This is a genomic window from Gilliamella sp. B3482, from assembly GCF_026536805.1.
GTDB lineage: Bacteria > Pseudomonadota > Gammaproteobacteria > Enterobacterales > Orbaceae > Gilliamella > Gilliamella apicola_E.
Map to the genome: position 1 here is coordinate 1 of NZ_JAFNNL010000003.1, position 115,343 is coordinate 115,343.

At 34.8% G+C, this 115,343-nt stretch carries 109 protein-coding genes, 2 tRNA genes, 3 pseudogenes and 1 CRISPR repeat array (1 of these 115 running past the window's edge); of the genes and pseudogenes, 78 read left to right on the top strand and 36 right to left on the bottom strand.

Annotated features, from left to right (window positions below; genetic code table 11):
* The 22 genes from J3U18_RS05390 to J3U18_RS05495 form a co-directional block, all read left to right on the top strand.
* The coding region (locus tag J3U18_RS05390; RefSeq protein WP_267353157.1) for a D-Ala-D-Ala carboxypeptidase family metallohydrolase at positions 1 to 359 on the top strand (359 nt) is incomplete at its 5' end.
* Positions 356 to 715: a hypothetical protein gene (locus J3U18_RS05395; RefSeq protein ID WP_267353158.1), complete on the top strand. Its 360-nt coding sequence runs from the start codon at positions 356 to 358 to the stop codon at positions 713 to 715. The genes J3U18_RS05390 and J3U18_RS05395, both read left to right, overlap by 4 nt.
* A 353-nt stretch (positions 716 to 1,068) precedes the next feature.
* On the top strand, positions 1,069 to 1,485 hold the full coding sequence (locus J3U18_RS05400) for a hypothetical protein (protein WP_267353159.1): 417 nt from the start codon (positions 1,069 to 1,071) through the stop codon (positions 1,483 to 1,485).
* A 305-nt stretch (positions 1,486 to 1,790) separates the two neighbouring features.
* Positions 1,791 to 2,477, top strand: coding sequence for a KilA-N domain-containing protein (locus J3U18_RS05405; protein ID WP_267338479.1), 687 nt, complete (start codon positions 1,791 to 1,793; stop codon positions 2,475 to 2,477).
* Between the two features lie 27 nt (positions 2,478 to 2,504).
* Positions 2,505 to 2,900, top strand: coding sequence for a DNA-packaging protein (locus J3U18_RS05410; protein WP_267353160.1), 396 nt, complete (start codon positions 2,505 to 2,507; stop codon positions 2,898 to 2,900).
* Positions 2,901 to 2,905: 5 nt separating this feature from the next.
* Positions 2,906 to 4,135, top strand: coding sequence for a PBSX family phage terminase large subunit (locus J3U18_RS05415; RefSeq protein ID WP_267353161.1), 1,230 nt, complete (start codon positions 2,906 to 2,908; stop codon positions 4,133 to 4,135).
* Positions 4,136 to 4,137: 2 nt separating this feature from the next.
* Positions 4,138 to 5,586, top strand: coding sequence for an anti-CBASS protein Acb1 family protein (locus J3U18_RS05420; protein ID WP_267353162.1), 1,449 nt, complete (start codon positions 4,138 to 4,140; stop codon positions 5,584 to 5,586).
* Positions 5,528 to 7,192 carry a phage minor head protein gene (locus J3U18_RS05425; protein WP_267353163.1) on the top strand — a complete coding sequence of 555 codons (1,665 nt, stop codon included), beginning with the start codon at positions 5,528 to 5,530 and terminating at the stop codon, positions 7,190 to 7,192. The genes J3U18_RS05420 and J3U18_RS05425 overlap by 59 nt, the downstream gene beginning before the upstream one ends.
* Positions 7,171 to 7,344, top strand: coding sequence for a hypothetical protein (locus J3U18_RS05430; RefSeq protein WP_267353164.1), 174 nt, complete (start codon positions 7,171 to 7,173; stop codon positions 7,342 to 7,344). Before J3U18_RS05425 ends, J3U18_RS05430 begins: the two co-directional genes overlap by 22 nt.
* 60 nt (positions 7,345 to 7,404) lie before the next feature.
* Positions 7,405 to 8,574 (top strand): DUF2213 domain-containing protein, encoded by a 1,170-nt coding sequence (locus J3U18_RS05435; RefSeq protein ID WP_267353165.1) that lies wholly within the window; start codon positions 7,405 to 7,407, stop codon positions 8,572 to 8,574.
* Entirely contained in the window at positions 8,574 to 9,002 is a 429-nt protein-coding gene (locus J3U18_RS05440; RefSeq protein ID WP_267353166.1) for a hypothetical protein, read from the top strand. The genes J3U18_RS05435 and J3U18_RS05440 overlap by 1 nt, the downstream gene beginning before the upstream one ends.
* 9 nt (positions 9,003 to 9,011) lie before the next feature.
* Positions 9,012 to 10,082 carry a major capsid protein gene (locus tag J3U18_RS05445; RefSeq protein WP_267353167.1) on the top strand — a complete coding sequence of 357 codons (1,071 nt, stop codon included), beginning with the start codon at positions 9,012 to 9,014 and terminating at the stop codon, positions 10,080 to 10,082.
* The gene (locus J3U18_RS05450; protein WP_267331520.1) at positions 10,082 to 10,261 is read left to right on the top strand and encodes a hypothetical protein; all 180 of its coding nucleotides are present in this window, start codon (positions 10,082 to 10,084) and stop codon (positions 10,259 to 10,261) included. Before J3U18_RS05445 ends, J3U18_RS05450 begins: the two co-directional genes overlap by 1 nt.
* 2 nt (positions 10,262 to 10,263) lie before the next feature.
* Positions 10,264 to 10,647, top strand: coding sequence for a DUF7370 family protein (locus tag J3U18_RS05455; RefSeq protein WP_267331519.1), 384 nt, complete (start codon positions 10,264 to 10,266; stop codon positions 10,645 to 10,647).
* Positions 10,640 to 10,993: a hypothetical protein gene (locus J3U18_RS05460; RefSeq protein ID WP_267353168.1), complete on the top strand. Its 354-nt coding sequence runs from the start codon at positions 10,640 to 10,642 to the stop codon at positions 10,991 to 10,993. The genes J3U18_RS05455 and J3U18_RS05460 overlap by 8 nt, the downstream gene beginning before the upstream one ends.
* Positions 10,993 to 11,391 carry a hypothetical protein gene (locus J3U18_RS05465; RefSeq protein WP_267353169.1) on the top strand — a complete coding sequence of 133 codons (399 nt, stop codon included), beginning with the start codon at positions 10,993 to 10,995 and terminating at the stop codon, positions 11,389 to 11,391. The genes J3U18_RS05460 and J3U18_RS05465 overlap by 1 nt, the downstream gene beginning before the upstream one ends.
* A complete protein-coding gene (locus J3U18_RS05470; protein WP_267353170.1) occupies positions 11,388 to 11,771 on the top strand; it encodes a hypothetical protein in 384 nt (127 codons plus the stop codon). The genes J3U18_RS05465 and J3U18_RS05470 overlap by 4 nt, the downstream gene beginning before the upstream one ends.
* A gap of 10 nt (positions 11,772 to 11,781) precedes the next feature.
* A complete protein-coding gene (locus J3U18_RS05475; RefSeq protein WP_267331515.1) occupies positions 11,782 to 12,273 on the top strand; it encodes a hypothetical protein in 492 nt (163 codons plus the stop codon).
* A 1-nt stretch (position 12,274) separates the two neighbouring features.
* Positions 12,275 to 12,856: a DUF6246 family protein gene (locus J3U18_RS05480; RefSeq protein ID WP_267331514.1), complete on the top strand. Its 582-nt coding sequence runs from the start codon at positions 12,275 to 12,277 to the stop codon at positions 12,854 to 12,856.
* A gap of 396 nt (positions 12,857 to 13,252) precedes the next feature.
* Positions 13,253 to 13,777, top strand: a complete 525-nt coding sequence (locus J3U18_RS05485; protein WP_267331513.1) for a phage antirepressor N-terminal domain-containing protein — start codon at positions 13,253 to 13,255, stop codon at positions 13,775 to 13,777.
* A gap of 45 nt (positions 13,778 to 13,822) precedes the next feature.
* On the top strand, positions 13,823 to 16,792 hold the full coding sequence (locus tag J3U18_RS05490; RefSeq protein WP_267353171.1) for a tape measure protein: 2,970 nt from the start codon (positions 13,823 to 13,825) through the stop codon (positions 16,790 to 16,792).
* A gap of 53 nt (positions 16,793 to 16,845) precedes the next feature.
* Positions 16,846 to 17,295 (top strand): hypothetical protein, encoded by a 450-nt coding sequence (locus tag J3U18_RS05495; protein WP_267353172.1) that lies wholly within the window; start codon positions 16,846 to 16,848, stop codon positions 17,293 to 17,295.
* 21 nt (positions 17,296 to 17,316) lie between these two features.
* On the opposite strand, the gene J3U18_RS05500 is transcribed toward J3U18_RS05495, so the two are convergent.
* Entirely contained in the window at positions 17,317 to 18,276 is a 960-nt protein-coding gene (locus J3U18_RS05500) for a hypothetical protein (protein ID WP_267353173.1), read from the bottom strand.
* A gap of 58 nt (positions 18,277 to 18,334) precedes the next feature.
* Entirely contained in the window at positions 18,335 to 18,679 is a 345-nt protein-coding gene (locus J3U18_RS05505; protein WP_267353174.1) for an Arc family DNA-binding protein, read from the bottom strand.
* A 136-nt stretch (positions 18,680 to 18,815) separates the two neighbouring features.
* Between J3U18_RS05505 and J3U18_RS05510 the strand changes: the two genes are divergently transcribed.
* The 13 genes and pseudogenes from J3U18_RS05510 (at position 18,816) to J3U18_RS05570 (ending at position 30,988) form a co-directional block, all read left to right on the top strand.
* On the top strand, positions 18,816 to 18,977 hold the full coding sequence (locus J3U18_RS05510) for a hypothetical protein (RefSeq protein ID WP_267353175.1): 162 nt from the start codon (positions 18,816 to 18,818) through the stop codon (positions 18,975 to 18,977).
* Entirely contained in the window at positions 18,964 to 19,818 is an 855-nt protein-coding gene (locus tag J3U18_RS05515) for a phage antirepressor KilAC domain-containing protein (protein WP_267353176.1), read from the top strand. The genes J3U18_RS05510 and J3U18_RS05515 overlap by 14 nt, the downstream gene beginning before the upstream one ends.
* Positions 19,819 to 19,864: 46 nt before the next feature.
* On the top strand, positions 19,865 to 20,053 hold the full coding sequence (locus J3U18_RS05520) for a hypothetical protein (protein WP_267353177.1): 189 nt from the start codon (positions 19,865 to 19,867) through the stop codon (positions 20,051 to 20,053).
* A gap of 127 nt (positions 20,054 to 20,180) precedes the next feature.
* Positions 20,181 to 21,168: direct repeats of the CRISPR family, unit length 28 nt; unit sequence GCTCACCGCCGAATAGGTGGTTTAGAAA.
* Positions 21,169 to 21,353: 185 nt separating this feature from the next.
* Complete coding sequence (locus tag J3U18_RS05525; RefSeq protein WP_267353178.1) at positions 21,354 to 21,788, top strand: hypothetical protein; 435 nt, start codon at positions 21,354 to 21,356, stop codon at positions 21,786 to 21,788.
* 219 nt (positions 21,789 to 22,007) lie between these two features.
* On the top strand, positions 22,008 to 22,910 hold the full coding sequence (locus J3U18_RS05530) for a DNA-processing protein DprA (protein ID WP_267331505.1): 903 nt from the start codon (positions 22,008 to 22,010) through the stop codon (positions 22,908 to 22,910).
* Positions 22,907 to 23,551 (top strand): hypothetical protein, encoded by a 645-nt coding sequence (locus J3U18_RS05535; protein WP_267353179.1) that lies wholly within the window; start codon positions 22,907 to 22,909, stop codon positions 23,549 to 23,551. The genes J3U18_RS05530 and J3U18_RS05535 overlap by 4 nt, the downstream gene beginning before the upstream one ends.
* A gap of 65 nt (positions 23,552 to 23,616) precedes the next feature.
* Positions 23,617 to 23,946, top strand: a complete 330-nt coding sequence (locus J3U18_RS05540) for a phage tail protein (RefSeq protein WP_267353180.1) — start codon at positions 23,617 to 23,619, stop codon at positions 23,944 to 23,946.
* The gene (locus J3U18_RS05545) at positions 23,943 to 24,647 is read left to right on the top strand and encodes a phage minor tail protein L (RefSeq protein WP_267353181.1); all 705 of its coding nucleotides are present in this window, start codon (positions 23,943 to 23,945) and stop codon (positions 24,645 to 24,647) included. The genes J3U18_RS05540 and J3U18_RS05545 overlap by 4 nt, the downstream gene beginning before the upstream one ends.
* Before the next feature lie 6 nt (positions 24,648 to 24,653).
* Positions 24,654 to 25,367, top strand: coding sequence for a C40 family peptidase (locus tag J3U18_RS05550; protein ID WP_416380389.1), 714 nt, complete (start codon positions 24,654 to 24,656; stop codon positions 25,365 to 25,367).
* Positions 25,364 to 25,942, top strand: a complete 579-nt coding sequence (locus J3U18_RS05555; protein ID WP_267343123.1) for a hypothetical protein — start codon at positions 25,364 to 25,366, stop codon at positions 25,940 to 25,942. The genes J3U18_RS05550 and J3U18_RS05555 overlap by 4 nt, the downstream gene beginning before the upstream one ends.
* Positions 25,943 to 26,941: 999 nt before the next feature.
* Positions 26,942 to 29,167: pseudogene (locus tag J3U18_RS05560) on the top strand (phage tail tip protein); the annotation flags it as partial.
* Positions 29,168 to 29,214: 47 nt separating this feature from the next.
* On the top strand, positions 29,215 to 30,456 hold the full coding sequence (locus tag J3U18_RS05565) for a prophage tail fiber N-terminal domain-containing protein (RefSeq protein ID WP_267353183.1): 1,242 nt from the start codon (positions 29,215 to 29,217) through the stop codon (positions 30,454 to 30,456).
* A gap of 1 nt (position 30,457) precedes the next feature.
* A complete protein-coding gene (locus tag J3U18_RS05570; protein ID WP_267353184.1) occupies positions 30,458 to 30,988 on the top strand; it encodes a tail fiber assembly protein in 531 nt (176 codons plus the stop codon).
* Positions 30,989 to 31,651: 663 nt separating this feature from the next.
* On the opposite strand, the gene J3U18_RS05575 is transcribed toward J3U18_RS05570, so the two are convergent.
* The gene (locus J3U18_RS05575; RefSeq protein ID WP_267353185.1) at positions 31,652 to 32,401 is read right to left on the bottom strand and encodes a glycosyltransferase family 25 protein; all 750 of its coding nucleotides are present in this window, start codon (positions 32,399 to 32,401) and stop codon (positions 31,652 to 31,654) included.
* A 202-nt stretch (positions 32,402 to 32,603) separates the two neighbouring features.
* Between J3U18_RS05575 and J3U18_RS05580 the strand changes: the two genes are divergently transcribed.
* Both J3U18_RS05580 and J3U18_RS05585 read left to right on the top strand, forming a co-directional pair.
* Complete coding sequence (locus J3U18_RS05580) at positions 32,604 to 33,074, top strand: YhcH/YjgK/YiaL family protein (RefSeq protein ID WP_267353186.1); 471 nt, start codon at positions 32,604 to 32,606, stop codon at positions 33,072 to 33,074.
* A gap of 27 nt (positions 33,075 to 33,101) precedes the next feature.
* Complete coding sequence (locus tag J3U18_RS05585; protein WP_065563538.1) at positions 33,102 to 34,040, top strand: sugar kinase; 939 nt, start codon at positions 33,102 to 33,104, stop codon at positions 34,038 to 34,040.
* A gap of 87 nt (positions 34,041 to 34,127) precedes the next feature.
* Here the strand turns inward: J3U18_RS05585 and J3U18_RS05590 are convergent, their stop codons facing one another.
* Entirely contained in the window at positions 34,128 to 34,865 is a 738-nt protein-coding gene (locus J3U18_RS05590) for a cyclase family protein (protein ID WP_065734039.1), read from the bottom strand.
* A gap of 315 nt (positions 34,866 to 35,180) precedes the next feature.
* On the opposite strand from J3U18_RS05590, the gene uvrA reads away from it, so the two are divergent.
* The 5 genes from uvrA (at position 35,181) to truC (ending at position 41,042) form a co-directional block, all read left to right on the top strand.
* Positions 35,181 to 38,015 (top strand): excinuclease ABC subunit UvrA, encoded by a 2,835-nt coding sequence (uvrA, locus tag J3U18_RS05595; protein ID WP_141673968.1) that lies wholly within the window; start codon positions 35,181 to 35,183, stop codon positions 38,013 to 38,015.
* A gap of 43 nt (positions 38,016 to 38,058) precedes the next feature.
* Positions 38,059 to 38,658: a glycerol-3-phosphate 1-O-acyltransferase PlsY gene (gene plsY, locus J3U18_RS05600; RefSeq protein ID WP_141673967.1), complete on the top strand. Its 600-nt coding sequence runs from the start codon at positions 38,059 to 38,061 to the stop codon at positions 38,656 to 38,658.
* 156 nt (positions 38,659 to 38,814) lie between these two features.
* Complete coding sequence (gene recR / locus J3U18_RS05605; RefSeq protein ID WP_267353187.1) at positions 38,815 to 39,420, top strand: recombination mediator RecR; 606 nt, start codon at positions 38,815 to 38,817, stop codon at positions 39,418 to 39,420.
* A 73-nt stretch (positions 39,421 to 39,493) separates the two neighbouring features.
* Complete coding sequence (locus J3U18_RS05610) at positions 39,494 to 40,315, top strand: pyridoxal phosphatase (protein WP_267353188.1); 822 nt, start codon at positions 39,494 to 39,496, stop codon at positions 40,313 to 40,315.
* Positions 40,316 to 40,331: 16 nt separating this feature from the next.
* Positions 40,332 to 41,042 (top strand): tRNA pseudouridine(65) synthase TruC, encoded by a 711-nt coding sequence (truC, locus tag J3U18_RS05615; RefSeq protein WP_267353189.1) that lies wholly within the window; start codon positions 40,332 to 40,334, stop codon positions 41,040 to 41,042.
* 478 nt (positions 41,043 to 41,520) lie between these two features.
* On the opposite strand, the gene J3U18_RS05620 is transcribed toward truC, so the two are convergent.
* From J3U18_RS05620 to J3U18_RS05650, 7 genes are all read right to left on the bottom strand, one after another.
* Positions 41,521 to 42,579, bottom strand: coding sequence for a tyrosine-protein phosphatase (locus J3U18_RS05620; protein WP_267353190.1), 1,059 nt, complete (start codon positions 42,577 to 42,579; stop codon positions 41,521 to 41,523).
* A 14-nt stretch (positions 42,580 to 42,593) separates the two neighbouring features.
* Positions 42,594 to 43,409 carry a PTS system mannose/fructose/sorbose family transporter subunit IID gene (locus tag J3U18_RS05625; protein ID WP_065563530.1) on the bottom strand — a complete coding sequence of 272 codons (816 nt, stop codon included), beginning with the start codon at positions 43,407 to 43,409 and terminating at the stop codon, positions 42,594 to 42,596.
* Positions 43,406 to 44,197, bottom strand: a complete 792-nt coding sequence (locus J3U18_RS05630; protein WP_065563529.1) for a PTS mannose/fructose/sorbose/N-acetylgalactosamine transporter subunit IIC — start codon at positions 44,195 to 44,197, stop codon at positions 43,406 to 43,408. Before J3U18_RS05630 ends, J3U18_RS05625 begins: the two co-directional genes overlap by 4 nt.
* Before the next feature lie 45 nt (positions 44,198 to 44,242).
* Positions 44,243 to 44,716, bottom strand: a complete 474-nt coding sequence (locus J3U18_RS05635; RefSeq protein WP_065734046.1) for a PTS system mannose/fructose/N-acetylgalactosamine-transporter subunit IIB — start codon at positions 44,714 to 44,716, stop codon at positions 44,243 to 44,245.
* An 11-nt stretch (positions 44,717 to 44,727) separates the two neighbouring features.
* The gene (locus J3U18_RS05640) at positions 44,728 to 45,159 is read right to left on the bottom strand and encodes a PTS sugar transporter subunit IIA (RefSeq protein ID WP_267353191.1); all 432 of its coding nucleotides are present in this window, start codon (positions 45,157 to 45,159) and stop codon (positions 44,728 to 44,730) included.
* A 197-nt stretch (positions 45,160 to 45,356) separates the two neighbouring features.
* A complete protein-coding gene (locus J3U18_RS05645; RefSeq protein WP_065734047.1) occupies positions 45,357 to 46,208 on the bottom strand; it encodes a MurR/RpiR family transcriptional regulator in 852 nt (283 codons plus the stop codon).
* A 199-nt stretch (positions 46,209 to 46,407) separates the two neighbouring features.
* Positions 46,408 to 46,704: a DUF6694 family lipoprotein gene (locus J3U18_RS05650; protein ID WP_220225993.1), complete on the bottom strand. Its 297-nt coding sequence runs from the start codon at positions 46,702 to 46,704 to the stop codon at positions 46,408 to 46,410.
* 389 nt (positions 46,705 to 47,093) lie between these two features.
* Between J3U18_RS05650 and J3U18_RS05655 the strand changes: the two genes are divergently transcribed.
* From J3U18_RS05655 to J3U18_RS05665, 3 genes are all read left to right on the top strand, one after another.
* A tRNA-Cys gene (locus J3U18_RS05655) sits at positions 47,094 to 47,167 on the top strand.
* 543 nt (positions 47,168 to 47,710) lie between these two features.
* Complete coding sequence (locus tag J3U18_RS05660) at positions 47,711 to 47,962, top strand: hypothetical protein (protein WP_267353192.1); 252 nt, start codon at positions 47,711 to 47,713, stop codon at positions 47,960 to 47,962.
* Between the two features lie 663 nt (positions 47,963 to 48,625).
* Entirely contained in the window at positions 48,626 to 48,820 is a 195-nt protein-coding gene (locus J3U18_RS05665) for a thermostable hemolysin delta-VPH (protein WP_065734052.1), read from the top strand.
* Positions 48,821 to 48,845: 25 nt separating this feature from the next.
* Here the strand turns inward: J3U18_RS05665 and J3U18_RS05670 are convergent, their stop codons facing one another.
* The 3 genes from J3U18_RS05670 to J3U18_RS05680 form a co-directional block, all read right to left on the bottom strand.
* Complete coding sequence (locus J3U18_RS05670; RefSeq protein WP_267353193.1) at positions 48,846 to 49,994, bottom strand: sugar diacid recognition domain-containing protein; 1,149 nt, start codon at positions 49,992 to 49,994, stop codon at positions 48,846 to 48,848.
* Between the two features lie 231 nt (positions 49,995 to 50,225).
* Positions 50,226 to 51,365 (bottom strand): glycerate kinase, encoded by a 1,140-nt coding sequence (locus J3U18_RS05675; protein WP_267353194.1) that lies wholly within the window; start codon positions 51,363 to 51,365, stop codon positions 50,226 to 50,228.
* Positions 51,366 to 51,382: 17 nt separating this feature from the next.
* On the bottom strand, positions 51,383 to 52,687 hold the full coding sequence (locus tag J3U18_RS05680) for a GntP family permease (protein ID WP_220225997.1): 1,305 nt from the start codon (positions 52,685 to 52,687) through the stop codon (positions 51,383 to 51,385).
* 389 nt (positions 52,688 to 53,076) lie between these two features.
* On the opposite strand from J3U18_RS05680, the gene yegQ reads away from it, so the two are divergent.
* Positions 53,077 to 54,420, top strand: coding sequence for a tRNA 5-hydroxyuridine modification protein YegQ (yegQ, locus tag J3U18_RS05685; RefSeq protein ID WP_267353195.1), 1,344 nt, complete (start codon positions 53,077 to 53,079; stop codon positions 54,418 to 54,420).
* A gap of 52 nt (positions 54,421 to 54,472) precedes the next feature.
* Here yegQ and proA read toward each other — a convergent pair whose 3' ends face one another.
* The 4 genes from proA to gpt all read right to left on the bottom strand — a co-directional run bounded on the left by proA (position 54,473) and on the right by gpt (position 59,021).
* Positions 54,473 to 55,726: a glutamate-5-semialdehyde dehydrogenase gene (gene proA, locus J3U18_RS05690; protein ID WP_267353196.1), complete on the bottom strand. Its 1,254-nt coding sequence runs from the start codon at positions 55,724 to 55,726 to the stop codon at positions 54,473 to 54,475.
* A 352-nt stretch (positions 55,727 to 56,078) separates the two neighbouring features.
* Complete coding sequence (proB, locus tag J3U18_RS05695) at positions 56,079 to 57,188, bottom strand: glutamate 5-kinase (RefSeq protein WP_065563543.1); 1,110 nt, start codon at positions 57,186 to 57,188, stop codon at positions 56,079 to 56,081.
* A gap of 26 nt (positions 57,189 to 57,214) precedes the next feature.
* A complete protein-coding gene (frsA, locus tag J3U18_RS05700) occupies positions 57,215 to 58,468 on the bottom strand; it encodes an esterase FrsA (RefSeq protein ID WP_267353197.1) in 1,254 nt (417 codons plus the stop codon).
* A 22-nt stretch (positions 58,469 to 58,490) separates the two neighbouring features.
* Entirely contained in the window at positions 58,491 to 59,021 is a 531-nt protein-coding gene (gpt, locus tag J3U18_RS05705) for a xanthine phosphoribosyltransferase (protein ID WP_081299561.1), read from the bottom strand.
* Positions 59,022 to 59,171: 150 nt separating this feature from the next.
* On the opposite strand from gpt, the gene J3U18_RS05710 reads away from it, so the two are divergent.
* The 6 genes and pseudogenes from J3U18_RS05710 (at position 59,172) to serC (ending at position 66,894) form a co-directional block, all read left to right on the top strand.
* Entirely contained in the window at positions 59,172 to 60,635 is a 1,464-nt protein-coding gene (locus J3U18_RS05710) for an aminoacyl-histidine dipeptidase (RefSeq protein WP_065563516.1), read from the top strand.
* Between the two features lie 187 nt (positions 60,636 to 60,822).
* Positions 60,823 to 61,833 (top strand): N-acetyl-gamma-glutamyl-phosphate reductase, encoded by a 1,011-nt coding sequence (gene argC / locus J3U18_RS05715; protein WP_267353198.1) that lies wholly within the window; start codon positions 60,823 to 60,825, stop codon positions 61,831 to 61,833.
* 59 nt (positions 61,834 to 61,892) lie between these two features.
* Positions 61,893 to 62,672, top strand: a complete 780-nt coding sequence (gene argB, locus J3U18_RS05720) for an acetylglutamate kinase (protein WP_267353199.1) — start codon at positions 61,893 to 61,895, stop codon at positions 62,670 to 62,672.
* Between the two features lie 107 nt (positions 62,673 to 62,779).
* Positions 62,780 to 63,997 (top strand): annotated as a pseudogene (locus J3U18_RS05725) (argininosuccinate synthase); the annotation flags it as partial.
* Positions 63,998 to 64,285: 288 nt separating this feature from the next.
* Positions 64,286 to 65,662 (top strand): argininosuccinate lyase, encoded by a 1,377-nt coding sequence (gene argH, locus J3U18_RS05730; protein WP_065563513.1) that lies wholly within the window; start codon positions 64,286 to 64,288, stop codon positions 65,660 to 65,662.
* Positions 65,663 to 65,814: 152 nt separating this feature from the next.
* Positions 65,815 to 66,894, top strand: a complete 1,080-nt coding sequence (gene serC / locus J3U18_RS05735; RefSeq protein ID WP_267353201.1) for a 3-phosphoserine/phosphohydroxythreonine transaminase — start codon at positions 65,815 to 65,817, stop codon at positions 66,892 to 66,894.
* Positions 66,895 to 66,951: 57 nt separating this feature from the next.
* Here serC and J3U18_RS05740 read toward each other — a convergent pair whose 3' ends face one another.
* Positions 66,952 to 67,311, bottom strand: coding sequence for a DUF4156 domain-containing protein (locus J3U18_RS05740; RefSeq protein ID WP_065563511.1), 360 nt, complete (start codon positions 67,309 to 67,311; stop codon positions 66,952 to 66,954).
* Between the two features lie 213 nt (positions 67,312 to 67,524).
* Here J3U18_RS05740 and J3U18_RS05745 point away from each other — a divergent pair.
* A tRNA-Ile gene (locus J3U18_RS05745) sits at positions 67,525 to 67,601 on the top strand.
* 115 nt (positions 67,602 to 67,716) lie between these two features.
* On the opposite strand, the gene J3U18_RS05750 is transcribed toward J3U18_RS05745, so the two are convergent.
* The gene (locus J3U18_RS05750) at positions 67,717 to 68,040 is read right to left on the bottom strand and encodes a YnfA family protein (RefSeq protein ID WP_267353202.1); all 324 of its coding nucleotides are present in this window, start codon (positions 68,038 to 68,040) and stop codon (positions 67,717 to 67,719) included.
* Positions 68,041 to 68,260: 220 nt separating this feature from the next.
* Here J3U18_RS05750 and J3U18_RS05755 point away from each other — a divergent pair, with 220 nt between their 5' ends.
* Together J3U18_RS05755 and J3U18_RS05760 are read left to right on the top strand one after the other, a co-directional pair.
* Positions 68,261 to 68,623 carry a hypothetical protein gene (locus J3U18_RS05755; RefSeq protein WP_065562095.1) on the top strand — a complete coding sequence of 121 codons (363 nt, stop codon included), beginning with the start codon at positions 68,261 to 68,263 and terminating at the stop codon, positions 68,621 to 68,623.
* A 353-nt stretch (positions 68,624 to 68,976) separates the two neighbouring features.
* Positions 68,977 to 69,585 (top strand): hypothetical protein, encoded by a 609-nt coding sequence (locus J3U18_RS05760; RefSeq protein WP_267353203.1) that lies wholly within the window; start codon positions 68,977 to 68,979, stop codon positions 69,583 to 69,585.
* Positions 69,586 to 69,868: 283 nt separating this feature from the next.
* Here the strand turns inward: J3U18_RS05760 and J3U18_RS05765 are convergent, their stop codons facing one another.
* Positions 69,869 to 70,771: an AraC family transcriptional regulator gene (locus J3U18_RS05765; protein ID WP_267353204.1), complete on the bottom strand. Its 903-nt coding sequence runs from the start codon at positions 70,769 to 70,771 to the stop codon at positions 69,869 to 69,871.
* Between the two features lie 247 nt (positions 70,772 to 71,018).
* Between J3U18_RS05765 and J3U18_RS05770 the strand changes: the two genes are divergently transcribed.
* The 5 genes and pseudogenes from J3U18_RS05770 to J3U18_RS05795 all read left to right on the top strand — a co-directional run bounded on the left by J3U18_RS05770 (position 71,019) and on the right by J3U18_RS05795 (position 74,320).
* Positions 71,019 to 71,639 (top strand): carboxymuconolactone decarboxylase family protein, encoded by a 621-nt coding sequence (locus J3U18_RS05770; RefSeq protein ID WP_267353205.1) that lies wholly within the window; start codon positions 71,019 to 71,021, stop codon positions 71,637 to 71,639.
* A gap of 101 nt (positions 71,640 to 71,740) precedes the next feature.
* Positions 71,741 to 72,172 (top strand): cupin domain-containing protein, encoded by a 432-nt coding sequence (locus J3U18_RS05775; protein WP_267337585.1) that lies wholly within the window; start codon positions 71,741 to 71,743, stop codon positions 72,170 to 72,172.
* Between the two features lie 42 nt (positions 72,173 to 72,214).
* A pseudogene (locus J3U18_RS11905) lies at positions 72,215 to 73,233 on the top strand (alpha/beta hydrolase).
* 262 nt (positions 73,234 to 73,495) lie between these two features.
* Complete coding sequence (locus tag J3U18_RS05790) at positions 73,496 to 73,702, top strand: hypothetical protein (protein ID WP_065562090.1); 207 nt, start codon at positions 73,496 to 73,498, stop codon at positions 73,700 to 73,702.
* Between the two features lie 192 nt (positions 73,703 to 73,894).
* Positions 73,895 to 74,320, top strand: coding sequence for a hypothetical protein (locus tag J3U18_RS05795; RefSeq protein WP_141673904.1), 426 nt, complete (start codon positions 73,895 to 73,897; stop codon positions 74,318 to 74,320).
* A 91-nt stretch (positions 74,321 to 74,411) separates the two neighbouring features.
* Here the strand turns inward: J3U18_RS05795 and J3U18_RS05800 are convergent, their stop codons facing one another.
* Genes J3U18_RS05800 through nikA form a run of 6 tightly spaced genes read right to left on the bottom strand, consistent with a single transcriptional unit; the run spans position 74,412 to position 80,701 of the window.
* Positions 74,412 to 75,725, bottom strand: coding sequence for an MATE family efflux transporter (locus J3U18_RS05800; protein WP_267353208.1), 1,314 nt, complete (start codon positions 75,723 to 75,725; stop codon positions 74,412 to 74,414).
* Positions 75,726 to 75,728: 3 nt separating this feature from the next.
* A complete protein-coding gene (locus J3U18_RS05805) occupies positions 75,729 to 76,502 on the bottom strand; it encodes an ABC transporter ATP-binding protein (protein ID WP_220226009.1) in 774 nt (257 codons plus the stop codon).
* Complete coding sequence (locus J3U18_RS05810) at positions 76,502 to 77,344, bottom strand: ABC transporter ATP-binding protein (RefSeq protein ID WP_267353209.1); 843 nt, start codon at positions 77,342 to 77,344, stop codon at positions 76,502 to 76,504. Before J3U18_RS05810 ends, J3U18_RS05805 begins: the two co-directional genes overlap by 1 nt.
* A complete protein-coding gene (gene opp1C, locus J3U18_RS05815; RefSeq protein WP_267353210.1) occupies positions 77,341 to 78,171 on the bottom strand; it encodes a nickel/cobalt ABC transporter permease in 831 nt (276 codons plus the stop codon). The genes J3U18_RS05810 and opp1C overlap by 4 nt, the downstream gene beginning before the upstream one ends.
* Complete coding sequence (opp1B, locus tag J3U18_RS05820) at positions 78,168 to 79,112, bottom strand: nickel/cobalt ABC transporter permease (RefSeq protein WP_267353211.1); 945 nt, start codon at positions 79,110 to 79,112, stop codon at positions 78,168 to 78,170. The genes opp1C and opp1B overlap by 4 nt, the downstream gene beginning before the upstream one ends.
* Before the next feature lie 23 nt (positions 79,113 to 79,135).
* Entirely contained in the window at positions 79,136 to 80,701 is a 1,566-nt protein-coding gene (gene nikA, locus J3U18_RS05825) for a nickel ABC transporter substrate-binding protein (protein WP_267331901.1), read from the bottom strand.
* Between the two features lie 452 nt (positions 80,702 to 81,153).
* On the opposite strand from nikA, the gene rhlE reads away from it, so the two are divergent.
* Complete coding sequence (gene rhlE, locus J3U18_RS05830) at positions 81,154 to 82,440, top strand: ATP-dependent RNA helicase RhlE (RefSeq protein ID WP_267353212.1); 1,287 nt, start codon at positions 81,154 to 81,156, stop codon at positions 82,438 to 82,440.
* 26 nt (positions 82,441 to 82,466) lie between these two features.
* Complete coding sequence (locus J3U18_RS05835) at positions 82,467 to 82,808, top strand: YggL family protein (RefSeq protein WP_065562082.1); 342 nt, start codon at positions 82,467 to 82,469, stop codon at positions 82,806 to 82,808.
* Positions 82,809 to 82,869: 61 nt separating this feature from the next.
* On the opposite strand, the gene J3U18_RS05840 is transcribed toward J3U18_RS05835, so the two are convergent.
* Positions 82,870 to 84,462, bottom strand: coding sequence for an ABC-F family ATPase (locus J3U18_RS05840; RefSeq protein ID WP_220226014.1), 1,593 nt, complete (start codon positions 84,460 to 84,462; stop codon positions 82,870 to 82,872).
* Between the two features lie 261 nt (positions 84,463 to 84,723).
* Between J3U18_RS05840 and J3U18_RS05845 the strand changes: the two genes are divergently transcribed.
* Positions 84,724 to 85,581 carry a carboxylate/amino acid/amine transporter gene (locus tag J3U18_RS05845; protein ID WP_267353213.1) on the top strand — a complete coding sequence of 286 codons (858 nt, stop codon included), beginning with the start codon at positions 84,724 to 84,726 and terminating at the stop codon, positions 85,579 to 85,581.
* Between the two features lie 5 nt (positions 85,582 to 85,586).
* Here the strand turns inward: J3U18_RS05845 and J3U18_RS05850 are convergent, their stop codons facing one another.
* Positions 85,587 to 86,540 (bottom strand): AEC family transporter, encoded by a 954-nt coding sequence (locus tag J3U18_RS05850; protein WP_065562079.1) that lies wholly within the window; start codon positions 86,538 to 86,540, stop codon positions 85,587 to 85,589.
* A 7-nt stretch (positions 86,541 to 86,547) separates the two neighbouring features.
* Positions 86,548 to 87,315 (bottom strand): peroxide stress protein YaaA, encoded by a 768-nt coding sequence (gene yaaA, locus J3U18_RS05855; RefSeq protein ID WP_267353214.1) that lies wholly within the window; start codon positions 87,313 to 87,315, stop codon positions 86,548 to 86,550.
* Between the two features lie 76 nt (positions 87,316 to 87,391).
* Between yaaA and J3U18_RS05860 the strand changes: the two genes are divergently transcribed.
* Both J3U18_RS05860 and rnz read left to right on the top strand, forming a co-directional pair.
* The gene (locus J3U18_RS05860) at positions 87,392 to 87,619 is read left to right on the top strand and encodes a YccJ family protein (protein ID WP_065562077.1); all 228 of its coding nucleotides are present in this window, start codon (positions 87,392 to 87,394) and stop codon (positions 87,617 to 87,619) included.
* Positions 87,620 to 87,625: 6 nt separating this feature from the next.
* Positions 87,626 to 88,543 carry a ribonuclease Z gene (rnz, locus tag J3U18_RS05865; protein ID WP_267353215.1) on the top strand — a complete coding sequence of 306 codons (918 nt, stop codon included), beginning with the start codon at positions 87,626 to 87,628 and terminating at the stop codon, positions 88,541 to 88,543.
* Positions 88,544 to 89,062: 519 nt separating this feature from the next.
* On the opposite strand, the gene J3U18_RS05870 is transcribed toward rnz, so the two are convergent.
* Positions 89,063 to 89,623 carry an NAD(P)H-dependent oxidoreductase gene (locus J3U18_RS05870; RefSeq protein WP_267353216.1) on the bottom strand — a complete coding sequence of 187 codons (561 nt, stop codon included), beginning with the start codon at positions 89,621 to 89,623 and terminating at the stop codon, positions 89,063 to 89,065.
* A gap of 107 nt (positions 89,624 to 89,730) precedes the next feature.
* On the opposite strand from J3U18_RS05870, the gene J3U18_RS05875 reads away from it, so the two are divergent.
* Positions 89,731 to 90,078, top strand: coding sequence for a winged helix-turn-helix transcriptional regulator (locus tag J3U18_RS05875; protein ID WP_267353217.1), 348 nt, complete (start codon positions 89,731 to 89,733; stop codon positions 90,076 to 90,078).
* A gap of 45 nt (positions 90,079 to 90,123) precedes the next feature.
* Here J3U18_RS05875 and argE read toward each other — a convergent pair whose 3' ends face one another.
* A complete protein-coding gene (gene argE / locus J3U18_RS05880) occupies positions 90,124 to 91,281 on the bottom strand; it encodes an acetylornithine deacetylase (protein ID WP_267353218.1) in 1,158 nt (385 codons plus the stop codon).
* Positions 91,282 to 91,819: 538 nt separating this feature from the next.
* Here argE and J3U18_RS05885 point away from each other — a divergent pair.
* From J3U18_RS05885 to J3U18_RS05895, 3 genes are read left to right on the top strand one after another with little or no spacing between them, the layout of a single operon-like run.
* Entirely contained in the window at positions 91,820 to 92,893 is a 1,074-nt protein-coding gene (locus J3U18_RS05885) for an HlyD family secretion protein (RefSeq protein WP_267353219.1), read from the top strand.
* A gap of 13 nt (positions 92,894 to 92,906) precedes the next feature.
* Positions 92,907 to 95,705: a ribosome-associated ATPase/putative transporter RbbA gene (gene rbbA, locus J3U18_RS05890; RefSeq protein WP_267331906.1), complete on the top strand. Its 2,799-nt coding sequence runs from the start codon at positions 92,907 to 92,909 to the stop codon at positions 95,703 to 95,705.
* 5 nt (positions 95,706 to 95,710) lie between these two features.
* Complete coding sequence (locus J3U18_RS05895; RefSeq protein ID WP_267331060.1) at positions 95,711 to 96,841, top strand: ABC transporter permease; 1,131 nt, start codon at positions 95,711 to 95,713, stop codon at positions 96,839 to 96,841.
* Positions 96,842 to 96,952: 111 nt separating this feature from the next.
* Here J3U18_RS05895 and J3U18_RS05900 read toward each other — a convergent pair whose 3' ends face one another.
* Together J3U18_RS05900 and J3U18_RS05905 are read right to left on the bottom strand one after the other, a co-directional pair.
* A complete protein-coding gene (locus tag J3U18_RS05900) occupies positions 96,953 to 98,212 on the bottom strand; it encodes a Y-family DNA polymerase (RefSeq protein ID WP_267353220.1) in 1,260 nt (419 codons plus the stop codon).
* Entirely contained in the window at positions 98,209 to 98,655 is a 447-nt protein-coding gene (locus tag J3U18_RS05905; RefSeq protein ID WP_065734091.1) for a LexA family protein, read from the bottom strand. Before J3U18_RS05905 ends, J3U18_RS05900 begins: the two co-directional genes overlap by 4 nt.
* 365 nt (positions 98,656 to 99,020) lie before the next feature.
* Between J3U18_RS05905 and J3U18_RS05910 the strand changes: the two genes are divergently transcribed.
* Both J3U18_RS05910 and J3U18_RS05915 read left to right on the top strand, forming a co-directional pair.
* Entirely contained in the window at positions 99,021 to 101,351 is a 2,331-nt protein-coding gene (locus J3U18_RS05910; protein ID WP_267353221.1) for a TonB-dependent hemoglobin/transferrin/lactoferrin family receptor, read from the top strand.
* Between the two features lie 460 nt (positions 101,352 to 101,811).
* On the top strand, positions 101,812 to 102,666 hold the full coding sequence (locus J3U18_RS05915) for an aldo/keto reductase (RefSeq protein ID WP_267353222.1): 855 nt from the start codon (positions 101,812 to 101,814) through the stop codon (positions 102,664 to 102,666).
* 17 nt (positions 102,667 to 102,683) lie between these two features.
* Here J3U18_RS05915 and J3U18_RS05920 read toward each other — a convergent pair whose 3' ends face one another.
* Complete coding sequence (locus J3U18_RS05920) at positions 102,684 to 103,643, bottom strand: helix-turn-helix transcriptional regulator (RefSeq protein ID WP_267353223.1); 960 nt, start codon at positions 103,641 to 103,643, stop codon at positions 102,684 to 102,686.
* 126 nt (positions 103,644 to 103,769) lie between these two features.
* Here J3U18_RS05920 and J3U18_RS05925 point away from each other — a divergent pair, with 126 nt between their 5' ends.
* Together J3U18_RS05925 and J3U18_RS05930 are read left to right on the top strand one after the other, a co-directional pair.
* Positions 103,770 to 104,150, top strand: a complete 381-nt coding sequence (locus tag J3U18_RS05925; RefSeq protein ID WP_267353224.1) for a VOC family protein — start codon at positions 103,770 to 103,772, stop codon at positions 104,148 to 104,150.
* 285 nt (positions 104,151 to 104,435) lie between these two features.
* Positions 104,436 to 104,690 carry a hypothetical protein gene (locus tag J3U18_RS05930; protein WP_267353225.1) on the top strand — a complete coding sequence of 85 codons (255 nt, stop codon included), beginning with the start codon at positions 104,436 to 104,438 and terminating at the stop codon, positions 104,688 to 104,690.
* 329 nt (positions 104,691 to 105,019) lie between these two features.
* Here the strand turns inward: J3U18_RS05930 and J3U18_RS05935 are convergent, their stop codons facing one another.
* Complete coding sequence (locus J3U18_RS05935) at positions 105,020 to 108,541, bottom strand: AAA domain-containing protein (RefSeq protein WP_267353226.1); 3,522 nt, start codon at positions 108,539 to 108,541, stop codon at positions 105,020 to 105,022.
* A gap of 455 nt (positions 108,542 to 108,996) precedes the next feature.
* On the opposite strand from J3U18_RS05935, the gene J3U18_RS05940 reads away from it, so the two are divergent.
* The 5 genes from J3U18_RS05940 to J3U18_RS05960 all read left to right on the top strand — a co-directional run.
* Positions 108,997 to 109,215 (top strand): hypothetical protein, encoded by a 219-nt coding sequence (locus J3U18_RS05940; protein ID WP_267353227.1) that lies wholly within the window; start codon positions 108,997 to 108,999, stop codon positions 109,213 to 109,215.
* Between the two features lie 62 nt (positions 109,216 to 109,277).
* Complete coding sequence (locus J3U18_RS05945; protein ID WP_267353228.1) at positions 109,278 to 109,577, top strand: hypothetical protein; 300 nt, start codon at positions 109,278 to 109,280, stop codon at positions 109,575 to 109,577.
* A 941-nt stretch (positions 109,578 to 110,518) separates the two neighbouring features.
* Entirely contained in the window at positions 110,519 to 112,339 is a 1,821-nt protein-coding gene (locus J3U18_RS05950; RefSeq protein WP_267353229.1) for an AAA family ATPase, read from the top strand.
* Positions 112,340 to 112,342: 3 nt separating this feature from the next.
* Positions 112,343 to 112,987: a 4Fe-4S single cluster domain-containing protein gene (locus J3U18_RS05955; protein ID WP_267353230.1), complete on the top strand. Its 645-nt coding sequence runs from the start codon at positions 112,343 to 112,345 to the stop codon at positions 112,985 to 112,987.
* A gap of 10 nt (positions 112,988 to 112,997) precedes the next feature.
* Positions 112,998 to 115,343 carry the start of a protein kinase domain-containing protein gene (locus J3U18_RS05960; protein WP_267353231.1) on the top strand. Its footprint extends 3,912 nt past the window's final position, so the window shows 2,346 of its 6,258 coding nt (coding positions 1–2,346); its start codon is at positions 112,998 to 113,000; its stop codon lies off the right edge, out of view.

Consider the following 115,343-nt stretch of genomic DNA (forward strand, 5'->3'; position numbering starts at 1 on the left):
CCCAAAATTTAATGCCAAATGTGCAGTTAACAGCCATAAAGCTAGAACTTGTTAGAAAAGCATTAGATAAACCAATTATTATCACATCTGGATATCGCTGTCCTGCATTAAATGCAAGAGTAGGCGGAGTCTCAACAAGCGCTCATACTAAGGGCTTAGCGGTAGATTTCCATTCATCATACGGCACACCTAAAGAGATTTGCCAACGATTAATCGATGCGGGAGTCCAGTTCGACAAACTCATTCAAGAGCATAATCAATGGGTGCATATCGGCTTTAATCCTAATAATAATTGCCAGATAGTTTTGACTGCTGTTAAGCAGGGCGGTAAGACGATTTATAAGAACGGTTTACTATGAGTAAAGAAAAGTTATTAAGTATAGCATTGCTTATTGTCGGTTTTGTTTTCTCTATTTATTTTGGTTACAACAATTACCAGGAGAAAAAACGATTAAAAACCGCTAACGCCGAGCTAACTAATCAAATTAATCTGCTAGAGCAAACCATATCTAGAAACAACCAAATCATCGCAGATAACGAATTATCAAAACGTGAACTTGAAAATCAATCACTAGAACGGCAGGAGCAAATTAATGAGCAACTCAAAGATAATGATTGTGCTAAGCAGTTTGTGCCTATGCCTATCTCTGGTAGCTTGTACAACAGAGCGAAAAGTCTACGTGAATCAACCGATACCAGCCAATCTATTAAGTGACTGTTTACCAAATTTACCACCTAATCCCATGACTTTTGGTGATAGCTTACGATATAACGAGCATTTATTAAATGTCATTGAGAAGTGTAATGCAGATAAAAGGGCTATCAAACAAATTGCTAATAAATAAAAGCGCGTCGGCTGAGTGTTAGCGCGACTAAATGAAAAATCGCTCAGCCAATTTTAAATAATTATTCGCTTTTACCGCATAAACTATAAAAATTCACGAGCAGCTATAAAGAATAACTGCATATTTAATCAGTTACACTTAGAAATGACACTAACTCTAAGTTATAGTTATTCTTTGAATGGTAATGGTATAATAAATCATCTTATTGTTTGGATGGTTGTTTATGAAAAAAATATTATATTGCTTTATATTAACTTTATTCCCTTTTATTGTATTTGCAGATAACGCTAAAAAAGATGATTGGATAAATCCATATCTTATAAAAGGTTATATTTCTTACAATGATTTTAATAATTTTATATCCTCTAAAGACGAGAGAGCTCAATCATTTGGTACAGCTTATTTGTCTGGGATTGTTAATACATTTAATTGGGAAAATATAGCACGTGAACAAAAAGGGTTACCTAAAATTTACTGTGCAAAATCGGCATTACAATTACCTGAAGTTAATAAGTTGATGAACCAATATGCAAACTTATTTAATGGTGAACCAATCAAAAAATTTGGTGATGGGGATTTATATTTTTTTGTTAGACTTACAGTAAGATATTATCATCCATGCCCTGAAGAAAATAAATAAAGCAATACATAATAGAATCCACAAGAACCGCTTAATTGCGGTTTTTTTGTACCTATTTTTTTTGAAACATCGCAAACCCAATTCAACTTTTAATTAATCATAATTACCCCTGACTTGTAAAATCGATATCTACAAGTCGAATAAATTTAAATCATTTTTCAATCAATCATAATGCCAACACACGGCAATTCACAATAACAAGAGCCACTTAGGAATGAGTTTTAGAGGGCGCCAGATGGTTTTCATGGTTACCTCTCTTGACTGGTTCCCTGTGTGACTAAAACTCATTTCTAATGGAGGAAACCATGAATATTACAATTTTAAATACTGCAATAAAACAAGATAAGAAAGGGCTATTTTGCATCAATGATGTACATAAAGCGGCTGGAGGTAAAAATAAGCACAAACCAAGTTACTGGCTTTCAAATCAACTCACGAAAGAACTTATAGCGGAAATATCAAGCGATGGCGGAATTCCGCTATCGGTCGTTAGAGGTGGTTTAAATCAGGGTACATATGTATGCAAAGAATTAGTTTATGCTTATGCTATGTGGATTAATGCCAAATTTCATCTTCATGTAATTAGAACTTTTGATGAAGTAATCCAGCAAGACTATCAGCGACAGCGATTAAGAGAATTGGCAAAGGTTGAATATAAGCCGATGACTGATGCAATAAAATTTGAAAAGGAGCATCAAGGAAAGGATGTTAAGTATTTTCACTTTAGCAATGAAGCTGATTTGATCAATCGTATAGCTTTAGGAATGACATCAGCGAAATTTAAAGTCTTTCACAAAATAGGAAAAACAGAGTCAATCCGAGATTATTTAACTCCGTGCCAGATTAAGTGCATTACTGACCTTCAAAGAGCTAATACAGCATTTATTCAATTAGGTATGGAGTTCGAAGATCGAAAAGTTAAGCTAATGGAGCTATTCAAACGAAACCATATTATTTCATTGTTTGATGAACAGCATCATATAGCCGCCTAGTGCGGTTTTTATTGTCTGGAGAAAATTATGACAAAGGGCGAAAAGAAAAAAATAGGTCGCCCAAGTGAATTAGCCGAATGTTTAGTCAAGGCTAAGGAGTATTTGCTTGGGGGCTTCAAGGATGTTGAAGAAGTTGTGCCAAGCATTGCTGGATTAGCTTGCTATCTTGGCAAGGCTAGATCGAGAGTATACGAATACGGAAAATTAAATGAAGAATTTAAGGACACGTTAGAGGCTATTCAATCACTACAAGAAAGTTTGTTGGTAAATAGAGGTTTGACTGGTGATTTCAACTCTACTATCACAAAGTTAATGCTATCTAATCACGGCTATAGCGAAAAACAGGAAATAGATCATCAATCATCTGACGGCACAATGTCACCAAAACCAACTCGAATAGAGCTAGTCACACCCACAGAGTAAACACTATGACAACAGCACAAATCCAGTTACCTAAAAAATTGATATCTGTGTTTGTCGCTGAAAATGTCAGATATCGAGGTGCATACGGTGGGCGAGGTAGCGCTAAAACCCGTTCATTTGCATTAATGACAGCGGTTAAGGGTTATCAATTTGCAGAAGAAGGAAAAAGTGGCGTAATACTATGTGCTCGTGAGTTTATGAACTCATTGGCTGATTCAAGTATGGAAGAGGTCAAGCAAGCTATTAATTCTATCGAATGGTTAAAAGATTACTACGATATTGGGCAGAACTACATTAGAACCAAGAATGGATTAGTTAGCTATGTGTTTTGTGGTTTACGACATAATCTCGATAGCATTAAATCAAAAGCCAGAATCCTATTATGTTGGGTCGATGAAGCGGAAAACGTATCCGAAATAGCATGGCGAAAACTCACTCCAACAGTTCGTGAGACTAATTCTGAAATATGGGTGACATGGAACCCTGAAACAGAGGGAAGTCCAACAGATAAAAGATTTAGACAAAACCCACCTGAAAATTCAATCATTGTCGAACTAAATTATAACGATAACCCATTTTTCCCTGATGTTCTGGAGCAAGAGAGATTAAATGACCTGACCCGACTGGATTACGCATCATATGCTTGGGTGTGGGAGGGTGCATATCTCGAAAACTCCGATAAACAAGTACTGAGTGGCTGTTACAAAGTTGAGGCGTTTGACGATAATCTTTATAAAAAAGCCGACCGATTATTATTTGGCGCAGATTTCGGCTTTGCTAATGACCCGAATACATTAATACGGTCATTTATTCTAAATGATTGTCTGTATATTGAGTATGAGGCGTATGGTGTTCATATAGAGCTGGACGAAATGCCGGCTTTTTATGATTCAGTACCAGAAGCAAGAAAATGGATTGTTAAAGGGGACAGTTCAAGACCCGAAACGATCAGCCACATCAAACGTAAGGGGTTCAACATCTCAGCGGCTAAAAAATGGCAGGGTAGTGTAGAGGATGGTATCGCATTTCTGCGTGGATTTAAGCAAATCATCATTCATCCTCGCTGTAAACATACAGCAGAAGAAGCCAGATTATATAGCTACAAGACCGACAGGGTGACAAATGAAGTCCTACCAATTATAGAGGATAAAAACAACCACTGTTGGGATGCGGTGCGTTATTCGCTGGATGGTTATATTAAACATAAACGCTCAGCAGGATTATTTATGAGGTAACAATGAGTTATTCTAATTTAACAGATGAACAGTTATTAAATACCGCACAAACGGCAATTAATAATAATCAAGATATAAGTCGTCAACGATTAGCGTACGCATCACAAGGCTTAGTTAATAACACCAAAAGGGCTTACATCGATCGCGAGTTCGGTTATCCAGAAAACCTTACCTTCACAGACTTCTATAAACTGTATAAGCGTAATGGTGCTGCACGTGGTTTTGTTGAGCGATTAAGTGATATTTGCTGGCTAGATTACCCTAAATTCATTGACGGCGACATCCGAGAACAAGATTCAAAGCTGACAACGTGGGAGCAAATAGTTACTGATTTATTTAATGATAAATTGTGGTCAGCTATCACCGAAGCGGATAAGCGTGGAATTGTTGGTAAGTATGCAGGGCTCATTATCCAACTTCGAGACGGCAGGCGGTGGGACGAGCCTGTGGATACCGTCGTATTGAATCGACTAAATCCACAGGATGCCATTGTTAAGTTAATTCCTGCATGGGAAGCTCAGTTAACGGCTTGCGAATGGAATAATGACGAAGCAGACGAAAACTATGGTCAAGTCACAATGTACCAATTTAATGAAATAGCGGTAGGTGACAAATCAGGTAAGCCCAATATTTCTCGCAGTATACATCCAGACAGAGTGGTCATACTCAATGAAACATCCGTTATTAACTCCATGGATGATGGCGAGTCACAGCTTGAGGTCGGCTATAACGACCTAATCGACATGGTGAAATATTCAGGCGGTAGCGCAGAAGGTTTTCTTAAAAATGCCAGTAGACAGGTTCACTTGAATTATGATGCCGACTCTGACATGGATGAGCTGGAGCGAGAACTGAGAAATAGAGGATTTGAAAAGCCTGCTGATGCATTAAATAAACAAATTGCGTTATTAAATTCAGGCACCGACAGCGCACTAATTACCTCTGGTGCTACAGCTAACATTCTATCGGTTGCTCCTGCCGACCCAAGCGCTGGATGGTCAGTATCTGCAAACAGTTTCGCTGCATCTGTCAGAATGCCATTTACCATTATATTTGGTCAACAAACAGGACGCTTAGCATCAGATGAAGATAAGACGGATTATGCAAAACGTGGAATGTCACGCCGTAATGGATTTTTGAGCACATTAATAAAAGAGTTAGTTAAGCAACTTATTACGCTGAAAGTTATTAAGCCATTAGTTAACGGTACGCTCACTCTTAAATGGTCCGACCTATTAGCACCAAGCCAGAACGAAAAAATCGAATTGATGCTCAAAATGTCAGACGTGAATGTCAAAGCTCAACAATCAATGGGTATTGCAGTATTTACTCCAAACGAAATACGAGAAGCTGGCGGTTATGAGCCCGATCCTGATTTAGAGGATATCGATATTGAAGAAACCGAAGATAATAAAGCCGATTCCGAAGAATCCGATATTACCGAGAAGTAAAAATAATCCTACGCTCACCAACAAACAAATTCTCCAAATGCGTAGCGAAATACAAAAACGCTACAAAACAATCAAACAATCAGTTATTGAGTATATCGAATTAAGCTTAGGCTACTATGCTAAAGCGCCGACTAAAACAGCGTTATTTATCGATAACAATCTCTATGTTGTAAATGCCAGTGTTAATTACACGGTTGATGGCAATCAGCTTGCCAGAGTGTTAACTCGCATTCAAGAAATTGTTGATGAAAATCTGATTAATGGTGGTATTGAGAAGTTTTGGGCTGGCAAGTTTGTTGCTGATATGTATCAAATGGGTACTAATCGGACATTTCAAAACTTATCTATACAATCGCCACTATATTCACAAGCTACATCATTGGAATCCTTATTATTTAGTGATGCTTACATTCGTCGAATAGGGCTTGCCTATACCGCAACATTCAACGACTGGAAAGGACTTGCGGATAATCTAAAGAGCGATTTGGGTTCCGTTTTAAGTAGCGCTGTGGCAAGAGGAATTAACCCACGAGAAACAGCCGATATTATCAGTAAGCGCATTGATATCTCACATAGTAGAGCTAAAGCCATAGCACAAACTGAGCAAGTAGGCGCACTTCGTCAGGCTACATGGGATGAAACTAAACGTACTCAAGAAGATTTAGGACTAAAAACAGGCTTATTACATATGTCTGCATTAAAGCCTAATTCGAGAGCCACGCACGTTGCCAGGCACGGGAAAATCTATACTGTTGAACAGGTAGAGGAATGGTACGAAGAGAATGGTAACAGATTCAATTGTTATTGCGCTCAAATAACGGTATTGCTTAATGAAAAAGGCGAGCCATACAACCAATCTAGCATCGACAGATTATTAAAAGAAGCCGACGAATGGGAAGATCAATATAAACCGAAACGGCAGGCATTAACCGAAGTAGAAGAGCTTAATGACTGGTCAAGAAAGAATATTACTGAAATTTCTAATATACCTAATGATATTGACGCTAAAGAACTGGCGCCATGCTTAAAATTGGTATCAGAAATTCAGGAACGGTTCGATTTACCACAGTTTAGATATGCAGGGTCAATAAATGGGGATGTTCATTACTATGGTGAGCCAAATAAAAAAATGCTGGCAGCATTCGCTCCAACCACTAATGCCCTAATTATTACAACAGGCAGTGTAGATAAAAAAGAATTGCTGTTGGTTGATTTATATAGTAAAACATTAGGATTCAAGAGAGAGTCGTTAAATTCCGTTATTAATCTTAAGAATCAGCGATTAGCTAATATAATTAATGAAATGGATTATGTTACGTGGAACGCTGTACCAACACCTAGAGGGGTTTTTGCTCATGAGATGGGGCACGCATTACATAATCAGTATCGTGTAGAGATTGACAATATTATCTCTAAAGGGTGGGAACAGGGCTGGCAATACGCGATTAGCAAATACGGACAGGATAGCAAAAAGGAATTTCTTGCAGAATCCTTTTCACTTTACATTGAAAATCGCAATGAAGCTAAAAAGCGACTATATCCAGAATTATTTAAATTTTTTGAATCTTTAGATAAAGGCACCAAATGGAAAAAATTAAAAAGTTAATAGAGCAAGCCTCTAAGCTTGTTAATATGAAGCCGCTTCCTGATGATGCTGAGGAGCAGCTAAACAAAATAATCGAACAGGCAGATAGTGATGTAGAAAAGTCTATGTTATCTAGTTATGCCGAATCTCTATTTGTTGAGAGACATTCATAATCAAATCTCTTAAACCGCTTCGGCGGTTTTTTTATATTTAAAATCCACACGAGGTAAAGCATGACACTTAAAAGTGTGAATGTTTTATCTGTCGTTAATAGTAAATCCAAAATATCAACACAAATCATCGACGGTAAAGAGCACATTGTTATCAATGATGTGGTCCCCATCGTGGATGATATTGTCATGAATGGAATTTTCTATCCGGCAGATGAAATTAACAAATCGTACATGACACTGAATGACAATTTAATGCCATTAGACCACCCACGAATTAATAACGAGCATGTTTCTGCATTAAACCCACAAGCCATTAATAATTTTTATATTGGTGCGTGGGGTAGAAATGTTCGCAAATCTAACGACAGGGTGCTTATGGATGCGTATATCGATAGGAAATTTGCAGAAAGCACAGAAAAAGGGCGAATGCTTGTAAATCGCCTTGATGACATGATGAATGGTAAAAACACCACGCCAATTCATGTGTCAACAGGGCTAACTTACACGCCCGACAATCAATCAGGATCATCAAAAGGCAAACGCTACAAGTCAATTGCTCGAAATATGAAATTCGACCATGTCGCTATATTACCCGATAAACAAGGTGCAGCCACACCAGATGATGGTGTTGGCATTTTTGTTAACTCGGATGGTGAAAAATCGCCAATTGAAAATGTAAGTCTTATTGATTGTTCAGACGATTCAATAAGCAACGTAATTAGTAAAACTATTAAAGAAGTTTTAGGCGTATTTAAATTTAATCAAAAAGAGGAAGAAGACTTAATGAAAGAAAAAATCTTACTAGCTCTAAATGCTGCCGGTATTAAAACCGATGGCTTATCCGATGAGCAGCTGTTAAAGGTTTATAACGAGCAAACAACCAAGGAAGCGATTGAAAAAAAGAAAGCTTCTGAGGAAGAAGAAAAGAAAAAAGCCGAACAGGAGAAGAAAAACGCAACGAATGCCGAAGATGCACCAGCATGGGCAAGGTCATTAATGAACAAGGTTACAAATCTGGAATTAGCAGTGAATGCAAATACAGAAAAAGAACTCTCTGTTAAACGAGAAGCCGTAAAAGCTAAGTTCAACATGACGCAAACCGCAGTAAATGCGCTATCTGGTGAACCACTTGATGCTTTATATGCACAGTGCGTTAAAACAGCGCCTATTAGTGGTGGTTTCGCTAATAATTCAGATAATTCACTATTAAATATGGAGGCTCCAGAGTAATGATTCGATTTAAAACCGTGATTGGTGGTCCTGCACGCAAAAACGACACACAAACAATTGACTTAAAAACAGGTGAAGCGATTGCTCCGTGTTCACTAGTTGCCGTTATCAACAACAAGCTAGTTAAACATCCAACGGCAGGTGAGCATACTCAACCACTAGTTATCACCAATGACTATTTAGGTGGTCATGATATCCGTTCGGAAGTCCCTGCTGATACAACCGGTATAGCAATCATTTGTGAAGATGATGTTACTTACCATATTTTAGTGAAAGCTGGTGAGACTTTAAAGATTGGCGATAAATTAACTTCTAACGGTGACGGTACATTGAAAAAAGCAAGTGGTACTGATGCTGTGCTGTTCTATGCATTTGAAACCTATACCGTTGGTACAACTGCTGAACAAGTCCGAGTTCGTAAAGCTTAAGGAGTAATAATGAAGAACGAAAAAATTATTTTTAACAAGAAATTGATTACCAATTCAGCTCAAGTTGCTCAGGCTTGGAATCAGTTAAAAGCAAGTCGTCAAATCTTTAACAACGCTCAAAAACAGATGAGTGAAATGCATGGTAATGCTATTGAAGTCAATCAGGCTGCAATTTTAACTCAAGATTACTGGCGTGAAGTAGATAACGTGACTACCCGTGTTATTCGTGATGATGAGGGCGCTCCGTTACTTGATGATTTACTGTCTTTAGGTACGCCAATTTCAATTGGGAAGACTGCTGCGTTATATCGTGTTTCAAGTGATGCTGGCTATGTTAATCGCTCTATGTCAGGACAAGAGCCAGAAACGCTAGATAAGGTTGTTTATGACCATTACGGTGACCCAGTTCCAATCTTTAAAACTGGTTATGCTCGTGAATGGCGTGAATGGTTAGGTCTACAAACTGAAAATATTGATGCTATGTCAGATGACCAAGAGGCAGCAACCGCAGCGCTCCGTCGAAATATGGCACAGTATATTTTAACTGGTGACGACAAAATCAAGGTTCAAAACTATGAAGGTAAAGGGATTACAAACCACCCCCACACCAACCAAGTTGATCTAAGCGCATCAGGTTTCAATATTGATTTAACTTCTATGGCAACCAGCAATGACAATATTATCAATTTCTTCACAAAAGATTTTAACGTAGTTCTAGATGCCAACCTAGTTGCAGAAAAATTAAAATTCTACATTTCACCTGAAATCGAGCGCCGATTGAATGTGCCTTATTCAAACTCACAAGGCTTTAAAGAAGGAACATTGAAAGACTACATCTTACGCTATTGCGTTTACATTGATTCATTCACCAAAACGTTTGAATTAAAAGGCAATCATTTCATTAGTTATGTTCGTAATGCTCAGTACATCAAAACTCGTATTGCTGCACCAATTGGCTCATTCATGAAACAACGGGTCAATCCACATGATAACTATCAAACTCTTGTTTGGTCTGCGTTTGGTTTGCAAATTAAACGAGACTTTAATGGTAAAAGTAAAGTCTTTAACGCAAGGGGTTAATGATGAAATTAAGAGTTACACATCGTGGCTGTTACGGTCGCATTGATAGTGAGATTGCAGAGCTTCCGATTGGTCATGAGTTTGTTTCCCAAGAAATACCTATTGCTTTTGAAGGGCGAGTTATTGTATTGGAACAACAAACGACAGAACCAGAAGATAAAAAGAAAAAAGGTAAATAATTATGACGGTACAGGTAACAGCGGAAAATGTTAATCAAATGTTATCAGAGCTTGGTTATTCTGTACCGAGCTTAGTTATTGACGCAATTCTTAAAAAAGTAAATGCAATTAGTGATTGTTTGGTAGCGCATGACTATTCAGAAGCAGACCAGCTTTTAATATTGATTTACTCAGCTTGTTTACTTGCCCAAATGCAAGGAGCTAGAAAAATAGCCTCACAATCAGCACCAAGTGGTGCATCAAGGTCCTTCAAGTATGATGACGAGGGATTTAAATCCATGTATTCATTGCTAAAAAATCTAGATGTTCACGGCTGTACTGATTGTTTGGGTATTTCTCGTTCGAATAAGCCGTTATTTTTAGTTGTGGGAGGTCACAATGAGTAATACAGCAAATTGGAGCTATACAAACATTGCAACCGTATATCCTCACATTGGATACGACGGGGAGAATAATGTTGATACTTATAGAACGCCTTATTTAATTAAATGCACATGGAAAGACGAAGCGCCAAATGCATCTGGTGCTTATATTGATTCATTAGGTGTTGAACGTGTTAGAAAGACTACATTTTACACTGAAAATAATAAAATTAAGCAAGGTGATTTTATCGTAAAAGGCGATAAAACTTCATTATCGCTAGAAGCATCAAACGCTGAAAAAGTAGAGTTTGTTCTTGAATATGATATGAGTGCTTTTGGTGAAATACCTGATTACGAGGTAGTTACATAATGACCGTTAAGGGCGTTTCAAAAGTGAATAAAAATATTCACAGGATAACTAATGATATTGCCAATAATAGAACTCAAAGGATTATCCAGCAAGTTATGATTGTTGGTATGTCTTTTGTAGCTCCAATCACACCTAGAGATACTTCAACGCTAATTAATTCGCAGTATAGAGAACTAAAGCCAGTACCAAAAGGTTGGATTGGTCGAGTTGGCTATACTGCAAATTATGCTGCATTTGTTAACAATGCCAAAGGTACAGCAAAAGGTAAGCGTACAGGTAAAAAATCACAAGGCGATTATTGGTCTCCCAATGCAGAGCCTCACTTTGTTGAAAAGGGTTTTCAAAGAGACGGACAGCAGGCTATTGAACAAGTCATTAAAGATGGTTACAAAATATGATTTCAAACACATATCAGTCAATTAAAGATTGGTTAGTTTCTCATAATTTAATTGGTGATTATATTTTCCAGTTTAGAAAGTGGGTTGAAGTTAAAAATACCCAATCTAAGCGATACATAGTTGTCATGCCTGCTGGTGGGGGGAATGCTAATGAAGCGGTAATAAGAGATTATTTTAGAATCGTTATTGTTTCAGCTATCAATGATTCCAATATTGTGGCTGTAAATGATAAAGCCGATGAAATCAGACAGTCAATGCTAGATGATTACGAAATGAATGATGTTATTTCAATGAACCCGATTAGCGGAATAACACAGTCAAACACAGAAGAAGGGCGGTTTGTTTTCGAGTTTACCGCTCAAATGATTATATCAAGATAAAGAGGTTAAAATGGCTAAAAGTAATGCAGGAACAGGGCGAAAGATTGCCGTCTATTATGTTATAGGTAATCCAGATACAAAACCTAATGATGCGGACTATAAACGGTTAGGGATGATTAGAGGAAAATCACGAGGTGTTAACTGGAATACAATTGATACTACGGCAGATACATCCGAAGATGGTACAACAGAATCAATGGTCACAACTAAAGAAAAAACAGTATCTTTTGATGGTATCTCACGTGGAGATGATATTCAAAATCAAAGTGTATTGTTAGATCACATTGAAAGCCCGACACAAGATACTGACGGACAACCTTATGCATGGATTAAAATTGTTAATCCAATCATTAATCGAGTAATTGAGGGGTGCTATTTATTATCTTCATTAACGGAAGAATATCCTTATGATGACGTCTGCACTTGGTCTATCGAAGGAACAAGCGCTAACAATGTAACAAGAACAGCTATTCCAACTAACCAAACCCCAAAAAAATCATAATATGAAACCAGTAATAACAGATATCGGGCAATTTGCTATACATATCAATGATGCAATATTTATCTTTACTCCTTCCTTTTTGAATATGACAAAAATAGGAACACCAAGTGAAATAGTTAAAACTTTTTCTATTATTTTGGGTGCTGAAGATAGTGTTTCGGAGCAATTGTTTATTGATTTAGTTGATAAGGTTTTAACTGCGTGCTGTGAGTCAGATTGCTCTGTTATTACTGGGTATTTAGAAGGTAATGAAAATAAATTAGTTACTGTAGATGGATTAACAATTCATGACAGAGTCATTTTGGCACAACATCTTTTGAAACATGGCTTAATTGGTGAGTCTCAGCTTAAGAAAAAAAGTGATAATGCTGATTATAGCGATGAATTTCATGCTAAGAAGTTCGTATACATGGCGGTTGCTCATTTGGGGATGAGTGAGGTTGACGCATGGAATATGTCGATGACGGCATTTCAAGAAGCAATGGAAGCTAAATTTCCGACAAATGATAAAGAAATTATCTCTCAAGATGACTATGATTCAGCGATGGCTTATGCTGATTCAGTTGTGGGATTAAATAGCTAGCGAAAACGACGAAAAGAAAGACTTGCTAAAGCAAATAAACATCCAAAAAACCATTGATTTTGAGTTAAAAATTACGATTTTTAACATATTGATTTATAACATTAAATTAATTACCCTAACTATAGGAGAAGAGTGTTCATCATAAATGGGTAAAATTAAAACTTTAAAAATGAGTTTAAGCCGATTTTTTAAACAAACCCTAGTAGATGCTAAACACTACTAACTAATAATCATTAAACCCGCCAAGTGTGGGTTTTTTTATGCCCATCATCCAGCCAACCAACACAAGTTTAACCCTCACATGAATAGCACGACGGTGTGAAAGTGAAAAGCTGCCTACCTTCAGTGGATCACTTTCATGTGAGATTTTTTTTGAAAGGTAAAAGGAGATATTCAATGAACAATTTAAAAAAATTAGAAGTTCCATTCTGTAATACAACAATTCAAGCGGTGGAACATAACGGTGAGCTTTATGTATCAATGCGGCCGATCTGTAAGAATATCGGCTTACAGTGGGGGTCACAATATAATCGTATTATGCGAGATGAAGTGATGAAAACAGCCGTCTTCATTATGAAGACAACTGCTAGTGATGGTAAGAAATATGAACATGTATTTTTACCACTATCAATGCTAAATGGTTGGTTGTTTGGCGTTAGTACCAAGAAAATAAAACCTGAGTTAAAAGACAAGCTAATTAAATATAAACGTGAATGCTATAACGTTCTTTACCAATATTGGACTAAAGAGCGATTTGAATTCATGAAGGAAATAAATAGACTGCTTTTTGAATTTCAATATGAAAAAGAGGGAGCAAGTCAAGCTGGAAGAATATTATCAAATTGGAAACGTATTAAACCTAATATAGAAAATAAACTCAATTCATTAATGAATCAATCACAACTCCAGCTAACCGTATAAACCACCTTTCGGTGGTTTTTATTGCCAAAAATTTAAGAGGTTCACATGTCATTTGAAGCAGGCAGTATTTCATACACAATTGATGCCAAAACAGGGGCTTTATTAACAGCGGATAAACAAGTATCTAGTTTTAACAAAAGCGCGCAAGAGGGGTTTGAGCGGACAGCAGCGTCAATGAGCAAACTAACAAGCGTTGCTAAAGCTGTATCTGCTGCTTTAGTTTCCAGCCAAATTATTTCTTATGCTCAGAGCTGGAATGAGCTAGAAGATCGTATTCAAAATACTGGCGCAACAGCATCGCAAACTAAAGACATTTTAGATCAGCTACTAGTAACATCTGATAGAAACGGTCGTACTATTGAAGAAACATCAGAGTTATATATCCGTCTTTCTAACTCTATGGGTGAGCTGGGTTATAGCACACAAAGTACAATATCTTATATTGATACTCTATCAAATTTGATGACTATCAATAAGACAAATTCATTGAGTGCAGAATCGGCTACAAATGCATTAACTAAAGCCCAAATGAAAGGTAAGCTGGCAGGTGTTGAGGCAATGACTGTCTTTAATGCAATGCCTAGTATCCTTAAAACGCTTGGGAAACAGCTAAATAAAACCGAATCAGAGGTTAGGAAAATGGCTTCTGATGGTAAATTGTCAATGTCTGAATTTACCGAAGCTATGATTGCTGCTCAGGAAGAAACGGCTGCACTTGCCGATAATATGCGAAATACCGTAACTGAGGGTATCAACCGTGTTACGAATAATCTTAAAAAATATCTTGGTGAATTAAATAACTCAACTGGTGCGACTAAATTACTCGTAGATTCGTTAATTTTAATGTCTCAGCATGTCGATATACTAATGACGGGCGTTGGTGCTTTAGCTGCCGTTTATGCGGGTAAATATATTACATCATTAGCGAGTGCGACTAAGCAGAGTGCAGAAAAAGTCATTAATGATATAAAACTAGCTCAAGCTGAAAAAGCAGCAGCACAAGCAGCGTTACAACAAGCTCAAGCTGAAGTTGCTCACTTAAGAGCGGTTCAGCAGTCACTAGCTGCCCAATTAAAATTAGCGCAAACAGAAACAACTAGAAATGCAATTAGAAAGCAGTTAAAAGCCAATACAGACGCCTTAACTGCAGCTACAAATCAGCAAACAGCAGCGCAAGCAAGACTTGATACAGCGATGAAAGCAACATCTTTTGCCGCTAACGGACTTCGTTCCGCAATGGCTTTATTGGGTGGTCCTGCAGGGATGTTGTTTTTGGCTGCGGGCGCATTGACAACGTGGGCTAGCAAAGCTGATGATGCTAAACAGAAAGCGTTAGATTTCTCTGATTCTGTTGATTCAATGAGCGACTCTTTAAAAAGTTTAACATTAAATCAGCTGCTTGATAAACAGTTAGATTATTGCGATAACTTAGAAAATATTGAAAATCAGATTAAAAATGTTGTAAGTAAAATAAATGAAGCTAAAGCTAAAATAACAGCGGCAAAATCATCTTTTGACATGCATCCAGATACAATTAAAGATGCTGAAAGAGAAATCGTAAGACTTAACTCAACTCTTGATAAGTTAATTCAGAAGAAAAGCAATGCCTCGAAAATAATTAGTTATATTAATACACTATTAATAGGCACAAGTGCTGATGCTGATTCTGCAGCTACTGGCGTTGATGGCTTTGCTAAGGCACTAGAAAAAGTCGGCACAAACAAAATTGATGAGAAAGTTAAGTCGTTATCGACTCAGCTTGAAATAGCTAATATGAAAATAGATGATTCAAGGAAAGCTGCTTACATTTATGAAAACGTATTAAATGATCTCGGTAGTGCAGGGGAAGAATACAAAGGTATTATAAGAGATCTTATTAAAGATTCTACAAAATGGGCGACAGTATCAGAAGAAGTTAGAAAAGTGCTAGAACCACTTTTTAAAGCATACGCTGCGTTATTTGATGCTAATGAAAAACTAAACGCCAGCAAAAAAAGAGGGGGCGGTACAACACGAACTTACGCAGAAGAAATAAAAAATCTCAAAAATCAATTGGAAGTTGCCAAGTTAGAAGCTCAACATTTAACAGTTGAGGCTAAAGCTTTAGCAATAAGTCAACAAATTGGTACTAAAGCGACAGCAGCACAAACAGAAGAACTTAAGCGATTAATTCAAGAACAAGAAAATTTGCGAAAATATCAATCTGGTGAAGAGTTTGCAAAACAAGAAATCTACAATAAAAAATCACCTTTAGAACAAATAAATATTGATGAGCAGGAAAAACTAGATAAGTTAAATGAATGGCGAGCAACTGGACTGGCAAACGAACAAACTTATCAAGATGCTTTAACTGCAATAACTAAAGATGCTGTAGATAAAAGAAAGAAACTTGAAGACGAAGCGGCAGAAGCTAAACTAAAATCTACAAGCGCTATATTGCAATCATCTGCAGATTTATTCGGTGGAATGTCTGATATGCTGGGCGCTTTTGCTGGTGAATCAAGTTCAGCATATAAAGCACTTTTTGCTATTAGCAAAGGGTTTGCGATAGCTGACGCTATGCTTAATTTAAATTCCGCAATTATGAAAGCAATGAACGATCCGACAGCGGTTACAACATCAGCAAAAATGGCAAATATGGCTGCTGTAGCAAGCGCGGGCGGTCAGGTTTTATCAACACTTAAAGGGCTAACTTATGGGGGCGGACGGCTCAGGGGTGGTGGTGTTGATGTTGGTAAAGCCTATAGAGTTAATGAAAGTGGAGAACCTGAACTGTTTGTTGCACACGGAAAACAATACATGATTCCAAATAAAAATGGCGAAGTTATTCCATCTAACAAATTAAGCGGTTCAGCTGGTAGAACTATCATTAATAATATTACGCAAAATATTTCATTCGGAGAAAACCAAGATAATACGACAGCAGCTAATGAAACAGCTAGAATGTTGAAACAAGCGATAAAAAGCGTAATGCAGGAGGAACAACGCCCTGGGGGGATGTTAAATCGTCGTTGATTTAGTAGATGAAATTTCATACCATGAATTCAAATTTTAAAAGGATAGATGGTATGAAAAAGATTGCATTGTTTGGATTGATAGGGTTTGTTTTAACTGGCTGTGGTGATGATAAGGTCACTAAAGAGTATCTCGTTGGTGATTGGGATTGTAGTTATGAAGAATATGAAAGCAAATACGATTCAAAATTCAAAGAATATGATGATTATTCTTTAAAAAGTAGTGAGCAATTTAAACAATCTTATAAAATTGTTGATGATGTTTTAATGTCAAAAATAGCTGATAAGAATGCGTTTGAACTTGATTTAAATAAAGTTTACAGTAATTTAAACTTGGAAGGGAAAACAGATAATTGCAATTACTCAATAAAAAGAGATCTGGTGAAGAAAGCAAACAACAAATTTAGTTGGACAGAAGAAACATTTTTTGATTGTACATTCGATAAAGATAGTATGGATAAATTCAAGACAAAAAGAGAAAGAATCTGCACTAGAATAAAATAATTACGTTAGTGTATTTTTCGGTTAATCAACATGGATATAAAGAGTTCCTTGTTGTCTATCAAGGGTCAATCCAAATAATTTATATATACTATGTATTGTTTTGTTTGCATTTTCGAACATTTCATAGTCGGAAAGTTTTCCTTGATAGAATATATCTTTTAGTTCTAAAAAGGATTCAGCAAGTTTTTTAAGAAGCGATGATAACTTTGTGTTTTCAAGTAAATCTAAAAGAGATGGTGGATACAGATTAGGTTCTATTTTGATTGAGCTCATATACCCAAAAGCATAACCATATAAATTAGCAATCAATTTAACTTTGTTTTTTACATTAAAATACATTTCATCCAGAGATAAAAGTCCTACTTTATATCTGTTAACTAAGGATTTAATTTCTTTAGGAATATCAATTAAAGCAGTTTCAAGGGAGCTCAATTGCATTTTAATTAATTTAGGAGTAGAGGTTTGGGCTGACATATAATTGGCGAGAAACTCAGACCATGATCTTGTTGATGTCATTAATATAGCATCGTCATATTCATCCACAAGTTTTCCAGCATCTAGTCTGCTTTCATTTTTTTCATGTATGTGAATTAACTCATGATGCATCATATGTATAATATTACTAGTGTGATCGAGTGATATAGAACCATCCTTATTAAAGAGATCATAAAAAAATTCCACACTTAAAACTAGAGTAAATTCTGAATACAATCCATTATCAGTTAGTTTCGAAAGTAATTGAGCTATAGCAACAGACTGCTTGTTATTGGTGAAGGAAGATGATTCATGCCCATACTCTTTAGCAATGTCAGCTAATGCTGATTCGAAATCACAGGATATCAAAACTCTTTTTAATTTTGAAATATTCAATTGAGTTTGTTTTACTAATTCTTTAATTAGTGTGGCAGTGAAATTAGCTATGATATTAGCGGTATTTTCGTCGCTAAAACCTTGAGCTGATATAACTAAATTATTTTTCATAAATTCACTTATTTAACGAAAGCTTAATTATTTTACTATTTTAACATTAATTTTAATGTTAGTTGATTTTGCTCTTATGTATTGATGTTAAGAATGAGATTTTAAATTTTTCTATTTCAATTTCTATGTATTTTTCTAATTCACTTTCTGTAAATGTATATATTTCTTCTTCGCCAAAATTTTCAGGAGTTAATGGAGTGATGACATCCCATCCAAAAATTTTTTTATATAATTCAAGATCAATTTCAGCATTTTTTACCGAATTTTCAAGCATATTAACAATTTCAGCATTCATTGAACGATTATTCACGTTAGCCACTCGCTGTATTCTGTTTTTTAGTTCCTCTGGAATCCTTAAGTTTATTTGTGGATTTTTATATGGCCTTGCTTTTTTTTCATTCATAAAAGTTTCCAATAAGTGGGGAAAATAAACATGGATATATCAAAATAATATGTATTTTCTATTGACAAAACAATACCTATTAATTTAATATGTATACATATTGTTTATATATGTACTTTTGATTAAGGAGAAAACATTGAAAGAAAATAAAGTGTCAATATCGGCTCGAGTACCTAGTTGGATAAAAACCATATTAAAAAATTCAGCTAAAAATAATGATAGAAATATCAGTTTAGAAATCACTAATAGATTGAAACAAACATTAACAGAAGAGGAAATAAAAAATGCAAACATCTAAAAAAGCAAAAACCCCAAGTGCTGCAACACTTGAGGTCTCAATAATTAATCCCACTAGAAAAGGAACTAATATAATGAAAAATGATACATCTTTAGTTAATAAAAGTCAATTGACAATGTCTAGCCGTGAGATTGCATCATTAACAAATAAACGACATGACAATATTTGTCGAGATATTAGGGCTATATTAGTAGCTTTATTAGGAGGTGAGGAAGCTGATTATGTTCGTAACTCAAATTTGAGTTACCTAACAAATCAACATGTTAGCTGTAATCAGTATAATTCTAAAAACCCTAACGCATGGGAATATCATATTTCTCGACGATATACTGAGATACTGATAACTGGTTATGATATTAAACGTCGTACAGCAGTTATTGATCGTCTATATGAGTTAGAAGAGGCTAATAGAACAACTCATTCAAAACTTCCAACCACTAAAGAGCTTGCAATAATGGTTATTCAAGCTGAAGAAGAAAATGAACGGCTTTTAATTGAAAATAAAACATTAGGAACTCAGCTCGAAGAAATGAAACCAACAGTTGAAGCTTTTGATCGCATTGCAACTAAAGCTGAGGGTAGTATGTGTGTAACTGATACAGCTAAACATTTACAGGTACAACCCAGAAAATTCTTTCAAGAATTAAATGCAATGGGGTGGATCTATAAAAGAACAGGTTGTAGCCATTGGCTTGGTTATCAAGATAAGGTCAAGCAAGGTTTGTTAGAGCACAAAGTAACAACGGTCTCAAGAAGTGATGGTAGTGAAAAGATAGTAGAGCAGGTATTAGTTACCCCTAAAGGACTAGCTAAACTATCACAAATATTAACAATGCACTAAGCCATTATTATAAGCCCCGAAATAGGGGCTACTTGAGGATGTAGAGATGAAACACATTATTGATAATTTCGACTATGAAATAATAGTTAAAAATTTAGAGCAAGCGAAATCATTAGCATATCTCATGGGGAGTAACGTTAATGAAAGCGAAGATAAATCAAATATATTCTGGTTATTACAAGACTTAGTTAATTGCGCTTTGCGACTAGTTGAAGATTCTAAGTCGTTCGTTTAACCCTTTTTCAGACCCTTTTTTAAAACATTGATTATTAATAATTAATTTTAACATAATAAAAAAGGGTTATTTTTTCAAAAATAGCTAAAATTTAGTTAAAACAATAGGCTATGTTTGATATAATCTAGCTCACCGCCGAATAGGTGGTTTAGAAAATTCCGAAGAATCCGATATTACCGAGAAGTAAGCTCACCGCCGAATAGGTGGTTTAGAAATGCTTTGTAAAAAATTTCAAACGCAGAATCGAGCTCACCGCCGAATAGGTGGTTTAGAAATTAACCGTCATATCACTCTCCCGTTACTAATGGCTCACCGCCGAATAGGTGGTTTAGAAATTATCATTTGAGGGTGAAGTCAGAATTAATGAGCTCACCGCCGAATAGGTGGTTTAGAAAAACTGGCGTGTATGTTGCTGCTCTTCCTCCACGCTCACCGCCGAATAGGTGGTTTAGAAAAACTATCAAAATTAGAATTTGGTTTTAATAGTGCTCACCGCCGAATAGGTGGTTTAGAAATCACCGGGGAACTCAATGCCGTTAATCTGCGTGCTCACCGCCGAATAGGTGGTTTAGAAACAGCTGAATCTAGAGTACGTTCTCACGACAAAGCTCACCGCCGAATAGGTGGTTTAGAAATTTTTCATTTATCGATTCGTTTTCATCAATCGGCTCACCGCCGAATAGGTGGTTTAGAAATCCTCAATTGATACTTCAGTTTTCATAAAAAAGCTCACCGCCGAATAGGTGGTTTAGAAAAACCAAGAAAAAGGTACGCCTAAATGATTCGCGCTCACCGCCGAATAGGTGGTTTAGAAATTACTAATTTTAAAATTTTTTATTGCCCCTCTGCTCACCGCCGAATAGGTGGTTTAGAAACTACTCTTTAGAAGAAGAAAAGTGCATGTTCAGCTCACCGCCGAATAGGTGGTTTAGAAAGTCATTTACCAGGTGATATCATTGGTATCGCTGCTCACCGCCGAATAGGTGGTTTAGAAATAACAAAGAAAGGCTGGAGTTATTCCCCTAAGGCTCACCGCCGAATAGGTGGTTTAGAAAGAACAAGCTAAAAAAAATAATCGGTCAATGAAGCTCACCGCCGAATAGGTGGTTTAGAAAATTTATCGATAATATTTTTGGCTTTAATATGCGTTTACCGCTGCATAAGCGGTTTAGAAATGTATACGCAGGGATTAACGTTTAACAATATAAACAATTAAAAATCAACAACCCGCTTTGGCGGGTTTTTTATTGCTCCAACCCATTAAATAACATACCATTACCTAAAAATTAAGGAGAATGGTATGAAAAAGTTAATATTAATTAGTCTAGTTAGTATAGCTTTATTTGGCTGTGGTGAGAAAAAAGTCACTGAAGAAATGCTTATTGGGGATTGGGAGTGTGATTTTGCACAGCAAGTTGCTAAGTGGAAAAATGGATTATTCCAAGATTATGCTCCGCCAATTGATCATGAAACATCATTAGTTACATATCTAAAAGTAGATAATGATCTTTTTGTAAAAACGCCTAATAGCTTTAGAAAAATAAAACAATATGTCAACAAAATGGATGGAAGTTTTGAATATTCTATAGGTGATATGAAAACAGTTGGATTCAATAAGTTAGAATATATATCAGACGATGAGTTTAAGTCGATTTCCGAGATTATAATAACGCAGAATAAGTCAGAAGATAATGAGAAAACTAAAGACATAATGCATTGTACTAGAATAAAATAATTGACTACCAAAGCAAATTAATCAAACCCTCTAAGAGGGTTTTTTATTATCCATTATCTTCATTATGGCGACGATTATTGAAAATAAGATTTTTAATTACTGTTTATTTGTACAGGTATTTTGATTTTTATATTCCTTTTTGTGTTAGAATGATATAAATTATAAATAAATATTATTTATTATTTATTATTTATTATGTATTAATCAAAAGGGTTAAACGTGGACTTATTTTCTTCTAAATTATCAAATATATTTGATAATGTGGTATCTCCTCTGCATGAGGCTTCCGCATATGAGGCTTTATGGAATAGAGATGGTGCGACATTTAAGAAAATTTCAGATAAGTTTAAAGATGCCGAAAATGTTAAACCATCAGATTTAGTGCCCGAATCCGAAATCGAAGAGTATAAAGAAAAATTACTGAAATTATTAAGAGAGTACAAAATTAATAACTTAGGTATTAGATTACGAGGAACTCTCGATTATCCAGAAAGATTAACTGACGACCAAAATCCGTTAGAGTTATTTTATTTTCAAGGTTTGTGGGATTTAGTCTTCTCTCCATCCGTTGCAGTGGTTGGGTCTCGTAAAGTTTCAGAAGAGGGCAAAAGACGCACTAGAAAAATAGTTAAACATCTTGTTGAAGATGGCTTTACTATTGTTTCTGGATTAGCTGAAGGTGTTGATACAGAAGCTCACACAACAGCATTAAAATTAAATGGTAGGACAATTGGCGTTATCGGTACACCTCTTACTGAGTATTACCCAAAACAAAATAAAGAATTGCAATCATATATCAGAGATAACTTCTTATTAATAAGTCAAGTTCCATTTATACGTTATTCCAATCAATCATACAAATATAATCGTTATTTCTTTCCCGAAAGAAATAAAACAATGTCTGCTTTGACAAAAGCGACAATAATTATCGAAGCGTCAGACACATCTGGTACATTAACGCAGGCTAGAGCTGCTTTACAGCAAGGTCGAAAATTATTTATATTGAATTCATGCTTTGAAAACGCTGACATTAAATGGCCTCTTATGTATGAGAAAAAAGGTGCTATTAGAGTAAGAAGTTACGATGACATTCGAGCTGTGTTAATGGAGGATAGAGCTTGAAATTAAATCGAATTGACTGCTCTTCTATACATAATCATATTGAACTAGATGAAAATGATATTTGTCTTTACTGGTGTGAATATACTGCACAAAAAAAGTACAATTTTAGTGAAACAAATCAATTAGTAGTTAATTTAAAAAAGTGTGTATCCCATAAAGAAGAAAGCCAATATACTTATAAAACAAAAGCTATAAAAACATGCGCTTCTTACTTTGAAGAGGGGGATTGGTCTCCTTATTCAATTATTCCCATACCACCATCTAAAAAGAAAGACGATCCTCTTTATGATGATAGATTGCTTAGAATTTTAAATTTAGCCAACAAGTTATTAAAACCTAAATATCGATTTGATGTGAAAGATATCATCATTCAAAACGAGAGTTACGAACCATCTCATAAATCATCTAAGCGTCCATCATCACAGGAATTGAAAGCTAGATATCGACTTGATGATATTAACTCTGATCAGCTACGAGAAAAAATAATCGTATTCGATGATGTATTAACAATGGGATCACATTTTAAGGCAATTAAATCATTACTGCACGATGCTTATCCTCAGAAAAAAATATACGGATTATTTATTGCAAGGAGTATTTATCCTCCAGTAAGTGATGATTTTGAAGATTTAACAGAATAATACTAATTTATTTATTGGAAACCTAAAGCTCGCAATTGCGGGCTTTTTTTATGTCTGGAGAAAATATGGAAACATTCCACTGGAGACCGCAAAACAGTTCTACTACGTCAGTTTCACCAAGGGTGAGGGTGATTAAGTTCGGTGACGGTTATGAACAGCGCTTTTGTGACGGTATTAATAATGACTTGCGATCATATAGTGTTTCATTTGTTGGGTTAGTTGAAAATATTGATTTAATCGAAAATTTTTTAACTAGACACAACTCAGTTAAATCGTTTTTATGGAGAGAGCCTAACACTCACAAAACAATAAAGGTTGTTTGTCGTTCTTGGACATCAACGGTAAACGGCGCAGCTAAAACGGTTTCAGCAACATTTGAGGAGGTAGTAGCATGATCCCCAAAAAAATGCTAATTGATTTAACCAAAATTGCACAAGATGCGATTATTGATTTATACGAAGTCGATTTAACGAAGATTGTCGGTAATAAAACAATATTTCGCTTTCATAATGGATTAAATGAGCTTAGGCGACCTGTAACATGGCAAGGTAATATTTATGAGCCATACCCTATCAAAGTTGAGGGGTTCCAGAAAAATGGGCAAGGAACCAGTAACAGACCAACAATGAGCGCCAGTAATGCAATGGGATTTATTACGGGCTTAATTGCTGATTTTGACGGCTTACTTGGCGCAATTGTCACACGCCATGAAGTACCAATTAAATACTTAGATGCTGTTAATTTCGAGAATGGTAATCAATATGCTGATCCGTTTTGCGAAATTATCTCAAATTATGTTATCGAACAAGTCAAACAACAAAACGCTATGGTAGTTACGTTTGAATTAGCGTTACCGTGTGAGTCAGACGGGGCATTAATTCCTGCTCGTGTGATAATTGCTAATACCTGTAGCTGGATATATCGCTCCTCGGAATGTGGTTATACCGGTGGACCTGTAGCCGATGAATTTGATAAGCCGACTAACGACATCACTAAAGATAAATGTAGCCGTTGCTTGAATGGCTGTAAACTTCGTTTTGGCCAACACGGTATTCTTCCATTCGGCGGTTTTCCAACTGCAGCTAAACTCTCTTAATTAATTATGAAAACACAAATACTAAATCATGCAAATTCTTGCGGTGAGGATGAGTGTTGCGGATTTGTTATTGATGATAAAATTTATCTTCCTTGTAACAATACCTCACCCACACCAACAGAGACATTTGAAATTTCGCCAGATGACTGGATAAAGGCTGAACGGAAAGGAAAGATAACCGCTGTAGTTCACTCTCACCCTGACGGTTTTCCGATACTCAGCGAGGCAGACCAATTTTACCAACAACAAACCGAAATTGATTGGTGGTTGGTCTGTAATAACGAAATCTATAAATTTAGATATATCAAACCATTAATTGGTCGGGAATTTGATCACGGTCAAACCGATTGTTTAACGTTAGTTCGTGATGCGTACATGCTGGCAGGTATTAATTTACCGGACTACGAGCGACAGGATAACTGGTGGCGCAACGGGTTAAATATGTATCTGGATTTGTTACCTCAAAACGCTTTTGAACGAGTTGATGAGCCACAGGCAGGAGATATTATCCTCGTTTGCCTCGGCTCGTCAGTGCCTAACCATGCAGCCATTTATATCGGCAATCAATTTATCTTACATCATTGCCCAAACCGTCTTTCTAAACGAGATTTATATGATGGATTTTGGCTTAAGTACACACATTCAGTTTGGAGACATAAACAATGGCAATCATTCGCTTTTACGGCAATCTTAAACAATATGGCGATAAGTTCAATATGAGCGTAGAAACAGCAGCGGAAGCGATGAACGGCTTGTATTGTCAAATTAAAGGCTTGAAAAAGCAAATCATGGACGGCTATTTCCGAGTACGAATTAACGGCGTAGATATGAGCGAGGACAATTTACAGTTTGGTCTGCATAGCCGAATACCACAAGATGCTGTTATTCATATTGTACCTAAAACAGAGGGCGCAAAAGGTGGGGCATTCAGCTTTATAGCTGGTGCGGTGATGTTCGTTGTTGGGGCAATCTTTTATTGGACGCCAATGGGGTATCCGTTAATGGCAGCGGGGCTTGGATTAATGATTGGCGGTGTAGCCATGATGTTAACCAAGCTACCCAAAACAGACAAATCGGCAGATGGCGGCACTAATAAAAACACCTATTTTTCTAATCTGGACAATACGATAGCGCAGGGCGCACCTGTTCCCCCTTGTTTCGGTAAAATAAAAATCGGTTCTAAAGTGCTTTCACAGGGGCTTGAAATTTTTGATGACACAGTAGATTCAGATAAACCATCGTTTCCCTCACCAGGACAAGATGGTAACAATATTGCAATTAAGGAGCCAGTATAAATGGGTAAAGGTTCAGGAAAAGCAAAAACGCCAAAAGAAGCGCAGGATAACCTAAAATCGCATCAGCAACTGAGTATTATTGATTTGCTGTGTGAGGGGCAGATAGAGGGTCCAGTAAACGGACTACAAAGCATATTTTTAAATGATACACCAATTCAAGCCCCAGATGGCTCATATAATTTCAAGGGTGTTGAAGTAGAATGGACTGCTGGTACTCAGTCACAAGCTCCGCTTGAGGGTTTTCCAGCAACGGAAAACGAAGTACCCGTTAATCTTGAGGTGAAAGCAACAACCCCAATCGTGCGTACTATTACCGACCCAAATATTGATAGAGTACGTGTCACGGTTGGTGTGCAGTCGTTAAGCTCAACCGATAAAAAAGGCAACATCAACCGCACATCAGTATCAATGGAAATCCAAATCGGCGTGGGTAGTACATGGAAAACGGTAAAAACTGTTGATTTAATCGATAAGAAAACACGCTCACAGTATTTAACCTCGGTTATATTAGATGATTTACCACCCAAGCCGTTTAACATTCGAGTTGTGCGCAAGACTCCAGATAGTACATCATCACTGTTAGTTAATAATACGCTATGGAGTTCATACACTGAAATCTATGATACTAAATTTTCATATCCGAATACGGCTGTTGTTGGCTTGAAGTTTGATTCATCGCAGTTCAGTGGCGTACCGCGTCGAAATTATCTTATTAAAGGGATGATAATTAAAGTGCCAGACAACTACGACCCAGAAACGAGAGAATATGAAGGTTTTTGGTCGGGAGGGTTCAAGCTGGCTTGGACCGATAATCCTGCGTGGGTGTTTTATGATATCTTGACTAATTCACGTTATGGGTTAGGTGCTAGGCTGGGTCAATTTGGCGTTGATAAATTTGCACTATACACAATTGCTCAATACTGCGACCAATTAGTGGATGATGGCTTTGGCGGTAAAGAGCCAAGATTTACCTGTAATTGCTACATCACAGAGCAACGACAAGCGTATGACGTCATTCATGATTTATGTTCAATATTTCGGGCGATGCCTATTTGGGATGGCACGCAATATACAGCTATAATGGATAGACCGAGTGACCCAGTTGCTATTTATTCAAATGCCAATATCGTAGATGGGCAGTTCAATTACACCTCAGCAGCGCAAAAATCACGTCATACTGCTGTCCATGTGCGTTATATTGACCATAATAACAATTGGGAACCAACAACTGAATATGTTGCTGATGATGAGTTAATCAAGCGCTTTGGGTTGAATGTGGCGCAAATTGATGCGTTCGGCTGCACATCTCGAGGGCAAGCGCACAGGATTGGTAAATGGTTAATTCAAACTGAAAAATTAGAGACACAAACTGTCACATTCAGCGTGGGGCGAGAAGGCATTCGTCACTTCCCAGGCGACATTATTGGTATTGCTGATAATGATTTTGCAGGTACCACAATCGGTGGGCGAATTTTAGAAACAAATGGTAGCACCATTACGCTAGATCGTGATATTGACATTAAAAATATAAAAAATGCATATATAAGTGTCACGGATACAAATATACAGCTACAAAAAGTCAAAATCCAAGCTCAGGTTCAACCTAATCAAATTGTTTTGGAGAATAGTGTTAGTGTCGATGAGTATTCTGTCTGGGGCTTATATGACAATAATATCAAACCTCGATTATTTAAAGCATTAACGATTGCTGAAAATGATGACGGGACTTATTCTATTACTGCGTTACAACACGAGCCCAAGAAAGAAGAAATTGTTGATAATGGCGCTAAATTTGAAGTAGAAAACGGTAGTATTTTTGGTTGGTCAATTCCGCCCGTTGAGCAGTTACAAACTGAAATTATACCCGAATCCGACCTATATCAAGCTCGTTTGTCATGGTCAACACCAAGAACGATTCAAAATCTGAAATTCGAAGTAAAAATCTATCGTGATGATAAATTAATTAGCCGTGAAACGGTAAATGATACTGAGTATTATCTGTCAGACCTGCAACAAGGCAAGTTCAATGCAACAGTCAGAGGAGTAGCAGAAGATGGGCGGCTGGGCGATGAAACCACGATTGCATTTTCTATTTTACCTCCAGCTAAACCGTCAGGATTAGTACTCACGCCAAGTAGTTTTAATGTAGCAATTCGTCCAGTCATGACAGCGGTGTCCAGTCTAGGGACCCAATTCGAGTTCTACAAAGGCACAACTAAAGCCGAAGTCGAAGCAAAAACTAATTATCTTGGTCGAGCAATGACGCTTACTGATGTTGATTGTCAGCCTGATACTGATTATTGGTACGGCGTGAATGCGGTTAATGTAGTCGGCCGTTCTGATATTTTCATCGCTAACACTAAAACTTTAATTGCAGAAAATGGCGCAGGGGGATTATTTAGAATTCAAACACAGGACGGTAAATTCCCAACTAACAATGATGATGCTACTCAAATGTTTTATCGTGAATTTGGGTTTTATCCTGCCCGTGATACCACATTAATTATCTACTCATTAGACGGCGCAGGTAAAGTTGCTCACTCAGAAGCCAGGATGTATAACGGCGCACAATGGGTTGAGCCAGCGATGTTCTTGGATGGTGATTTAATTGCTACCGGTACTATGCGAGGAGATAGATTAATCGCTGGTACTGAAATTAAATCACCGCAAATTACTGGGGGCAGAATGATCGCAGGTAAAGTTGTCAGTGCCGGCAATCCGCCTGCTTTTGAATTGTTAGAGGACGGTACACTAAACGCAAGACGTGCTAACATCTCAGGTAACATTTATGCAAATTCAGGGCAATTAAACAATGTTGTGATTAATGAAAATTGTCAGATTCAGGGAAAATTGACAGCAATGCAAATTGTTGGCGACATTGTAAAAATGTACGTGTGTAAAAAAAATGGCTCTGTTACTATAGCACCTGAGCCATTTGACAGAGATTTATTTATTTTACCTTTTACGTTAATAGCGTATCAGAGACCTGATGATTCTCGCATATGGCATTACGGGGAAGTTGAAATATCTATATTCAATAACACTAATGGTAGGTTTGTTTTTATACAAAAAATTGAAACAACACGTTATAATCCTGTTGCTAGCAAAACATATTTTATTGTAATTCCAGCTCACGCAACATTTAGTGTTAGTATGCGCGAGAGCGATAAACATCATACAACGGGCATTCCCGACACCATTACGCTTATGACATTAAAAAAATAAAAAACCGCTACTAAAGCGGTTTTTTATTATCTGGAGAAATTAAAATTATGGCAAAAATTTCGGGAGTTTTAACCGACGGTGCAGGTAATGTTATCAACAACTGCACTATCGAGTTATACGCAAAAAAAACAACAAGCAAAGTACTAACACAAACACAAGTATTTCAAGTGGCAAACAACGGCAGTTATATGATGAACGTATTGCCGTGTGATTATGAAGTAAAACTAATTATAAATGGATTTCCGCCAAAGAGGCTCGGCTCTATCCAAGTGTTTTCTGACTCAAAAGATGGCACATTAAATGATTTTTTACTTAATCCGTCTGAGAGCGAGATAACACCTGCAATACTGCAACAAGTTATTGATTCTCGTAATCATGCAAATAAATCTGCTGAAAAATCAGCTAATTCAGAGCGGAATAGCAAAATATCTGAAACGAATGCAAAAACTAGCGCTGACAATGCAAAAAATATAGCAAATTCAGTTGAAAACTTGGTCGCTAATGCAAGCAACTCAGCACAATCAGCTAGCTCATCATCTGCAACAGCAACCAATGCGAGCGCATCAGCTAAATCGTATTCAGATTCAGCTAAATCATATGCAGATAGTGCCAGCGCATCAGCAACAGCATCTCGTAACTCAGCTCAACAATCTAGTAATAGTGCAAATGCGGCTAAAACATCTGAACAAAATGCTAAAAAATCAGCAGATGACGCTAAAAATTGGGCTTCTAGCGTTGATACTACAAACTTCATCAAAAAAACAATCGGCGACCAACGTCTAATGCCGTTTCGTCGTGATGAGTTGCCGTTTGGCTGGTATTTTAGAAATGGTGATAATTTCTTGCTAGATTCACCGCAGGGGCAGGTTTTAAACAGCTTGTCAGCTAATTATAAAAACGATCATCGCATTACGATAAAAACAATTAACGGGAAACGATACATTAATGTACCGACTGCATTTTATTCCGATGGTCGTGGTTTTTTTGAGCGTGCGGTTAATGGAACTACTCGACAGGTAGGAAGTACTGAAGATGATGCGATTCGTAATATTAAAGGAGCGATACCAAATGGTCCCGGACGAGCAGTAATCGGGCATGAAAACATAACAAAAGGTGAGCATGACGGAGCGATGTCAGTTTATCACTGCGATGACGATTGGCTGCAAGTAGGTCCGCGTCGAATGAGGTGGGCGTTTTTCGATTTTGATGCATCACGAGTTGTTCCTACAGCAAATGAAAACCGACCTATCAATATAGGGCTCACGCCAGCTATTTATTTAGGAGTTTAATATGATCAACTATTATTTTGATGAGACAGACGAGCTCAAACCATACACACATGAATTAGAGGCGAACGATGACACATTACCACCTGATAATGCGCTACGAATTTCCCCTGTATTTAAAGAAGGTTATTGTCCGTGCGAACAGGGAGGGAAATGGATTCTTATTGAAGATAACCGCGAAAAAAATGCTTATAATATTGAAACAAAAGAAACTGTTAAAATTGATTATCTAGGGGAAATAAAACAGGGATTTACATTACTGGAGCCGTTCGAGTTTTGCAAATGGGACGGGGGAAAATGGGTGAAAGATAAAGTGGCTGAAAATAACGCTACCATTGAACACAATCAATTTAAGAAAAATTCACTAATAAATGAAGCTAACGAAAAGATAGCTATTATTCAAGATGTTATAGATTTAGATATGCAGGAATCAAACGAAGAGGAGCAGCTTAAAAAATGGAAAAAATATCGCATATTATTAACTCGTGTTGACTCGTCAGATGTTAATGCTGCATTTCCTGAAAAGCCCGAATAACTAAGCGCTATCAATCCTCAACTTAACATGCTCTACGGCATCTTGATACGATTTAAAAATTCCGACTTTGTTTAATCTACCGTTTTTATAAAAACACCACCAATCATTGTGTATATCGCATGACGGAAAAATCAAATACGAATCATTGTCGCAATCGTAAATTGAATCGGTGTCTGGATCGGTTAGTATGTAAATTGTTTTTGTATAGTTTATTGTGATCATGTTATGAAAGATTAGTTAGTTTTATTCATCATAAACTAATATTTTTCTGGAGTGTGACTTGAAGTGAAATTGTGGGAAGTGGATCGCAATAAAAGCGAATAAAATATTAATGACGGTATTTATAACGGTAATATCAATATTTGCAAGTTATAACTATATGAATTTAAATGACATGATACTTATTAACACTATTGAGTGGGAATAATTGCAACAAATACCATATAATCTTTTTATCTTAAGCCTTGTTTATCAAGGTTTTTTTATATCATTGGTATTTCATAATAATTGTTTTAAGGCTTATGATATAAACTTAAAAACTTGGTATTCATTGGTTGAGCGTATTCGATTAATAAAAATAAATACCTTAATTGTATTAATTAAGAAAAATATCTTTTCATGAATCTTATATAAATCAAAAATAACAGAAAAGTGATGCTTACTTTAATCGATATAATATTTGGTTTTTTCAAAACGATTGATAAAGTGCTTCCAAAACCATAGTGCGATCCGTCTTTGCTTTTTGTCTTTTTTAAATAATTTTTTTCTGTACTCTGAACGTTGTTTGATTTGGTGTATTCGCTCATTATGGATTGATGAGTTTAGTGAACATACATCATTACTTGTTATTAACGCCGGTAAAGTAGCATACAATTTAATATTGGCACATAATTTAAAAACTTTGAACATATCCGCTTCATAACGAATAGGAAATAAGAATTTTATTAGTTTTTTTGCAGCGTCATTAGTAATGATATAACCGTTGGCTCTCACGGCGCGAGTAATTTCAACAAGTTCGAAATTATCTAATTTATATTTTTTATTAATCAGATAATGGAAGTCGGCGGTTAATAAAAAAATGCCTTTTTTGGTATTTTTCGTTTCAAAGCTGTTTAAAAAATCAGGAAGATTGTTAGATAGGACTGAATCATCTTCAAGAATCAAAGCATAAGGTAGATTTTCATCAACAATTTTTTTATAGATATTAAAATGGCTAAGTGCACAGCCAATCTCACCTTTAGTTAAAAAATTATTTGGATAATCAAGAACATTATTTTTAATGAATGATTCTGTCAGTTTACTTCCATCGACTGCATTATAAATTTCAAAATCAAGCTTTAATCTTTGACACTCTTGTTGTATATATTGTTTTTTTTGGGGTTCTCTTTCTAAATTTATTACAAATGTTTTCATTTTTTCAGTTTTTTATGATTTTTTTGAAGTATAGCATGTCAATTACAACATAAAAACCTTTAAAAACTTATTGCTAAATGATCTACAAAAATGACTAACTTAAGTATATACTTCTTTTTATATAGGTTTCTTCGCTATTGATAAAAGCGGATAAAGCTAATTTAAGTTATTACCTCATTTGAGAAATTAAGGACCGTTAAGTATGATTTTAGGTAATGTTAATCATTTGGATTTAATTCCTTATTTGCCTACCAAGATTAAACAATCAATTGAATATGTAAAAGACAACGTTAATAGCAATACACCAGCTGGTCGTTATGATATTGACAGCGATAATATGTTTTTTATGGTTTCTGACAATTCATTAAGATATATTCACGAAGCGAATCCTGAGTACCATAAAAAATATATTGATGTGCAAATTGTTTTAGATGGTCAAGAAGGAATGGCTGTTTCCACTCTACCTCCTCATACACAAGTATTAGAAGATAAAATAGCAGAAAATGATATCGCTTTTATCAAAACACCTAACGAAGAAACTATGTTAGTATTACAGAAACACGATTTTATTGTATTTTTACCTAATGAAGTACATAAACCGCTTTGTGCTGTCGATAATAAGATTGCAACGGTTCGTAAAGTTGTGGTAAAAATCGCATTAGATTATTTATAAATAGAAGTAAGGATTTTAGGTAGCACTATGACAACAAAAATCGCTGTTATTGGCGAATGTATGATTGAACTTTCAATAAAACAAGATTCAACAACCCGTAGCTTTGGGGGAGATACTCTTAACACGTCGGTTTATTTATCTCGTTTATTAAAAAATAAAGATTTTTCGATTCATTATGTGACTGGTTTAGGAACTGATCCTTTCAGTCAAGAGATGCTTGATAGCTGGCAAAAAGAGCATATTTCAACTGATTTGGTACAAAGAATGTCTGATAAAATGCCAGGACTTTATTCTATTGTGACTGATGAACAGGGTGAGCGTTCTTTCTATTATTGGCGTAATGATGCAGCTGCTAAATTTTGGTTAAAAACAGCTGAAACAGCAAAAATTGCTGAGCAAATTGCTAAATACGATTATGTCTATCTAAGTGGTATCAGTATTGCAATTTTAGATGCGGAAAGTATTATCAAATTATTAGATCTATTAAAACAAGTTAAAGCCAATGGTGGTAAAGTGATTTTTGATAATAACTTTAGACCACGTTTATGGAGTAGCTTGGATTTAGCTCGAAGTGTCTATTCTGATATTTTATCATTTACTGATATTGCGTTTTTAACTTTAGATGATGAAGACTTATTATGGGGCAAGTTACCGTACGAACAAGTAATTGAACGAACTAAAAAGTTTGGTGTTTCTGAAGTGGTCATTAAACGTGGTAGCGATAGTTGTATTATTGATTCTGTGGAAGGGCGTTTTGACGTTCCAGCAAATAAAATCGCTAAAGAAGATGTTATTGATACCACGGCAGCTGGGGATTCATTTAGTGCGGGTTATTTAGCTGCACGTTTAAGTGGCAAAAATCCATCACAATCAGCAAGTCAAGGTCACCTAGTTGCCGGTACCGTGATTCAGTATCGAGGTGCTATTATTCCTTTGGATGCTACGCCAAAACTAATTGAAGGTTAGTAAATAAAACGGTCAGTAATGACCGTTTTTTATACCAGAATAATTTGGCTCTAAAAATATTTAATATCGATTTTTAGGCAAAATAGATTACGGTAGTATTGCAAAAGAGCGTACTGGAAAACCCGAAGCGTTATTTGGTTTGGCTACAATATTAAAGATAACCGCGCCTTTGGTTGGCAATTGATCTAAATTTGTCATTAATTCTACTTGATAAGTATCTTGCTCTAAAACATAGTATTCGCCTTTTAGTGCATTATTTTCTCGAAATGCTTTCGCTGAATCGGTATCAAAAGTTTCGTGGCCAATCGCTTTAATCTTTCGTTCTTCAAATAAAAATTTTAATGCATCAAGTCCCCAGCCAGGAATTTGATTGTTTCCATCCTCATCTTTATTTTCCATTGCAGATTGTGATGGCCATTTCTTACTCCAGTCTGTTCTCAGTGCAACAAAACTACCCGCTTCAATTTGCCCATGTTGCTTTTCAAAAGCTAATACGTCATCTTTAGAAAAAGAAAAATTGGGATCTTCTTTTGCTCGTATAGATTGGTCAATTACGATTAGAGGTAATGCTAATTCCTGTAATTCAAGTTCATGCAAATAACGAGTATTAGGAACAAAATGAATTGGCGCATCTAAATGAGTACCATATTGACCAGCAAAACTAAAATTTTGCGCTAAAAAGCCATCACCGTGGTCAAATAGTGTTTTTATTTCAGCCGGTTTAAACATAAAAAAATGGGGCGAATTGTGATCAAATGCATGAGTCAAATCTATCCATTTTTTCGATTTTAATAAATTTAATGCTTGTAAAACGTCGTTATTCAAAATTATTCCTTATATCAAAAAAGTGTATCAATGATTTATTGTAAGATGATTAAATTCAAGAAACCAATAATTTAGAGTTATAGAAATATAACTTTTAGTTCTAATCTATTTTGAAAAAAAGTTGAGGAACGGGGTTTTTGAGGGGTAAAAATGCTTAATTTGTGCTATTTAATTGACAATTTTGGCTTATATTATTGAATTTCTGCTAATAGACCCTATTGAGCTATATAGTTGTATATTTAATCACTTGATACTGGTATAATATACAGTTAATTTTATTTATCTAAAAACACACATAAGAAGAGATCTATGTCAATTAAAGATATCGATATTCGTGGTGCAAGAACACACAATTTAAAAAATATAAATGTAGTTATACCAAGAGATAAATTGGTTGTTATCACCGGTCTTTCCGGCTCTGGTAAATCATCATTAGCATTTGATACCTTATATGCTGAAGGCCAAAGGCGATATGTTGAGTCATTATCAGCTTATGCTCGTCAATTTTTATCACTAATGGAAAAGCCTGACGTCGATCATATTGAAGGATTATCTCCTGCCATTTCGATTGAGCAAAAATCAACATCGCATAATCCTCGCTCAACAGTGGGAACAATCACTGAGATTTATGACTATTTGCGACTTTTATTTGCTCGAATCGGTGAGCCACGCTGTCCAAATCATAATTTACCCTTAGCTGCGCAAACTGTGTCGCAAATGGTTGATAGTATTATGGCTCTGCCATCTGAAAACCGCTATATGTTGCTTGCGCCAGTTGTCACTGAACGTAAAGGTGAGTTCGTTAAATTGTTTGAACAACTTGCAGCAAGTGGTTATATTCGAGTTCGAGTTGATGGTGATGTTTATGACCTTTCAGATCCACCAATACTTGAGCTTCAGAAAAAACACACAATTGAAGTCGTTGTTGACCGTTTCCGAATTCGAGATGATTTGAAATTACGTTTAGCCGAATCAATCGAAACTGTGCTTTCCATAACTAATGGTATTGTCAAAGTCGCGAATTTAGATGATCCGAAAGCAGAAGAGCATCTATTTTCTGCCAATTTTGCTTGTCCTATATGTGGTTATAGCATTCCTGAACTTGAGCCGCGATTATTCTCATTCAATAATCCTGCTGGTGCATGTCCGGAATGTGACGGTTTAGGTGTACAACAATATTTTGATCCAAAGCGTATTGTTCAGATGCCTGAAGTTTCTTTAGCTGCCGGAGCGATCAAAGGATGGGATAGACGTAATTTCTACTATTTTCAAATGTTAAAATCGTTAGCAAACCATTATAAATTTGACATTGATAAGCCATATGAAAAATTATCTGACAAAGTAAAAGATATTTTATTAAATGGCTCTGGTGATGAAGAAATACAGTTCGTTTATACCAATGATCGTGGTGATGTCGTTAAACGTAATCACCCTTTTGAAGGGATCATCAATAACCTTAGTCGTCGTTATAAAGAAACTGATTCACAAACTATACGTGAAGAGTTAGCTAAATATATCAGTAATCGTCCTTGCCCGTGTTGTGGCGGTTCACGATTATGTAGAACTGCGCGTCATGTGTTTATTAATGATACTAATTTACCAACAATTAGTGATTTAAGCACACAACAAGCCAAAGATTTTTTTGATAAGCTTAATTTAACTGGACAACGAGCGCAGATAGCCGAAAAGATTTTAAAAGAAATTAATGATCGTCTGCAATTTTTAATTAATGTTGGTTTGAATTATTTAACCCTGTCACGTTCGGCTGAAACCTTATCCGGTGGGGAAGCACAACGAATTCGACTGGCTAGTCAGATTGGTGCGGGGCTTGTTGGTGTTATGTATGTTCTTGATGAACCATCCATTGGTTTGCACCAGCGTGATAATAGTCGCTTGATTGATACATTAACTCACTTACGCGATTTAGGTAATACCGTCATTGTTGTTGAACACGATGAAGAAGCGATAATGGCTGCTGATTATGTGATTGATATTGGACCAGGCGCTGGTGTCCATGGTGGTGAAGTTGTTGCTCAAGGTACGCCAAAACAGATTATGGCAAGTAAGAACTCTTTGACTGGTAAATATCTTTCTGGAAAAGAGAAAATTGAGATCCCAGCTAAACGTCATAAAGTTGATAAGAAAAAAATGTTATCATTGATTGGCGCGACAGGAAATAATCTTAAAGATGTCACATTAAACATTCCTGTAGGGCTATTTACTTGTATTACTGGCGTCTCTGGATCAGGTAAATCAACATTAATCAATGACACCTTATATCCATTAGCTCAAAACGAATTAAATGGCGCTGAAAAAACCGAAATTGCACCATTCAAATCAATTAAAGGATTAAACTTTTTTGATAAAGTTATTGCGATAGATCAGAGCCCGATAGGACGGACACCACGATCTAATCCAGCAACTTATACTGGCTTTTTTACATCAATTCGTGAGCTTTATGCAGGGGTACCAGAAGCAAGGGCAAGAGGCTATAATCCTGGACGTTTTAGCTTTAATGTTAAAGGTGGACGTTGTGAAGCTTGCCAAGGTGATGGTTTAATTAAAGTTGAAATGCATTTTTTACCTGATATCTATGTACCTTGTGATCAGTGTCATGGCGCACGATATAATCGAGAAACATTAGAAATCAAATACAAAGGTAAGTCGATTAATGAAATCCTCAACATGACTGTTGAAGAAGGTCGAGAATTTTTTGACGCGGTACCGATGATTTCACGCAAATTACAGACTTTAATTGATGTTGGTCTTGCTTATATTACCATTGGTCAATCAGCAACAACATTATCTGGAGGTGAAGCGCAACGAGTAAAACTTGCAAAAGAGTTATCTAAGCGAGATACTGGTAGCACACTTTATATCCTAGATGAACCAACTACGGGCTTACATTTTGCGGATGTAAAACAATTGCTTGCTCAACTACACTCATTGAGAGATAAAGGCAATACTATTGTAGTTATCGAACATAATTTAGATGTTGTCAAAACTGCCGATTGGATTGTCGATTTAGGTCCAGAAGGGGGTAGTGGCGGTGGAGAAATCATCGCCGAAGGAACACCAGAAGACGTTGCTAAATCGAAAAAATCTTATACTGGTAAATACTTAAAACCATTACTGGAAAAGCAAAAGTAGTAAGTATTGTTATATAAATAAAGTTAACCATAGGAGAAGGGTTTTGTCATTACAGATTATACTAATGATCATTATTGCTTATCTCTGTGGTTCACTTTCAGGTGCTATGATAATTTGCCATTTGATGAAGTTACATAACCCTTCTTTATATGGTTCTCATAACCCTGGTGCGACAAATGTATTAAGGATTAATGGGCGATTACCTGCTGTTTTTGTATTAATCTTTGATATGTTAAAAGGTGCTATTCCGGTCTATATTGCTTATCGACTAGGAATATCACCTTTCTTTTTAGGTATTATTGGTATTTCGGCTTGTCTTGGACACATTTTTCCATGCTTTTTTCATTTTCGTGGTGGAAAAGGTGTTGCAACTGCGTTAGGAATGATGGCGCCGATTGGACTTGATTTTACAGGTTGCTTTTTGTTGACTTGGTTTTTTACATTAATTACAACGGGTTATTCTTCTGTCGCGGCAATAGTCGGTTTTCTTTTTGCACCTTTATATGTTTGGTTATTTAAACCAGAATTGACATTACCTGTTACAATGCTTTCATGCTTAATCATTATTCGCCATAGTAGCAACATAATGCGCCTATTAAAAGGCGAAGAGCCCAAAAGCTTTTATCGTCGCAGTAAAAAATAATCTAAAACACAACTAAGCTTAATTTTCAGTTACTAATCGTTATTAGTGATATATGAAAGATTAATTATTTTTAAATTAAAGTAATAGAATATTTTTTGTTTTACAGACAATTCAAACAAGGTATTATTATTCATCTTTTAATTATGTGGTTAATTCATGCAAATCAGTCCGTTACTAGAATCACTTATTAGCGCACTTCGCTGCTTACCTGGGGTTGGTCCAAAATCAGCACAACGAATGGCTTATCATCTATTACAACGTAATCGCCAAGCAGGTCTCCATTTGGCTGAAGAGTTAAATGAAGCTATGAATAATATTGGTCATTGCAAACAATGTCGAACCTTTACTGAACAGGAGATCTGCAATATCTGCGCGAATATCCGTCGACAAAGTAGCAATCAACTCTGTGTGGTTGAATCTCCAGCAGATATTTTTGCTATTGAGCAAACAGGGCAGTATAGTGGTCGTTATTTCGTTTTACTGGGGCATCTGTCACCACTTGATGGTATTGGCCCGAGTGATATTGGTCTCGACCTTTTAAAAATTAGGTTAAGTTCAGAATCAATTAGTGAAGTTATTTTAGCTACCAATCCAACGGTTGAAGGTGATGCTACAGCCAATTATATCGCCCAGATGTGTAATGAATTTAATATCGTTGCGACTCGAATTGCGCACGGTGTACCAGTGGGTGGAGAGCTTGAAATGGTTGATGGTACAACATTGTCACATTCCTTTGTTGGTCGACAAAAGATAGATTTTTAGCTTTTTGCGATTTATGAACAACTAGGTTGTTAACGGTTAATATGTATTAAGAAAAAATAGGAAGAGAGAGCTTATGAAATATAAAGCAGTCGCATTTGATATGGATGGAACGTTACTTGGTAGTAATCGTTTAATCCTTCCTGAAACAGTAGATATGATACAAAGAATTAGTGATAAAGGAATTAAAGTCATTTTGGTATCAGGTCGTCATCATACCGTTATTCACCCTTATTACTACCAACTAAAATTATCTACACCTGCGATTTGCTGTAATGGGACCTATTTATACGATTTCGAAAAGCAGCAAAACTTTGCTGCAAAACCAATGACTAAACAACAAGCAAAGACATTGTTAAATTTAGTTAACCAATATGGTATTCATACTATGATTTATACTGATCAGTTTATGAATTATGAAGTTCTTGATGATCATTTAGAAGGTTTCTTTCAATGGGTGAAGTCTTTACCTGAATTTCTACAACCAGAAGTTAAAAAAGTTGATGACTTCGAGAAACTGATTGATCAAGCAAATTTGATTTTCAAATTTGCGACCAGTAGTCATGATATTTCAGCATTAAAACAATTTTCAAATGAGGTTGATGCGCTCGGTGAGTTTTCTTGTGAATGGTCATGGTCAAATCGTGCTGATGTAGCGGTAAAAGGGAATACTAAAGGAAACGGATTAAAGCATTGGGCTGAACATGAAAATATCAAATTAAGTGAAATTGTAGCTTTTGGTGATAGTTACAATGATATCAGTATGTTATCCATAGCAGGATTAGGCATAGCAATGGGTAATGCGGATAAAGAAGTCAAAGAAAAAGCCAATTATTCAATTGGCGATAATAACAGCCCAAGTATTGCCGCTGAACTTGAAAAAATATTTTTAAATTAGAAATATTAATTTTAAGATGGTCTTTGAAGTTCTTTATCAAGATAATGATTTAATCGCAATCAACAAGCCAGAAGGGTGGTTAGTACACCGAAGCTGGCTTGATAAAAATGAAACTGTCGTTGTCATGCAAACGTTGCGCGATCAAATCGGACAGCATGTTTATCCCATCCATCGTCTTGATCGACCAACATCAGGTGTATTAATTTTTGCTTTATCTAGTGAGATTGCAAGATTATTGTCTGAACAATTTGCATCCAAACAAATAGAAAAAGTTTACCATGCTATTGTACGTGGTTATGTTGATGATGAAGCAATCATTGATTATCCCTTAGTTGAAGAGTTGGATAAAATCGCTGATAAGTTTACTCGTAAAGATAAGCCGGCCCAAGATGCTATAACTTTTTATAAAGGTTTGAGTAAAATAGAGTTGCCTATTGAAGTGGGTAAATATAAAACGGCAAGATATAGCTTTGTTGAATTAAAGCCACAAACAGGAAGAAAGCACCAATTACGTCGTCATCTTAAACATATTTTTCACCCTATCATAGGTGATAGTAAACATGGTGATCTTCATCAAAATCGAGCTTTTAGTCAATATTTTGATATTAAGCGCCTGATGTTACATGCTAGTACTGTTAAAATGATTCATCCCATTACATCTACCCCTATTACTATTCATGCAAAATTAAGTGATGATTGGTTAACGATATTACAAAATTTTAAATAAGTTTATTTGGGTTAAATGTCTTCTAACAATATTAGTTTTTGTCATTTAGCATGATAAACATTACAGCGTTATGCATTATTAATGATGGGTATATTCTTTGTCTCAATTAATGCTTCAAAAAATAATTAAAAGCATTAGATTAAGAATTTAATCAAATATAGTAATGGATTCATAGCCTTATAATCATCAGTTTTTTAAAATTTTTCTTCATTATTGAATATAAATTCAATTTCACTTCAGCATGGAAATACATCTGACATCTTTTGATAAGTGGTGATTATTGATTTTCTTGTGCTTTCGAAAATTATACTTAGATTAATTAGATTTAGTTGAACAGTGGAAAAAGTAGAAAGCTCATTTTAAAGTTTTTCATCACTTTTTATTTATGCTTCAAGTTTCTACAATTAATTTCAATAATTTGTTTAAATTGAAAAAAGCGCAATTTTACAATGACGCTTTTAAATTATTAACTGAATGATTAAGCTTCGAGATAAATAGATGCCATTTTTTCGAAATCTTCATCGGTAAAACCAAGTTCTTGCTTAATGTAATTGCTAGGTGAGCCTGCAATTTTTCTCATAGTATCGAAAACCTCATTAATAAAGATTTCTCGGGTATCAATTAAACTTAGTAGATAACCCAAAACGTCTTCATTATCAGTGATTTCTCGATAAGCAGCCATTTTTATTTTATTGCGTTCCAATCGATTATCATGTGTTAGCATATAATCATATATAATATCTGATTCAGATACACCTAACATAACTTGAATTAACAATACACCATAACCCGTCCGATCTTTACCGCCTCGACAGTGTTGAAGGCTAGGGCTGTTATTTGAATCTAAAATTACTCTTAACATTTCTCGATAGGCTTTTTTAGATTTTTCACTTAGTACAAAGTTACGATATTGCTCAAGTACTTGTATACCGTCACCATTAACTAACTCCTTTGGAATATCACGAAGAACACTTTCAATTAATGCCCGATCTTCATTGCTTGGATCAGCTGCAAATTGTGCAGCTAATTCTGCTGTTTGAGCAGAGGCATCAAAATTAAAAGTTTGTCTTTCACCAATTGAACAATTCGGGCTTGTTTTAACCTCATTTTCACAACGATAATCAATGATTGTTTTTATATTCAATGCCTTTATATATTGTTGTGCATCAGGTTTTAGGCCATGAAGATGATTAGAGCGATACAACATTCCCCATTTTATACGTTTTCCTTTCGCACCGACATAACCACCAAAATCACGGAAATTATTTAGTCCATTGATTGGTAATGTTCGTTCTCCAAATAAAAATGGTTTTTGGCCATTTATTTGTAATATGAGATAGATTCGGCTTTTAGCGTTTAATGGATCATCAAATATTACTGGGGATTTTAATGCATTTCCAATTAGTGTTTTATTATTAGTGTTTACATCAGCTTCGGTTGTCCAATATAAATCTGCAGGCTTATCACTATTAAAAGTAACTTCTAATTTTCCTTGCTTATTCCTAATTACTGATATTTCATTATTTTTTTCTAACATAACTTTCTTCCTACCTAGTGTAATATGCCGACTGATGAAAGAACGACTCCAATTACCATTACAGCAATAATGAGCGATACTGTATATTTACCTTGAAATTTCCTAACTAAGAAAAAAACAGCTAAGGTAAAAAGAAGCGTTAATAAATTTGGCATTACCTTATCAAACATTTCTTGAACTTTTATTGATTGCTCACCAACTTCAATTAAATAAGGTGTTGATACTTTTACTGTTGAGGCTATTAACGATCCTAGCACCATTACGCCAACGACATTAGCAACGTTACTAATTCGCTGAATAATATTTGAATTTTTAGATTGCTCTATAAGATCAATTCCTTTGTTATATCCATAATGAACAAAGAAATATTTTGTAAAAATGTTGACTAAATTATAGATGAAAAACATTAATATGGGTCCAATGATATTACCTTGTAACGCAAAAGCTGCACCAATACTTCCACATATCGGCATCCAAGTAAATTTCAGTAGACTATCACCCAAACCTGCAAACGGGCCCATTAATCCAGCTTTTAACGAAATGACCGCATCTTTTTCTTCTTCCGTTGTTTTCTCTTCGACAGCAGCTGTAACGCCAAGAACTAATGCTCCGGCATTAACTTGCGTATTGAAAAACTCAAAATGGCGTTGCATTGCTCTAACGCGAGTTTCTTTATCGGCGTCCTTATAAAGACGGTCTAGAATTGGAATCATACAGTGAGCAAATCCAATCGTTTGTAATTTTTCATAGTTGAATGAAAAAGGGATTGTTTGTATTTTCCAAAAGACACTATTAAGATCTTTTTTAGTAATTTTCTTTTCATTGTTCATAGGTCATATTCCTCTTCAATACTGTCATTTTGCATAGGTTTTTCTTGATTATTTTGATTATTGTTTTTGCCCGCGGTGAATGCCATGTCATATAAGACAGCAAAGGCAAGTGCAACAAAGGTAACTGGTATGATTGGTAGTTTTAGGTAACTAGTTAAAACAAATCCGAGTAAAAAGAAGAACCACATTGAGCCTTTTAATAACATCAACAATAAAATACAAATACCTACTGCTGGGATTAATTTTGAAGCGACACCCATACCATCAATTATATTCTTTGGAATAGCGTCTAAAATTGTTTTAATCAGATCACTGCCAAAATAAATTGCTAAAAAGCATGGAACAGCTCTAATTAAAAACCATATAGGTGTTGAAAAATAATGTACTTTAACTAGTCCTTTATAATCTCCATTTTGTATGCTTTTTTCAGCCCATGGATTTAAGAAACAAGCAAATGAACGCCATAGAATAAGTAATTGTTGGCAAAGTATTGAAACGGGTAGGGCTAATGCAACTCCAGTGGCAACGCCACCGCCAGTTGAAATACCTAATGAAACGCCAATAATTGCACCAGCAACAATATCTGGCGCTGAGTAAGCTCCAACATTTCCAACGCCCATCCACATAAGTTCAAGTGTTGCACCAATGGCTAATCCTTGAACCATATCACCCATGATGATGCCTGCTACAGTACCGGTTAATAAAGGCCGACGTAACATTTGTGGCCCGACATCATCGAGTGAACAAATTCCCGCCCAAATGGCGACAAGAATAGCTTGTGTTAACATGAGTTAACCTCCAAATTATAGAAATAAATGTTTTAATAAATAGTGTTAGCTGAGTAGGGTTTTTAGATCGACAATGGGATCTTTAGGCACCATCTGAATTTCAACTTCAACATTTTTTGCAATGAGATTTCTAAACGCTTGTTCTTCTTCTGGTGTGACAGACACCGCTCTTGATAATTGATGACGACCATCTTGCATTCGCATTCCACCTACATTGAGTTTTTCCAGTGACAATCCACCTTCCACTAATGCGTCAACGTCAATACTATTGGTGAACAGTAACATTGTTCTTTTTTTGATAGGTGTCTTTTTTAAGATTTCGATAAATTGCTGTACTCCAAAGATCAAAACCTTTAATCCTGGCGGTGCAGACATGGTTAATACTGATTGTTGAACTTTGTCATCAGCAACTTTATCGTTGATGACTAATACTTGCTCGATATCATAGTTTTTCACCCAAGTTGTAATAACTTGTCCATGAATTAATCGGTCATCGATTCGTGCTACATTAATTGGCATTGGTGTTCTCCTTACAATTCATTAACTTCTTCATTTTTAATATTTAGCAGTTGTCTAACGTCTTTACAGCTTTGAGGAAATGCTTCTTCAATAGCTTGTTTGGCATCGTTCAATGTTCCTTCTCGATTGTTTAAAACTTCAAGTAGTACGGGAATATTAAAACCACAAAATAGTAAAACATCGTCATGGGATATCAGTAATTCGCTAGCAAGATTGCAGGGAGTTCCTCCCATAATATCAACCAAAATAATTACTCCATTGCCTTGATTAAGTTTTTTATAACTACTTTGCATTTCTTGTCGTAAATTATTGATATTGTTATCAACTAAAACTGAAATAATGTGGATACTTTCTTGCTCTCCCATAAGCATCTGTGCACATTCAAGTGCACCCTGAGCAAAAGGGCCATGACTTGCTAAAATGATAGGTAAAGGATTAGACATAAAAATTTCCTTGTTTGTAACTTTATTACTAAATATTTAAGTATATTTAGTAATAAAGTTACATCTACATTTAAAAATAGTCATCCATTTTTTAAGAAATTTTTATAATTTTGTGAACAAGATCAAATTTATTAAAGGAAAAGTTTAAGTTAATGACTTTTCAACTTGATGAGATTATTTGATTGGTAAATTTGTTATTACTTCTGGGTATATCGAGGATATTTTCGTTTTTCACGATTTTGAGTTTGCTGTAGTAACCTTTCATCATATTTACGAATAAATAAGTTAGTTAACAACATATTAATGACTGATATTTGTGAAATTTTGGAACGAACAGGAATCAATCTAGAAGCGTGTTCCATAGATGTCGTATGTAAGACAAAAGAGGCTAATGATGAAATTTGACTTTGTCCCATTTTAGTAATAGCAATAGAAGGGACTGATGATTGACCAGCAAGTTTAAGTAAATCTACACATTCAGGTGTTTCACCAGAATGCGAAATAATAATAACAAGATCATTCTTGTCTAACGTGCTGATCAAACTACGTGAAATATGAGCATCAAAATGACAATTTACATCTTTCTTGATTTTAATTAGTTGATATTCAAACTCTTTACCAACCAAGCCACTGCTTCCAACGCCAAATATCACAATTTTGTTACTTTTGATTATTAATTCGATGGCACTGTTTAATGCATGAGTATTAACAATGGAATGAGTTTCGTCTATAGAGGATTTTTCCATAGCTTGAACTTTGCTATTTACTTCCTCAAGAGAGTCATTCAAATTAATATCATCTTGAAGAATTTCAGTACTAAGCTTTTGAGGAATTGAGCCGATAAGATCGACCTTAAAATCACTAAAACCTTTATAACCTAATTTGTTACAAAGTCGTAAAATAGTCGTTGTGCTAACATGATTGTGTTTTGCTAAGGTTTGTATACTCATATTTTTTAGCGCTTGAGTATTTGCAATAATATATTCGGATACTTTTAACTCCTTAGTTGATAAGTCTTTTTTTACTTCTCTGAGTTTTAGTTCAATCATTGCACACCTCAAAAAACTATTTTAGTGAAGCAAGTATATAAAATTCGTCTTAGAAATTAAAAATAATTTTATAATTTATTAATCAAATTTACTTCACATAATCCTATTAGTTGCTATCAATAATAAAAAAGATTCAATAATATTAAACTTTTCCATAAAAAAACCCGCAAAAGCGGGTTTTTAGTGTAATAAAAGAAAATTATTTATCAAATTCACTGATAATTTCTTTTGCTGTTTTTCCATCAAGTTTATTTTTCATTTCAGTAAAGATTTTATTTTGATCGCCAGCATTAGCTGGGTTAAGTGCAGCAGTAGAAGCTACTTTAGTTACTGCTCGTCCAAAAGCAAGCTTATCAGAGTCACTTAATTTTTCAGTAGCTTTTTGAATAGAAGTTGCATAAGTTTCTTGAGTAGATAAATCAATTTTAGGTCCATCGTCACCACAACCAACTAGGACAAAACTTAATAATGATACAGCTAGTAATTTCTTGAACATTTCCTTTCCTTAAAAATATATTGTTAAATGCAGCGCTATTTTTATACTAAATACGGTCAATTATCAAGTGATAAATCAATTTCTATACAAAAATAAATATTATTTTAAAAATGTGGAATCTATAATACGAATTATATTCTTTTTATTTCTAGGCATATAAAAAGGTAATTTTTTACGTATAAAGTCGATTTTTAAACTCAAAAACCCCGTTCCTCAACTTTTTTTTGCAATAATTTATCTTGACGTAGGTGATTTTAAATTTTTTATTAATGTCCTAAATATAGGACAATTGAAATAATCGCTACGACTGCTGTATTTATAACCTATTTAACCTTGACGATAGAGTAAGCCAATGCTAATATTTGCCACCTATTCAGATAGACCTCTACGGCGCGTTGGCAGAGTGGCCATGCTGCGGATTGCAAATCCGTCTACCTCGGTTCGACTCCGGGACGCGCCTCCATTAAAATCCCAAGAATTTTATTTTGCTCATAAAACAATATAGGCTAAATTTTTTATTAATAGTATTGGGTTAATGTATCCAATCCACAAGAAGTTTTTTAAAATTCTCTTTTCTTCATGTTTAAAATTATCAAAGATAAAAGTAACGCGACATTAGATGTTCGTGAGCTTACTATAGGCTATGAACTATTAACCAACAAAATATTGCTTGGTACCAACAAAAACCACAAAAACGGGTAGTATACAAAACTCTTTATTAATTTCATTTAACACATTGATAAAATTATAGATTTAACCGGTTGAGGTTTAAGTGTCATCTGATTAAAAAAACATCAAAAAAATTGGTAGAATTTTATGCCTTGCTATTTTAATTAATAAACAATAAGTTATAATAAGGGTGTTCCCTATATACATAGGGATAAACCGGTGATATATTTAATATAAAGCATTATCAAATCGCTTTCCTATATACCTCGGTAAGTAGAATACCTAAGAACGTAATAAAAAATGAATCATATAATGGACTGAAAAATAAGGGATAAAGATGAGTAAATTAAAAAATGAAGATAAGGCTTTTAAAATGGATTTTTCTTTAGTGAATGATACAGATGATAATGAAAATCGAATCAATAAAAGCACACATAGAGATTATATTGATTGCTTAATGGATTGCTCTTTAAATGGAATCAGTATAACCGGATCCAATGAATATTTTAATACGTATACTCCCAGAATTGGGGGGTTTAGTCTTGTGAACTATTTAATAATTCGTCAAACGTTTTCAAGCTATAGATAAATTATTATATTAACAGTTGATCAGTAATATTTCTAAAAGTTAGTTATTTGAGTGAAAATTATGAGTAATAAAAATCTCACACAAGGTGGCCTGTTTTTTTTGTGCTTATTTAATGAAATTAATTAAATTTGTCAAAAACTGATATTTAGTTATAAAAGATTTACTCTAACAACGTTGAGGCGAATTGAAAAAATGTTAGGGTATGTAAGAATTAAAATTATAACAAATTGAAAATCCGTCTACCTCGACTAGGGGACTCGTCTACATTAACGTCAATGTTTTAATTAATTAAAATTTCTATAATAAAACTAAGTTGCTATAAATTAGTGGTAGAGATACCAACCTTAATCCAATTTATTTAAAAATCATTATATAATTCATTAGGTTAAAAAATTCATTAATGGTTTTATGTAATATTTATTTATATCTTATTATTTGATATTGCTCGATAATCGGAATTTGCCATATTATTAATAAACTAAATTAAGCCGTTGCATTTTATTTTTATTAAATCTTTGTGGTTAGCACTTTTAGCCATAATTCAGATTTTTATTTTTAAAAGTTCACTTTATATCTTCAATGAAGATTTATCATTTAAAATTCAAAATTGATTAACTTGCGGTTTTTTTATAATTTTTATCAATAATTAGGATAATATAAATTATGAGTTATTTTAATTATCACGCTAAAGCCAAAAAATTGATAAAAGAGGGTTTTCTTACTCGATATGAGTTTGTTGATAATTGGAATGGTATCAAACCAGCACTAGTTTTATATTTTGAGAATTCAAATCCAATGCCGATAAGAGAATATCGCTGGCAAGAGTATTTGCCGCTTATTGAAGCTGGTGATGAATAATTTAATTATATTTAAAAATTTAAGGTTATTTATCGAGTTGTAGTGCAATATAAAGCAGTACACGATCATCAAATTTCGATAAATCTAATCCAGTCAGTTTGGCAATATTATTCAATCTATACTCAAGTGTATTGCGATGTATAAATAGATTTTTGGCAGTATTGCTATTGTGTAAGTTATTAAAAAACCAAGTTTCAAGCGTGTTTTGCAATAAACCATTTGTATCAGATGCTTTTAATTTATTTAAAGGGGAAAGTAATTCTTCAGCTTGCCAATCTTGATTTAAACCATCTAATAAAACCGGTAAGATAAGATCTTGATAATAGTAGTTACGGCATTCTGGTAATCTTTTTTTACCGATTTCTAAAGCTGTTTTAGCTGTTTGATAAGATCTTGCTATTGTGTCGTTTCCTTGATGAAAATATTTCCCTAAAGATATTTTTATTGCAAATTGACTAAGCAATTTTGTATGGCTAACTAGTTTTTCTAGTTTTGTTTTATGTTCTGAAAAATCCCATCGGTTAAACTTATTTAAAGCAGGTAGTAATATAACAATTTCGGTTAGTGACTTTATGGCCACTAGTTTGGTTAGTGTTTCGAGTTCATTTCGGATTTGTTGTAACTCCTCCATTGCTGTTTGAATTCCTAGCTGACCACTCTCGATTTCAATAATAACAGCAACATAAGCTAACGATAAGTCAATATTTAATTTTCGACTCCATTCATTTATATTTGAAAGCGTTTTATCTGATTGAATTACTGATAATATAAACTCTTCTTTTAACCGATTCTCTTGAGATTGTTGATTGAATGATAATGCTTGTTCCATTATCATCTCTGCTGTCATACTAACAAGTTCAGCAAATTGGATTATTTGTGCTGGTTCACCTGTTACGCCAATAACGCCAACAATTTCTTTTTTTAGTTTTAATGGAAAATTAACACCAGGTTTAACACCTTTAAGTTTTTTTGCAGTTGGATTGTCAATGGTAACAACCCTGCCTTGTGATATTGCTAACACTGCACCTTCATGTAATTCGCCAATACGTTGTGTATCACCACTACCTATAATTTCACCATGATTATTCATTATATTGACATTACAGTTGATGATTTTCATAGTTTTATCAACAATATATTGAGCAAGTATTGGTGAGATGCTTTGCGATTTCATAGCGATAAACCTTATATTATTAACAAGTTCTAATTTATAACTTATTGATTCTAATTTTATTACTATAATTCTTGTTGAGATCGTGTTAAAACTTTTTAATTATAGCAGACTTTAGGTCTGTTACTTTAAGATTAAGATTTATTTATGTTTAATTAGATAATAATTGGGGAATAAAGAATAGCCTCTTTATTTCCCCATGCTTTTGTTTGTTAGTGTCTAAAAATGTTAAAGTTAAGTAATACTAATTAAGCGACCAATATTTTCACTGGTTCGTTCAATATTTTTGAATCCATCAGCCAATAAATCTTCAATCTTAGATAGAGATGGGATAATTCCAAAAATGGCATTAATTCCTTCTGGATAAAGTTCTTCGATGTTTTCACCAATCATTCCTGCTAATGCAATAACTGGAATATTGTGTTTTTTGGCAGTTTGTGCAACACCATAAGGCGTTTTTCCAAATTTGGTTTGAAAATCAATTCCACCTTCTCCTGTAAAACAAAAATCGGCACCAATTAATTGGTTTTCTAAATTACTATATTTGATAACAATATCGATGCCTTTTTCCATTTTACTATTGGTAAATGCCATTAATCCTGCCCCTAATCCGCCAGCAGCACCAGCACCAGGAATAGTCGCAACATCTTTATTTAACTGAGATTTTATGATTGATGCATAATGTTGTAAGTTCGCATCCAATTGTTCAACCATCTCAGGGGTTGCTCCTTTTTGTGGTCCAAATACTCTTGAAGCACCTTTTTCACCACAGAGTGGGTTGGTAACATCACTTGCAACAATAAATTCTACTCTATCAAGTTGAGGATTTACTTCAGACATATCAATTCTAGCTAAATTGCCTAATGCTCCTCCACCTTTAGGGAGTAGTTGGTTGTTTTTATCGTAAAGCTTTACGCCTAAGGCTTGTGCCATTCCGGCTCCACCATCATTTGTCGCGCTACCGCCAATACCCAAAATAATTTTTTTAATACCCTGTTTTAAGCAGGCAAGAATCAATTCACCTGTACCAAAGGTTGTAGTAATTAATGGATTACGTTGTTCTTTGGTAACAAGATGGATACCACTTGCTGAGGCCATTTCAATGACTGCAGTGGTGTTATCTCCTAGGATTCCATAATAAGCCGTCACTTTGTTACCAAGTGGACCAGTAACTTCACAAGCATGTAAGGTTCCATTAGTCGCATCGACTAGTGATTGTGTTGTACCTTCACCACCATCGGCCATTGGGACATGAATATATTTGGCATCTGGAAATACCTTTTTTAAACCTGACTCCATTGCTTGACACACTTCCTTTGCTGTTAAGCTTTCTTTAAATGAGTCAGGAGCAAGGACAAATGTTTTCTGTTTCATAAAAATTACTCTTAATATTACATAATAAACTGATAGAAAATTATGGCAATAATTGTCATTGTTCCACCAACCATCGCTTCATATGGAATTAATTTCATACGTTGTTTAATTGTCATATTCATACTACCGCCAGTTACATGAAAGTAATTTCCTTGCGGTAATGAATCAATAACTGTTGCACCTGTATGCATCATAACAGCTGCACTAATAGCTGGTATTCCTAAATCTGTGATGGTTGAACCAAATGTACCTGTTGCTAAAATTACACCTGTTGAAGTTGATGCTGTAGCTGCTGCCATTAAGACACCTGAAATTGGTGATAAGTAATAACCAGAAATTCCCATTGAATCAATGATATTGATAACTTGAGCTGCTAAGTTTGATGAACCAATCAAACCTGCAATAGCACCAGCACCGACAAGAATAAGTACTGTTGGTGTCATTTTTTCAATCCCAGATTTGGTATACATTGCAATGTTACGATGTTGTCCCATTGCTAACATGCCGATGATCCCTGCTACAGGAAGCACATATAATGCATCAATCTTTAAATTAGCTAGTGCTTCAATATGGAAAATATTGCCTATAGGGCTAATCATTAATAGAAGGATTGCTGTTACAGGAGCAACGATTGCTTTACCTAATGATGGATTTTTATTTTTCTGTTCAGCATCATTTTTTTGTAATGCAACGACTTCGTCGTTAGCAATTTTATCTCCTTTATTTTTTATCAATGAAGCGATAACGACAGTTGCAATTAAACCAAATAGAGCAGGAATAAAACCTGCTATCATCACATCACTTAAGCTTAAATTGAAACCATTGGCAACAGCGATGGTATTTGGGTTAGGTGATATAATATTCCCAGCTTTACCACCACCAGAAAGCGCTAATAATAAGGCTAATCGAGAAATTCCCATTTTATTACCAACTGATAAAGCAATAGGTGCAACGATTAATACAGCAACTGGAATAAATACGCCTGATGCAGTAATAATACCTGTTGCTAATGCTAAAGCGAGTAATGCTTTTTTCTCACCTAATTTTCTAACAACAGCTTGAGCAATAGTTTCCGCTGCGCCTGATTCCATCATTACCCCTGCTAGAATACCCGCAGCTAATACTCTAATCACCGTGCCCATAATACTTTGTGTACCAGTAGTTAAAATCGTGACAGTTTGTATTAGGTTTGCTCCACCAATGAAAGCACCAATTATCGCCCCAAAAAATAGCGAATAGACTGGGTTTATTCCACGTAATATAAGAAAAATTGCAAGAAAAAGTCCTATTATAGCTCCATACCAACTAATGAGTTCAGTCATTTAAATTTTCCTCATGTTTTTATGACTATTAAAAAATATTGCGCTAATTTTATTATCGAATTAGTTTGCTATCTATGTGGTTTTGCACAAATGTGAGCTATAAAAACAAAAAAATATTGGGCTTTATAATAGCGTTATGTGATCTTCATCACAAATTTAGTGCGTTTTACATATCTAATTTTATAAAAATCTTGGTCAACAGCTTAATTAAAATTAGGCGATAAAATTAGATTTGAGAAATTTTTGTTTCTTATTGTGATTTTTCTGTTTCTTATTGTAAATACAATTAATTTGCCAATCATATAGCTAAAGCGTAAAATGCCCATCCTATTTTGCTTAATCTATTACCTAATAGGGTAATACTGACTTGAAATCAGAGGCATTTTTTTATGACAAATTTATATTCAAAACCAGAATTACTTTCTCCTGCTGGTTCGCTTAAAAATATGCGGTATGCTTTTGCCTATGGGGCAGATGCAGTTTATGCTGGTCAACCACGCTATAGTTTGCGTGTTCGAAATAATGAATTCAATCATGAAAACTTAGCGATTGGAATTAATGAAGCACATGCACAAGGCAAAAAATTTTATGTAGTTGTAAATATAGCTCCCCATAATTCAAAGCTGAAAACCTTTATTCGAGATTTAGAGCCTATAGTAAATATGAAGCCTGATGCTTTTATCATGTCTGATCCTGGCTTAATTATGTTGGTACGTGAGCATTTTCCTGAAATGGAAATTCATTTGTCTGTACAATCAAACGCCGTTAACTGGGCAACAGTAAAATTTTGGCACAATATTGGATTAACTCGCGTTGTATTATCACGAGAGTTGTCTCTTGACGAAATAAAAGAAATTCGTGAAAAAGTACCCGAGATGGAACTTGAAGTTTTTATTCATGGTGCGCTTTGTATGGCTTATTCAGGACGATGTTTATTATCTGGTTATATTAACAAACGTGACTCTAACCAAGGAACTTGTACCAATGCTTGTCGTTGGGAATATAAAGTGTCCGAAGGTAAGGAGGACGAAGTAGGGCAGATAGTACATAAATATGAACCAATTCCTGTAAAGCAAATTGAACCGACTTTGGGCATTGGCACAACAACAGATCAAGTCTTTATGTTAGAAGAATCAGGTCGACCTGGCGAATATATGCAAGCTTTTGAAGATGAACATGGAACTTATATCATGAATTCCAAAGATTTAAGAGCGGTTGAATTAGTTGAAGATTTGACGAAAATTGGCGTACATTCATTAAAAATTGAAGGGCGGACAAAATCCTTTTATTACTGCGCTAGAACCGCTCAGGTTTATCGTCAAGCTATTGATGCAGCGAGTGAAGGTAAGCCATTTGATCCTCGTTTATTAACTGAACTTGATTCACTCGCTCATCGAGGATACACCGAAGGCTTTTTGCGTCGTCATAAACATGGAGATATGCAGAACTATGTTCATAGCCATTCAGTGTCAGATAGACAACAGTTTGTTGGTGAGTTTAGTGGTCAACGTTTAAATGGATTAGCTGAAATTATTGTGAAAAATAAATTTTCAGTAGGTGATAGTGTTGAGATGATGACACCAAAAGGTAACACAACGTTCATTATTGAACGAATGGAAAATAAAAAAGGCCAACCTGTTCCTGCTGGACTCGGTGATGGCCATATTGTTTATATTCCGGTAGCTGAAGATATCGATTTAAATTATGCGCTTTTAATGCGTAATTTTGATTAGTCCATCTCTATTTAGCTAACTGTTTGAATTTATAAACAGTTAGCTAATATCATTATTGACGGATTAAATCTTCACCATAACCAATCCATTTATAAGTTGTTAATGCTTCTAAACCCATTGGTCCTCTGGCATGTAATTTTTGAGTACTGACAGCAACTTCGGCACCTAAACCAAATTGTGCGCCATCCGTAAATCGAGTTGATGCATTAACATAAACTGCAGCCGCATCAACTAGCTTAATGAATTGCTCTGCATTAAGTAGACTTCGAGTTAGAATGGCTTCTGAATGGCCACTTCCATATTCCCGAATATGTTCAACTGCTAATTCAAGTGAATCAACAATCACTATGTTCAGATCTTTGGAAAGCCACTCTTGTCTAAGTTCGTCATCTTCTACTGGAAATAGATTTGCTACGCCTGAATTTAAAATTTTATAAGCATCAGGATCAGCATGTAATATGACGTGATTATCAGCCATAATTTGACTAAGTTTAGGCAGAAAAGTATTTGCAATTTCAGTATGTACGAGTAATGTTTCTACAGAGTTACATGTACTTGGTCGTTGAGTTTTCGCATTTAGAATGATTGAAAAAGCTGCGTCAAAATCTGCACTTTCATCGACAAAGATATGGCAAACTCCAATACCGCCAGTTATGACCGGAATGGTTGAATGTTCACGGCAAAGTTTATGTAGAGCCTCACCGCCTCGAGGAATAATCATATCTACATATTTATCAAGTTTGAGTAACTCATTGATATATTTACGATCAGGATTATCGATTGATTGAATAGCAGTTTCAGGTAAGCCGGCTTGATTTAATGCTTGTTGGATAATGGATATGATAGCTGCATTAGTATTAACCGTTTCTTTTCCACCACGAAGTATCGCTGCATTTCCTGTTTTTAAACAAAGAGCAGCAATATCTATAGTAACATTAGGGCGGGCTTCATATATTACACCAATTACACCCAGCGGAACTCGGTGACGTTGTAACTTTAATCCGTTCTCTAAAACTGACCCATCGATAATTTGCCCAATAGGATCGGTTAAGGAGACAACTTTGCGAACATCATTAGCAATAGAGGATAATCGCTCTGGCGTTAATAATAAACGATCAAGCATTGCCTCACTTAATCCTTGATTTTTTGCTATAGCAATATCTTTTTGATTCGCCTCTAAAATGCTTTGAGAGCTTTGCTCCAATAAATCAGCAATACTAATTAAAGCCTGATTTTTGATTTTAGTTGGGCATTGTGCTAATTGATATGAGGCTTGTTTTGCTAACTTTCCAATTTGGTTTATCATTGCTTAACCTTAATAGATTTTACTCACACTGTGTTTGACAGAATACAGATTCTCTAAAAAATAATTTATCTAATGATATTATACATCCCACTCTAATTCTTATTTATAAAACATATAGAATAAATAATAGAGTTAAAGAGGTATGAGCTGTCACCTTAAACAAATTTTGCTAATAGGAATCAATTTATTCCAACAATAATGTATTTTTCAGGCGATTGTCAATTATGAAGCTTAAAAGCAAGCTGAGATATATTCGATAACTTGAGTTGTATAGTGAATTCTAGTAAACAATTAATACACCTAACCAGTTGACTATTACGCCATCTATAGCTAGTTCCATTTAACCTCCTTATTATTTGATAATCATATCATTACGATGTACGGCTACAGATCCATATTCATAGCCAATAATTTGACTAATTTCTTGTGAGTGATGTCCTGCTATTTGTTTTAGCGCATCACTATTATAACGGCTTACACCTCGTGCGATTTGTTTTCCTGACTTATCACAGATATTTATTACTTCTCCCCGCGAAAAATCTTTTTCAACCGCTATAATTCCTTTTGGTAAGAGCGAACTACCATTATTCAAAATAGCATTTATAGCACCATCATCAACTAATACCTTCCCTGCATTAGGTGCACCATATAGCCAATGCTTACGATGCTCTAATGGGGTTTTCTGTGGTAAAAAACGCGTGCCTACCGATTGATTATTGACTGCATCAATAATCACATTTTCTTTATTCCCAGCGGCAATTATTACTTCTATTCCTGCACTACCTGCTACTTCAGCTGCTTGAATTTTTGTGCTCATACCACCGGTTCCCAGCCCTGAAACACTATCACCAGCTATGTTTCGTAAACTTTCATCAATATGAGAAACTTCTTTTATTAATTGAGCATTGGTATCAGATCTTGGATCGGCAGTATATAATCCTTCAATATCTGTAAGTAATATGAGTTTATCGGCTTCCGCTAAAATTGCCGCTAGTGCTGATAGGTTATCATTATCACCCACTTTAATTTCGGCTGTAGCTACGGCGTCATTCTCATTGATGACAGGCACAATATGATTATCTAGCATCGCTTTTAGAACATCTTGTGCATTTAAAAAGCGTTCACGATCTTCTAAGTCAGCTCGTGTCAGTAACATTTGTCCAATAAAAATTTTATATATTGAAAACAGCTGTTCCCAAAGCTGGATAAGTTTACTTTGTCCAACAGAAGCAAGTAATTGTTTTGATGCAACAGTATTTGGAAGGTTAGGGAAGTTTAGATATTCTCGACCAGCAGCAATTGCTCCCGATGTAACTATTATAATTTTGTGACCAATTTGATGTAAATAAGAACATTGCCGAATCAGTTCAACTATTCGAGCACGATCTAACTGTTTAGTTCCACCAGTTAAAACACTGGTACCTAACTTAATAACGACAGTTTGCTTTTTTTTATTAGTCATAGCAATAATCTTATTTAAATCATCTCTTACAAAATAGATTCCATCCATTTAACTGATTGAGTTAAGGTATTTTGTAAGCCTTTTTGTAATGGTGTTTTAGGAATAGTCACAATTTTGCTTTGCTTTGAAGATTGAATTAATTTTGCTTCAGTTAAATTACTTAACTTATCATCTTCAAAGATGACATTCATAATTGGCACAGGACAAGAATGAGTTAATAATCCCTGGTTTTTTAGAGAAAAGTAATTTAATTCAGCAGCTAACTGCTGATTTGAAACTGATGTTAAACCTAATCGACAAGCTAGCATATCCTTATAACAATTTGGTAGATTTTGTTGTAAGGTTTTATCAACAAATATTTGATGTACAAAAGGTGTAAAGTTGAAAAGTCCTTTTATTTTATTTGGCATTAAATAAGCAAGACGTGTAGCAATGTGTGAACCAAAACGGAATCCTGCCACAATTACACGATTGCTATCAACCCAAGGTACTGTCGCTAGTTGTTCAATTATAGCTTGATGAATTTGGCTACTATTTTGTGTTAATACAAAATTTCGACTAAAGCCCACTGTTGGCAAATCTACTGTTAGCATTGCAAAACCTTGTGGCGCTAGGTATTCACTAAAGTAGCGATAATAGTCGATTTGTAAATTACCTAATGCATTACAGACTAACACGACAGGGCATACGCCATCACAGTTCTTAGGTAAATGTAAAATTGTTTTAACACTGCGATTTTCAACTTTAAATTCTATCTGTTTTGTCGTGTAAGGCGAAAACTCAAGTGCTTTTATATAAGATTGATATGCACAAGTTTGTGCATACATGGCAAGCTCATCATTTTTAAAATGAGGATAGCTAGCAATACTAGCAAATTCACTCGCAATTAAATAATCTTGATGTAAGTTATTTTTTGCTTCTTCAGATAAGTCAGATTGATCTAATGAATCCGCTTTAGCTTGCCATTTTGCAGCTTGATTTAAAAACTCATAAATCCAATTGCCAGGTTGATAACCAATAACCGAATCTAACCACTTTTCATTGGTATGACGTTTAGTCGAAATTGCGATTTGCGATAAAACTTCTTCGATTTCCAATTTCGGTAAGCCACGCCAAAACCATAGGATAGGATTAATGATTCGGTACCATTTTGAATCTACTTCACCATCAAATGGACTAATACTGCTACCATCGCTATTATCTAACCGATTGATTAGCGATGATGTTTCAGGATAATCATATTGTGGTTTAAATATCTTTTCAGAAAGGTTTTCAGTCATAGCAACCTTATTAAATTAATTATTAATGATCACTAAGTGGCTTAACAAACATAACGCCAGTATCCCATGGCTGTTCGATCCAAGTATCTTGAGCGATATCGACAACATAATCATCAACTAATGGTTTGCCAGCAGGTTTAGCAAAAATAGTTACAAAGTGAGCCTTTGGATACATTTCACGAATAGTATGAGCTGTGCTTCCGGTATCAACTAAATCGTCAACAACAATAAAGCCTTCTCCATCACCTTTCGCTTCTTTTAAAATTAGTTTTTCACGTTGATGATCGTGGTCATAACTTGAAATACAAACGGTATCGACATAACGAATGCTAAGTTCACGAGCTAGAATAGCCGCAGGAACTAAGCCTCCACGACTAACGGCAATGATGCCTTTCCATTGTTTGGCGGGTAATAATCTTTCAGAAAGTTGACGACCATAAGCTTGAAGCATTTCCCAAGTAACGTTGAATTTTTTCTTTTCAGCGATGAGCTCTGCTTTATGCTGTTTTTTGGCTTTGATTTCTTCTTCTGTTAAAGTTTGTTCTATTGACATGTGTAACCTGCAATTTTAATCGAATAAACGAATTTAATAAATTAATATTAATGGACTTGAAATAGATGTAAAATTGCACCTTATTATAGAGTGATTAGATAAAAAAAACCACTGATTAATTTGTTACCTAGCTAATACTGAGGATAAATTATGCTATCAACCCTAAATCCAAAATTTGTTTGGCAGATTTTTAATGATATTTGTAACATTCCCCATCCTTCTCATCATGAACAAATGATAACCAAATATATTGTCGATTTTGCAGCAACTCATCACATTGATTGTCAGCTTGATAAGGCTGGAAACATTTTACTAAGCAAAACCGCAACTAAAGGTATGGAAAATTGCCCATCTATTGCTTTACAAGCCCATATGGATATGGTTCCTCAAAAAAACGAAGGTACAGAGCATGATTTTCTAATTGATCCAATCCAAGCTTATATAGACGATGAATGGGTTAAAGCAAAAGGTACAACATTAGGTGCTGACAATGGTGTAGGGCTTGCATCTGCTCTAGCTGTATTAATTGATCCATCTGTCGAACACGGTCCTCTTGAAGTTTTAGTTACGACTTCTGAAGAGACTGGTATGCATGGTGCTTTTGGTCTTCAACCGAATTGGTTAAAAAGCCGTTATCTTATTAATACTGATTCTGAAGATGAAGGTGAGATATTTACTGGTTGTGCAGGCGGTATAGACTTCTCAATGAATTTTACAATTACATACGCGGTTATGCCGGAGATTCACGATTGCTATGTACAACTTTCTCTAAAAGGTTTGAAAGGTGGACATTCAGGTTGTGATATCCATCTTGGGCGAGGGAATGCCATAAAATTAATGGCAAGATTGCTAGCTCAATACGCACAAGATATCTCATTTAGATTAGCTGACATTCGAGGCGGTTCATTACGTAATGCAATCCCTCGTGAAGCTTTTGCTGAATTAACTTTAAGCAAGCAAGATTTGCCTAAGTTAGAAGCAATTGTTAAACAATATCAATCTGTATTACAAAATGAATTTAGACAGATTGAACCAGATATTGAATTAACTTTAAAAGAAGTGAAAACGGATAAAGTTAAAAGAGTTATCGCGATTGATCAACAAAACAAAATCATCAATATTTTAAACACTGCGCCTAATGGTGTTGTCAGCATGAGCAAAGAGATCCATGGTGTGGTTGAAACTTCTTTAAATCTAGGCATAGTCAATATTAGTGACAATCAGTTAAGTGTAAACTTTTTAATTCGTTCTCAAGTTGATAGCGCGAAAGATGCAGTTGTTTCAACCTTAATATCATTAAGCCAATTAGTGAATGCCAATTATGAAATCAGTGGTGGTTATTCAGGTTGGGAACCTAATTTGAATTCTAGACTACTACAATTAGCTAAAGATAAGTACTTAGAGATTTTTTCAAAGCAAGCAAAAATTATGGTGATCCATGCTGGTTTAGAATGTGGTTTATTTAAACAGTCTTATCCATATATGGATATGATTTCAATTGGACCAACTATAGTTTCACCTCATTCACCTGATGAAAAAGTTAATATTCATAGTGTATATCGTTATTGGGAACTACTAATTGCGATCTTAAAATCGGCTTGTTATTTGAAATAAAAATTACGGTTCCTCCTTTTGATTGATTAGAGAGGAGGAATCATCCGACTTATTAGCTTTACTAAAGATCGACTAACTTGAAAATAAATTCACTAAAAGTGAATAAAAATGCATTTTATGCTTGCTTTGTTTTTTCAGAAAGCCTACTATACTACCAAAAAAAACTTAGTGATAGATAAGGAAAGGTATGTTAAAAGCAATAGTTGTCGGAGCAAGTGGTTATGCAGGTGCAAAACTAGCATATTATTTAACAAAGCATCCAAATATTGAGTTAGTCGCGTTAACCGTATCTGAAAATAGTCGTGATGGTGGAAAGTTAATCTCGGACTATGATTTATATCCTCAATTGAAAGGTGTAGTTGATCTCCCCTTAATTGCAACCGCTGACTATTCATCTCTTATTCATGATATTGATATTGTTTTTTTAGCAACAGAACATTCAGTTAGTCACGATATCGCACCTTATTTTTTAGACAAAGGATGCACAGTATTCGACTTATCGGGCGCATTTCGTGTCAATTCATCCTCTTTTTATACTCAATTTTATGGTTTTGAGCATCAACATAGACAGTGGCTTGAGAAGGCCGTTTATGGATTAGCTGAATGGAATTATGAGGCTATAAAACAAGCTCAGTTGATTGCAGTTCCTGGCTGTTATCCAACAGCATCCCAACTGCCATTAAAACCGTTGATTGAAGAAGATTTGTTAGACAAAAGTCAATGGCCTATTATCAATGCTGTAAGTGGTGTAAGTGGCGCTGGACGAAAACCTTCGACTAACAATTTATTTTGTGAAGTGAGTTTACATGCTTATGGCTTATTTACACATCGTCATCAACCTGAAATTGCAACACACTTAGGCCAAGAAGTTATCTTTACGCCTCACCTAGGATGTTTCAAACAAGGCATTCATGCCACTATTACCTGTATGGTAAAGAAAGGCGTAACATCTGATGATATTCGTAACGCATTAAATAAATATTATCAAAATAAACCGTTAATTAGGGTTTACCAAAAACATTGGCCAGCATTAAAATCAGTAATAGATCTGCCATATTGCGATATTGGTTTTGTACTAAAAGGGCAACATTTGATTTTAATTTCAGTCGAAGATAATTTATTAAAAGGTGCAGCAGCACAAGCGGTACAGTGTATGAATATTCGATTTGGCTTTGATGAAACTACAGCCTTATTATAAATACTCATTTGTTAATAATATTAATCAAGTGACTTTGTTTAAAAGGATAGGGAATAAAAATGAAACCATTAATTATTAAGTTTGGCGGTGTATTACTCGATAACAAAGATGCGTTAAGTAAATTATTCATTATTATTAGCGAATATAAAAAGAATTTTAATAGGCCTTTAATTATTGTTCATGGTGGTGGTAGTGTTGTTGACGCCTTAATGGATCGTCTTTCATTACCGGTAGTTCGACGCAATGGTTTACGCGTTACACCCGCAGACCAGATTGATGTGATTGTAGGTAGTCTTGCAGGTAGTGCCAATACTACAATATTGTCAGAAGCCAAAAAATTACAAATATCAAGTATCGGACTTTGTTTAGCAGATGGTGATAGTGTCAAGGTTAAACAAATTTCTGAAGAGTTAGGGTATGTAGGCGAAGCTGAAATAGGTGATCCAACCTTAATCAATTTACTGCTTAATAATGGTTATTTACCGATTGTTAGTTCAATTGGCATTACAGATCAAGGCAAGATGATGAATGTGAATGCCGATCACGCTGCCGTTGCACTCGCAAAAACAATAGATGCAGATTTAATTTTATTATCTGATGTTACCGGTGTTTTAGATGCTAACAAACAACGAATTGAATCATTAACGCAAGCAGAAGCTGATCACTTGATCGCACAAGGCATTATTACTGATGGCATGATTGTCAAAGTCAATTCGGCATTCGAAGCAGCAAAAACACTTGGGCGACCAATTGATATAGCTAGTTGGAAAGAATCCGACAAACTTATTGAATTATTTAATGGAAAATCAGGAATAACAGGTACAAGAATTATTGCTTAAATATAAATCAGTTAGTATATTATTTGAGTATATTTTTTATTAAATATACTTAATTTAATCTTTAAATCATTTATTTTTTCGTCAGTAAATTTAAGAAAGGGTATAACATGAAAAAAAGTGCAACAAAAAAGGTGGTTTTAGCCTATTCAGGTGGATTAGATACATCAGCTATTATTCCATGGCTAAAAGAAAATTATGGCGGTTGTGAAGTTTACGCTCTTGTCGCTAACGTTGGTCAAGATCCTAAAGAGCTAAAAGATGTTGAGAAAAAAGCGAAAGCATCTGGTGCAGTAGCTTGTAAAGTTGTCGATTTACGAGAAGAATTTGTTAAAGATTATGTTTACCCTGTTTTAAAAACTGGCGCTTTATATGAAGGAACTTATTATCTTGGAACTTCAATGGCTCGCCCAATTATTGCTAAAGCCCAAGTTGAATATGCATTAGAAGTTGGTGCCGATACCCTTTGTCATGGAGCAACAGGTAAAGGTAATGACCAAGTTCGCTTCGAAACAACTTATACAGCTCTAGCACCACAACTTAAAGTTATTGCACCTTGGCGTGAATGGGATTTACGTTCGCGTGAAGCTTTAATTGATTACTTAAAAGTACGAAAAATTCCAACAACTGCAACCGTTGAAAAAATCTATAGTCGTGATGAAAATGCTTGGCACATCTCTACTGAGGGTGGTGTACTTGAAAGCACTTGGAATCAAGCCAACGCGGATTGTTGGGCATGGACTGTCTCACCAGAAGATGCACCCAATAAACCAGAACATGTTACCATTGGTATAGAAAAAGGTGAAGTCGTTTCTGTTAATGGTAAAAAACTCTCTCCATATAACTGCGTAGCAACACTCAATAAAATTGGTGCTAAACATGGTGTTGGTCGAGTTGATATCATTGAAAATCGTTTGGTGGGTATCAAATCTCGCGGTTGTTATGAAACCCCTGGTGGTACAATCATGATGACTGCATTACGTGGTTTAGAACAATTAATTTTAGATCGTGATAGCTTCAAATGGCGTGAACAACTTGGTTTAGAAATGGCATACGTTGTTTATGATGGTCGTTGGTTTGCACCATATCGTCGCTCAATTCAAGCCGCTGCTGATGTATTAGCAGAAGATATGACAGGTGAAGTTGTAGTTAAACTCTACAAAGGAAATGCAACAGCAGTTCAGAAAAAATCACCAAATAGCTTATATAGTGAAGAATTTGCGACCTTTGGTGAGGATGAAGTCTATGACCACAGTCATGCAGGTGGATTTATTCGCTTATTCTCATTATCTTCACGCATTCGAGCTCTAAATGAAGGTAAGAAAAAACAACCAGCTAAAAAAGCTACAGTTAAAAAAGATACAGCTAAAAAAACTGAAAAAACAGTCAAAAAAGTAGCTAAAGCTGATGCTAAAGCGACAGTTGCTCCAAAATCTAACGCAAAAGTGAAAGCGAAAGCCAAAGCTAAAAAGTAAGTTTTAATCACTTTTTACTTAGATATAAAACACAATATATACAGACTTTGGTCTGTATATATTTTTTATAGTATTATTGATTTATCATTATTAAAAAAGCGATCAAACTAAAATCGCTTAGGATTAAAAATTGAGGTAATTATGGCATTATGGGGTGGGCGTTTTAGCCAAGCAGCAGATCAACGATTTAAACATTTTAATGATTCTCTACGCTTTGACTATCGGCTTGCGGAGCAAGATATCATTGGATCAATTGCATGGTCTAAAGCTTTGGTCACTGTTGACGTTTTATCTTATGATGAACAAAAAAAATTAGAAAAAGCTTTAAATGAATTATTAGATTCAGTACGGCAAAACCCAGAACAGATTCTACAAAGTGATGCGGAAGATATTCACAGTTGGGTAGAGCAAAAACTTATCGAAAAAATCGGTGATTTAGGTAAAAAATTACATACTGGTCGTAGCCGTAACGATCAATCAACAACCGATCTAAAATTATGGTGTAAAGATGAAATCGCTCATCTTATCACAGCTATCAATGAACTCAGAAAACGCCTAGTGCTTACCGCTGAACAACATCAAGATGCAGTTATGCCTGGCTATACCCATCTACAACGCGCACAACCAGTCACTTTTGCTCATTGGTGTTTAGCGTATTATGAAATGCTAACACGTGATGAAAGCCGTTTACAAGATACACTTAAACGCTTGGATGTAAGCCCTCTAGGTTGTGGCGCTTTAGCTGGAACTGCTTATCCAATGGATCGCGATCAGTTAGCCGATTGGTTAGGTTTTGCAACAGCGACAAATAATAGTTTAGATTCGGTATCTGATAGAGATCATGTACTTGAATTACTCAATAATGCATCTATAGGAATGGTGCATTTATCTCGATTTGCAGAAGACTTAATTATCTTCAATAGTGGTGAAGCAGATTTTGTTGAACTATCTGATCGTGTCACATCAGGATCATCATTAATGCCACAGAAAAAAAATCCTGATGCATTAGAACTTATTCGAGGAAAAATAGGGCGAGTTGTTGGTGCACTAACTGGCGCCATGATGACTTTTAAAGGCTTACCACTTGCTTACAATAAAGATCTACAGGAAGATAAAGAACATCTATTTGACGCACTTGATACTTGGCAAGAATGTTTAGACATGGCAGCGTTAGTTCTTGAAGATATTAAAATCAATTACCAAAATTGCCAAAATGCAGCTAAACAAGGCTACTCAAATGCAACAGAACTTGCTGATTATCTCGTTGCTAAAGGTATTCCATTTAGACAAGCTCATCACATTGTAGGTGAAGCCGTTGTTGGCGCGATAGCTAAGCAAAAAGCATTAGAAGAGTTAACGTTGGATGAATTAAAAGTCTATAGTGATGTTATTGAAGATGACGTTTATCCAATTTTATCACTCGAATCTTGTCTAGCTAAACGATCTGCTAAAGGAGGCGTATCGCCTAAACAAGTTAAATTGGCAATCGACAATGCTAAAAAACAACTCTGTTTATAGTACTTTTTATTTTAAATACCGACTTTTGTCGGTATTTTTATGCTTCAAAAACCCCGTTCCTCAACTTTTTTTTGATAAAAATCTGTTTGTATATCGCTCAATAGAGTGTAAAAATAGATTTTCAATTTTTAGATGGATGAAAGTGAATTGCAATGAATAAAAGTTATAACTTTAGTGCAGGCCCAGCAAAACTTCCTGCAGATGTTTTAAAACAAGTACAAGCTGAATTATTAAATTGGCACGACACCGGCGCATCAGTAATGGAGTTAAGCCATCGCGGTAAAGATTTTGATGCATGTGCGATTGAAGCAACTAACGATCTTCGTGATATTTTAAATGTCCCTGAAAATTATAAAATTCTATTTTGCCAAGGTGGGGCTAGGGCACAATTTGCTGCTGTGCCAATGAATATTTCGGCAAAAAATGCTGATTACATTAACAGTGGCTATTGGAGCCAATGTGCAGCCAAAGAGGCAACCAAATACTGTAATGTGATTGAACAAAATGTGACAATTAAAAATCAGGGTATAACCTCAATCAAACCCATGTCCGAATGGCAACTAAGTGATAACAGTGATTATATCCATTATTGCCCTAATGAAACCATTGACGGGGTCGAGATATTCGAACAACCTAATTTTGGGGATAAAATCGTAGTTGCTGATTTATCATCTTGCATTTTATCGCAACCGATTGATGTAAGTCGCTATGGCATTATTTACGCGGGTGCGCAGAAAAATATTGGTCCTTCAGGAATCACAATTGTCATTGTTCGAGAAGATCTAATTGGACATGCTCAAAAAGCATTACCTTCCGTGTTAGATTATAAAATCTTAATGGATCATGACTCAATGTTTAACACACCACCTACATTTGCTTGGTACATGTCAGGTTTAGTCTTTAAATGGATTAAAAGCTTGGGTGGATTGAATGCAATGCAGCAACGAAATCAAGCTAAAGCAAAATTACTTTACCAATTTATCGATCAATCCGATTTTTATCGTAATACTGTGGCTATTGCTAATCGATCAATCATGAATGTCACCTTCTTATCACCAAATGAAGATCTCGATAAAAAGTTTGTTAGTGAAGCAACACAAGCAAATATCATTGGAATTAAAGGTCACCGAATTGCAGGTGGAATGAGGGCTTCGATTTATAATGCAATGGATATTGATGGAGTCAACTACCTAATAGATTTCATGAAACAATTTGAAAAACAAAATGGTTAGTTATATCGCCAAATAAAAAAGGGATACAGTAGTATCCCTTTTCTATTTTACACAATCTTATTTACAACTAAAGACTTCACCAGTCATCACAGCATCTGTCGGAGCAATATCTGAAACATATTGTAACGATGCATCTTGTGCGTTATAAATCACATTACCGCCCATAGCAGCAGCTTTATTCATCAAATCATTAGCTGCATCACGAATCAACTCACTATGGGTTTTTAGACCAGAAAAGAAAGTACTACGGCGGCCTTCAGCTTTACCGATAAATTGGCAATTTGCTGCTGGTTTAGTATCAATAAACTGAACTTGTCGACCAGCTGAAGTGGCTTGATAATCTGAACTACTACAACCATTTAAAAACAATGCAGTAGATAACGCTGCACTAATAAAAAGAATTTTCTTGATAGACATAATATTTCCCCAACCAATATAACGAGTAATAATAATTTAGAACATTGTAGCAGGTTAATTAACTAAAAAATATCGCTTATTACAAATGATGAAATGATAATAGGTTTCAGTTTAATAATTAACCAAATCAACCTATTTAGTTAATTAAATGTAGCAAATTAATTTTAACTCTATTATAATCGCAACCCTACTAAGTCAGTAGCACATCCAAACGGCCCCTTAGCTCAGTTGGTCAGAGCAGTCGACTCATAATCGATTGGTCACTGGTTCAAGTCCAGTAGGGGCCACCAATTCAATGTAATCTAATTCTTTCAACTTTATATGTTTACTAAAAATTAATTAATAGACTTGGCTTATTTTTTTATTAAAAGAATAGGATATATCAATTTAATTAAACAATTAATTTTATGTTCTCCAACCCCAAATAATAACTAGCGTTCCGAGTAGGATAATCATGGAGCCGATTAAATCAAAAGTTGATAGTTTGACATGATCGACTAACTTAAGCCAAATAATGGAAGCTACTATATAAATACCACCATATGTTGCATAAATTCGACCACTAGCTTCAGGGTGTAAAGTAAGTAACCAAGCAAATAACATAAGGCATAATGCCGCCGGTATAAGAAACCAGGCAGAAACCACTTTTTTAGCCCAAATATAAACAAAATAACAGCCTGAAATTTCAGCTAAAGCGGTAAATATAAATAACACGATAATTTTTATCATAATTAAATTAAGCTATCATTAATAAGTTTCAGATTAGTATAAACAATACTAGATTGGTTGGAACATTATTTCTGTTTTGTTTTTTATAGATTTTTAAAGTTTAACATGGGCGTTATTTATTAACCTATGTTAATATCGAATTAGTAAATTAAATGTAAGATTGATTTATGGTAGCAAAGAAAATTTTTAATTAAAATTAATAGTCAAAAAAGGAGATTTTATGTTGAAAAAGACAATATTACTTTCGATATTATTTTCGACAGCTGCGCAAGCTAAATTTATTCATCCAATGGACTTTGATGGTTCAGATGCACAAAAGCAAGAAGTTATCGAATATATTAAGGATAACGTAAAGAAAGATTATTGTGAACAAATTGACATGTGCCAACCTTCCAATTTGAGAATGATGGAGCAAGAGAATTTAGATGCATTTAAAAAAGCAACTAAGGCCACAAATAGAAAAATAATGGATCAAGTAATTAAAGATTATTGTAATAGTGGTATAGATATGTGTAGTTATAGCACCATTCTAATGATGTATGAAGAAAACAATAAAGCTGATAAAGAGGAATTAACTTGGTAGATGTTTCATAATAGTACTCACAATAAAAAATATTACATTAATGGTTATATTTGTAACCAATTGACTTTAAAATAGAATACTGTTATTAAATTTCATTTATTGTTATATATAAAAGTGAATCAGAAATTCATGTATGAAAATCAATTTTTAAAAAAGCGGGGGGATTGATTGGATTATCAATGTTTATGGTTTTAACACAAAATTAGGTCTAAGTACCGTTTAGACCTTAATGAATCTATTTTCTGATGGAATGTTGAGAAAGTTGGAAGAGGGTTCAACTTGGAAAAAGAATAAAATAGTCGATCAAGCGTTTTATGAATTTAAAGCTAGATTGATTTGATAGGAAATAACTAATGCGAGCATATAAGATCACCGTGAAGAAGGTTTTAATTTTTAGTTTAATAATTTTTGCCATCTATATCATTACTTTTCCTAATGATGATTCGCCTCCAAATCCAACAATGGTTGCTTTAGCCGGTATTTCCGTTATTTCATTTATTGTTTGTTGTTTGATTTTGTTAGTTCGAGGAATATGTGGAATAGGCAAGAAATTTTTAAATTATAAGGCGCACAAAAATTTAAATTTAGAAAAAGCATCGTCTCAAGACACTTCATTCAATTATTCAACCAATTCTGAAGATTCTGTTGATTACGAACAGCAAGAATTAGATTCTGATAATTTTAGAAATCACTTAACCACAATATGGAATTCAGACTTGTTTACGATTTCATTTAAACATTCCAACGTCAATAAAGAATTATTATTAGATAGAGTCCAAATAAATTCATCTAACGAGCTTTTTTTCACTGGTTACTGTTTTGAAAACAAAGATGAACGCACATTTAAAATTGAAAACTTTAAATCTTATATTCAATACGCAGGAAGAGAATACAGCCTACGTCATTTTTTTACTAAAGTTCTTGAATTGGATTCAGAGTATGTTGAAAGACTGGGAGTTTAATTAAAAAGGTGGCTATTAAAATGGTTTGCTGATGGTTGAGGATAATTGTTAGCTGAATACCAGCAATCAGAATAACCCAGCCGATTTCTTGCTTTTTTTTAAGCCTCTTGACAGTTTATAGCCTCTATTTGCTTATTTAAAATAGGAGGAATATTAGGAAACTAATTAACAATAATTGCCACTGTAGTTACTAAAAGCAAATGAAACAAAATCGATAACAGCTAATATTTCCGCCGTATTTTCAACTAATCCCAAATCAAAAACACTACTCCTCAACTTTAATTTATCTTCGTTGAGAACCTTTGCGTATTTTTAGCACATCTTGCAAGGGTGTTTGGTTGAATAAGTTTTTATATTCTCGATTAAATTGTGTTGCACTTTCGTAACCGACTTTTAAGCTGGCTTGAATCGCAGTCATATTCTCGCTGACCATTAAACGCCGGCCTTCATGTAATCTAAGTTGTTTTTGAAACTGCAATGGGCTTAAACTTGTTACTTTTTTAAAATGACGATAAAAGCTAGAGAGTGACATATTCGCTTGATTGGCTAATTGTTCCATTTTTATCGGCTCTCTAAAATGTTCTTTTAGCCAATCTATCGTATTCGCAATACGGTAACTTCTTGTTTCTGGCATACAAATTGATATTAGCGCTTCACCAAATGGACCGATTAAGAGTAGATAATGAATTTCTTTTATGATTAGTGGTGCTAAAACCGAAATTTGTTCAGGTTTATCCAGCAACTTAAGCAATCGATAAAAAGCATTGATTAAATCATCTTCCGCCTTTGAGATAATAATACCATTAAAACTTTGTTGCGAAGGTTTATTTAATTCTGGGTATTCTATTAATAACTCTTTAATTAAATTATTATCAATCAAAAGTGACAATGAAAGGAATGGGGCTTTCGTCGTCGCTTTTTTAATTGTATTTATCGTTGGAATATCAATCGAGGTTATAAGATAATCACCTTCTTTATAATGATAAAGTTTGGTGCCGAGCAGAGAGCTTTTTTCACCTTGTATTATCATTGTAATCATAGGATGATAAAAACAATTTTCTAAACATATATCTTTATTTTTGCCAACTTCACGCCTATAAATGCCAAAGTTTTTAATTTGTGTTGGATAATCCCCCACAGTTGGCATTCTTTTTAGCATTATTTTTTTTATTTCTTTTTTTAACATAGAGATTTCTCTATTTATTTAAATTTCTCTATTAGCATATGATTTCTGATAGGATTAGGCAACTTTTTGGCAGGATCGGCTCTATTGGATATTATTAGCAGATCTTATAATAATAAAAAACGAGGTGAAATACATTCGCATCAGCATCTAATAAATTATCTATCATTTTTAGTCGCACTTAATAGTCAAAATCTAGGGTGGTTAGCAAAAGTTTGCAGTATTAACTAATTGTTTAAGGGCAAAGGCTATGAATATTTTAACACCAAAAAAAGGATCGATTGTTACTATTTCCGCTTTTATGTCTAAAGGCGATATGATTGGCTTAAAGCAAGCTTTCATTGATGGATTGAATCAAGGATTAACCATCAATGAAATTAAAGAAATTTTAGTTCAACTTTATGCCTATGTAGGTTTTCCAAGAAGTTTAAATGGTTTGAGTGCCTTTAAAGCGCTACTAGAAGAACGTCAAAAAGAAGGCATTACTGACACAGTTGGTTCTACTTCGGCACCATTACCGACTAATTTAAGCGCTTTAGAATTGGGTACAAAAATTCAAACAAAAGTTGTAGGCAAACCGGTTACGGGTGGCATTATGGATTTTTCACCTACTATTGATCAATTTTTAAAAGCCCATCTTTTTGGCGATATTTTTGGTCGAGATATTTTAAGTTATGAAGATAGAGAGATAGCGACATTAGCTGCGCTATCAACCTTGCAAGGTGCCGATAGTCAGATTAAATCTCATGTTCGAATTGCGCAAAATGTCGGAGTATCTCCCACTCAATTAGATGGCATTGGGAATATTTTAAAATCAAAAATTGGTGAAAACGAATTTGAACGATTCAACCGGGCAGTAAAAGTCCAATAAAAAATTACAACCAAATGGATATAGTAAATATATCCATGTTTCACAAAATAAGTTTTATTACACAGATAGCTTTAAATCATTTCCTGACGAGGATAGTTATTATGAAAATAATCAGTCAATCTGAATTTGAAAAACATAATTTATTTGGACAGGGTGAGCCGAATGTAAATTATGCTAAATATTTTATTGGTCAATCTTATCTAAATTTATTAACAGCAAAGTCTCCCTTATTAGTTGCAAATGTCACATTTGAACCTGGCTGTCGAAATAATTGGCATATTCATCATGCATCACAAGGTGGGGGGCAAATTTTATTATGTACCGCTGGTAGCGGTTGGTATCAAAAATATGGGGATAAGCCAATAAGTTTAGAGCCCGGTATGGTTATCACCATTCCTGCGAATGTAAAACATTGGCATGGCGCTAAGATTGACTCATGGTTTAGCCATATCGCTATCGAAGTGCCGGGTGAGGATACCTATAATGAATGGTGTGAAGCGGTATCTGAAGAAGATTTCCAAAAATTATGCTAATTAACTAGATTTAAAACATTAATTTCAATGTGAGAGATTGACATGAATGATATACATTCTCAAATTACAGTTCCACCTCAGACAATTCAGTTAGAACAACGTTGGGATAAGATTTTTCTACAAAGTGATAAAGTTGAGCATTTTAAAGTCACGTTTAAAAATCGTTATGGCATTACGCTTGCCGCAGATCTATATCGCCCCAAAAACAGCCCAGATAAATTATCTGCTATTGTTGTCGCAGGACCATTTGGCGCAGTAAAAGAGCAGGTATCGGGTTTTTATGCGCAAACTTTAGCAGAGCGAGGATTTATTGCTTTGGCATTTGATCCTTCTTTTACTGGTGAAAGTAGTGGATTACCGCGTAATCAAGCATCAGTTGAAATCAATACCGAAGATTTTAGTGCCGCTATCGATTATCTTGGATCTTTAGATTGCATTGAGCGGGAGCACATTGGCATTTTGGGTATTTGTGGATGGGGGGTATGGCTTTAAATGCCTCATCGATTGATACGCGAATTAAAGCGGTAGCAACCGTTGTCATGTACGATATGAGTCGAGTTATTTCTAAAGGTTATAATGATAGCATGACAGAAGGGCAACGATTAGCAATGAAAAAGTCATTGAATAATAGCCGCTGGGACGATTCAAATAATAGCTACGCAACGTTGAATCCAAGAAACAACATTACCGTTGATCAAATCACGGATGAAACACCACAATTTATTGCAGATTATTCTCGTTTTTATACCACTAAACGTGGTTTTCATATTCGTTCTGTCAATTCAAATCCGAATGGTTCATGGGTGTTAAGTATGCCACTTTCATTTATTAATCAGTCTTTATTGAATCATGCCCATGAAATTGACTGCCCAACATTAATTATCGCCGGTGAAAAAGCACATTCTCGTTACTTTTCAGAAGATGCGTTTAAAATGGTTGGTAGCAAAAATAAAGAATTAGTGATTATTCCTAATGCAGTGCATACTGATTTATATGATAATACCACCAATAAAATTCCCTTTGATAAATTAGAAACGTTTTTTAAAGATAGTTTGATATGAGGATTTTTATCTCTATAGTCAAACACTAAAAACTTTTGGAAGGGAAAAATCATTGACTATTGAGTAGGAGCAAACTTTTTTATCAACAAATATATTAAGTTTTCATATGTATCCCAATTAAAATCAAACAACCATTAAATTACTTAATTAAGAACGATTGTATCGACTATGATTAAAAACATACTTGCTTTTTTTTTAATCAGAGCTTATAAATATCACTGATAAGCATTCGCTTATCTTAAATATACTGGAGGAGCTTATAATGGTACAAAAATTTGCTGCATACGGTAGTGATGTTTCAGCTGGCACTTATAAATGTGCTGACTGTGGATATATTTATTCCAACCAAAGTAAGAAATCGTTACCCCCTTGTCCGGATCATAATAAAAAACCACATAGTAAAAATGGTTGGTATATAGTTAGTGGGCAAGGAGATTCAGTTAAAGATCCTCATCCAAATAAAAAATAATTTTTGTCTTTAAAAGGTAACACAATGTGTTACCTTTTTTGGTTTTAAGGTAAGATTAAAATAGTTGAAAATATACACATTATTAACTTTCAACTTAATAAAAAGTTATATAAAACTATGTTAGAATTTAAATGTGTTATCATTTCTAAAACTATAATAATGGAAATATAGATTTGTTAGATTAAGGTATTGATGATGAAGCAAGTGATTAAATTGGCAATTTTATTTTTGTGTTTTGCAATATTTTCAAATGTACATGCGTCTGAAACAGATAATGCTGCTGAGATTTCCAAAGCATTAGCTGATAGTGCAAAGAAATCTTTATTAGGCGATGAAGGAAAGTTTCCTTTAAAAGTCAAATCAGATTATGAAATAACTAATATTTCAGCTAATAACAATAATGTTGTTTTTGAATATAAAATGCCAACTGATAGCAAAAATACCGCACTAAATGAATTTATAGAAAATGTTAGATTAGGAATAAAAGGTCAGTTTTGTGATAAACCAGACGTATTTAATGTATTAAATACATATGATATCGGCTTTATTTTTCAGTTTGAATTTAGTGATAAACGAAAAATTCCTGTCACATTATCAATAAAAGAAATTTGTCTATGATTGAATCATGAATGCAAATTCCCTCCCTTATTGAAGAGTCTGAAAATATGGCTTAATAGCAGTACGTTTTCTATTTGGCTATCATTTTTAATTAAATATAGGCTCGTGATTTTTTAATCCAGATAATTAAAAATATCGACCTACCAAAACTAAATAGATTATAAGCTAACCATAAACCCTGGTTTCCCCAGATTGGTACAGTAATGTATTGTGCTACAAACCAAACCAATAACGCCAATAGCATTGAGTCGCGTATTGATGTTGTATAACTGATTCCAGAAAAAACACCATAATAGATTAATCCACCCGATGCAACAATTGGAAAAATGATTAACCAATATTGATATTGAAGCGATAGCGTTATGATATTAGTTTGATTGGTTAATAACTTTATGATGGTTGTATCGAAGGTTAGCCAAATTGCAATTAAGATAATTGGGCAAATAATGCAGGCTTGTAGTGACCACCGTAAAGTTTGATTGTAAAGGTGGATATTTTTATTTCCTTTAGCTCGTCCACTGAAAACGCTGGAAGCATTAGCAAAACCATCAAATAGATAAGCCATCATATAGTGAACTTGAAATAAAATGGCATTGGCGGCTAAAACTTCGGTATTGAACGTTGAACCAATAGAAATAAAGTGGTTAGTTACAATTAATAAGCAGATAGTCCGAATCATTAAATTAGTATTGACTAGAATTACACCTTTTAATGATTGCCATGACAAAATAGATCTTAAATCCACTTTTTGTTCACTTTTAGGCAAATAACGGCAGGTAAACCAAATACCGACTAAAGTGCAACATATTTGTGCAACTAATGTTGCAAATGCTACGCCTTTAATGTCCCAATGAAACCACCAAACAAAAATTACTGCCATCAAAATGTTGAGTAAATTAATAAACACTTGTAAAAACAGAACGGCTTTTATTTTGGATATCCCCATTAACCAGCCAACTAGGACATAATTAATCAGAACAAAAGGTGCACCCCAAATTAATATAGAAAAATAGATATCAGCATAATGTTGAACATCTTGATTCGGTTTGATGATGTGCATTGAAGCAACAAAAATCAATTTTTGAAAAATTATAAATGCCAAACCTAAAAAGATTGCGATAAAAAGCGGCCGAATAAGAGACGATCTTAATAACAAACAATTATCCAACGCTTGCGCGGCAAAACCGGTGGTACTTACTCTTAAAAATCCAAATAACCAATAAATAGTATTAAATATTACTGTTCCTATCGCAATTCCAGCAATAAAAGCTGGATTGGGTAAATGACCGACTAAAGCCGTATCGACCACGCCAAGAAGAGGGGTAGTAATGGTTGATAAAATAAATGGAATAACTAATTTAATATAATCTTTAAACTGATATTGCAAATTTGATGTTGATGACATTGTTTAAAAACCTAAAATTGATTCAAGTAACAGTTTAGAATAAGGATTTTTAACTTGACTGAGTTGTTCTATTTTATCAACGTATTCCACGATTTCACCTTGATAAAAAAATGCAACTTTATCACAAAGATAAGTAATTGTAGTTAAATCATGCGTGATAAAGATACTGGTCAAATTTAGCTGTTTTTGTAGATCGGCAAGTAATGTTAAGATTTGGCTTTGAACTGAGATATCCAACGAGCTTACCGCTTCATCAAATAAAATAAATTGAGGCGAGCAAGCTATTGCTCTGGCAATGCATACACGCTGTAATTGACCACCACTCATTTCGTGAGGAAACCGTTCATAAAAAGAATGGTCTAATCCAACTTGTTCTAATAACGCATTGATACGATGCTGACGTTCCTCTTTTGATAGCTTTTCGTAAATATCAAGTGGCTCAGCAATAATTTGGCCGACATTAAAATATGGGTTAACCGAAGAATTATAATCTTGAAATACTGCACTGATATTTTTGCGTATAGCTGCTTTATTCCATGTACGTTTGTTAATATCTTGCCCGCTAAAATAGATTTTGCCACTGTCAGGTTTCTCAAGGCCTAAAATCAGCTTTCCTAATGTACTTTTTCCGCTACCACTTTCACCAATAATACCAAGACACTCACCTTGTTTTAAATCGAATGATACATTTTTGATAATTGTGTTTTTTTTATGGCTAAATATACCAGGTTTCAAAAACGATTTTTTTACATTTACAACTTGCAATAACGGTGGCATCAAATTGTCTCCGAGATTAAATTTGGATTATTAGCGTAAATAACCGTATTAAATTTATTCAATAATTGCTTGCGAGTATCAATCAGGTAACGAGTATATTCATGTTTGGGATGATAAAAAATCTGATCACGGCTGCCAGATTCAACAATTTTACCTTTATTCATTACGATAATATCATCGGCAATATGATGAATTACACCTAAATCGTGAGAAATAAAAATCATAGTCGTTTTAGATTTTATCTCTTCAAGCATTTTTAAAATATAAAACTGACTAATTGAATCTAATGCGGTTGTTGGTTCATCGGCAATAATAAGCTCAGGTTCAAGTACTAATGCCATACCAATCATTATGCGTTGTAACATACCACCACTTAACTGATGCGGGTATTTTTTATAAATCTCTTTGGCATTATCGAGCCCTATATTTTCAATCATCAATAAGGTTTTAGCAATAGCATCATTTTTATTGATAGTGAGATGAGCTTGAAGGGTTTCAACTACTTGTTTGCCAATACAATAAAGCGGATCAAAAGCAATCATAGGTTGTTGTAATATTATCGAAATAGCACTACCGCGAATTGGTCTTAATGTCTTTTCATTCTGTTTTAGCAGATCTAAAATTGAATTAGCCTGTTTGAACAGGATTTGTCCTGTCACGCTAAAATAGGATTCTAATAAGCCGATGATTGCTTTGCAGGTTAAACTTTTACCGCTGCCACTTTCTCCAACAATACCTAAACATTTATGATGATTGACGGTAAAAGATATATCATCAAGTAACTTGTTACCATTATTAAGCGTAACGGTCAGTTGCTTTACTGCTAACAATGGGCTACTCATGCTGTTTTTTCCTTAGGATCTAAGATATCTCGTAAACAATCACCTAACATATTAAATGCCGCTACAACAATTAAAATAGCTATACCAGGATAAACCATCTGCATAGGGTGCTGAGTCATTACGTTTTTTGCTTCACTTAACATTAGTCCCCATTCGGCAGTAGGCGCTTGGACGCCTAATCCTATAAAGGATAACGCTGAAATATTCAATATCACCCAGCCAGTGTCTAAGGTAGCCAATATAACTACTTCGGACATGACATTAGGCAATAAATGACGATAAATGATAAAAGAATGAGGTGCACCAATTGCTCGTGAAAAAAGGATATAGTTTTTTCTGCTATATTTAATTACTGAACTTCGGATCATTCGACTATACCAAGCCCATTTGACTACAATATTAGCAATAATAATGTTTTCAATACCCACACCTAAAACACCAACTATAGCTAAAATCATCACTTGGCTCGGAAATGACAACATGATGTCACAAAGACGCATAATACATTCGTCAAGTTCACCTCGTTGATAACCAGAAATAAGACCAATGATACTACCAACAATTATTGTGATAATCATGGTTAACAGAGATAAGAATAGGGTAGAACGGATACCATAAAGTAACCGAGAAAAAATATCACGTCCAAGGTGGTCACAGCCAAGCCAATGCTCGCTCGATATAGCGGCATATTTTCGCACTATGCGAACTTTATTTGGATCAAAAGGTGCAATATAAGGCGCTAATATACCTAAAACAATTATTGAAATGATGATTATCAAACAAACTAAAGCGGTTTTATTGCTAATTACTTGCTTAATTAAATTCATACAGAGCCACCATTACTTCGTAATCGTGGATCTAACCATTGATGAATAACATCAACAATAAAGTTACATACTACAAATAAAATGGCCATAATTAATATGTAAGCCTGAATTACTGGATAGTCGCGATTCATAATAGCGGCTATACATAATCTTCCTAAGCCAGGCCAAGAAAATATATATTCGACAACAAAAGACCCTGCAATTAATTGTGGAATGGTCATACCTAATGCGGTAATTGTGGTATGTAGTGAATTGACTAATACATGCTTAAGAATGATGGTTCTCTCTTTCAAACCTCGACTACGGGCATAAAAGATCGAATAATTATGCATATTTTCCAGCATATTATTACGGATAAAACGAATATACGTTGAGATGTAAACAAACGACAAAGTTAACGTCGGTAAAATCAGGTTCTGCCAGGTTCCATACCCGTTGGTTGGCAATAGATCTAAATAAGTAGCAAACAGCCAAATAAATAGCAAACCTAACCAATAACTAGGCATTGCGGTACCTAAAAAAATAATAATTCGAACAATATGATCGAATGCTGAATTAGCAAAGATTGCACATAACACACCCAAAACTAAACTGATAATAAGTGTAAATAGAAATGACGACATTGCTAAAACTAATGTAGGAATTAAGCTACGGATAACTTCATCCCAAACTAATCTGTCACGATGAATAAACGAACGCCCAAAATCAAGATGTAAAACGTCATATAGCCAAGTAAAATATCGTTCAAAAAAAGGTTTATTTAATCCTAATTCCTGACGCATACTTTCAATAGCATCTGGGGTTGGCATTATTTCATTTAAGCGTAAGGCAACTTCAGCAGGATCGGAAGGGGCTAGATTGATAAGCAAAAAAGCGATAAAAGAGATACCGAATAATATCGGTATCATCATCGTTAAACGTTTAACAATATAATTTAACATTATTGATCAAAAATATTTATGTACTAAAAATGCATTTTCTCAAATGGAATATCAAATTGAGAAGGCGCAAATTCAATACCTTTTAAAGATTTAACAGCAATAGCTCGATTTCGTTCATAAGTTAATGGTATGTAAACCGCTTCATTATGTAATGTTTCAAGCACGTAACGGAAAAGATCTTGTCGCTCTTTTTCATCTGTTGAAATTAATGCTTTACTAATACTTGCATCGATTTGCGGTTTCTCTTTTAAGCCCTGTTGAGCCATATAGTCACCATAAACAGGTAGTTTCATACCAGATAAAAATGATTGTGGATCATATGGTGTACCCCATGAGATATCAAATACCATATCAAAATCCCCCGCTTTTTGGCGATCACGATAACCTTGCTCTTCTTCACCGTGAATATTAAGCTTTAATCCAACCTGCTCAAACTCATCTTGCATATATTGAGCAATTGTTTTTTGTGAAGCGGTGTTACTATCATAATAAAGTGTGATTTCAAAAGGTTTGCCATCTTTCTGACGATAATTTTGGCCTTTAACTTTTACCCAACCCGCTTTATCAAGTAGCGTTTCGGCTAATTTAGTGTCATATACATAAGGTTTTAACCCAATATTAGCATAAGGAATATTGGTTGCCATTAAAGTATCAGCAGGTGCTTCACTATTATTGAAAATACCTTCTGAAATATCTTTTTTACTAATGATATGTTCAATCGCTTGGCGGACATTAACATCACTTAGTTGGTCACGAGTCGTGTTCATTAATACAATTCGACTAGATACAGGTTTAGACATTAAAGTCTGAAACTTATCCATTGTTGAAAAACGTTCAAATGAATCTGCATCAACCATATTTTTACCATAGATGAGATCGATTTCACCTTTTTCGAGTGCCATTAATCGGCTTTGGTTATCAGCAATAACTTTCATGGTCACTTTATTGAGTAATGGTTTAGTTCCCCAATAAGTTGGATTAGCGTTAAACACTGCATATTGATCTTTCTTATGATCACCTAATACATAAGGGCCGGTACCAATGTAAGATTTAACGCCATTTTTAGTTTCACCATCAATCATAGAATTAGGTGAAATAAAGCGCATCGGTCGGGTTACGGCAATTTCAATCATAAAAGGGTAATAGGGTTCGGAAAGGTTAACTTGTAGGGTATAATCATCTACTGCTTTGATTTCAGTAATTAAGCGAACCATTTCAAGCCAAGTGTGACGAACTTTGTTTGATAACACGGCATCCCAATTCAGTTTTGCACTGTGCGCATCAAATTTTGCGCCATCACTAAATGTCACGTCTTTTCTTAGTTTGAACGTATAAGTTTTACCTTCGTTAGTAATAGTCCAGCTTTCTGCAAGCCAAGGTGAAAAAGTGCCATCCTCGTTATAATGAACCAATGATTCATACAACATATTTTGCGCCCACATTTCACCGGAATAGAGATGAGGGTTTAAGTCACGAATATCACGAAAATTAGCAAAAGTAATATCATCTTTAGCAAAACAGTTAATACTAACGCTAGCTAAAACTAATGCTAAAAGTAGATTTTTTATACGAGTGAAATTAAAAAACATATTTAGTCCATTAATTTATTGGGATTAGGAGCGAGATAGTAACATAAATGAGAATGATAATAAATATCACCTGTATGTTTTTTATAAAAAACATTTTAAAAATCATGGCATTCATTTTATCAAATTCTATTAATTGATTTAAATCTAATTAAGTTTAAATCTAAATAAAGTTAACTTGATTAGTTAAAAATATAGCCTAAGACTTTTTAAAAGTCTTTATGAATAAACAAAAAATATAATTAAGCATTTAATTACCATTGTTTGGCAGCCCCAAAATTGAGTTTAGATTGATCTATCTAATTTTAATAGAGAAGAAAAAGAGAAAATCATTGCCAATATAAATCGCTAAATTGTGTCTGTTCTATGCCTCGTTAAATATTCAAACATTTATTATTGAATTGCTTTATAATAGCTTTGAATAATTTATTTCACGTTTATTTAGGAATCATTGCATGTCATTTGACTCTCTTGGCTTAGATGCCAAGATTTTAAAAGCTATTGAAGAACAAAACTATACCGATCCAACCCCCATTCAACAACAAGCTATTCCAGTAATTTTGTCAGGTAAAGATTTAATGGCGAGTGCTCAGACTGGTACAGGAAAAACAGCGGGTTTTGGTTTACCTATTTTACAAAAATTGCATGAAAAGCAACTTAATACAGAACCTAAAAGAGGAAAGCGTCCTTTATATGCGCTAATTTTGGCGCCCACTCGTGAATTAGCTGCGCAAATAGGTGAAAATATTCGGGATTATAGCCGATATCTATCTATTCGTTCTTTGGTGGTGTTTGGTGGAGTAAGTATCAATCCTCAAATGATGAAACTTCGAGGTGGGGTGGATATCTTAATTGCAACACCGGGTCGGCTATTAGATTTGGTTCATCAAAATGCGGTGGATCTTTCTACAGTAAAAATATTAGTACTTGATGAAGCGGATCGCATGTTAGACATGGGCTTTATTCATGATATTCGTCGAGTGATCGCTAAATTACCTAAAAAGCGACAAAACTTACTTTTTTCAGCGACATTCTCTGATGAAATAAAGTCATTAGCTAATACAATTTTAAATTCACCCGAATCGATCGCTGTAGCCAAAACCAATAGTGCATCTGAGCAAATTACTCAATATATCCACCGAGTTGATAAACGCCGTAAACGTGAACTTCTTTCTTATTTAATTGGTAAAAACCAATGGCAACAGGTATTAGTTTTTACGCGAACGAAATACGGCGCTAATCATCTTGCCGAACAGCTTACTAAAGATGGTATTAAAGCCTCGGCAATTCATGGTAACAAAAGCCAAGGAGCAAGAACTAAAGCTTTGGCTGATTTTAAGTCAGGACAAATACGCGCCCTCGTTGCTACCGATATCGCTGCCAGAGGCTTAGATATTGAGTTATTGCCTTATGTTGTTAATTATGAATTACCTCAAGTTGCAGAAGATTATGTTCATCGTATCGGTCGAACCGGACGGGCACAAAATCAGGGGCAGGCAATATCATTAGTTTGTATTGATGAGCTTTCCCAATTAAAATCAATTGAGAAATTGATTAAAAAAACGATTCCAGAAATTTTTACTCAAGGATTTGAAGTCGATCCTCGAATTAAAGCGGAGCCAGCAAAAAAAGCCAAGCCTGCTCCAGCAAAAAGAAGACGTGTTGATAAAACTCGATCTTCTAAAAATAACCAGAATAGTATGAAGCAATCTAGCCATCATACATATTCTAAAACTAACTAAATTTTCTAAAGTAGAAGGATATTATTATGGCTAAGGTTAATCGCAGTCGTCGTTTAAGAAAAAAATTACATATTGAAGAGTTTAAAGAGTTAGGTTTTACCGTAAGTTGGTCATTTGACGAAGGGACGAGTGAAGACACTATTGATAACGTTGTTGATCAATTCATCATTGAAGCAATACAAGCAAATGGTTTGGCTTACGAAGGTAGCGGGTATTTAAACTGGAAAGGTATCATTTGTACGCAAAAATTGGGTAATTGCACTGAAGAAAATCGTGACGTTGTCACTAAATGGCTTGAAAGCCATGGCTTAAAAAATGTCAAAACCAGCAATTTAATTGATATTTGGTGGGATGAATTAGAATTTTAATTTCTAAATTGAATAAATACTAAAATAGCCACTAATGTGGCTATTTTTATGGATTTTAACGTTACTCAATTCCTTGGCTACGCAAATAATCCTCATAATTACCGGTATAATCAATGACTTTTTCCGGCGTGATTTCAACAATTCTTGTTGCAAGTGAGCTAACAAATTCACGATCGTGCGACACAAAAAATAGCGTTCCTTGATAAAGCTCTAATGCCATATTTAACGATTCAATTGATTCCATATCCAAATGGTTGGTTGGTTCATCCATGACAATAATGTTTGGACGTTGCATCATTAATTTACCAAATAACATACGTCCTTTTTCACCACCAGATAGGACTTTAACTTGCTTTTTAATGTCATCTTGTGAAAATAATAAGCGACCTAAAATGCTGCGCACTGCTTGTTCATCATCGGTTGGTTGTTTCCATTGACTCATCCAATCAAATACGGTTAGATCCTCGTCAAATTCGTATTCATGATCCTGTGCGTAATAGCCAATATTGGCATTTTCTGACCATTTAATATCACCTTGTTCTGGCACTAATTCGCCCATAAGGGTTTTTAGTAAGGTAGTTTTACCAATACCATTAGTCCCCAAAATAGCCACTTTTTCGCCAACTTCAACCATTAAATTGAGATTTTTAAATAGTGGTCCGTTATCAAATCCTTTAGTGAGATTTTCAACGACCAGAGCATTACGAAACAGTTTTTTATCCTGTTCAAAACGAATAAACGGATTTTGTCGGCTTGATGCTTTCACTTCTTCTAATTTGATTTTCTCGATTTGTCTTGCACGTGAGGTTGCTTGTTTGGATTTTGCCGCATTAGCACTAAAACGACTAACAAACGATTGTAGTTCACTAATTTGTGCTTTCTTTTTCGCATTATCCGCTAATAGCCGTTCTCTCGCTTGAGTAGAGGCGGTCATATAATCATCATAATTACCAGGATAGATACGTAATTCACCGTAATCCATATCAGCCATATGAGTACAGACCATATTAAGAAAATGACGATCGTGCGATATGATAATCATCGTGCTTTCACGTTCATTTAAGGTATCTTCTAACCAGCGAATAGTATCGATGTCTAAGTTATTGGTCGGTTCATCGAGTAATAAAATATCTGGATTAGAAAATAGGGCTTGGGCTAGCAATACTCGCAATTTCCAACCCGGAGCGATTTCACTCATTAATCCATAATGTTGCTCAATTGGTATCCCCACTCCGAGGAGTAATTCACCCGCGCGTGATTCAGCGCTGTAACCGTCCATTTCAGCATATTGGGTTTCTAAATCTGCAACCTTAAAACCATCTTCCTCACTCATTTCAGGTAATGAATAGATACGGTCACGCTCTTGTTTAATTTGCCATAATTCGGTGTGCCCCATAATGACGGTATCAAGTACGCTATATTCTTCAAAAGCAAATTGATCTTGGCGAAGTTTACCTAAGCGTTCATGTGGATCAAGTGAAACATTACCTGAGGTTGGCACAAGATCGCCACCAATAATTTTCATAAACGTGGACTTACCACTACCATTGGCGCCAATTAGTCCATAACGATTACCATTACCAAATTTTACTGAAATGTTTTCAAATAGTGGCTTACTGCCAAATTGCATTGTGATATTACTTGTTGTTAACACGGATAATTACTCTCGAATTGATTTGTGCAACTCGTACTTGAAGCATTTTTCTTAAGCTTAAAGTGAAGTGGCTAAACTGTGATTTGGCGCACATTATGCCATAATAAAGCGATTTTTAGCACTTTTGTTACTAAATTTATGTTTCAAAAACCCCGCTCCTCAACTTTTTTTGATTAGTAAACATATCATCCTTATTACTGTTTACATTAATAAGCCGAATTGATACTATGCCAAACTTTCTTTTATCAATAAGAATTTAATATGTATTATCTTATTTTTGTGACGATAGTTTGGTCGTTTTCATTTAGTTTCATTGCTGTTCATCTAAGTGGGCAAGTTGATACGTGGTTTGCAGTTGTAATGCGCGTCTTGCTGGCTTTTTTAACCTTTATTCCTTTTTTACGCTTTAAAGGTATTTCTGTAAAACAGATGGTGTTGTTGATGGGCGTTGGTGCTTGTCAATTAGGTATTATGTACTTTTTTTATTACAACTCTTTCCAATATATTTCAGTACCTGAAGTGTTATTATTTACTATTTCAACGCCAATTTATGTCACGCTAATTTATGATTTCTTGCAAGGACATCGACTCAGACTTGTTTATCTATTAACCGCTGTTATAGCTGTAATTGGCGCAGCCGTTATTCGTTACGATCATATTAGTCGAGATTTTATTATCGGTTTTCTCCTGATTCAGGGCGCTAATATAGTTTTTGCCTTGGGACAGGTTGGATATAAACGTATTATGGAGCTTTATCCATTACCGCAACATCAAGCTTTTGCATGGGTCTATTTAGGCGCAATACTGGTGGCTAGTATTGGCTGGTTTTTATTTGGCAATCCCGAAAAATTACCCACTACCCAATTACAATGGGGGATAATTATTTGGCTTGGGGTTGTGGCATCTGGATTATGCTATTTTTTATGGAATTATGGCGCAACCAAAGTCGATTCGGGTACGCTTGCCATTATGAATAATTTGGTTATTCCAACTGGTATTTTAGTTAATGTTATTATTTGGCACCAATCGATTGATTGGGGCCGATTTGCGCTAGGTAGTGCAATTATTGTTTCTGCTTTGATCTTGCATCATAAATTCAAAAAGCTAGAGGCAAATTAATTTTTCTAAGCAAACTGTAACATTATTGATAGAATTAGCGGTGTTGTCACGGATGATAATGCCGTTGATATCAATAAACTTGAAGCAATAGGACCTTGCAATACCTCAAACTGTCTTGCCATCATATAACAATTTATCGCAATTGATACCGAACTTAGTAATACAATAACTTGCAGTTCTAAAAGTGGTAATCCGACTATTATCGCTAAAATATAGGTCACAATCGGTAAGATAAATAGTTTTAAAACACAAATGGCTATGGTGATCGGTAAATCATCGCGGATCTTATATTCAGCAAGCCCCATTCCTAAAACGATTAATGAGAGAGGCGCTGTCATATCGCTTACCATCTTCGTCGCTTGATTGATGAAGAAAGGTAGTGGAATGTGTACATAATTGACAACTATTCCTGCAAAAATACCAATAATAATCGGATTTTTTGCTACATTTTTAAATGCTTTTATAAATCCTTTAGTCGATAATTTTCCCATCTGGACAAATTCGATGGATACCGTGGCTAATGTCCATAAAATTAACGCATTAAAAATCACAATAATAGCAACAATCGGAATGGCTTTTTCGCCTAATAACATTTTGATAATTGGTATGCCCACAAACACAGTATTGGTATAAATTCCACCCATTGCAAACATGGTACTTTGCGAGCCATTGAGTTTGAAAAATTTAACCGCAATAAAACAGCCTAATGCAAACACAATAAATGAGCCACCAAAAAAGACCAATAAAAGATTGGCATCAATTTCAGAATGCTCTGAAAAATGGCTCATAATCTGAAATAACATAATTGGGAAGGCAATATAAAACGTAAATTTGGTAACACTATCGGTCACCGTTTTTTGCCAACGACCGGCTCTAACTGCTATGTAGCCTAATAAAATCAAAACGAACAGAGGCAATGTAGTTAAAAACTGTTGCCATAATGTGATTAGAAATTCCATGTTACTTTTATGCGTGATTTCGGGTGAAGTACCATTCTAATTCAGTTGAGCGTTTTGAATCAAATTGGTAGCCTTCTAAATTAAAACTTTTAATATCGTCACTGTTATTAATGCTATTTTTTATAATAAATCGACTCATCAAACCTCGTGCTTTTTTAGCATAAAAGCTGATCACTTTATAATCATTTTTACTTTTATCTAAAAAGATGGGTTGAATAACCTTCGCTTTGAGTTGTTTAATTGCTTTGAAATATTCATTAGAAGCTAAATTAATTAACGTTGGATTGGTTGATTTTGCCAACTCGTAATTTAAACACTCTGTTAACTTATCACCCCAAAATTGATATAGATTAGTATTATTACCATTTTTAAGGCGAATACCCATTTCTAGACGGTAGGGTTGAATTAAATCAAGTGGTCGTAATAAGCCATATAATCCTGATAAAATGCGTAAATGAGATTGTGCAAATTTTAGATCGGCATCATTAAAATCTTCTACATGCAAACCCTCATAAACATCACCTTTAAAAGCCAGAATAGCTTGCCTTGCATTATCAAAATTGAAGTCAGTATGCCAGTTCTGAAAACGTTCATAATTGGTAGTGGCAAGTTTTGGGCTGATCGACATTAGTTTAGCCAAGTCATCGCTGCTAAGTTTTTTACAAATATCAATAAGTTGTTTAGTCGATTCTAAAAATTCGGGTAAGCTATGTTGTTTGGTAATTAAAGGAGTTTGATAATCAAGCGTTTTGGATGGAGAAATAATTGTTAGCATAAAAAATACCACCTATTGTGTTTTGTACCAATTGGGTTTATTTTACATCTAATCTTAGCAAATAAGGAGAAGAAATATGAATAGTACTAAAAAAGAAATACATGAAATTCGATCTTGGGCCAGCATTCGTGAAACTTCTATTGAGATAGCTGAAGCTATTTTTGAATTAGCTAAAAATGATGAAAAACTCGCTGAGCAAATTTGGGAAGAAGGTAGCGATGAAGTCTTAAAACTCGCTTTTTCTAAAACTAAAGCAGACAAACTCTTCTGGGGTGAACAAACCATTGAGCGCAAAAACGTTTAATCTTTTATGAAATTAACTTTTTTAGGAACGAGTGCTGGGTCACCAACAGCTGAACGCAATGTTAGCAGTATTATGCTTGATCTCCGGCAGGAAAGAGGGCGTTTATGGCTTTTTGATTGCGGTGAAGCGACTCAAATGCAAATGCAAAAGGCCAAATTTAGTCTGGCTAAATTAGAGATGATTTTTTTGACACATTTACATGGTGATCATCTGTTTGGTTTACCTGGCGTGTTAACAACTCGTTCTTTGATGCAAAACCAATCGCCATTGACCTTAGTTGGTCCAAAAGGCATTAAGCAATTTATTCAAACTGTTATTGATATTAGTTATTCTTGGCTGACTTATCCTTTAAATATTATTGAACTTGAGCAAGATGGTTTGGTTTTTGAGGATAATAAGTTTCGCGTTGAAGCCAAATTATTAGCGCATCGTGTTCCGTGTTTTGGGTATCGGATTATTGAAAAAGATCTGCCAGCGTCATTGGACATTGATAAGTTAAAAAAGGATAACATTCACATTGGTTCTTTTTATCGTGATTTAAAAGAAGGTCGAACCGTTACGTTAGAAGATGGTAGGATTATTCATGGTAAGGACTATCTAGAAACCATTAGAAAAGGTAAAAAAATTGCTATTTTAGGCGATACTATTCCTTGTCAGGCTTCAATTGATTTAGCTCAGGATGTCGATTTGTTAATCCATGAAGCAACCCAAGAGCAAGCTCTTGAAGAAAAGGCGCTTGAGCGAGGACATTCCACAACTGTACACGCGGCAACTATTGCCAAACAAGCTGATGCTAGGCGCCTTATTATTACGCATATTAGTCCTCGCTATAGCTTGAATGACAAAACAAAATTAGTCAGTGAGGCTAGGAATATTTTTGCGCCCACTGAAATCGCAACTGACTTTGCTACTTTTGAAGTATAGTAAAATGAGCCGATCTTGTCGGCTAGTTGATTTTGTATAAGTTAGCTTCCTTGGTAAAAAATAATTCATCTTAAAAAGCCTCAATTTTGTAAAAAATATTGAGGAGTCTATACCGTCGCTTTTTTTCAAATATAGTATGATGAGCCAATTTTGTCGGTTATTTAATTTTGTATGAGTTAGCTTCCTTCGTAAAAAAATAATTCATCTTAAAAAGCCAAGATTTTGTAAAAAATATTGAGGAGTCTATACCGTCACTTTTTTTCAAATATAGTATGATAAGCCAATTTTGTCGGTTAGCTGATTCTGTATGAGTTAACATCCTTTGTTAAAAAGATAATTAATTTTCGAGAGCCTCGATTTTGTAAAAAATATCAAGGAGTCTATACCGTCTTATTTTTCTATACAGAATAAGATTAATAAATCTTCTTGGGAGATCTTGAATAAAATGCGCTATATTTACTATCTTTTAGCCAAGGATATTTCTTAATAAGGTGTATTAAGAAAGTTTAGTGATAAATTCTAAATTAATATCCCTAATTTTTTCATCCAATTTACATAATTATCGGCACTTTTTTCTATATCGTTTTGTGTGATTTTATCTGGGTAATCTGGCTCATTATTCGCGCCATAAATCGCAAAAATGGGCTGATAATCAGCTTGAACATAATTCATTGTTAATTCGAATGGTCTTAGAATTTGTTCGAGCCTATATTTATAATGTCCAGATTCGCAGTAATCAGCTTCCTTTATCCCCGCCGAAACCGCTAATCCTACTTTTTTATTTTTTAATTTGTTTCCTGAAGAACCAAATGCCCAACCATAAGTCATAACCTCATCCAGCCACTGTTTTAATAATGGCGGGCAATTAAACCAATATATTGGAAATTGAATAACTAAGTTTTGATGATTTTCAATTAAGTTTTGCTCAAAACTCGGATCTATTTTATGTGAGGGGTAGTGTGAATAAAGATCATGCAAGGTTATTTGATCATGATATTGATTTAATTTATTAAACCAGCATCGGTTAACATTTGAAGAAGCTAAATCTGGGTGAGCAATAATCACTAAAGTCCGTTTCATTGTAAATATCTCTTATCTATTTATAATTGAGTCATCATAGTATTGATACAATTATTTTTAAAGTACGGTAATTACAGTTATGTACTATCTTTAGGGAGAGTGTAAACATGGAAAATCATCATTGTACCGAAGATCATTTTGAGAATAGTGGATTTAATTACACACTCTCAATGATTCGAGGAAAGTACAAGATTGTTATTCTTTATTGGTTAAACGAAAATCAACCATCAATGCGATTTAATGAACTTAAACGAAGTATTAATGACATTTCATTTAAAACGCTAAGTAATACTTTAAAAGAGATGGAAAGGGATAAATTGATTTTCAGAAAAGAATATCCGCAAATTCCCCCTAAAGTGGAATATGGGTTATTAGACCGAGGTAAATCTTTGGTACCGATTTTAGATATGCTTTGCCAATGGGGAAATAACCATAAAGATGACAAAATATCCTAATTTAAAGTAACTTCATTCGCCGACGATGTCGGCGTTTTTATATGATTAAAGGCAGAAATCTTTGATCAAATTTTCTATCGTTAATTTTGTTGGTTTTATAAAGTCCATTGAAATAAACTCGTCTGGTTGATGAGCTTGTTCAATAGAGCCAGGACCTAAAACTATGGTTGGCGCAATTTGATTTAAATAAGGCGCTTCAGTACTGTAATTGACAGTTTGTGCTTGATGACCCACTAAATTTTCAATGTGCTGCAATGCAGGGTGATCTTTTTTACATTCGTATCCTGGAATGGGTGATACTTCATATTCTACTGAAATACGATTAGGGTATTTATCCATAACGGGTTTTAGTGTTTCACATAATGCGTTATAAATCGAGTCAACATTATTATCAGGTAATACTCTTATATCAATAATTAATTCACAACACCCGCATATTCGGTTTGCAGCATCACCGCCATGAATCACACCTAAATTTAAGGTTGGATAGGGGACACTAAAGCCTTCATTATGATATTGTTCTTTGAATTTTTGTTTAAGGATTAATAGACGTTCAATGACTAAATGCATAATTTCTATAGCATTAATACCTTTGTCTGGATCGCTTGAGTGACCTGATTTTCCAATCACTTTTATTGAATTGGAGATAAATCCTTTATGAGCTCGTATAGGAATTAATGAAGTAGGCTCACCAATTATGGTGCAATCAGGTTTCAATTCAGTTTGTTTGGCAAAAAATGATGCACCAGCCATTGAGGTTTCTTCATCTGCGGTAGCTAGTACATAAATTGGTTTGGTGAGTTTTTTTAGATCAATATCTCGCAAAGCATCTAGAATAAAAGCAAAAAATCCTTTCATATCGGCCGTGCCTAATCCGTAAAGTTTGTTATTATCTTCTGTTAACTTAAATGGATCTTTGCTCCATTGTCCATCATCAAAAGGAACGGTATCGGTATGGCCACTTAGTAGTAGGCCTCCTTGGCTTTTGTTTTCACTATTTGAATAAGTTGCCAGCATATTGAATTTATGACGTGTGTTAGGGACGGCTTGAACATCAACAATAAATCCTAAATCCGCAAACCATGTCGCTAATTTGTCTATTAAAGGTTTATTGGAATAATCCAATTTTTCGTTGGTGACATTACTAATAGTTGGAGTGGATATCAATTCATTATAAATTGTCAAAAAAGAGGGGATTGCCATAAATTCACCTTATTAAATAATAACGTTTAGCTTTGATCATTCTTTGTTCAATGAGCTTAGCGTTAATACTAGAATGCAAAATACTAAGATTCAAAAAACTAAGATTTAAAATACAATAATTCAAAATGGTTTACATGATAGCTTATTTTATATCAGCATGAATTAAAAAATTAATTATTAATCACTTATAAAATAATAGAAAGTGAAGATTAAATTATTTTAGGTTGCCATATTAGTGAATGTACATCACTTTCCATTTAAAGTTGAGACCGATATTGATGCGTTATAAAAGAATTTATTAGCTGTGATAACACTTTTTTAGATCGAATTAGAGTGATTAATGGTGATGATTTTCTAATGCTAACTTTTCCCAATAGTAATTTACTGATTTTTAGCATTTACTGCGTTTACATTTAGAGTCGATTCTATTTGTAAAAAACATTTGCTATTATGCGTAAATTGAAAATAAATAGATTATAACGGTTAAATTTTTCGTTAATATTTATTATAAATTGTTATTTTAGAATAGGTGTTATTCATGAAACAAATAAATAAAAAATGGATTATTATCGCAGTTGTAGTTGTTGCTATTGGATTTATCTTATGGCAACAATTTAAGCCTGATGGATATGGTTCAGATTTTACTAGCGGTAATGGACGTATCGAAGCAACTGAAATCAATATCTCAGCCAAGTTAGCCGGTAGAATTGAAAAAATTAATGTTGATGAGGGTGATTTTGTTAAGGTGGGTCAACCTTTAGTTGTTATGCAAACAGATACATTACAAGCTCAGTTAAATGAAGCTCAAGCACAATATCGACAAGCCTTGAGTAATGAAGCAACATCTAGAGCTCAAGTTGCCTTAAAAATGAGTGATAAAGTGGCGGCTTTAGCTGGCGTTACTCAAAGAGAAAGTGATTTAGATATTGCCAATAAGCATTTAGAACGAACAAAAGCCCTTTATCAAAAAGGGGCAATTTCAGTTCAACAATTTGATGATGATACCGCTAAAGTAAATAGTGCAAAAGCAGCATTAGACTCTGCTAAATCACAAGTTACCGCTGCCGATGCAGCCATTGAAGCTGCGCAAGCCGGTGTAGAAAGTGCTAAATCAGCTATAAACGTAGCGCAAGCAAATATTAATCAAATCCAAGCGGATATTGATGACAGTACATTAACTGCACCAGTTGATGGACGTATTCAATATCGAATCGCTCAACCCGGTGAAGTTTTACCTTCAGGCGGTAAAGTGTTAAATCTGGTTAATCTTTCAGATGTTTATTTAACTTTCTTTTTACCAGAAACAATTGCAGGTAAAGTCGGAATTGGTGACGAAGTAAGATTAGTTCTTGATGCTTTACCCAATAAAGCAATTTCAGCCAAAATTTCATTTGTCTCAAGCGTTGCGCAATTTACGCCTAAAACTGTTGAAACTAAAGATGAACGTCAAAAACTCATGTTTAGAGTGAAAGCACAATTAAGTCCAGAATTGTTAAAATGCTATATAACTCATGTTAAAACCGGCCTTCCTGGTGTGGCTTGGGTAAGACTAGATCCTAATACGGAGTGGCCTTCAGGTTTATCTGATGTTGCAAAATGCCAAACTAAATAATTGGAGATAGCATATGTCAGAGTCAAATAAAAAGGATTTGACGTTACTTGCTGAAGGTAAGGCCATTGATGATGCTGTTGTAAATGTAAGTAATGTATCGTTACATTATAAAAAAACGTGTGCGCTTAATGATGTTAGTATTGCCATCCCGCCTAGATGTATGGTGGGACTAATTGGTCCTGATGGTGTTGGTAAATCTAGCTTATTATCATTAATAGCGGGCGCACATGTCATTCAAGAGGGATTAGTTTACGTTTTAGATGGTGACATGAAAGATAAATCCCATCGTAAAAACGTCTGTACCCGTATTGCTTATATGCCACAAGGATTAGGGAAAAACCTTTATCCTACACTTTCAGTTGAAGAAAATTTGCAATTTTTTGCTCGTTTATTTGGTAATGATGCCGCCGAAAGACGCCGTCGTATTGATGAATTAACTAAAAGCACTGGGTTGTATCCTTTTTTATCTAGACCCGCAGGTCGCCTTTCTGGAGGGATGAAACAAAAAGTCAGCTTATGTTCTGCCTTGATTCATGATCCTGATTTACTTATTCTTGATGAACCAACAACAGGGGTCGATCCTCTTTCTCGCGCGCAATTCTGGCAATTAATCAATAAAATTCGTGAACAACGACCACAAATGAGCGTGATTGTTGCAACAGCTTATATGGATGAAGCGCAAAACTTTGATTGGCTGGTTGCAATGTATGGCGGTAAGATTCTTGAAACAGGCACGCCTCAAGCATTATTAGCCAAAACTGGTAAAGATAATTTAGATGATGCCTTTATTCAATTGATGCCAGAAGATGCTAGAGAAGGTTATGAATCGGTTGAAATTCCCCCATTAGATTTAAATAAAGATTTACAAGTGGCGATTGAGGCAAAAGGTTTAACCAAGCAATTTGGTGATTTTGTTGCGGTTGACCATGTTAACTTTTCAATTAAACAAGGCGAAATATTTGGTTTTTTAGGATCGAATGGTTGCGGTAAATCCACAACGATGAAGATGTTAACAGGGTTATTACCAATATCCTCAGGTGAAGCTTGGTTATTTGGTAAACCGGTTGATGCAAGTGATATTAATGTTAGACGTCATTTAGGTTATATGTCTCAGGCTTTTTCGCTTTACAGTGAATTAACGGTTGAGCAAAACTTAGTTTTACATGCCCGTCTATTTGGTATTGAAGAAAGCAAAATTCCTGCAAGAGTTGAGGAGTTAGTTAAGCGTTTTGGCTTGGAAAATGAATTAAAAAGTTTACCAGATAGTCTACCGTTAGGGGTTAAGCAAAGACTTTCTTTATCTGTTGCGGTGGTTCATAATCCTGAGATTCTTATCCTAGATGAACCGACTTCCGGGGTTGATCCCATTGCTCGGGATGACTTTTGGCGTTTAATTATCGAACTTTCCCGAAAAGATAAAGTTACAGTATTTATTACTACCCATTTTATGAATGAGGCGGCACGCTGTGATAGGATTTCACTCATGCATGCTGGTAAAGTATTAGCCAGTGATACTCCTGATAATATCATCCATTCCAAAAATGCTAAAACGCTGGAAGAAGCTTTTATTCGTTATTTAGTTGATGCTGGTGCAGATGATACCAATAGTGATGAAAAAGCAAGTGAAGAGCCTAAAACTTTAACCAATAAACAAGCTAATACAACGCAAGATGCTCACCTACAGGGATTTAGCTTAACTCGGATGATTGGGTGTATGTGGCGTGAAACTTTAGAGCTATCGCGCGATCCATTGCGAGCTTTGTTGGCACTTTTAGGTTCAGCTATCTTAATGTTGGTAATGGGCTATGGTATCACCATGGATGTAGAAGATTTAAATTTTGCGGTGTTAGATCGTGATCAAACTATTACCAGTCAAAATTATATTACCAATCTTTCTGGATCTAAGCGCTATTTTATCGAGAAACCGCCAATCCTTGATTATGATGATATGGATCATAGGATGAGAAGTAATGAGATAGCATTAGCTATTGAGATTCCACCAAATTTTGGTCGAGATATTCAACGTGGTGATCCGGTTAGTATTGGAATATGGATTGATGGTGCAATGCCTTTGCGTGCCGATACGATTAAAGGATATGTACAAGGAATGCATCTTGCTTGGTTAAGTGACAAAATTAAAATGACTACCGGAACAACATCAAGTTCATTGGCAAATATCGAAACTCGATATCGTTATAATCCCGATATCAAAAGTTTACAAGCTATGGTACCTGCGGTTATTCCTATTTTATTATTAATGATTCCATCGATGTTAGCTGCACTATCCGTAGTGCGTGAAAAAGAGATGGGGTCGATAATTAACTTATATGTTACGCCTGTCACCAAAACTGAATTTTTATTAGGTAAGCAGGTTCCATATATTGTGATTTCGATGCTTAGCTTTTTATTATTGCTGCTTATGGCGGTGACAATATTTGGCGTACCAATTAAAGGCAGCTTGTTAACTTTGTGTTTGGCTGGATTAGCTTATTGTATTATTGCAACAGGCTTTGGATTACTTGCTTCGACAGTTACACGCAGTCAAATTGCGGTTATCTTTTTAACCTGTGTTGGTACCATGTTACCAGCGATACAATTTTCTGGTTTGCTTAATCCGGTTGCATCTTTAGAAGGTAGTGGACGATATATTGGTGAAGTTTATCCAACAACCCATATGCTTATTATTGCTCGAGGAGTCTTTAATAAGGCATTAGGATTTTTTGATTTACATAACTCAATATTTGCCTTGCTGATCACCATACCGATTATACTTGGTGCAAGTATATTCCTCCTCAAGAAACAAGAAGGATAGATATTATGCAAAGTTTTATTAATATTTATCGCTTAGGCATTAAAGAGTTATGGGGATTGATTCGTGATCCAATTATGTTGCTGTTAATTGCCTACTGTTTTACGCTTGATATCTATACTGCAGCAACAGCAACTTCAGACTCGCTTCATCATGCGTCGATTGCGGTAGTTGATGAAGATGATTCGCCATTATCCAGACAAATTATTGCGGCGTTTTATCCACCCATGTTTAACCAACCGGTAAAACTAAACTCTATGGATGAAGTTGATCGAGGTATGGATACCGATAGTTATACTTTTGCATTGAATATTCCGCCTAACTTTCAACGCGATGTGTTAAATAATCAAAGTCCAGAAATTCAACTTAATATTGATGCAACACGAATGGGGCAGGCTTTTGTTGGGAATGGTTATATTACCCAAATTGTGACCAACGAAATAACAAAATATTTCAATCAAATCGATAAACCCACCAGTTTGCCGGTGAATATTGAAGTTCATGCTGCATTTAATCCAAACTTGACCCGTTCTTGGTTTGGTTCCGTTATGGAAATCATCAATATTGTGACCACGTTGTCGATTATTTTAACTGGCGCAGCTTTAATGAAGGAGCGTGAACATGGTACTATCGATCACTTGCTTTCAATGCCAGTTACACCACTTCAAATCATGATATCAAAAGTTTGGTCGATGGGGCTTGTCGTGCTTGTTTCAACATGGGGGGCACTCTTAGTTGTTGTTCATGGTTGGCTAAATGTTCCGATTGAAGGTTCGATTACCTTGTTTTTAATTGGGGCTGCTCTACATTTATTCGTGACAACGTCACTTGGTATTTTTATGGCTACTGTCGCTAAATCAACAGCACAATTTGCCATGTTATTTATTTTGATTCTTCTACCTTTACAGATGCTTTCTGGTGGTAGTACACCACGTGAAAGTATGCCTGAGGTGGTCCAAAATATCATGCTGTTTGCACCAACAACGCATTTTGTTGAATTAGGGCAAGCAATTTTGTATCGAGGAGCTGGCTTTAGTGTTGTTTGGACATCTTATGCTTGGTTATTAGCTATTGGTAGTGTGTTCTTTCTTATTGCGCTTAAGCGTTTTCGTAATTCAATTGTTAATATGGGTTCTTAGAATAAACGTGCTGAACATAAGATTCAATCGGTTTTGTTCAGCACTTAAAAATATGGATATACTTGTTTGAAATGATCAAATATATCCATTGTTTAAATTATTATTAATTATCTATTTAGCAAAAGGTAACTCTTCCCAACGAGTTGTATACCGCTGGCTAAGCATATCTCGCTTGATTTGCCAAGCTGCGGTTTGTCTTATACCGCCTAAGTGAATAGTATTTTTTCCCATCTTTTGATTAATGTAATCCATTGTTTTCATTAGCTGTTCACTTTTTTGTATTTCTGATATGTCAGGAATAAATAAATCGGATTGGCAATAATCATCTTTAGCTTTTAGATCAAGTAGCATCACACCTGATTTCATAAATAAAAAGCCTTTTTTATAAATGGATTGTAATCCTTTTTGAGCGGCATGAATGATTAATCTCGAATCATCAGTTGTTGACAATAATGGAACAACAATTGATGGATTATATTGAGGTAATTCTGGCCGAAATCGATTAGTCTTTAAAAAGATCAGTACTGCACTAGCAACTGATTTTTGCTTTCTTAGTTTTTCTGCACCACGGCTTGCATGTACTCGAATTGCTTCTTGTATATCAAATAGATCACTCGTTAAATGACCAAAGCTACGCGATGTCATAATATTTTTTTTAGGTGTAGATAAATCATCTAATTCAATGCAGTTAATACCACGTAGTTCAAGTACTGTACGTTCAAGGACAACAGAAAATAACTGTCTAATTTGTTTCAAATTAGCTTGATGTAAGTCCCAAGCGGTATGAATATCTAATACTTTTAACCGTTGAGCAATTCGCCAACCAACGCCCCATATATCTTCAATTGAGAATTGCTTTAATATCGTCTTTATCGCCTCTTGATTAGTCGGTAAACAATAAACACCTTGATGAATTGGCTGTTTTTTTGCGATATGATTAGCTAATTTTGCTAACGTTCGAGTTGGTGCAATACCAATACTCACCGGGATACCTGTATCACGCTTTACTATTGTTTTTAAATTTTGACAATGAGTTAACACATTGTTAAATCCATTTAAATGGATGAATGCTTCATCGATGGAGTAAGGTTCAATATCTGCAGTATAATGACGAACGGTATCAAATACCCGCTGACTCATATCGCCATAAAGTTCATAATTAGAACTCAATAATTTAATTTTTTTTCTAATTTTGGGTTCAATTTTGTAGGCAGGCATTCCCATTGGTACTAAGGGTTTTAATTCATTAGAACGGGCGATTACGCAACCATCATTATTAGATAAGATACCAATAGGTTTTCCTTCTAATTTGGGATTAAAGACTCGTTCACATGATGCATAAAAATTATTACAATCAATTAGCCCAATCATGAATGTCCTCGCTTTCGTAGGGAGTGAATCGTATGTATCACGACTCCCCAAATATGGACTTCTTTCCCTGTTAGTGAAATAGGTGGATAAAGTCTATTGCCTGATACTAAATGATGTTCGCCATTAATAAAACTTAAACACTTACAAGTTAGTTCACCGTCAACAGCTGCGACAACAATATCATCTATTTTCGGTTCTAAAGATCGGTCAACAACAAGCAGATCACCACTGTAAATACCGTAATCAATCATTGAGTCACCAATCGCTTTAATATAATAAGTCGCACTAGGGTGCTTAACTAAATGGCTAGTTAAATCTAGTTTTGTTTCTAAATAATCATCAGCAGGTGAGGGAAATCCGGCTCTTACTGGCGTATCAACTAAAGGCAAATAAGTCGCGAGAGAGCTATTAGCTTGCCCAAGAACAACACAATATTTATTCAAGAAAACACTCCTAAAAAACAATAAAAAACGAATAGTGGAGATCTATTCGCATAAAAAAAAGATATATGTATAAATATACAGTATAAAATACTTAATTCAATAAAAACGAGTGTAAAAAATTAAAAATAGATTACTAAAAAAAGATAATCTATTGTTTTACAAGTAAAGTTGCTAGCTAAACGACTTCGGTGCTTACTTTTCAATTTATCGAGAGATAAATTAAATTTAAATTTTGCTATTTATTTATACCTAAAAAAACTATACTCCCTAACCCTACATGATAATGATTATCATTACTATTTATGTGGGTAATATTAATTTAGTCGTGTTTATTTAATAACTATGCTTTTTAAAAGGAACTAGGTATGGGATATAAAAAAATAAGTATATTATTGCTCTGTATGAGTTTTTCTCTTCAAGCGGAACCTTCAAGTGGCGAGAATACTTCACCAGAAGATGAACAAGAATCACAAATAAAAAGAAATAAAGATAACGTAAGTAGTGAGGATATTGATGATGTGATTACCGTTATAGCAAGATCACAAGATCAATTGAAAAAAATTAATAGCGTTATTGCCGGACGATCAACACTTACATCCGGTTTGATAGAACAAAAGCAAGCGGATAATGTAGCCGAATTACTCAATACATTACCGGGCGTGAGCGCCGCCGGTTCGGTTAGACCGGGTGGACAGACGTTAAATATTTGGGGATTTGGTAAAGTAGAAGATGTAAAAATTATTGTTGATGGTGCGCAAAAAGGTTTCCAAAAATACCAACAAGGTTCGGTTTTTGTTGAGCCGGAATTACTTAAACGGGTTGAAGTGAATAAAGGCCCGCATGATGTCAAATTTGGTAATGGTGGCTTTGGTGGGGTAGTAACAATGGAAACTAAAGATGCGATTGATTTACTCGATCCTGATAAATATGTTGGCGCTTTGGTTAAATATAGTTTCCATTCAAATAATCATCAAAATATGGTAACAAGTGCTGTTTATGGTAGAACAAAAGATGATATGTTTGATGGGCTGTTTTACTACACTAACCGCGATAGTGGCAATTTTAAAAGACCGGATGATTCTCGATTTGAATTCTCAGAAGATGATATGGACACGTATATGGGGAAATTAAATTTTAGACCTAATGAAGAGCATACGTTCACGATATCCGGTATCCGTTCAAAACGAGACTCATGGCAGCCGTGGGCAGCAAAATATGTTGAAAAGATGACGCCACCAACTGCTGCCCAAATTAAAAAATATGGATATAGAGCAGCTTGGTTACGAAAATTAGTCAAACGTGATCAAACAGATGAATCAGCGCAATTTAAATGGAACTATCAACCAACTTATAATCCATTAGTCGATTTTACCCTACGCACCACGTATTCAAAAACAAAGCAACATGATATGAGACCGGCCAAATATAACCCGGTTGCTTCTTTAGGTACCATGGGCAATGAGAGTTGGGTCAGTTACACTGATAAAACTGTTGAGCTTGAAAATAACAGTATTTTTACTACAGGACCAATTGATAATCTTCTAAAAATTGGTGCACAAGTGCATTTGCATGATCGTGATACCTTGATGTATTACAAAAATTACGAGAAAAAACCAAATTATAATCATGGTTATTTCCAACCTGCTTATATGCCTTCGGGAAAACAACAAACTTATAGTTTTTATCTACAAGATGAATTATCGATTAGCAATTTTGTCTTAACGCCAAGCCTTCGATACGATTATGTTCGTAATCATGGTAAGAAAAATTATGCATCAGCTTATAATGATCCCGATCCTCGTTATGGACACAATTATGCGCCTGTTACCTATACTGGTTGGACGCCAAGACTCGGTTCATATTGGCAAGCGACAGAAAATATCGGGTTTTTTGGTGATATCAGTTATGCATGGCAAGCGCCGACTGTTGATGAAACTTATGAGGTTCAATTCACCCCTAAAAATGGCGGTAGTGGTAAAATCTCTGCAACCAGTCGCAATTTGAAAAAAGAGCGTGATTTATCAATCCGATTGGGAAATATCCTCGATTTCAATAATCTAATGTTAAATGATGATAAATTACAAGTTCGAAGCACATTATTTAGACAGCGTGTTACTAACGAAATTTTTGTTACTCGTGGTTTTAATGGCTCTATTTGTGGACCGGGTAAATTGTGTCCGGTTGGCCAATCTAATTATCGAAATCTGCCCGGTAAGTTAGTGGTAAAAGGATTTGAACTAGAAACCTTTTATGATAGTAAATATTGGTTTGCCAGTGCAACGTACTCAATTCAAAAAGGAGAGCGAGACACCGCGCCACAAGCTCCATGGATGCATAACAAAACTTATGTTGCGACAATTTCACCTCGTACAGCAACTTTAACTACCGGTTTTAAAATTCCTCAATGGAATTTAAGAGCAGGTTGGAATGCTCAATTTGTCAGAAAACAAGATCGAACAGGATCAGAAGATAGAAATCATGATGGGCTTGCTGATCTTGGGGCGTATGGTTTAGGTCGTTCATCAGGTTATTCATTACATAATTTATTTGCAACCTGGCAGCCAACATTTTTGCCAAAAGCTGAAGTTAAACTGGCCGTTGATAATATCTTTAACAAAGATTATCGACTATATTTAGGTGAAAATACTTATGGTTTAGCACGCAACTTTAAAGCAAGTTTTTCATATAAATTTTAATACTTATCTAGCGTTAAGTTGATAAGTTTAAACAGTTAAAAAGTCTTGCAGGTTAAACTATTAAAAAAATAGTATTGATGCCTTATATAAATAAGGCATCAATAAAAATCACTGAGTTGTTAAACACATAATAAGCATTTCAAAAAGATCTAATATGATCCGCCACATCCGATTGAATCTGCATTAAACGATTAAAAGAGGGGTGTGAGTGCTGATTGATATATGAATTATATTAGCTTCATACATATCTCAAATTAAATAATTTTCGATATTGAAATTACTTGTCACTTTTTTTAATGACCTTATCGGGCTTTTCATCAATTTTGAATATCGTGATATTTCAATAAAAGACCTAAGTTAATTAATGAAAATTTTTCATTAGTGCATGTTGTTTTACCTACTTTATCATTGTAGTAAGCTGTTTAATAATAGGCTAACTACAATAACTGAGGTATGAGCTATGAAAAAAACAATAACATTAAATAATGGTATCGAAATGCCTATCTTAGGGTTTGGTGTTTTTCAAATGACCGATAAGAAAGAGAGTGAAACAGCCGTACATGATGCAATTGATTCTGGCTATCGGTTAATTGATACAGCTGCAAGTTACCAAAATGAAACTGAAGTTGGTAATGCTATTCGTGCACATGGGATTGATCGAGCAGAATTATTTATTACGACTAAGTTATGGTTGCAAGATGCCAATTACAATGGTGCTAAGGCTCAATTTGAACGTTCATTAAATCGTTTGCAATTAGACTATGTTGACTTATATTTAATTCATCAACCTTATGGTGATGTTCATGGTGCTTGGCAAGCAATGCAAGAGCTTTATTCAGCAGGTAAAACTCGTGCTATTGGCGTAAGTAATTTTCAACCTGATAGATTAGCTGATTTAACTGCATTTCATTCCATTATTCCTGCCGTAAATCAGATTGAAGTTAACCCATTCCAACAACAGCTTGAAGCCGTGCCTTATATGCAAAAAGAGAGCATAACTCCTCAAGCCTGGGCACCGTTTGCTGAAGGGAAAAATGGTTTATTTACCCATCCGGTGTTAGGTCAAATTGCCGTTAAATATGGTAAAACAATAGGGCAAGTGGTATTACGTTGGTTAGCACAACGGGGTATTGCAAGCTTGGCTAAATCTGTGCGTAAAGAGCGTATAATTGAAAATCAAGATATCTGGGATTTTGAGCTTTCAGATAAAGATATGCAACAAATAGCAGCGCTTGATACAAATACAAGTCAATTTTTTGATCATCGAGATCCGGAAAAAGTAAAATGGTTAACTAGCCGGAGATTAGATGTTTAAATTTTTAGTTATTGAGGCTAATTTGATATAAATGGATTGACAGTTTCTTTGTAAGATTTAACTAATTTTTCCGCTCGTTCAACGAGTTTTTGACGTATATACTCAGGCTCTAAACAAATACATTTATGACCTAAGCTTAGTAAAATGCCATAACTGTAGTCATCATCAATAAAGTTAAAATCTACAAGATACTGTTGTCCATTTAATTTCTTAATATCTTTTTCATCACAAAAATCTAAAATACGTTCCAAAAGCGATTCATCTATTAGTAGTTTTATTTTAAAAATCTTTTTTTTCATATCCGTTTGGAATAAAGAGAACACTTCAGGCGGTGTCTGTTTAATAAATTTAGTGTTTGTTTTACAAATGTTTGACATTTTTGACAATTTAAATACACGAAAATCATTTTTAGTTCGACAAAAAGCTTGTAAATACCATTCTTTTTCCTTAAAAATAAGTTTATATGGCTCAATTAAACGTGAGGCTTGTTTATTCCTAACACTTAAATAATCAAACGATAAAAGCATTTGCTCTTTCAGTGCCAGTCTTATAATAGATATTTTGTTATCAATATTTTGTTTAGAAAACCAAGGCGATAAATCAACAATAAGTTGATTTAAGTTATTTGTCACTTCATCAAGTTCTTGTTCTGATAAAAAACTCTTTATTTTCTCGAGTGTTCTTAAATTTTCACTTTCTTTTAAAACCGGTGAGGATAATAAGTTGAGGCCTTTTAATAAAACAATGACATCTTCTTTAGTGAATAGACCTTTATTAATTTTATAATTTTTTAAAATACTTATTCCACCGGCACTTCCTTGATAGGTAATAATGGGTATTCCCGCTCCCTCTATAACTTGTATATCTCGGTAAATAGTACGCAATGATACATTTAATTTTTCTGCTAATTCTTTACCAGTTATTTTTTCTCTTTGTAGCAATACCATGATGGTAGTAATTATACGATTAATTTTCATGCTTTATGTTTGCAAAATAATTTAGATTGAATTTTAAATATGACATACAGTTGTCAGCAATGCTACATCAAAATAGAGATAACTAAAATTGATTGAACTAATTTTTATCACTAAAAGGAAAGAAAAATGTTTAAACCTAATAGCGTTATTGTTTATGTCAAAGATGTCGATGCTAGCACAGAGTTTTACACAAAAATACTAGAGCGCCCACCTGTTAAAACTTATCCTGGCTTTGCTGTATTTTTATTGAATGATAATTTTATTTTGGGGCTGCAAGAGGCTGATAAAATAACGCCAAAGGCACCCAATCATTATGGTGGTTTTGAGCTGTCATTTAGTGATGTAACAAAAAATGAAGTAGATGAGATTTATGCGACATGGAAAGAACTAAACGTCAAAATTAAACTCGAACCCCAGATGCTCGATTTCGGATACACATTTGTAGGAAATGATCCTGATGGTCATCGACTCCGTGTTTGTGCTACCGACACTTCAAAATTTGAATAAAAAATTATCTTAAGAAATTAAAACAATGGATGCTTTAAAAATTTTACTTAACTCATTGTTCTCATTAAAATTAAAAATAGACGGAGAAACCTAAACCGTCTTAAAATGAAGCTACAATTCTAAAAAGCTGACTGGCTCCACCACCAAACCTAATGGCGAGATAAGCGGCGAAAAGATTAAGTTGCTCCTTGAAAGTTGTGGTAATGTCAGTTTTTTAGAATGGATTAGGGGCCTGATAAAAAAGACGAAGCTATCAGGAGCAACAAAATTTAACATGGTTATTCTATGACAACATTTTTATTCTTCATAAAAGATGAAAAATTAGTGATTCTTGATAAAAATGAAATAGATAAAAATAAATTAGACAATAATATTTATAAAAAATTGGATATTGAGATTCAAGCTGAAAACGAAAAGGATGCCATTAAAAAACTGAAGAAAGAAAATACAGATAAATATAGTGAATTAAAAGAATTTATTTGGATGTTATATTTTCTTCGATTATTTCTTCTTTTTTACGGTAATGTTCATGGTGCGTAAGCGCATCATTCAGCAGGTAAAACTCGAGCTATTGGCGTAAGTAATTTTTAACCTGATCGATTAGCTAATTTAACTACAATCATTCCTGCTGTTAATCAGATTGGAGTTACCCCATTCTAATAACAGCAAGAAGCAGTGCCTAATATGCAAAGATTTACTCTCAATCTCTACTTTATAGAGTTTCTTTTCTTCATGGAGGCGAGCAAGATAGATTGCAAAGATTCAATATCTATTTTGCTTCCATTTGTAAATAATTCTTATATTAAAAAAATATTGCCTACCACCATTGTTTTTTTATCATTGATTATCATTTCTAATGCAAATATTATTCAGTTGTCGTAAAAAAAACGACTTTCAAAGCTACCCTTGAGAAGTTTAATTTCATTGGCAATATTATCATTTTTACCTTGATAAACGATAGATGTTTCATGCCTTACATAATCGCCTTCTCTTTGTGCGCTAAGCCAGTTAAATGAGCCTACACACAGCAGATCATTGTCTTTAATCAACAATTTACTATGTATATTTTTAACATATTTAGCTTCAATTCCTTTATTATTAAACTCTGTCATGATTTGAGACAGTTCTTTGTCTAATTTTTCTCGTTTTTCATTATTACAGTAAGAGAAATTTAGTTGTTTATCTGTATAGACAGAGACTTTGACGCCTTTTTTTACAGCTATTTCCATGATATCTAATATATTGGTGCTTTGAATAGCCGCTAATCTTATCCATGGTGAGACAATAAGTATCTCTTTTTCAGCATTTTTAATAGAATTTTGGAGAAATGCATCATGTTCTTTTACACCATTAAGAACCAGATAATCTACATTGCTTGAATTAGTTAAATCTTCCCTAGCGATATAGTTAAAAGACAATTCATTATCTTTATTGGCGAACAAGTATTTGGCTAAAATACCTCTCGGTGTTTTTAAAATGGGATCGAATATATCCATATCACCAAAGACTAAAAAGCTATCCCTTGCTCGTGAAATCGCCACATTCAACTTGCTAGGTTTCTTATCAATGAAATCGCCATTGGCATGTTTTGAATAAACAGGTGAAAAGATAATGAGCTTTCTTTCTGCTCCTTGTAGGGAGTTAATTGTGCTGACAGTTAATGAATCTTCTTCATCATCAATGTTTATACCGCATTTTGATTCCCTAATTACTCTTTTTATTTCTGCTACTTGAGCACCAAAGGGGGTAACAATACCAACAATTTTATTTATTGGCTCCTTGTATTGGTTTTCTAATATCTCTTTATTCTCTGTAAGCCATTTGGCGATGACTGTCGCTTCAAGCTTATTGATACGGCTTCCGGAACTGGCCTTTTGGCAGATACCATCAATATGTAAGTAACCTAACGCAGGAAACGTTGTCTTTTCAGATGAGCTTCCCCGCATTGGTTTAAGTTTGCCTTTATAGACTAATTCATTGCAAAAACCAATGATTTCATCGTAACAGCGGCGATGCTCATACAAAAACATTCCCGGCTCCATATCTTGATCATAGTGATATTTTGAAGCTTGTTGAGCAATTCTCATCACACTACCGGAGGAGGCCGTTTTTCCTAAATGTTTCAGAAATTCATATTCTTTTTCAATATCTGCACTACAAATAACTTTAGCGTTTTGCATATTACCGATATCGACTTTAGGTGGGATTGACCAAATAGGTTCAGTTTGGAATGTGTCACCAATAACCAATGCTTTTTTACTTAAGGAAAATGATGCTCCGGCCACCTCGGGTAAAACTTGTCCAGCTTCGTCCACGATTAGTAAATCAGCAAAATTATATAGGTAATTCTTTTTATAGTCTGCTCCAATGTAGGTAAATTTAGCTGGTAACATAAAAAAGGTAGAAACAATACAAGGGGTGATCTTCATTCGCAAATGCCAACGCTTCTTAGTAGGTATATAGCCAGTTTTTCTTTTCCACTCTTCTAAGTATGGAAGCAGTTCTTCCATATCCATTAACCAACGACCTTCCCAATAATGAGTTGTCAGTAAGAATACTTTAAAACGAATTTGAAGATCTGTAATACTGTCAACTTGGGTTAATGTTATTTCTTGGTTTTTATCAGTTATACCTAAAGGCTGTAATGCAACATTCCAATCATACAGAGACTTTTCCAACTTCAAGTAAAAATCATCTATCTCTTTCATAACTTTTTTATTTTTTTGTATTATAAGCTTCTGTGAGTCAATTTTACCTTCAACGAACAGGGAAATGCTGTTTATCGTTTGCCATTGACGTTGTGCTTGTTCGGCAGGCCATATTTTTTTAAGAAAAAGCTTGGCTTTTAATAAACGTTTTTGAGCTACTGGCGGTATCCATGAAAATAGTGAATACCATATGCTTTCATTGGCAAGATATTTCTGCCATGATGTCTCTACATTTTGCCAGTTATTTTTTGTTTCTTGTTCAGTTTGCAACAGTTGTTCATATTTAGCTTTAGTTTGTGTTATAGGCTCACCATAAAGCTGTTGTATTGTTTGGTGTATGTTTAATAAGTTTAGCCATGAATTTTCAATTTGTTCTAATTTAGCAACTTCTATTTTTAAAGTTTGGTGAAGTTTATTAATGATATCTTTGACAGAACAATTTTTTACATCTAACTCAGGAAAAGCTTTTAGAGCGCAATTGATATAGTGCTGTTTTGCCTTATCATAGTATTGATGAGTTTCAATATCAGTGAAGAAAGATTCGGTATGATATATATTTTTAACTTTATCAACTTTACTTATAGAAGGGTAATAGGCACCAAAGCTATCAATGTCGGGTAACCATCTTCCTGCAAAAAATCCTTTCCCTACAGAAAAGTCTTTTCCAAAAGCATCGATGACGTTGGTAACAGCTTGATTATTGGTGGAGGCAGCTACGATGACCGGCGGTTCACTTTTATCTAATGCATGTTTTGCCCATAGTGAAGCCACTACAGAAAGTAGCATTGTTGTTTTTCCTGTTCCTGGTGGACCATTCACAGCTAAAATTTCCCCATTTTCTGTATTTAATAAATGATTCAGTGCATCTCGTTGTGCGTCCGCTAAAGGGAATTTATCGCCTGAATGAGCCAAACGTTTTGAAAAAAGGCTATTGCTAGTTAAACAAGGTTGTTTTACAGTTGCCTGTTTTGAGGCTAATTTGCTAAAAAGAGGAATGTCATCAGTAGATTGACGTAACTGATCATATAATGAAACTATATGCGTTGCTGCATTTTTGACAATATCTTTCTTGATAATATAACCGTAATTCAAAAACTCAAAAGTATTATCACTTTCAAGCCAATCTTGGGCAATGGTTTTTAGTAGTGAATCACAACGTTTTAAGTAGGTATTCCAAGCAACAGCATATTCTTCATCAGTTAGTTCGCAATTTCCTTGCTCATCTTCTTGATAATTAATACCTGACACAATATTGGATGTTAAATAGCCATCAAGGCTATCTATTGAACTTATTGAAAAGGAGCCTTTTACCAACGGCTCTAAAATGTCGCGGGATATGGAAGTTTGATTCCAAAGGGGATATAGTCGGCCATTTCTCGCCAATAATGCATTGGTCGCTATTGGTACAACATATTCCGGAATATCTTTTTTAGCATAAGTATGTTCAGTTCTATTTCGATAAATTCGGGGTCTCAATACAATCTCAATAGTTCTGCAATCCTTTGACTCATCTTGAAAAAGCTTTTTAGTTAACTCATCACTAATCTGACCTTTTTCCCATACAATTGAGTCACATGTGATAAACTGCTCAATGTCCTTGCTATCCAAGCCACCTTTGGCAAAAATAGCATCGACTAAAGAATTTCGCCAATAACCAGCAAAAAATTGAGCATTTTTGTCCATAAATTATCCTTTTTTATCTAGTATCCATTTAAAAAATATCTACGATAGTAAGTAATTTTATTATTTATTAAATTAATTATTCTTTTATTGCTTTATTAAATTTATGCATTAATTTTTTATAAAAATAGTTGAAGTTACTCTTGTAAATATATAGTCATTTCTCAGATTGATAGATTGAGAATCGATTTTTTAAGTTTAAAACCTTATTTATTTTGCAAAAGCATTTATGTAACTATAAGCGCTTTCAGTTATCTGTTTTAGAGTGGTTTTGTTTGTTGTTTTTAGTCGTTTGATAGCAGCCTTCAATCTAATTTTTCAGCATTTTTTGAAAATTATCCATATAAAAATGATTGTTCTATCTTCTATTATTACTTACATCATATTCACTATCAAATCTAATGTAAAGAATGCAAAAACGGTATTTTTAGTTTGATGTTATTCAAAATACGTTACTTATGATGAACTATTGGAGAGATATTCCGACAATTTTGGCACCATTAGGTGTAACATGTGTTTTGTTGTATGATTTACCTAAATCTCAACTGGCATCTGAATATGACAAAAGCGGTAAACAACGGATCCCGACCACAAATAGAAATAGTTGTAGAGTAAGTTCAAAAAAGATTTATCATGCAGGTAGTGAATATTTTTCTGAACAAACCTTGTTTGATTAATAGGGTGAAAAAACAAATATTATTTATTATAATAAATAGAACTTATAATCATTTTTACCGGAATGAATGAAAATATTGCAAATAAAATCCCATTTTTTAGAGAAAACTTAATTATTAATAATATGAAAAATTTAATTTTAATTTCTTGTATATGTATGTTTTTTATTGGGTGTAGTGAAAACAAGACTGCACATGAATTTACTATTAATGGTGGAATGATAACTTTAGATACTAAAAAGAACAATGAAAATATACTCAATATCGAGTTTGGAGATGATATAGTACTAAGTTGGGATAGTCTTGAAGATAATTTTATTATTGATCAATATTATATGGATCTTAAAAAAGATAAAAAAAAATAAAAGTCCTTCTAGACAATATTACAAACAATCAATTGGTTAATGTAGAAACAAAATTAAAATCAACAGAACTTAAGAAGGGTGATTTAGCGTTTTTATATTTAATAAAACTTGATAAAATATATTATTTCGAATGCTTACAAATTCAGTTTGATGTTTTTTCTAAAAATTCTTCATATCCAGATTCTCTTGTAGATTATTTAGAAAATAATCGTAAAGAAGCTCAGAAAAAAATGAGTATATGTTTGCATAAAAAAGGCTATATCTAGATAAATTTACTTTTTTCCTTCCTTCGTGCCAATCTTACACAGGTATGACCTGCGTAGGATTTAACAATGAAGCACAGTGAGGCGCTAGTTATAAGGACTTGAGTGTTACAAGTTACCCCAATTTTTAGCTTATTCAGCCTGTCTGCCTTGTGTAACCGTTTTTTCAACTAAAACGCTATCCAGTGCATAGCAAATTCATTAAAGGTAATAGAAGTATCTTCTATATCTTTTTTTGAGGATTCATTCCTTGTAAAAGTTGCTGCCGTATCACAATGAAATCCCATTTAGGCTAATTACTTCTTTAAATTATTGCTGTTTAATTAGTTCTATTAACTATGGGCTAGCTAGCGATTTTGTTAAATGAATAGGTGCTTTACACTTAGGAGCTTTAATTATTCTCTCATTGTTTATCTAAAATATCCTTGCCTATCTAAGAATAGTATTTTACTTAATAGTGTCAGGCAGTTTACTAAGTAGAAATTAAGCATTTTTCTTCACATTCCGTAATTAATATTAAAGATGTTAAATGTTAGCTAATTCCTCTCAAGCGCAATGGTTTTATTTTAGTAGGATCAATATTACAGCTCTTTAATTATTAAGGCTAGTTATATCAATATGTTTCTATATAATATATGGTAGTGATTATTGAAGTTATATTATTAAAGGATTTTCGGCATGACTTATCAGTTTAGTAAGCCACGTTGGATGCGTGATTTAGTTAGGTTTTTACATTTAAAGAGCCAGTTTTTATTGTCAGGAAATATTAGGGATTTACAAGCGTGTGAAGTGGAGCCAGGGGTTATTACACCACAAACATTTGAGTTAGCGTTATATCGCGCTCTGCGCGGTGTGGGGTATAGTCAAGTACTGATTTGGGATCCTTTATCGGGGTTTTATGGTTTACAAACACCTGATTTACCAGCTATTGATATTGATAAATTATTACAACAAATAGGACTAACGCCAGAAAAAGGGCGGGCTGCTGCTGGCATTGATTTATTGGGAAATGTCTTAGAGAATTTTGTTAATCTTAACGGCGAACCTGTTGCATTAATTATTGATTTTGCCTCTCAGCTGACCGTTCGTGCTGATAACTTAAGTGCGGCAGAGCATCAGCTGTTTACGCGAGCATTAGTACTCTCTCATCGAGCGAGTACAAGACCAGCTGGCACTAGTCGTACGCCGTTTTTTAATACTGTACTTTGGTTGGTCGAAAAAGAGGGGGATTTACCTGACTGGTTATTAGTGAATAATCCACGAATTCGTCATATTCCAGTTTCTAAACCAGACAGTGCCGCTCGTCGAGCATTAGCCTCTAGATTAATAAAAGGTATTTCAGGTTCGCAACAAACTACGCCTGAATTGCTGGCAAAAGCGGAAACAACCTTTGTTAACAGTACAGAGGGGATGTTATTGCTGGATATGAATGCCATTACAACATTAGCAAAAGTAGAGAAACTGAGCATTGATGATATCAATGATGCCGTAAGGCGCTATAAAGTAGGTGTCACGGAAGATCCGTGGCAAAAAATTGATCGTGAAAAAATAGTACAAGCAGATAACTTTGTGTATCAACGAGTTAAAGGGCAAAATCATGCAGTTGTCCATATGCTCGATATTATAAAGCGAGCGATCACGGGTATTGGTGCTAATCGAAGAGGTAATAGACCTCGTGGTGTAGTTTTTTTAGCAGGTCCAACAGGTGTAGGTAAAACTGAGCTAGCCAAAACAATTACCAGTTTACTCTTTAATGATGAAAGCGCATACATTCGCTTTGATATGTCTGAGTTTAGTTCAGAGTTTTCAGATCAGCGTTTAATTGGTTCACCTCCCGGCTATGTGGGGTATGATGTAGGAGGGGAGCTAACCAATGCAATACGTGAAAAACCGTTTAGTGTCGTATTATTTGATGAGATTGAAAAAGCTCATCCTCGGGTTATGGATAAATTTTTACAAATTTTAGATGATGGTGTTCTAACTTCTGGTCGAGGTGAGCGTGTTTATTTTTCAGAGGCACTCATCATTTTTACATCCAATCTTGGAATTTATAAACTGACCGAAAAAGGTGAACGCATTCCTAACGTTACTGCTAATGTTCAATTTGATGATGTTCAAGCCAGAGTAAAAAATGAAATTGAGCGCCATTTTAAATTTGTCTTAAATCGTCCCGAAATCTTAAATAGGATAGGCGAAAATATTATTGTCTTTGACTTTATTCGCCCTAGTGTGGCGGAGCAAATATTCCAACAAATGATTGATGGTGTGATTGAAGATTTACAATCACAAGGGTTAATTTTATCATTTACCCCAGAAGCATTAGACAGTTTGCGAAACATTGCTTTAGCTGATTTATCAAATGGAGGTCGAGGAATACGTAATCACATTGAGGCTTATTTATTAAATCCATTGGCTCGTGAGTTGTTTAAGTTAAACCCTCAAACAGGTCAAACATTAGTGGTAACTCAGTTGCAAATAGGACAATTAATTTTGGAGTAAATGGTGTTAACAGTTGGTATCTCGCGTATTCATTTTCCAGTAACAACACTAGGACCAGGTAGGCGACTTGGTATTTGGTTTCAAGGTTGTAGTTTACGTTGTGAGGGTTGTATTTCAGTTGATACATGGGCAACAGCAAAAACGTTAATTCCAATTGAACAACTGATGATGAAGCTTTCCTCTTACCTACCTTTGATTGATGGGATTACTATCTCTGGCGGGGAACCGTTCGATCAATTTGAGGCGTTATTGGCTATTGTGGTTCAGTTACGCGAAAGAACAAAGGTCGATATTTTAGTGTACACAGGGTATGCCGTTGAAGATATTACCGACCAGTTACAGCAAATTAAACCTTACATTGATGTGTTAATCAGTGACCCCTTTCAACGGCAGAGTTCACAAACTTTAAGGTTAAGAGGTAGTGATAATCAAAGGTTACATTGTTTTACCTCACAAGCTGTAGAAAAATTTGCCTATTATCAGCAAGCAGTTACAACTGAGGATAAAGTATTAGATGTCATGTTTGATGCAGAAGGTGTTGTCTGGTTTGCCGGCATTCCTAGGCGCGATGATTTCGTAAAATTACAAACTCTTTTAAAGCAACAAGGGCACCAGATAAGAGTGACCGCTGATAAAACAAAGTATTAAGGATTTCAGAATGGCAATGATGCGGTTTTGTCCTAATTGTCAAACAGAGCGATCTCTTCATGAGATTTTCTGTGAAGGGACTATTAACGATGAACCCTGTGGTTGGGATTTGTCATCAGTAACTATTAGTGAAACAGGATGGCGCCCCCAGAGCGTTGTAACGGTCAATGATGTGTTGCCAGAAATCACAGTTTCACATTGTGTTAATGGCCATATCATGGATACAGGTGATTTAATTTGCATGGAGTGCGGTGCTGATTTAGCCGAGATAGATAATTCAGAAAATCCAGAACGAATATCTTCTAACCATGAAGAAACCATAACAGAGTCTGATATTACAACCATTGATGATTGGCAGTTACTGCAACTTATTAGTCAAACAGATGGCGTGCGTGAACGTTATTTGGTCAAAAGATTACATGATGAAAAACGTGCAGTTCTAACGCTCTATCATACTGGTGCTGAGCCAAATATTGATGTATATGAAGTCTTGCGTAACCTTCCTCGTGAGCATGTGCCAGAAATTATTACTAAAGGTCGTTGGAACGACCAAGCTTATGTTGTGGCTGAAGAATTAACAGGTGGAGTATTAGCTGATCTGGGGATGGTCATTAATGATATGGATACTATTCGCCATGTCATGACAGAGCTAGGTCAAGCACTAAATGCTTTTACCGCAGCCGGTTTACGTCATTGTGATTTAAGACCTAATAACTTATTAGTGCGAACAAAAGAACCTCTGGATTTAGTGATCACGGGGTTTGGTTCAGCAAGGCTCTCAGAGTTTGATCTAGAAGTCATATCGCCTTTGGCAACTACTTTTTATACTGCGCCAGAAGTTGTAGCAGGTGGTGTGAGTGTCGCTTCTGATTGGTGGAGCTTGGGCGTTATTCTACTAGAGCAATTGACACAAGGTAAATGCTTTGAGGGCGTAAATACACAAGCGTTTATCATTCAAGTACTGGCTAGTGGTGTAGATATTCCAACCACATTAGACCCTCGGTTACAGTTGCTATTAAGAGGGCTATTGACTAAAGATCATCATCGTCGCTGGCAATGGTCTGAAGTTCAAGCGTGGATTAACGGCGAGGATGTAGCTGCTCCAGAAATTGTGCAAGCGGCTGCGCAAGAAGTTGATCTCGATAAGAGTATTTCCTTAGGTGGAAAAAGTTACCATAGAGTTAAATTATTTGCATTAAATGCAGCTAACCCTGTTAATTGGCAAGAGGCGACAGAGCTTTTGTCTCGAGGTAATTTGGTGACATGGTTAGAGCAAGCAGATTTTGACGCCACGAGTCTAGCCACTATCAGAGAGGTTATGCGTAAGCCGGATTTAACATCGGATATGCAATTGATGGTAGTATTAAAGATTTTAAATCCTGACATCCCACTCATTATAGCCGGTAATATTGTAACGCCAAATTGGTTATTGCAACATCCTAGTGATGGATACCAGCTTATTTCAGGAGTTATTCCAAGTATACTAAAAGCGTCTGAGGTGTGGTTATGGCATTTACATGAGCGAGCTAATACAGTTCGTCAGCGAGCTTTGAACTTACAAATAAAACTTGATGAGGAAGTTTTAAGAATCCATTTGTTATCTGCTTCTCGAGCCCAATTAGCAGCCATATGGTCGGAAAAAAGTGCCCTGTTTCCGGATGCAAATAACGCAGGGTTACTGTCATTATTAGAGCGACGTATCATTAGCGAAGAGGATTTCATTGTTTTACTCAGTGCTGAGCTTGGACAGTTTAAATCATTAGATACAGTACTTAAAGAGTCACTCAAATTAGGAAAGAAATTAAACATTGATATTGTTGATGATGAGGCGTTAAGAAGGTTAATCGCGCAACCACGTTTGACTCTTTATCAACAGTTAAATGAACAAATAGAGGGGTTTGCCAGCACGGGGGTGGATGAAGTCGACCAATGGGCAGAACAATACCGTCTTGAAAAACGCATGCCATTACCGAAATTGTTGGTTTTATTAAGTATTGGACCTGAAAAATGGGTTAAGCCCCACAAACGGCAGTATACCTCTCAGATTATTGATTTTTTCCATAAAAAAGTCACTACGTCTATATTAAAAGGCCCTTTAGTGAGAATGCGTCTAGGAATGTACACTGCGCGTGTCGATATTAATTTATTAGGTACAGAAAGAACGTCTGCCAATAAATTGTTAGATCATATTGTACAGCGCAATAGCCGACCGCAAGCTATTGATCTGGAAGCCTTTCAAGCCAACAACTTTATCGAGTATCAATTGCGTAATTTATACCGTCAATCCAATCTCTGTAGAAGAGATACAGGGATTAATGGATTGTACATGGGATTCCCTTTTTTGCTTTATCAAGAG

What these genes read in the sequence shown, in the direction of transcription:
- frsA (WP_267353197.1), bottom strand. Translation starts at nt 58,468, where the DNA reads ATGACTGAAAACCTTTCTGAAAAGATATTTAAACCACAATATGATTAT.
- J3U18_RS05495 (WP_267353172.1), top strand. Translation starts at nt 16,846, where the DNA reads ATGAAAAAGATTGCATTGTTTGGATTGATAGGGTTTGTTTTAACTGGC.
- J3U18_RS05465 (WP_267353169.1), top strand. Translation starts at nt 10,993, where the DNA reads ATGACCGTTAAGGGCGTTTCAAAAGTGAATAAAAATATTCACAGGATA.
- J3U18_RS05515 (WP_267353176.1), top strand. Translation starts at nt 18,964, where the DNA reads ATGCAAACATCTAAAAAAGCAAAAACCCCAAGTGCTGCAACACTTGAG.
- nikA (WP_267331901.1), bottom strand. Translation starts at nt 80,701, where the DNA reads ATGTTTTTTAATTTCACTCGTATAAAAAATCTACTTTTAGCATTAGTT.
- J3U18_RS05620 (WP_267353190.1), bottom strand. Translation starts at nt 42,579, where the DNA reads ATGTTAGAAAAAAATAATGAAATATCAGTAATTAGGAATAAGCAAGGA.
- J3U18_RS05400 (WP_267353159.1), top strand. Translation starts at nt 1,069, where the DNA reads ATGAAAAAAATATTATATTGCTTTATATTAACTTTATTCCCTTTTATT.
- J3U18_RS05635 (WP_065734046.1), bottom strand. Translation starts at nt 44,716, where the DNA reads ATGCCAATTAATGTAGCACGAATCGATGACCGATTAATTCATGGACAA.
- J3U18_RS05875 (WP_267353217.1), top strand. Translation starts at nt 89,731, where the DNA reads ATGGAAAATCATCATTGTACCGAAGATCATTTTGAGAATAGTGGATTT.
- yaaA (WP_267353214.1), bottom strand. Translation starts at nt 87,315, where the DNA reads ATGCTAACAATTATTTCTCCATCCAAAACGCTTGATTATCAAACTCCT.
- proA (WP_267353196.1), bottom strand. Translation starts at nt 55,726, where the DNA reads ATGATAAACCAAATTGGAAAGTTAGCAAAACAAGCCTCATATCAATTA.
- J3U18_RS05435 (WP_267353165.1), top strand. Translation starts at nt 7,405, where the DNA reads ATGACACTTAAAAGTGTGAATGTTTTATCTGTCGTTAATAGTAAATCC.
- J3U18_RS05405 (WP_267338479.1), top strand. Translation starts at nt 1,791, where the DNA reads ATGAATATTACAATTTTAAATACTGCAATAAAACAAGATAAGAAAGGG.
- J3U18_RS05505 (WP_267353174.1), bottom strand. Translation starts at nt 18,679, where the DNA reads ATGAATGAAAAAAAAGCAAGGCCATATAAAAATCCACAAATAAACTTA.
- J3U18_RS05775 (WP_267337585.1), top strand. Translation starts at nt 71,741, where the DNA reads ATGAAAATAATCAGTCAATCTGAATTTGAAAAACATAATTTATTTGGA.
- J3U18_RS05625 (WP_065563530.1), bottom strand. Translation starts at nt 43,409, where the DNA reads ATGAACAATGAAAAGAAAATTACTAAAAAAGATCTTAATAGTGTCTTT.
- gpt (WP_081299561.1), bottom strand. Translation starts at nt 59,021, where the DNA reads ATGTCAATAGAACAAACTTTAACAGAAGAAGAAATCAAAGCCAAAAAA.
- J3U18_RS05710 (WP_065563516.1), top strand. Translation starts at nt 59,172, where the DNA reads ATGCTATCAACCCTAAATCCAAAATTTGTTTGGCAGATTTTTAATGAT.
- J3U18_RS05810 (WP_267353209.1), bottom strand. Translation starts at nt 77,344, where the DNA reads ATGAGTAGCCCATTGTTAGCAGTAAAGCAACTGACCGTTACGCTTAAT.
- J3U18_RS05460 (WP_267353168.1), top strand. Translation starts at nt 10,640, where the DNA reads ATGAGTAATACAGCAAATTGGAGCTATACAAACATTGCAACCGTATAT.
- rhlE (WP_267353212.1), top strand. Translation starts at nt 81,154, where the DNA reads ATGTCATTTGACTCTCTTGGCTTAGATGCCAAGATTTTAAAAGCTATT.
- J3U18_RS05610 (WP_267353188.1), top strand. Translation starts at nt 39,494, where the DNA reads ATGAAATATAAAGCAGTCGCATTTGATATGGATGGAACGTTACTTGGT.
- rbbA (WP_267331906.1), top strand. Translation starts at nt 92,907, where the DNA reads ATGTCAGAGTCAAATAAAAAGGATTTGACGTTACTTGCTGAAGGTAAG.
- J3U18_RS05395 (WP_267353158.1), top strand. Translation starts at nt 356, where the DNA reads ATGAGTAAAGAAAAGTTATTAAGTATAGCATTGCTTATTGTCGGTTTT.
- J3U18_RS05440 (WP_267353166.1), top strand. Translation starts at nt 8,574, where the DNA reads ATGATTCGATTTAAAACCGTGATTGGTGGTCCTGCACGCAAAAACGAC.
- J3U18_RS05675 (WP_267353194.1), bottom strand. Translation starts at nt 51,365, where the DNA reads ATGAAACAGAAAACATTTGTCCTTGCTCCTGACTCATTTAAAGAAAGC.
- J3U18_RS05930 (WP_267353225.1), top strand. Translation starts at nt 104,436, where the DNA reads ATGACAACATTTTTATTCTTCATAAAAGATGAAAAATTAGTGATTCTT.
- J3U18_RS05520 (WP_267353177.1), top strand. Translation starts at nt 19,865, where the DNA reads ATGAAACACATTATTGATAATTTCGACTATGAAATAATAGTTAAAAAT.
- yegQ (WP_267353195.1), top strand. Translation starts at nt 53,077, where the DNA reads ATGACAAATTTATATTCAAAACCAGAATTACTTTCTCCTGCTGGTTCG.
- J3U18_RS05640 (WP_267353191.1), bottom strand. Translation starts at nt 45,159, where the DNA reads ATGTCTAATCCTTTACCTATCATTTTAGCAAGTCATGGCCCTTTTGCT.
- J3U18_RS05645 (WP_065734047.1), bottom strand. Translation starts at nt 46,208, where the DNA reads ATGATTGAACTAAAACTCAGAGAAGTAAAAAAAGACTTATCAACTAAG.
- J3U18_RS05945 (WP_267353228.1), top strand. Translation starts at nt 109,278, where the DNA reads ATGAATGAAAATATTGCAAATAAAATCCCATTTTTTAGAGAAAACTTA.
- J3U18_RS05570 (WP_267353184.1), top strand. Translation starts at nt 30,458, where the DNA reads ATGATCAACTATTATTTTGATGAGACAGACGAGCTCAAACCATACACA.
- argB (WP_267353199.1), top strand. Translation starts at nt 61,893, where the DNA reads ATGAAACCATTAATTATTAAGTTTGGCGGTGTATTACTCGATAACAAA.
- J3U18_RS05470 (WP_267353170.1), top strand. Translation starts at nt 11,388, where the DNA reads ATGATTTCAAACACATATCAGTCAATTAAAGATTGGTTAGTTTCTCAT.
- J3U18_RS05800 (WP_267353208.1), bottom strand. Translation starts at nt 75,725, where the DNA reads ATGTCATCAACATCAAATTTGCAATATCAGTTTAAAGATTATATTAAA.
- J3U18_RS05630 (WP_065563529.1), bottom strand. Translation starts at nt 44,197, where the DNA reads ATGTTAACACAAGCTATTCTTGTCGCCATTTGGGCGGGAATTTGTTCA.
- J3U18_RS05755 (WP_065562095.1), top strand. Translation starts at nt 68,261, where the DNA reads ATGTTGAAAAAGACAATATTACTTTCGATATTATTTTCGACAGCTGCG.
- J3U18_RS05550 (WP_416380389.1), top strand. Translation starts at nt 24,654, where the DNA reads ATGAAAACACAAATACTAAATCATGCAAATTCTTGCGGTGAGGATGAG.
- J3U18_RS05740 (WP_065563511.1), bottom strand. Translation starts at nt 67,311, where the DNA reads ATGTCTATCAAGAAAATTCTTTTTATTAGTGCAGCGTTATCTACTGCA.
- J3U18_RS05650 (WP_220225993.1), bottom strand. Translation starts at nt 46,704, where the DNA reads ATGTTCAAGAAATTACTAGCTGTATCATTATTAAGTTTTGTCCTAGTT.
- J3U18_RS05485 (WP_267331513.1), top strand. Translation starts at nt 13,253, where the DNA reads ATGAACAATTTAAAAAAATTAGAAGTTCCATTCTGTAATACAACAATT.
- J3U18_RS05885 (WP_267353219.1), top strand. Translation starts at nt 91,820, where the DNA reads ATGAAACAAATAAATAAAAAATGGATTATTATCGCAGTTGTAGTTGTT.
- J3U18_RS05575 (WP_267353185.1), bottom strand. Translation starts at nt 32,401, where the DNA reads ATGAAAACATTTGTAATAAATTTAGAAAGAGAACCCCAAAAAAAACAA.
- J3U18_RS05900 (WP_267353220.1), bottom strand. Translation starts at nt 98,212, where the DNA reads ATGATTGGGCTAATTGATTGTAATAATTTTTATGCATCATGTGAACGA.
- J3U18_RS05475 (WP_267331515.1), top strand. Translation starts at nt 11,782, where the DNA reads ATGGCTAAAAGTAATGCAGGAACAGGGCGAAAGATTGCCGTCTATTAT.
- argH (WP_065563513.1), top strand. Translation starts at nt 64,286, where the DNA reads ATGGCATTATGGGGTGGGCGTTTTAGCCAAGCAGCAGATCAACGATTT.
- J3U18_RS05490 (WP_267353171.1), top strand. Translation starts at nt 13,823, where the DNA reads ATGTCATTTGAAGCAGGCAGTATTTCATACACAATTGATGCCAAAACA.
- J3U18_RS05665 (WP_065734052.1), top strand. Translation starts at nt 48,626, where the DNA reads ATGAGTTATTTTAATTATCACGCTAAAGCCAAAAAATTGATAAAAGAG.
- argC (WP_267353198.1), top strand. Translation starts at nt 60,823, where the DNA reads ATGTTAAAAGCAATAGTTGTCGGAGCAAGTGGTTATGCAGGTGCAAAA.
- opp1B (WP_267353211.1), bottom strand. Translation starts at nt 79,112, where the DNA reads ATGTTAAATTATATTGTTAAACGTTTAACGATGATGATACCGATATTA.
- rnz (WP_267353215.1), top strand. Translation starts at nt 87,626, where the DNA reads ATGAAATTAACTTTTTTAGGAACGAGTGCTGGGTCACCAACAGCTGAA.
- J3U18_RS05940 (WP_267353227.1), top strand. Translation starts at nt 108,997, where the DNA reads ATGATGAACTATTGGAGAGATATTCCGACAATTTTGGCACCATTAGGT.
- J3U18_RS05555 (WP_267343123.1), top strand. Translation starts at nt 25,364, where the DNA reads ATGAGCGTAGAAACAGCAGCGGAAGCGATGAACGGCTTGTATTGTCAA.
- J3U18_RS05870 (WP_267353216.1), bottom strand. Translation starts at nt 89,623, where the DNA reads ATGAAACGGACTTTAGTGATTATTGCTCACCCAGATTTAGCTTCTTCA.
- J3U18_RS05680 (WP_220225997.1), bottom strand. Translation starts at nt 52,687, where the DNA reads ATGACTGAACTCATTAGTTGGTATGGAGCTATAATAGGACTTTTTCTT.
- J3U18_RS05835 (WP_065562082.1), top strand. Translation starts at nt 82,467, where the DNA reads ATGGCTAAGGTTAATCGCAGTCGTCGTTTAAGAAAAAAATTACATATT.
- J3U18_RS05545 (WP_267353181.1), top strand. Translation starts at nt 23,943, where the DNA reads ATGATCCCCAAAAAAATGCTAATTGATTTAACCAAAATTGCACAAGAT.
- argE (WP_267353218.1), bottom strand. Translation starts at nt 91,281, where the DNA reads ATGGCAATCCCCTCTTTTTTGACAATTTATAATGAATTGATATCCACT.
- J3U18_RS05915 (WP_267353222.1), top strand. Translation starts at nt 101,812, where the DNA reads ATGAAAAAAACAATAACATTAAATAATGGTATCGAAATGCCTATCTTA.
- J3U18_RS05935 (WP_267353226.1), bottom strand. Translation starts at nt 108,541, where the DNA reads ATGGACAAAAATGCTCAATTTTTTGCTGGTTATTGGCGAAATTCTTTA.
- J3U18_RS05565 (WP_267353183.1), top strand. Translation starts at nt 29,215, where the DNA reads ATGGCAAAAATTTCGGGAGTTTTAACCGACGGTGCAGGTAATGTTATC.
- J3U18_RS05850 (WP_065562079.1), bottom strand. Translation starts at nt 86,540, where the DNA reads ATGGAATTTCTAATCACATTATGGCAACAGTTTTTAACTACATTGCCT.
- J3U18_RS05525 (WP_267353178.1), top strand. Translation starts at nt 21,354, where the DNA reads ATGAAAAAGTTAATATTAATTAGTCTAGTTAGTATAGCTTTATTTGGC.
- J3U18_RS05450 (WP_267331520.1), top strand. Translation starts at nt 10,082, where the DNA reads ATGATGAAATTAAGAGTTACACATCGTGGCTGTTACGGTCGCATTGAT.
- J3U18_RS05420 (WP_267353162.1), top strand. Translation starts at nt 4,138, where the DNA reads ATGAGTTATTCTAATTTAACAGATGAACAGTTATTAAATACCGCACAA.
- J3U18_RS05805 (WP_220226009.1), bottom strand. Translation starts at nt 76,502, where the DNA reads ATGCCACCGTTATTGCAAGTTGTAAATGTAAAAAAATCGTTTTTGAAA.
- J3U18_RS05670 (WP_267353193.1), bottom strand. Translation starts at nt 49,994, where the DNA reads ATGAAATCGCAAAGCATCTCACCAATACTTGCTCAATATATTGTTGAT.
- J3U18_RS05540 (WP_267353180.1), top strand. Translation starts at nt 23,617, where the DNA reads ATGGAAACATTCCACTGGAGACCGCAAAACAGTTCTACTACGTCAGTT.
- J3U18_RS05480 (WP_267331514.1), top strand. Translation starts at nt 12,275, where the DNA reads ATGAAACCAGTAATAACAGATATCGGGCAATTTGCTATACATATCAAT.
- J3U18_RS05925 (WP_267353224.1), top strand. Translation starts at nt 103,770, where the DNA reads ATGTTTAAACCTAATAGCGTTATTGTTTATGTCAAAGATGTCGATGCT.
- J3U18_RS05770 (WP_267353205.1), top strand. Translation starts at nt 71,019, where the DNA reads ATGAATATTTTAACACCAAAAAAAGGATCGATTGTTACTATTTCCGCT.
- J3U18_RS05895 (WP_267331060.1), top strand. Translation starts at nt 95,711, where the DNA reads ATGCAAAGTTTTATTAATATTTATCGCTTAGGCATTAAAGAGTTATGG.
- truC (WP_267353189.1), top strand. Translation starts at nt 40,332, where the DNA reads ATGGTCTTTGAAGTTCTTTATCAAGATAATGATTTAATCGCAATCAAC.
- J3U18_RS05660 (WP_267353192.1), top strand. Translation starts at nt 47,711, where the DNA reads ATGAGTAAATTAAAAAATGAAGATAAGGCTTTTAAAATGGATTTTTCT.
- J3U18_RS05795 (WP_141673904.1), top strand. Translation starts at nt 73,895, where the DNA reads ATGATGAAGCAAGTGATTAAATTGGCAATTTTATTTTTGTGTTTTGCA.
- J3U18_RS05910 (WP_267353221.1), top strand. Translation starts at nt 99,021, where the DNA reads ATGGGATATAAAAAAATAAGTATATTATTGCTCTGTATGAGTTTTTCT.
- opp1C (WP_267353210.1), bottom strand. Translation starts at nt 78,171, where the DNA reads ATGAATTTAATTAAGCAAGTAATTAGCAATAAAACCGCTTTAGTTTGT.
- proB (WP_065563543.1), bottom strand. Translation starts at nt 57,188, where the DNA reads ATGACTAATAAAAAAAAGCAAACTGTCGTTATTAAGTTAGGTACCAGT.
- J3U18_RS05765 (WP_267353204.1), bottom strand. Translation starts at nt 70,771, where the DNA reads ATGTTAAAAAAAGAAATAAAAAAAATAATGCTAAAAAGAATGCCAACT.
- J3U18_RS05860 (WP_065562077.1), top strand. Translation starts at nt 87,392, where the DNA reads ATGAATAGTACTAAAAAAGAAATACATGAAATTCGATCTTGGGCCAGC.
- recR (WP_267353187.1), top strand. Translation starts at nt 38,815, where the DNA reads ATGCAAATCAGTCCGTTACTAGAATCACTTATTAGCGCACTTCGCTGC.
- J3U18_RS05950 (WP_267353229.1), top strand. Translation starts at nt 110,519, where the DNA reads ATGACTTATCAGTTTAGTAAGCCACGTTGGATGCGTGATTTAGTTAGG.
- J3U18_RS05585 (WP_065563538.1), top strand. Translation starts at nt 33,102, where the DNA reads ATGACAACAAAAATCGCTGTTATTGGCGAATGTATGATTGAACTTTCA.
- J3U18_RS05790 (WP_065562090.1), top strand. Translation starts at nt 73,496, where the DNA reads ATGGTACAAAAATTTGCTGCATACGGTAGTGATGTTTCAGCTGGCACT.
- serC (WP_267353201.1), top strand. Translation starts at nt 65,815, where the DNA reads ATGAATAAAAGTTATAACTTTAGTGCAGGCCCAGCAAAACTTCCTGCA.
- J3U18_RS05920 (WP_267353223.1), bottom strand. Translation starts at nt 103,643, where the DNA reads ATGAAAATTAATCGTATAATTACTACCATCATGGTATTGCTACAAAGA.
- J3U18_RS05500 (WP_267353173.1), bottom strand. Translation starts at nt 18,276, where the DNA reads ATGAAAAATAATTTAGTTATATCAGCTCAAGGTTTTAGCGACGAAAAT.
- J3U18_RS05750 (WP_267353202.1), bottom strand. Translation starts at nt 68,040, where the DNA reads ATGATAAAAATTATCGTGTTATTTATATTTACCGCTTTAGCTGAAATT.
- J3U18_RS05845 (WP_267353213.1), top strand. Translation starts at nt 84,724, where the DNA reads ATGTATTATCTTATTTTTGTGACGATAGTTTGGTCGTTTTCATTTAGT.
- J3U18_RS05455 (WP_267331519.1), top strand. Translation starts at nt 10,264, where the DNA reads ATGACGGTACAGGTAACAGCGGAAAATGTTAATCAAATGTTATCAGAG.
- J3U18_RS05580 (WP_267353186.1), top strand. Translation starts at nt 32,604, where the DNA reads ATGATTTTAGGTAATGTTAATCATTTGGATTTAATTCCTTATTTGCCT.
- J3U18_RS05760 (WP_267353203.1), top strand. Translation starts at nt 68,977, where the DNA reads ATGCGAGCATATAAGATCACCGTGAAGAAGGTTTTAATTTTTAGTTTA.
- J3U18_RS05445 (WP_267353167.1), top strand. Translation starts at nt 9,012, where the DNA reads ATGAAGAACGAAAAAATTATTTTTAACAAGAAATTGATTACCAATTCA.
- J3U18_RS05430 (WP_267353164.1), top strand. Translation starts at nt 7,171, where the DNA reads ATGGAAAAAATTAAAAAGTTAATAGAGCAAGCCTCTAAGCTTGTTAAT.
- J3U18_RS05415 (WP_267353161.1), top strand. Translation starts at nt 2,906, where the DNA reads ATGACAACAGCACAAATCCAGTTACCTAAAAAATTGATATCTGTGTTT.
- J3U18_RS05410 (WP_267353160.1), top strand. Translation starts at nt 2,505, where the DNA reads ATGACAAAGGGCGAAAAGAAAAAAATAGGTCGCCCAAGTGAATTAGCC.